This window comes from Phaeovulum molybdatiresistens (genome assembly GCF_023544865.1).
In the GTDB taxonomy this organism is placed as follows: Bacteria; Pseudomonadota; Alphaproteobacteria; order Rhodobacterales; family Rhodobacteraceae; genus Pontitalea.
The window spans coordinates 55661-156022 of the sequence record NZ_JAMJFX010000006.1 but is presented as its reverse complement, the minus strand read 5'-3'; the positions used below and the strand labels follow the sequence as shown (position 1 = coordinate 156022).

The 100362-nt window shown below is 67.5% G+C and carries 81 protein-coding genes and 1 pseudogene; 56 read left to right on the top strand and 26 right to left on the bottom strand.

Translation table 11 applies throughout. The features are described from left to right. A partial coding sequence (locus MXB90_RS06700) for an adenosylcobinamide-GDP ribazoletransferase (RefSeq protein ID WP_250042685.1) occupies positions 1-264 on the top strand: 264 nt, incomplete at its 5' end. Here MXB90_RS06700 and MXB90_RS06695 read toward each other — a convergent pair. Beyond that, positions 261-2123 (bottom strand): SLC13 family permease, encoded by a 1863-nt coding sequence (locus MXB90_RS06695; RefSeq protein ID WP_284040756.1) that lies wholly within the window; start codon positions 2121-2123, stop codon positions 261-263. The two genes, MXB90_RS06700 and MXB90_RS06695, sit on opposite strands and share 4 nt — an antisense overlap. 55 nt (positions 2124-2178) lie before the next feature. Here MXB90_RS06695 and MXB90_RS06690 point away from each other — a divergent pair, with 55 nt between their 5' ends. After that, positions 2179-3597: a dihydrolipoyl dehydrogenase gene (locus MXB90_RS06690; RefSeq protein WP_250042675.1), complete on the top strand. Its 1419-nt coding sequence runs from the start codon at positions 2179-2181 to the stop codon at positions 3595-3597. On the opposite strand, the gene MXB90_RS06685 is transcribed toward MXB90_RS06690, so the two are convergent. Continuing rightward, the gene (locus tag MXB90_RS06685) at positions 3598-4848 is read right to left on the bottom strand and encodes a urate hydroxylase PuuD (RefSeq protein ID WP_250042672.1); all 1251 of its coding nucleotides are present in this window, start codon (positions 4846-4848) and stop codon (positions 3598-3600) included. It lies immediately after the preceding gene. Positions 4849-4937: 89 nt separating this feature from the next. Between MXB90_RS06685 and MXB90_RS06680 the strand changes: the two genes are divergently transcribed. Beyond that, positions 4938-5861, top strand: a complete 924-nt coding sequence (locus MXB90_RS06680; protein WP_250042670.1) for a LysR family transcriptional regulator — start codon at positions 4938-4940, stop codon at positions 5859-5861. Here the strand turns inward: MXB90_RS06680 and uraH are convergent. Continuing rightward, positions 5846-6199, bottom strand: coding sequence for a hydroxyisourate hydrolase (uraH, locus tag MXB90_RS06675; RefSeq protein WP_250042668.1), 354 nt, complete (start codon positions 6197-6199; stop codon positions 5846-5848). The two genes, MXB90_RS06680 and uraH, sit on opposite strands and share 16 nt — an antisense overlap. A 143-nt stretch (positions 6200-6342) precedes the next feature. Between uraH and puuE the strand changes: the two genes are divergently transcribed. Further along, positions 6343-7755: an allantoinase PuuE gene (gene puuE / locus MXB90_RS06670; RefSeq protein ID WP_250042666.1), complete on the top strand. Its 1413-nt coding sequence runs from the start codon at positions 6343-6345 to the stop codon at positions 7753-7755. Continuing rightward, positions 7752-8231 (top strand): ureidoglycolate lyase, encoded by a 480-nt coding sequence (locus MXB90_RS06665; protein WP_250042660.1) that lies wholly within the window; start codon positions 7752-7754, stop codon positions 8229-8231. Before puuE ends, MXB90_RS06665 begins: the two co-directional genes overlap by 4 nt. Here the strand turns inward: MXB90_RS06665 and MXB90_RS06660 are convergent. Together MXB90_RS06660 and MXB90_RS06655 are read right to left on the bottom strand one after the other, a co-directional pair. Beyond that, positions 8228-9070, bottom strand: a complete 843-nt coding sequence (locus MXB90_RS06660) for a bifunctional allantoicase/(S)-ureidoglycine aminohydrolase (protein ID WP_250042657.1) — start codon at positions 9068-9070, stop codon at positions 8228-8230. The two genes, MXB90_RS06665 and MXB90_RS06660, sit on opposite strands and share 4 nt — an antisense overlap. Positions 9071-9190: 120 nt before the next feature. Continuing rightward, positions 9191-9862 (bottom strand): hypothetical protein, encoded by a 672-nt coding sequence (locus tag MXB90_RS06655; RefSeq protein ID WP_250042655.1) that lies wholly within the window; start codon positions 9860-9862, stop codon positions 9191-9193. A 466-nt stretch (positions 9863-10328) separates the two neighbouring features. Between MXB90_RS06655 and MXB90_RS06650 the strand changes: the two genes are divergently transcribed. Together MXB90_RS06650 and MXB90_RS06645 are read left to right on the top strand one after the other, a co-directional pair. Then, on the top strand, positions 10329-11636 hold the full coding sequence (locus tag MXB90_RS06650; protein ID WP_250042653.1) for an AAA family ATPase: 1308 nt from the start codon (positions 10329-10331) through the stop codon (positions 11634-11636). Continuing rightward, on the top strand, positions 11633-12748 hold the full coding sequence (locus MXB90_RS06645; RefSeq protein ID WP_250042651.1) for a ParB/RepB/Spo0J family partition protein: 1116 nt from the start codon (positions 11633-11635) through the stop codon (positions 12746-12748). Before MXB90_RS06650 ends, MXB90_RS06645 begins: the two co-directional genes overlap by 4 nt. Positions 12749-12783: 35 nt before the next feature. Here MXB90_RS06645 and MXB90_RS06640 read toward each other — a convergent pair whose 3' ends face one another. After that, positions 12784-13641, bottom strand: a complete 858-nt coding sequence (locus MXB90_RS06640; RefSeq protein WP_250042649.1) for a tyrosine-type recombinase/integrase — start codon at positions 13639-13641, stop codon at positions 12784-12786. Positions 13642-13767: 126 nt separating this feature from the next. Between MXB90_RS06640 and MXB90_RS06635 the strand changes: the two genes are divergently transcribed. From MXB90_RS06635 to arsJ, 5 genes are all read left to right on the top strand, one after another. Further along, on the top strand, positions 13768-14658 hold the full coding sequence (locus MXB90_RS06635) for a DUF1403 family protein (RefSeq protein WP_250042646.1): 891 nt from the start codon (positions 13768-13770) through the stop codon (positions 14656-14658). 2 nt (positions 14659-14660) lie between these two features. Next, on the top strand, positions 14661-15257 hold the full coding sequence (gene scpB / locus MXB90_RS06630; RefSeq protein ID WP_250042644.1) for an SMC-Scp complex subunit ScpB: 597 nt from the start codon (positions 14661-14663) through the stop codon (positions 15255-15257). Positions 15258-15320: 63 nt separating this feature from the next. Beyond that, a complete protein-coding gene (locus tag MXB90_RS06625) occupies positions 15321-16163 on the top strand; it encodes an arsenate reductase/protein-tyrosine-phosphatase family protein (protein WP_250042642.1) in 843 nt (280 codons plus the stop codon). Beyond that, entirely contained in the window at positions 16160-17158 is a 999-nt protein-coding gene (locus MXB90_RS06620) for an ArsJ-associated glyceraldehyde-3-phosphate dehydrogenase (protein WP_250042640.1), read from the top strand. Before MXB90_RS06625 ends, MXB90_RS06620 begins: the two co-directional genes overlap by 4 nt. Beyond that, positions 17155-18423: an organoarsenical effux MFS transporter ArsJ gene (arsJ, locus tag MXB90_RS06615; protein ID WP_250042637.1), complete on the top strand. Its 1269-nt coding sequence runs from the start codon at positions 17155-17157 to the stop codon at positions 18421-18423. The genes MXB90_RS06620 and arsJ overlap by 4 nt, the downstream gene beginning before the upstream one ends. Positions 18424-18595: 172 nt before the next feature. Here the strand turns inward: arsJ and MXB90_RS06610 are convergent, their stop codons facing one another. Then, positions 18596-18904, bottom strand: coding sequence for a DUF6522 family protein (locus MXB90_RS06610; protein ID WP_250042635.1), 309 nt, complete (start codon positions 18902-18904; stop codon positions 18596-18598). A gap of 23 nt (positions 18905-18927) precedes the next feature. Then, positions 18928-19356, bottom strand: a complete 429-nt coding sequence (locus tag MXB90_RS06605; RefSeq protein WP_250042634.1) for an Rrf2 family transcriptional regulator — start codon at positions 19354-19356, stop codon at positions 18928-18930. A 234-nt stretch (positions 19357-19590) separates the two neighbouring features. Here MXB90_RS06605 and MXB90_RS06600 point away from each other — a divergent pair, with 234 nt between their 5' ends. The 16 genes from MXB90_RS06600 to MXB90_RS06525 all read left to right on the top strand — a co-directional run bounded on the left by MXB90_RS06600 (position 19591) and on the right by MXB90_RS06525 (position 38126). Next, positions 19591-20283, top strand: a complete 693-nt coding sequence (locus tag MXB90_RS06600; protein ID WP_250042632.1) for a 5-formyltetrahydrofolate cyclo-ligase — start codon at positions 19591-19593, stop codon at positions 20281-20283. Further along, positions 20280-21482, top strand: coding sequence for an NnrS family protein (locus tag MXB90_RS06595; RefSeq protein WP_250042630.1), 1203 nt, complete (start codon positions 20280-20282; stop codon positions 21480-21482). The genes MXB90_RS06600 and MXB90_RS06595 overlap by 4 nt, the downstream gene beginning before the upstream one ends. A 59-nt stretch (positions 21483-21541) precedes the next feature. After that, the gene (rpoN, locus tag MXB90_RS06590; RefSeq protein WP_250042628.1) at positions 21542-22888 is read left to right on the top strand and encodes an RNA polymerase factor sigma-54; all 1347 of its coding nucleotides are present in this window, start codon (positions 21542-21544) and stop codon (positions 22886-22888) included. 245 nt (positions 22889-23133) lie between these two features. Continuing rightward, on the top strand, positions 23134-24669 hold the full coding sequence (locus MXB90_RS06585; RefSeq protein WP_250042626.1) for an ABC transporter substrate-binding protein: 1536 nt from the start codon (positions 23134-23136) through the stop codon (positions 24667-24669). A 36-nt stretch (positions 24670-24705) separates the two neighbouring features. Next, the gene (locus tag MXB90_RS06580; RefSeq protein WP_250042625.1) at positions 24706-25713 is read left to right on the top strand and encodes an ABC transporter permease; all 1008 of its coding nucleotides are present in this window, start codon (positions 24706-24708) and stop codon (positions 25711-25713) included. Beyond that, positions 25710-26606 (top strand): ABC transporter permease, encoded by an 897-nt coding sequence (locus MXB90_RS06575; protein WP_250042624.1) that lies wholly within the window; start codon positions 25710-25712, stop codon positions 26604-26606. Before MXB90_RS06580 ends, MXB90_RS06575 begins: the two co-directional genes overlap by 4 nt. Next, a complete protein-coding gene (locus MXB90_RS06570) occupies positions 26603-27598 on the top strand; it encodes an ABC transporter ATP-binding protein (RefSeq protein WP_250042623.1) in 996 nt (331 codons plus the stop codon). Before MXB90_RS06575 ends, MXB90_RS06570 begins: the two co-directional genes overlap by 4 nt. Continuing rightward, positions 27595-28605 carry an ABC transporter ATP-binding protein gene (locus tag MXB90_RS06565; protein ID WP_250042622.1) on the top strand — a complete coding sequence of 337 codons (1011 nt, stop codon included), beginning with the start codon at positions 27595-27597 and terminating at the stop codon, positions 28603-28605. Before MXB90_RS06570 ends, MXB90_RS06565 begins: the two co-directional genes overlap by 4 nt. Continuing rightward, complete coding sequence (locus MXB90_RS06560; RefSeq protein ID WP_250042621.1) at positions 28602-29663, top strand: C45 family autoproteolytic acyltransferase/hydolase; 1062 nt, start codon at positions 28602-28604, stop codon at positions 29661-29663. The genes MXB90_RS06565 and MXB90_RS06560 overlap by 4 nt, the downstream gene beginning before the upstream one ends. A gap of 8 nt (positions 29664-29671) precedes the next feature. Next, positions 29672-30697: a sigma-54 interaction domain-containing protein gene (locus MXB90_RS06555; protein ID WP_250042620.1), complete on the top strand. Its 1026-nt coding sequence runs from the start codon at positions 29672-29674 to the stop codon at positions 30695-30697. Between the two features lie 185 nt (positions 30698-30882). Further along, positions 30883-32241 carry an acyclic terpene utilization AtuA family protein gene (locus tag MXB90_RS06550; RefSeq protein ID WP_250042619.1) on the top strand — a complete coding sequence of 453 codons (1359 nt, stop codon included), beginning with the start codon at positions 30883-30885 and terminating at the stop codon, positions 32239-32241. Positions 32242-32252: 11 nt separating this feature from the next. Continuing rightward, the gene (locus tag MXB90_RS06545; RefSeq protein WP_250042616.1) at positions 32253-32588 is read left to right on the top strand and encodes a DUF4387 domain-containing protein; all 336 of its coding nucleotides are present in this window, start codon (positions 32253-32255) and stop codon (positions 32586-32588) included. A 203-nt stretch (positions 32589-32791) separates the two neighbouring features. Beyond that, on the top strand, positions 32792-34018 hold the full coding sequence (locus tag MXB90_RS06540) for a polysaccharide biosynthesis/export family protein (protein ID WP_250042613.1): 1227 nt from the start codon (positions 32792-32794) through the stop codon (positions 34016-34018). Continuing rightward, positions 34015-36228, top strand: a complete 2214-nt coding sequence (locus tag MXB90_RS06535) for a GumC family protein (protein WP_250042611.1) — start codon at positions 34015-34017, stop codon at positions 36226-36228. Before MXB90_RS06540 ends, MXB90_RS06535 begins: the two co-directional genes overlap by 4 nt. A 12-nt stretch (positions 36229-36240) precedes the next feature. Then, positions 36241-37371, top strand: a complete 1131-nt coding sequence (locus tag MXB90_RS06530; protein WP_250042610.1) for a glycosyltransferase — start codon at positions 36241-36243, stop codon at positions 37369-37371. Beyond that, positions 37365-38126 carry a 4'-phosphopantetheinyl transferase family protein gene (locus tag MXB90_RS06525; RefSeq protein WP_250042608.1) on the top strand — a complete coding sequence of 254 codons (762 nt, stop codon included), beginning with the start codon at positions 37365-37367 and terminating at the stop codon, positions 38124-38126. The genes MXB90_RS06530 and MXB90_RS06525 overlap by 7 nt, the downstream gene beginning before the upstream one ends. Here MXB90_RS06525 and MXB90_RS06520 read toward each other — a convergent pair. Next, positions 38050-38856, bottom strand: coding sequence for a methyltransferase, TIGR04325 family (locus tag MXB90_RS06520; protein ID WP_250042606.1), 807 nt, complete (start codon positions 38854-38856; stop codon positions 38050-38052). The genes MXB90_RS06525 and MXB90_RS06520 overlap by 77 nt on opposite strands. Positions 38857-38969: 113 nt before the next feature. On the opposite strand from MXB90_RS06520, the gene MXB90_RS06515 reads away from it, so the two are divergent. The 3 genes from MXB90_RS06515 (at position 38970) to MXB90_RS06505 (ending at position 42714) form a co-directional block, all read left to right on the top strand. Further along, on the top strand, positions 38970-40385 hold the full coding sequence (locus tag MXB90_RS06515) for a hypothetical protein (RefSeq protein ID WP_250042604.1): 1416 nt from the start codon (positions 38970-38972) through the stop codon (positions 40383-40385). Next, positions 40382-41821, top strand: a complete 1440-nt coding sequence (locus tag MXB90_RS06510; protein ID WP_250042602.1) for an oligosaccharide flippase family protein — start codon at positions 40382-40384, stop codon at positions 41819-41821. The genes MXB90_RS06515 and MXB90_RS06510 overlap by 4 nt, the downstream gene beginning before the upstream one ends. A 254-nt stretch (positions 41822-42075) precedes the next feature. Then, positions 42076-42714 (top strand): sugar transferase, encoded by a 639-nt coding sequence (locus MXB90_RS06505; protein ID WP_462982228.1) that lies wholly within the window; start codon positions 42076-42078, stop codon positions 42712-42714. Positions 42715-42731: 17 nt separating this feature from the next. Here MXB90_RS06505 and MXB90_RS06500 read toward each other — a convergent pair whose 3' ends face one another. Beyond that, positions 42732-42899, bottom strand: a complete 168-nt coding sequence (locus MXB90_RS06500; RefSeq protein WP_250042597.1) for a hypothetical protein — start codon at positions 42897-42899, stop codon at positions 42732-42734. Positions 42900-43028: 129 nt separating this feature from the next. Between MXB90_RS06500 and MXB90_RS06495 the strand changes: the two genes are divergently transcribed. From MXB90_RS06495 to MXB90_RS06480, 4 genes are all read left to right on the top strand, one after another. Then, entirely contained in the window at positions 43029-43922 is an 894-nt protein-coding gene (locus MXB90_RS06495) for a glycosyltransferase family 2 protein (RefSeq protein ID WP_250042595.1), read from the top strand. Continuing rightward, on the top strand, positions 43919-45184 hold the full coding sequence (locus tag MXB90_RS06490) for a glycosyltransferase (protein WP_250042593.1): 1266 nt from the start codon (positions 43919-43921) through the stop codon (positions 45182-45184). The genes MXB90_RS06495 and MXB90_RS06490 overlap by 4 nt, the downstream gene beginning before the upstream one ends. 77 nt (positions 45185-45261) lie before the next feature. Next, a complete protein-coding gene (locus MXB90_RS06485; RefSeq protein WP_250042591.1) occupies positions 45262-45426 on the top strand; it encodes a hypothetical protein in 165 nt (54 codons plus the stop codon). A 400-nt stretch (positions 45427-45826) separates the two neighbouring features. After that, positions 45827-55606, top strand: coding sequence for a non-ribosomal peptide synthetase/type I polyketide synthase (locus MXB90_RS06480; protein WP_250042588.1), 9780 nt, complete (start codon positions 45827-45829; stop codon positions 55604-55606). 9 nt (positions 55607-55615) lie between these two features. Here MXB90_RS06480 and MXB90_RS06475 read toward each other — a convergent pair whose 3' ends face one another. The 4 genes and pseudogenes from MXB90_RS06475 to MXB90_RS06460 all read right to left on the bottom strand — a co-directional run bounded on the left by MXB90_RS06475 (position 55616) and on the right by MXB90_RS06460 (position 61967). Continuing rightward, positions 55616-57232: a glycoside hydrolase 5 family protein gene (locus MXB90_RS06475; protein ID WP_250042586.1), complete on the bottom strand. Its 1617-nt coding sequence runs from the start codon at positions 57230-57232 to the stop codon at positions 55616-55618. Further along, positions 57229-58785 (bottom strand): glucosamine inositolphosphorylceramide transferase family protein, encoded by a 1557-nt coding sequence (locus tag MXB90_RS06470; RefSeq protein WP_250042584.1) that lies wholly within the window; start codon positions 58783-58785, stop codon positions 57229-57231. Before MXB90_RS06470 ends, MXB90_RS06475 begins: the two co-directional genes overlap by 4 nt. Positions 58786-59006: 221 nt before the next feature. Next, positions 59007-60341: pseudogene (locus tag MXB90_RS06465) on the bottom strand (D-amino acid dehydrogenase); the annotation flags it as partial. Positions 60342-60527: 186 nt separating this feature from the next. Then, complete coding sequence (locus tag MXB90_RS06460) at positions 60528-61967, bottom strand: tetratricopeptide repeat protein (protein ID WP_250042580.1); 1440 nt, start codon at positions 61965-61967, stop codon at positions 60528-60530. A gap of 223 nt (positions 61968-62190) precedes the next feature. Here MXB90_RS06460 and MXB90_RS06455 point away from each other — a divergent pair, with 223 nt between their 5' ends. Then, complete coding sequence (locus MXB90_RS06455; RefSeq protein WP_250042577.1) at positions 62191-62886, top strand: Crp/Fnr family transcriptional regulator; 696 nt, start codon at positions 62191-62193, stop codon at positions 62884-62886. 28 nt (positions 62887-62914) lie between these two features. Here the strand turns inward: MXB90_RS06455 and MXB90_RS06450 are convergent, their stop codons facing one another. Continuing rightward, positions 62915-63670 (bottom strand): cyclic nucleotide-binding domain-containing protein, encoded by a 756-nt coding sequence (locus MXB90_RS06450; protein ID WP_250042575.1) that lies wholly within the window; start codon positions 63668-63670, stop codon positions 62915-62917. A gap of 164 nt (positions 63671-63834) precedes the next feature. Between MXB90_RS06450 and MXB90_RS06445 the strand changes: the two genes are divergently transcribed. The 9 genes from MXB90_RS06445 (at position 63835) to MXB90_RS17735 (ending at position 74894) form a co-directional block, all read left to right on the top strand. Beyond that, positions 63835-64224, top strand: coding sequence for a DUF2946 family protein (locus MXB90_RS06445; protein WP_250042572.1), 390 nt, complete (start codon positions 63835-63837; stop codon positions 64222-64224). A gap of 3 nt (positions 64225-64227) precedes the next feature. Continuing rightward, positions 64228-66495, top strand: a complete 2268-nt coding sequence (locus MXB90_RS06440) for a NosR/NirI family protein (protein WP_250042570.1) — start codon at positions 64228-64230, stop codon at positions 66493-66495. Then, on the top strand, positions 66488-68440 hold the full coding sequence (gene nosZ / locus MXB90_RS06435; RefSeq protein ID WP_250042568.1) for a TAT-dependent nitrous-oxide reductase: 1953 nt from the start codon (positions 66488-66490) through the stop codon (positions 68438-68440). The genes MXB90_RS06440 and nosZ overlap by 8 nt, the downstream gene beginning before the upstream one ends. A gap of 2 nt (positions 68441-68442) precedes the next feature. Next, a complete protein-coding gene (locus tag MXB90_RS06430; protein WP_250042566.1) occupies positions 68443-69777 on the top strand; it encodes a nitrous oxide reductase family maturation protein NosD in 1335 nt (444 codons plus the stop codon). Continuing rightward, positions 69743-70639 (top strand): ABC transporter ATP-binding protein, encoded by an 897-nt coding sequence (locus tag MXB90_RS06425; RefSeq protein WP_250042564.1) that lies wholly within the window; start codon positions 69743-69745, stop codon positions 70637-70639. The genes MXB90_RS06430 and MXB90_RS06425 overlap by 35 nt, the downstream gene beginning before the upstream one ends. After that, positions 70636-71457: an ABC transporter permease gene (locus MXB90_RS06420; RefSeq protein WP_250042562.1), complete on the top strand. Its 822-nt coding sequence runs from the start codon at positions 70636-70638 to the stop codon at positions 71455-71457. Before MXB90_RS06425 ends, MXB90_RS06420 begins: the two co-directional genes overlap by 4 nt. Then, positions 71454-72029: a nitrous oxide reductase accessory protein NosL gene (locus MXB90_RS06415; RefSeq protein ID WP_250042560.1), complete on the top strand. Its 576-nt coding sequence runs from the start codon at positions 71454-71456 to the stop codon at positions 72027-72029. The genes MXB90_RS06420 and MXB90_RS06415 overlap by 4 nt, the downstream gene beginning before the upstream one ends. A gap of 1 nt (position 72030) precedes the next feature. Beyond that, complete coding sequence (locus MXB90_RS06410) at positions 72031-72951, top strand: FAD:protein FMN transferase (protein WP_250042558.1); 921 nt, start codon at positions 72031-72033, stop codon at positions 72949-72951. A gap of 170 nt (positions 72952-73121) precedes the next feature. Further along, positions 73122-74894: an acetate/propionate family kinase gene (locus tag MXB90_RS17735; protein WP_284040754.1), complete on the top strand. Its 1773-nt coding sequence runs from the start codon at positions 73122-73124 to the stop codon at positions 74892-74894. Positions 74895-74898: 4 nt separating this feature from the next. On the opposite strand, the gene MXB90_RS06395 is transcribed toward MXB90_RS17735, so the two are convergent. Both MXB90_RS06395 and MXB90_RS06390 read right to left on the bottom strand, forming a co-directional pair. Further along, positions 74899-76152: an MgtC/SapB family protein gene (locus MXB90_RS06395; RefSeq protein WP_250042543.1), complete on the bottom strand. Its 1254-nt coding sequence runs from the start codon at positions 76150-76152 to the stop codon at positions 74899-74901. Positions 76153-76571: 419 nt separating this feature from the next. Beyond that, positions 76572-77615 (bottom strand): AbrB family transcriptional regulator, encoded by a 1044-nt coding sequence (locus tag MXB90_RS06390; RefSeq protein ID WP_250042539.1) that lies wholly within the window; start codon positions 77613-77615, stop codon positions 76572-76574. 94 nt (positions 77616-77709) lie between these two features. Here MXB90_RS06390 and MXB90_RS06385 point away from each other — a divergent pair, with 94 nt between their 5' ends. The 4 genes from MXB90_RS06385 (at position 77710) to MXB90_RS06370 (ending at position 82603) form a co-directional block, all read left to right on the top strand. Next, positions 77710-78384, top strand: a complete 675-nt coding sequence (locus MXB90_RS06385) for a GntR family transcriptional regulator (protein ID WP_250042538.1) — start codon at positions 77710-77712, stop codon at positions 78382-78384. A 48-nt stretch (positions 78385-78432) separates the two neighbouring features. After that, entirely contained in the window at positions 78433-79842 is a 1410-nt protein-coding gene (gene tcuA / locus MXB90_RS06380; RefSeq protein ID WP_250042537.1) for an FAD-dependent tricarballylate dehydrogenase TcuA, read from the top strand. After that, positions 79832-80905 (top strand): tricarballylate utilization 4Fe-4S protein TcuB, encoded by a 1074-nt coding sequence (tcuB, locus tag MXB90_RS06375; protein ID WP_250042536.1) that lies wholly within the window; start codon positions 79832-79834, stop codon positions 80903-80905. The genes tcuA and tcuB overlap by 11 nt, the downstream gene beginning before the upstream one ends. Positions 80906-80974: 69 nt before the next feature. Beyond that, complete coding sequence (locus tag MXB90_RS06370) at positions 80975-82603, top strand: MFS transporter (RefSeq protein WP_250042533.1); 1629 nt, start codon at positions 80975-80977, stop codon at positions 82601-82603. Between the two features lie 9 nt (positions 82604-82612). Here the strand turns inward: MXB90_RS06370 and MXB90_RS06365 are convergent, their stop codons facing one another. From MXB90_RS06365 to MXB90_RS06355, 3 genes are all read right to left on the bottom strand, one after another. Then, positions 82613-83626 (bottom strand): NAD-dependent epimerase/dehydratase family protein, encoded by a 1014-nt coding sequence (locus MXB90_RS06365; protein WP_250042531.1) that lies wholly within the window; start codon positions 83624-83626, stop codon positions 82613-82615. 79 nt (positions 83627-83705) lie between these two features. After that, positions 83706-85082, bottom strand: coding sequence for a phosphohexomutase domain-containing protein (locus MXB90_RS06360; protein WP_250042529.1), 1377 nt, complete (start codon positions 85080-85082; stop codon positions 83706-83708). Then, positions 85069-86505: a mannose-1-phosphate guanylyltransferase/mannose-6-phosphate isomerase gene (locus MXB90_RS06355; RefSeq protein ID WP_250042527.1), complete on the bottom strand. Its 1437-nt coding sequence runs from the start codon at positions 86503-86505 to the stop codon at positions 85069-85071. The genes MXB90_RS06360 and MXB90_RS06355 overlap by 14 nt, the downstream gene beginning before the upstream one ends. A 261-nt stretch (positions 86506-86766) precedes the next feature. Here MXB90_RS06355 and MXB90_RS06350 point away from each other — a divergent pair, with 261 nt between their 5' ends. After that, the gene (locus tag MXB90_RS06350) at positions 86767-87270 is read left to right on the top strand and encodes a hypothetical protein (RefSeq protein WP_250042525.1); all 504 of its coding nucleotides are present in this window, start codon (positions 86767-86769) and stop codon (positions 87268-87270) included. A gap of 12 nt (positions 87271-87282) precedes the next feature. Here the strand turns inward: MXB90_RS06350 and MXB90_RS06345 are convergent, their stop codons facing one another. Beyond that, on the bottom strand, positions 87283-87687 hold the full coding sequence (locus tag MXB90_RS06345) for a hypothetical protein (protein ID WP_250042523.1): 405 nt from the start codon (positions 87685-87687) through the stop codon (positions 87283-87285). 267 nt (positions 87688-87954) lie between these two features. Between MXB90_RS06345 and MXB90_RS06340 the strand changes: the two genes are divergently transcribed. The 6 genes from MXB90_RS06340 to MXB90_RS06315 all read left to right on the top strand — a co-directional run bounded on the left by MXB90_RS06340 (position 87955) and on the right by MXB90_RS06315 (position 94224). After that, the gene (locus tag MXB90_RS06340) at positions 87955-88617 is read left to right on the top strand and encodes a hypothetical protein (RefSeq protein ID WP_250042521.1); all 663 of its coding nucleotides are present in this window, start codon (positions 87955-87957) and stop codon (positions 88615-88617) included. Positions 88618-88646: 29 nt separating this feature from the next. After that, positions 88647-89960 (top strand): O-antigen ligase family protein, encoded by a 1314-nt coding sequence (locus MXB90_RS06335; protein WP_250042519.1) that lies wholly within the window; start codon positions 88647-88649, stop codon positions 89958-89960. After that, the gene (locus MXB90_RS06330; protein ID WP_250042517.1) at positions 89957-90793 is read left to right on the top strand and encodes a metallophosphoesterase; all 837 of its coding nucleotides are present in this window, start codon (positions 89957-89959) and stop codon (positions 90791-90793) included. The genes MXB90_RS06335 and MXB90_RS06330 overlap by 4 nt, the downstream gene beginning before the upstream one ends. A 38-nt stretch (positions 90794-90831) precedes the next feature. After that, the gene (locus MXB90_RS06325; protein ID WP_250042515.1) at positions 90832-92949 is read left to right on the top strand and encodes a GumC family protein; all 2118 of its coding nucleotides are present in this window, start codon (positions 90832-90834) and stop codon (positions 92947-92949) included. Positions 92950-93025: 76 nt separating this feature from the next. Then, on the top strand, positions 93026-93289 hold the full coding sequence (locus MXB90_RS06320; RefSeq protein ID WP_250042513.1) for a spike base protein, RCAP_Rcc01079 family: 264 nt from the start codon (positions 93026-93028) through the stop codon (positions 93287-93289). 2 nt (positions 93290-93291) lie between these two features. Continuing rightward, positions 93292-94224 (top strand): phage head spike fiber domain-containing protein, encoded by a 933-nt coding sequence (locus MXB90_RS06315; RefSeq protein WP_250042511.1) that lies wholly within the window; start codon positions 93292-93294, stop codon positions 94222-94224. On the opposite strand, the gene MXB90_RS06310 is transcribed toward MXB90_RS06315, so the two are convergent. The 5 genes from MXB90_RS06310 to MXB90_RS06290 are packed head-to-tail and all read right to left on the bottom strand — an operon-like array spanning position 94205 to position 100218. After that, positions 94205-95356: a DUF1972 domain-containing protein gene (locus MXB90_RS06310; RefSeq protein WP_250042509.1), complete on the bottom strand. Its 1152-nt coding sequence runs from the start codon at positions 95354-95356 to the stop codon at positions 94205-94207. The two genes, MXB90_RS06315 and MXB90_RS06310, sit on opposite strands and share 20 nt — an antisense overlap. Beyond that, on the bottom strand, positions 95346-96617 hold the full coding sequence (locus MXB90_RS17730) for an O-antigen ligase family protein (RefSeq protein WP_284040752.1): 1272 nt from the start codon (positions 96615-96617) through the stop codon (positions 95346-95348). Before MXB90_RS17730 ends, MXB90_RS06310 begins: the two co-directional genes overlap by 11 nt. Further along, positions 96614-97861 carry a glycosyltransferase gene (locus MXB90_RS06300; protein ID WP_250042507.1) on the bottom strand — a complete coding sequence of 416 codons (1248 nt, stop codon included), beginning with the start codon at positions 97859-97861 and terminating at the stop codon, positions 96614-96616. The genes MXB90_RS17730 and MXB90_RS06300 overlap by 4 nt, the downstream gene beginning before the upstream one ends. A 3-nt stretch (positions 97862-97864) precedes the next feature. After that, complete coding sequence (locus MXB90_RS06295) at positions 97865-98893, bottom strand: sulfotransferase family protein (RefSeq protein WP_250042504.1); 1029 nt, start codon at positions 98891-98893, stop codon at positions 97865-97867. Then, positions 98878-100218: a lipopolysaccharide biosynthesis protein gene (locus tag MXB90_RS06290; RefSeq protein WP_250042496.1), complete on the bottom strand. Its 1341-nt coding sequence runs from the start codon at positions 100216-100218 to the stop codon at positions 98878-98880. The genes MXB90_RS06295 and MXB90_RS06290 overlap by 16 nt, the downstream gene beginning before the upstream one ends. Between the last annotated feature and the right edge of the window lie 144 nt (positions 100219-100362).

The window sequence follows — 100362 nt, the reverse complement described above, 5'->3', positions numbered from 1 at the left end:
GCCCGTGCCGACGGGCTGGGCCATGCCGCGCGCGGCGGCGGCGGCGGTCAGGTTCTGGCCGCGGCCCTGCTGGCGCTGATCGCCCTGCCCGCCCTGCCGCAGGCCGTCTTCGCCCTGCCGGTGATGGCGCTGCTGGCCGCGGGCCTGGCGCGGCTGGCGCTGGCACGCCTTGGCGGGCAGACCGGCGATGTTCTGGGCGCGGCGCAACAGGTCACGGAACTGGGCGGCTGGCTGGTGCTGGCGGCGCTTGTTCCGTCCGCCTAAAGCGGCCAGACGATCAGCAGCAGCGGCAGGCTGACCACCACCACCAACACCTCCAGCACCAGCCCCAGCCGCCAGTAATCGCCAAAGCGAAAGCCCCCCGGCCCCAGGATCAGCGTGTTGTTCTGATGCCCGATCGGCGTCAGAAAGGCGCAGGACGCCCCGATCGCCACCGCCATCAGGAAACTGTCGGCGCTGACGCCAAGCGCCGCGGCAATGCCAAGGGCGATCGGGCTCATGACCGCGGCGGTGGCGGCATTGTTCATCACATCCGACAGGAACATCGTCACCACCAGAACCAGCGCCAACGCCGGCACCGCCTGCCCCTGCGCCACACCCTGCACCAGGCCTTCGGCGATCAGCGCGGCCACGCCTGTCGTCTGCATCGCATCGGCCACCGGGATCAGCGCGGCCAGCAACACCACCACCGGCCAGTCGATCGCGCCATAGACCTCACGCCCGGGCAGCACTTTCAGCGCCACCGCCGCCAGCCCCCCCAGCGCAAAGGCCGGTGCCGCCGGGATCAGCCCAAAGGCCACCGCCGCCACCGCGGCCAGCATCACCAGCGCCGCCCGCACCGCCTTGCCCCGTTCCGGCAGCCGCAATTCCCGCAGCGCCAGCGGCACGCAGCCATGTTCCTCGGCAAAGCCCGCGATCGCCTCTTCCGGGCCCTGCATCAGCAACAGATCCCCCGACCGCAGCCGCAGGCTGCGCAGCCGCCCGCGCGTGCGCTGCCCGTCGCGCGCCACCGCCAGCAGGTTCAGCCCGTGGCGCGTGCGCAACCGCAGATCGCTGGCCGACCGCCCGATCAGAACCGAGGTCGACCGCACCACCAGTTCGCGCAGCGCGATCGGCCCCGCCTCGGCGGCCTGCGGCCCCTCGGCTTCATCGGAACTCGACCCCCGCTCCTCCAGCTCCAGCCCCAGTTCGGCCAGCGCCTTGCCCAGCTTGGCGGCCTCGGCCTCCAGCACCAGAATATCGCCCGCCTTCAACTTGCGCGCGCCATGTGGCGCGGTAATGCGCACCTCATTGCGGATCAGCCCGATCACCTGCGCATCCGCGCCCAGCACATCCTCGACCGCGCGCAGCGTCATGCCGGCGGCGCGGCTGGCCTCGGGCACCCGCGCCTCGGTCATGTAGGCGCCGGTTTCAAAGCCCTCGGTATCGGTCGTCGGACGCACCGGCACCAGCCGCCAGCCCAGCGTGACCACAAACACCAGCCCCGCCAGCGCCACGGCAAGCCCCACCGGGGTGAAATCGAACATCCCGAACGATCCAAGCCCCGCCTCGGCCCGGAACCCCGCCACGATCAGGTTCGGCGGCGTGCCCACCAGCGTGGTCATCCCCCCCAGGATCGTGCCAAAGGCCAGCGGCATCAGCACCTGCCCCGGCGCCAGATCGTGGCTGGCCGCAAAGCGCACCGCCACCGGCATCAGCAGTGCCATCGCACCCACGTTGTTCATGAACCCCGACAGCGCCGCCCCCAGCCCCAGCAGCACCGCAAACCCGATCATTCGCCCGCCCTTTTCGGGCAGCACCGCACGCGCCAAAAGGTCAACCGCCCCGGATGATTGCAGCGCCTGGCTCAGCACCAGAACACCCGCCACCGTGATCACCGCCGGATGGCCAAAGCCTGCAAAAGCCCCCTGCCCCGGCACCAGCCCAAGGATCACACAGGCCAGCAGCGCCCCCAGCGCCACCGCATCATGACGCAGCCGCCCCCAAAGGAACAGCGCCAGCGTCACCCCCAGAACGGTCAGGATCAGGATCTGTTCACGCTGCATCATCGCCCCCGTCGTCTCCCCTTCTTGTCGCGCGATTCCGCCGCCAGCGAAAGACCCCGCCGCCCGCCGCCTCGACAAGCCCGCCCCGATCGGCTCTGATACACAGACCCATCAACGGACCGGAGCACCCGCCATGACCGAACGGGCCGACATCGTCATCATCGGATCGGGCACCGCCGGCCTGACCGCCCTGGCCGAGGTTCAGCGCAAGACCCGCAACGTGCTGCTGATCAACGATGGCCACTGGGGCACCACCTGCGCGGCGGTGGGCTGCATGCCGTCCAAGGCGCTGATCGAGGCCGCGAATGCCTTTCACCGCCGCAACGATTTCGCGGCCTTCGGCATTTCCGGGGCCGGGTCGCTGGCCATCGACATTCCCGCGGTGCTGGCCCGCGTGCGCCGCCTGCGCGACGGCTTTACCGCCGGGCCCGCCGCCACGCCCGACCGGCTGGGCGCCCGCGCGATTTCCGGGCGCGCGCGCCTGCTGGGCCCGAACCGGGTGGCCGTGAACGGGCGTGAAATTTCGGCCCGCGCGATCATCCTGGCGCCCGGCAGCCGGCCCATCCTGCCCGCCCCCTGGCGCGCCTTTGGCGATCGCATCCTGACCACCGACACCCTGTTCGAATGCCAGGATCTGCCCCGCCGCATCGCCGTGGTGGGCATGGGCGCGATCGGGGTAGAAATGGCACAGGCCCTGGCGCGGCTGGGGCCAAGCGTCGCGGGCTTTGACGCCGCCGACACCGTCGCGGGCATTTCCGACCCGGCGGTGCGCGACGCCTTCCTGGCGCTGATCGGGGGGGAATTTCCCGTCCATCTGGGCGCGGGCGCAGAGCTGACCGAAACCGATGACGGCGCGATCCGCGTCACATCGGGCGACACCAGTTTCACCGCCGATGCCGTGCTGGCCGCGATCGGGCGGCGGCCCAATATCGACGATCTGGGCCTGGAAACGCTGGGCCTGCCGCTGGACCGGCGCGGCATGCCGCCCTTTGACCCCAACACCCTGCAGATCGGCGATCTGCCGGTCTATCTGGCGGGCGATGCAAATGGCTATCGCGCGCTGATGCACGAAGCCGCCGACGAAGGCCATATCGCCGGGCGCAATGCGCTGGCCGAAACCCCGCAGGCCCATTGCCGCCGCACGCCCCTGGGCATCGTCTTTGCCAGCCCCCAGGTCGCCCGCGTCGGCCAGGGCTTTGCCGAAATCCCCGAAGACCGCCGCGCCACGGCCGAGGCTGATTTTTCCAAGCAACCCCGCGCCCGCACCGCCGAAACCGCCGCGGGCCTGATGCGCGTCTATGCCGACCGCGACAGCGGCCGCATCCTGGGCGCGGAAATGTGTGTGCCCGCCGCCGAACATCTGACGCATCTGCTGGCGCTGGCGATCGAACGCCAACTGACCGTGGCCGAGATGCTGGCGATGCCCTTCTACCACCCCGTCCTGGAAGAGGGGCTGCGCAGCGCCCTGCGCGATCTTGCCCGCCAGGTGCCGGGCAAGACCGGATCGGATCTGTCGCTCTGCCCCGGCACCGGCCACCCGGCGCTGGAATGATCAGTTCGACGCCACCGCGAACGGCGCGCCCTCCCGCGCCGCGCGATACCAGCGGCGGATCGCGGCGCGCTCCTCGGGTTCCATCCAGCTGACATTGGCGGGCGGCATCGCATCGGTCACGCCCGCCTGCAGATAGATCTCGCGCGCGGCACGCGCGATCTGGGGGCCGGTTTCCAGCAGCACCGCCTTGGGCGCGTGATGGATACCGTCATAGCCCGGTTCGCGCGCATGGCACATGCTGCACCGGCCCAGAACGATGTCCTGCACGGCCTCAAAGCCTTCGGCCTCGGCAAAGACCCGTTGCGCGGGGGTCAGGGCCCGGGCCTCGGCATCCCGATCCAGCATGGGCCCGGCGGACAGCGCCATGATGCCCAGAAACAACGCCGCCGTGGCCACCCAGGTCCACCACGGGCTGCCCGCGCGGGCATGACGCGTGTTGAACCAATGCCGGATCGTCACCCCCATCAGAAACACCAGCGCCGCGATCAGCCAGTTATACTCGCTGGCGAAAGCCAACGGATAATGGTTCGACAGCATCAGGAACACGACCGGCAACGTCAGGTAATTGTTATGGGTCGACCGCAGCTTGGCGATCTTGCCGAATTTCGGATCGGGCGCGCGCCCCGCGATCAGATCTGCCACCACGATCTTCTGGTTCGGGATGATGATCAGGAACACATTGGCCGACATGATCGTGGCCGTGAACGCCCCCAGATGCAGCAGCGCCGCGCGCCCCGTGAACACCTGGTCATAGCCCCAGGCCATCGCCACCAGCGCCACGAACAACAGAACCATCAACACCCCGGGCCGTTCCCCCAAGGGTGACTTGCACAGCGTATCGTAGATGATCCACCCCACCGCCAGCGAGGCCGCCGATATCGCGATCCCCTGCCAGATCGCCAGATCGGCCTTGGCCGCGTCGATCAGGTAAAGCTCGGCCCCCGCCCAATAGACCACCATCAACAGCGCCGCCCCCGACAGCCAGGTGGCATAGCTTTCCCATTTGAACCAGGTCAGATGCGCGGGCATCTGCGCGGGCGCGACCAGATACTTGCGGATGTGATAGAACCCCCCGCCATGCACCTGCCATTCCTCGCCATGCGCGCCGGGCGGCAGATCGGCCGCCTTGCGCAGGCCCAGATCCAGCGCGATGAAATAGAACGACGATCCGATCCAGGCGATCGCCGTGATCACATGCAGCCAGCGCAGCGCAAAGGCCAGCCAGTCCCAGATGATGGCAAGTTCGAACATCGCTTTCCCCCTTTGCGATCAGGCTAGCCAAGAACCATCCCATGCTCTATCCGGAAAATCATCCAAGCTCTTTCAAATGAAAGCTGGAAATGGCCTATCTGGACAATATCCGCACCTTCCTGCGGGTCTATGAACTGGGAAGCATGTCGGCCGCCGCCCGCGATCAGCGGATTTCGGCGGCGGTGGCCTCGGCGCGGATATCGCAGCTGGAAGATCACCTGAACGTGCGCCTGTTTCAGCGCACCACCCGCAAGCTGCACCCGACCGAACAGGGCCTGCTGTTCTATGACGGCGCGCGCAAGATCATCGACGCCATCGAAACCGCCGAGGCCGAGATCACCCATGTCACCCAGGCCCCGCGCGGGTCGCTGCATATCGCCGCGCCGCTCGGTCTGGGCCGGCGGCTGATCGCGCCGCTGGTGCCTGCCTTCCGCGCCGCCTATCCGCAGATCAGTATTCGCCTGCGCCTGTCGGACCGCAAGCTGGACCTTGCCGCCGAGGGGCTGGATGCCGCCTTCTTCCTGGGCCTGCCCGAGGATTCGACGCTTCATATCCGCAAGATCACCGATTGCCCCCGGCTTTTGTGCGCCGCCCCCGCCTATCTGGCCCGGCGCGGCACGCCCGCGACCAGCGCCGATCTGGCCGATCATGATTGCCTGAACCTGCGCTATCCCGGCGCGCCGGAATTCCGCTGGCCGCTGCAAACGCCTGCGGGCCTGCGCCGCATCGCCGTGGCCGGGCCGCTGGAATCCGATGATGGCGATGTGCTGACCGATTGGGCGCTGGCGGGCCAGGGCATCATCCTGAAACCCGCGTTTGCGGTGGCGGCGCATCTGACCGCGGGTCGCCTTGTGCCGATCCTGCCCGCCGAACCGCCCCTGCCCGTCCAGATGGGCGTGCTTTACCCCCACCGCCGCCGGCAAGACCCCAAGGTGCGGCTTTTCATCGACTTTGTCGCAGGCCGGGTCCGCACCGCCGTGGCGGGCGGCGCCCCCGATCAACTACCGCGATAGGTGGAATAGCCATAGGGCGACAGCAGCAGCGGCACATGGTAATGCGCGTGTTCCGCCATGCCGAACCGGATCGGAATCAGGTTCAGGAACCGCGGGCTTTCCCCCGACGCGCCGAAAGCCTCCAGATAGTCACCCGCGTGAAACACCAGCTCATAGCAGCCCGGGGCAAATTCCGGCGCGGGCAGGATCTGTTCATCCGTGCGCCCGTCGGCATTGGTCACCAGGCTGCGCAGATGCAGCCGCGCCTCACCCTCGATCCGATACAGCTCGATCCGCATCCCCGCCGCCGGGCATCCCCGCGCCGTATCCAGAACATGCGTCGTCAGATAGCCCGCCATGTTGCCCCCTGCTGCCTTTGCCCCATAATGGCGCGCGGCGCCGCCGTTGACAGCCCGAAATCGCCGACAGCAGCTTTCGGAAAAATCGGAAAGTCCCCGGCCCCGCCCCGCGCTACAACGACCATACCCTGAAGGAGGCCGCGATGAACCGCTATCCGCGCAACATGCTGGGCCACGGCCCCACCCCGCCCGATCCACGCTGGCCGGGGGGGGCGAAGATCGCGGTGCAATTCGTGTTGAATTACGAAGAGGGCGGCGAAAATTGCATCCTGCACGGCGATGCCGCCTCCGAGGCGTTCCTGTCCGACATCGCCGGCGCCGCCCCCTGGCCCGGCCAGCGGCACTGGAACATGGAATCGATCTATGAATACGGGGCCCGCGCCGGGTTCTGGCGGCTGCACCGGCTGTTCACGGGCGCGGAAATTCCGGTGACGATCTATGGCGTGGCCACCGCGCTGGCGCGCAGCCCCGAACAGGTGGCCGCGATGAAGGCCGCGGGCTGGGAAATCGCCTCGCACGGGCTGAAATGGGTCGAGCACCGCGACATGCCCGAGGATCAGGAACGCGCCGCTATGGATGAGGCGATCCGCCTGCACACCGAGGTCGTGGGCGAACGCCCGCGGGGCTGGTATACCGGGCGCTGTTCGGCCAATACCGTGCGCCTTGTGGCCGAAGAGGGCGGCTTTGCCTATGTCTCGGACACCTACGATGACGACCTGCCCTATTGGCTGGAGATCGGCGATCGCGACCAGCTGATCATCCCCTACACGCTGGAAGCCAATGACATGCGCTTTGCCACCGCGCCGGGCTATGTCACCGGCGATCAGTTCTTTGCCTATCTGAAGGACGCCTTCGACACGCTTTACGCCGAGGGCACGGCGGGCGCGCCCAAGATGCTATCGGTGGGTCTGCATTGCCGGCTGATCGGACGACCGGGCAAGATCGCGGGGCTGAAACGGTTTATCGACTATGCCCGGTCGCATTCCGGCGTCTGGTTTGCCCGCCGCATCGACATTGCCGACCATTGGGCCGCCACCCACCCGCCGCAGCGCCGCGAACGGCCCAGCCAGATGGATCAGGCCCGCTTTGTCGCGCGCTTTGGCGGGGTGTTCGAACATTCCCCCTGGATCGCCGAACGCGCCTGGACGCTGGAACTTGGCCCGGCGCATGACAGCGCGGTGGGCGTGCATAACGCGCTGGCCCGCGCCTTTCGGTCCGCAAGCCATGATGAACGCCTGTCGGTCCTGCGCGCCCATCCCGACCTTGCCGGCAAGCTGGCGCAGGCCCGCCGCCTGACCGCCGAAAGCAGCGCCGAACAGGCGGGCGCGGGGCTAGATGCGCTGACCGATGCCGAACGCGCCACGTTCCAGCGGCTGAATGCCGACTACGTCGCCCGCCACGGCTTTCCCTTCATCATCGCCGTGCGCGATCATGACAAGGCGGGCATCCTGGCCGCCTTTGAACGCCGCATCGCCAACGATTCCGCCACCGAATTTTTTGAGGCCTGCCGCCAGGTCGAGCGCATCGCCCAATTGCGGCTGGGGGACATGCTGTGATCCTGCGCGCTGAAGCCCTGACCGCCGCCGCCTTCGCGCCCTTTGGCGATGTGCTGGAAATTTCGGGCCCGCCCGACCGGCTGATCAATCAGGGTCTGTGCGGGCGCCACCACGACCGCGCGCGGCTGGAATTTCTGGACGGTCGCGCCGGCATCAGCCTGTTTGACGCCGCCCCCCGCGCCCTGCCCTACCGGCTGGAGATGGTTGAACGTCACCCCTTGGGCAGCCAGTGTTTCATCCCCCTGAACGGCGTGCCCTTCCTGGTGACCGTGGCCGAGGATGACGGGGGCCGCCCCGTCAACCTGCGCGCCTTCCTGACCCAGCCGGGGCAATCGGTGAACCTGTTGCGCAATGTCTGGCACGGGGTTCTGGCCCCGATCGGCGCGCGCGGGATCTATGCCGTGGTGGACCGGATCGGCGCGGGCGCAAACCTGGACGAACACGGGTTCGACACACCGATCCTGATCGGGGCTTAAGGCCGCAGCAACCCCGGCCCCGACAGCGGCATGTGCCGGTTCACATCCTTGTACAGCAGATAGCGGAACGGCCCCGGTCCGCCCGCATAACAGGCCTGTGGGCAGAAGGCGCGCAGCCACATGTAATCGCCCGCCTCGACCTCGACCCAGTCCTGGTTCAGCCGATAAACCGCCTTGCCCTGCAGCACATAAAGCCCGTGTTCCATCACATGGGTCTCGGCAAAGGGGATCACCGCGCCGGGCTGAAAGGTGACAATGGTCACATGCATGTCATGGCGCATGTCATCCAGATCGACAAAGCGCGTGGTGGCCCATCTGCCATCTGTCCCCGGCATCGGCGTCGGCGCGATATCGGCTTCGTCGGTGACAAATGCCTCTGGCGCGGGCAACCCCTCAACCCATTGATAGGCCTTGCGGATCCAATGGAACCGCGCCGGATTTTGGGCGCGGTTGCGCACCTGCCAGTCGCACCCCGGCGGCAGATAGGCATAGCCGCCTGCGGCCATGTCATAGGCCTCACCGGCGATGGTCAGCTCAATCGCGCCATCGACCACAAAGATCACCGCCTCGGCGCCGGGGTCGGTCTCGGGGCGGTCACTGCCGCCATTCGGGGCCAGTTCGGCGATGTAATGCGAAAACGTCTCGGCAAAGCCCGAAAGCGGCCGCGCCAGCACCCAGAACCGCGCGCCTTCCCAGAACGGCAGGAACGACGTGACGATATCGCGCATCACCCCGCGCGGGATCACCGCATAGGCGGTGGTGAACACCGCGCGGTCGGACAGAAGCTGCGTCTGCGGCGGATGCCCGCCCGGCGGCACGGAATAGCTGCGGTGCGTCATGGGGGACCCTTTCGCAATGTCTTGCCCGTCATGAAACGCGGCGGCGGGTGCAATTGCCAGCCCGGAAAATCGTGAAGGATCGCCTTGCCAAAGCTGAAGATCCCCCCTGCCCTTCCGCGCTCAGCGGATTTCGACCTTCGCCAGATCCGGCAAGACGCGGCGCGCCGCATCTTCCAGCAGCGCCTGCAGATGCGTGGTGACATAGGCCGCGTGAAAGCCCGAAGGTGCCTTCAGCGCCAGATGGCCGGGCGCAGCCTCTTGCGGGCGCAAGGCCTCAAACCAGGCGCGGTAAAGCGCGGGGTGCTGCGCGGCAAGCCCCGCTGCCACCTGTCCCCAGGCCGTATCGGGCGGTGGCAGGGTCGGCTGCGGGAACGGAATGACCTTGCCATTGGCTTCGGGTTCCGGCGCGGGCTGCATCCGCGCGACCAGATCGGGGCCGACCTTTTCCCAGGCCGGGCGGGTATCTTCCAGGATCCGCGCCATCCCCAGCCCATACAGCGTGACCCGCCCCCGCGCCGCCGCGCGCTTTTCCACCAGCCAGCCGCTGTTGCGCAAGCTGGCCATTTCGCGCTTGACGGTTCGTGTGTCGACCGACCACAGCCGCGCGATTTCGGCCTGGCCTACGGACAGTTCATCGCTTTGCCAGTTGTAGCGCGCCGTGATCAGACAAATCAGCCGCAATGTCTGGCGTTGCGCCGTCTTTCCCTGGGACAGCGCATGCACCCCCAGAATTGTCAGAAGATCGTATTTCTGCACAGCCGCATTGCGGCCGACCGCTTTCCTGCCCAACATCTCACTGCCCTTTGGGGATACCCCCGGATATGGACCTTATGGTCTCTTGTTCGACGGGACCGTGGCATCGAAGCCAACGCAAATCCGATCGATGGGCCTATTAGCGTCCGATGGCACGATTCTGTCAAGCCGGGATTGCGCGCAGCCCTTGCCTGCCCCCGTTCAAATGAAAAAGAAAAAGGTTCATTGGTAATGGGGGACATCTTGTATGACACCCCAATTTCCAGGAATGTCCCCTCAATGAGTGGCAGAGGGTGTCATTCTGTCCCCCCATATTTTGCAAATCCGTGCCAGACGGCGTTGGCGGCGCATCAGGGCCGATTCGAAGGCTTTGGGTGCTAATTCGCTGCAAAGCCGTGGGCGGACAGTTTCTGTGCCAACTATAACTTAGATTTTGCCATATCTGCAAATCCGTCGTATTTACGGAAATCGAAACAATCTACGTCCACAAGAAACGGAAGCGTTCATGTTTACCCATGAGGATCTCGCGCAGCTGCAGGCACAGTCGCTGAAGATGCAAAGCCATATCCGCCGGCAGACCTTCTCGCCCGAGCATGAGAAGTCGTTGCGCCGCTTTTCCAGCTGGGAGGTGTCGGAACTGATCTTCAAGATCAACCAGTCCACCTTCCGCGGGCGCCTTGCGGCGGACCCCGACCTGCCCGGCGGCGAGGTCGAAGAGGATGGCCGCCAGCGGTGGTTCACCCTGGCCGAGATCAATGAACTGCGCCGCAAGATGAAGATTAACCGCGCGACCTTGATGCCGCGCCGGCCCAAGGGCAAGCGGGCGATCCGGGTCGCGATTTCCAACTTCAAGGGCGGCGCGGGCAAATCCACCGTGGCGCTGCACATGGCGCATGCGGCTGCGCTGGATGGCTATCGCGTGCTGCTGGTGGATTTCGACCCCCAGGCGACGCTGACCCATTCGATGGGCCTGCATGACGTGTCCGAGGATCTGACCGTCTGGGGCATCATCGCCCGCGACCTGATCCGGGAAACCGACCGCATGAACGCCGGCCCGCGCGCGGCCGAAAGCGGCACCGCCCTGCCCCAGCGGCGCCTGCCCTCCTCGATCCGCGATTTGGGCCTGGCCGATCTGCGCGTGTCGGATTTCATCAAGCCCACGGCCTGGACGACGATCGACATCGTGCCGTCCTGCGCCAATGCGGCTTTCGTGGAATTTGCCTCGGCGCAGTATCGCCACCTGAATCCCGACTGGTCGTTCTTTGCCGCGGTGTCGCGCTATCTGGATGCGCTGCCCGATGATGCCTATGACCTGATCGTTTTCGATTGCCCGCCCGCCATCGGCTATCAGTCGATGAACGCGGTCTTTGCGGCGGATGTGCTCTATATCCCCTCGGGGCCGGGCTACTGGGAATATGATTCCACCACGTCCTTCATCGGCCAGCTGGCCGAGGCGCTTGGCGATCTGTCTGCCGGGTTTGACGGAACCTTCCCCGCGGGGAAGATGCGGCTGCCCAAGGCCTTCATCGACGTGCGCTTCCTGATGACGCGGTATGAACCGGGCAACGAATTGCACCGCGCGATGTTCGAAGCCTTCCGCAAGGTCTTTGGCGATAGGGTCTGTGATCAGCCGATTGAGATGACCCGCGCGGTGGAACAATCCGGGCGGTTCCTGTCCTCGGTCTATGAAATCGACTATCGCAGCATGACGCGGGAAACCTGGCGCCGGGCGCGGGCCAGCTTTGATCGCGCCTATGATGAATTCAAGGCCTGCTTCCTGGCGGCCTGGGATCAGGTGGAGGATGAGGCATGAGCAAGAAGCGCCTGACGTTCGACATTGACCTTCCCGACGAAGAAACCTTCCCCGCGGGGAAGGTCGCCGAACCCGTGGCTGCGCCCATGCCGGGCGTGTCGCGGCGCGGGCCGATGGCAACCGCCATTGCCGAAAACGCCGAAAGCCTGCGCGACCGCCGCGCGATTGAAGAACAGATCCGCGCCGAAAATGATGCGCTGGCCGCCGAGCATGTGCGGATGAAGCGGCTGGGGCTGATTGTCGATCTGGTGCCGCTGGACAAGGTGGAAACCTGGAAGCTGACGCGCGACCGGGTCAAGGGCGATGATCCCGAGCTGACCGAATTGATCGCGTCGATCCGCGATATCGGCCTGTCCAACCCGATCCGGTTGGAGCTGCGCGAGGATGGCCGGTATGAGCTGATCCAGGGCTATCGCCGCCTGTCGGCCTATCGCGCGCTGCTGGAAGAAACGGGCGATGCCGAAAAATGGGGGATGATCCCGGCGGGCATTCTTCCCCGCGGGGAAGGTATCGAAACGCTGTATCGGCGCATGGTCGATGAAAACCTGGTGCGCAAGGACATTTCTTTTGCAGAAATGGCGGCGCTGGCGCTGAACTATGCGCGCGATCCGTCCACCGCCGAGAATGACCCCGACAAGGCCGTGGCGCAGCTGTTCCAGTCGGCGGGCTATCAGAAGCGCAGCTATATCCGCGGCTTCATCCGGCTGGTCGAACGGCTGGGCGATGATCTGCGCTTCATGCAGCATATTCCGCGCGCGCTGGGGCTGAAGCTGTCGGCGATGCTGGAGGAACGGCCCGAGGTGGCGGTGCAGATCCGCGCCGCGCTGAAGGGCTTTGACAATCGCTCCGTCACCGATGAGCTGGAAATCCTTCGCCGCGCCGCCGGTCTGACCGACGCGCCCGATGACGATGCCGCGCCGCCAAAGGCGCCGGGCGGGGCGCCCCGTGTGGGCCGGGCCAAGACCACGTTTCAGGTCGCGGCACCGCAGGGCACGGCGAAATGCACCGCCGCGAATGGCCGGCTGGAGGTGCGGCTGGATCGCGATTTCTCGGCACTGGACCGGCGCCTGCTGGAAAGCGCGGTGCAGGCGTTGCTGGATCGTCTGGGGTAATCTTCCCCGTGGGGAAGATGTGTTCGGCCCGGGGCTCAGTTGTCGCTGATGCGGGCGGGATGATCGCCACGGGTTGCGCCTGCGCGCAGGGACTGGCCGGAATACGCCCGCACCCGGTCGGCCCTTGGCAGGTCCGGGCGCAGGCCAGCATCCGCCACGGTGCGCTTGACCAGCCGCGCGATGTGCTTGTCGGATAGCCGCCTGCCGGTCGCCCTACGCCCGTCGCGCGATACGGCGACGAACAGCGGGCCGGGGCCGATGCGGCCGTAGTGCATCCATTGGCCCAGGGCATGGACCGGGCAGGTCTGCTCGGTCGGGCTGCGGGGGATCGCGACCTCGCGCCAGCCGGTTCTGTCGCGCAAGGCGATCCGGATGCCGTCGTTCCCGATCTCGACCCAGCCGCGCTGCGCGACGGTGTCGTCCCGGCCAAGGTCAAGGCCCACGATTTCCGACCGGCGCAGGCCGCCCGCAAAGCCGATCAGCAGGATCGCCCGGTCGCGCAGGCCGCGCAGGTCGTGGGGCAGGGTGGCGATCATGGCGTGGATATCCTCGGGCCGGATCGCCTGTTTCCGGGCGGGCGCGCGGCGCTGTTCGCGGCGGAGGTCAGCAAGGCGCGCGGCAATGTCGCGGTGCGCGCGGTCAAGCCGAAGCCCGCGCTTCGCATAGCCCCAGGCCAGGCCCGACAGGCGCCGTTCGATCGAGGTGACTGAAAGGGTGGGGGCCTTGCCCTGCGGGGCCGCCAGGTCAGCGACGTAAAGCGCGATCAACGCGCCCGAGGGCGGCAGCGGATCGGCCCCGCGCATCCGGCACCAGCGGGTGAAATGCGCCCAATCCTGGGCGTAGGCCCGCAATGTGTTGGTCGCGGCGGGGCGTTTGGGGGGCGGATTGTCCATGACGGGCAGCATAGGCATGTTGGGTCGGATAAGGCAAGATTATCGGACATAGCAAAGGTGCCCAGGATGCGGCGGTTTTTGTAGTTTTCGGTGGCCGAAAGCGCCGCGGTGGCGTAGGCTTTGCACATGCCGCGATCCAGGACCAATCCCGTAACGCCCGCCAGGGTCAGCCCGCCGATCCCGGGATGGGTCATCGCGCTTGCGCCGGACGGGGCCGCGGATGCCGCGTTTCGGTCGGGTGCGGTGCTGGCGCATCTGCATCTTGTGGCGACGGGGGCCGACGTGCCGCAGGCGCTGTGGCGTGAGCGGCTGGCGCTGGCCGCGGCCGAGGTTTGCCTCGGCCTTTCCGGGCGGCGCGAAGGGCAGGGTGCGCTACGCGATGCGCTGCATCTGACCCGGCCCGGCGATCATCCGGGGCCGGTGGGGGCGGTGTTTCGGCAATGGTCGCGCGCGGTGGCGCGCCCAATCCTGATCGCGCATCTGAAACAGGTGCTTGACGGGGTGCCCGAGGCGCAGATTGCCCTGTGTCTGGGGGCAGCGGGGGGCAACCCGATTGATCGCGCCGCGGGCGTGATCGAAGCGGTGCTGAGCGATCATCCGCGCGCCGAGACGGCGGCGCTGATCCTTGCCGATGCGGTGCTGGCCAAAGCCATCGGCTGGGATCACATCCTGCCGCTGTTGTCGCTGGGCATGAAGCCGCGCGATCTGCGGCTGCGGGGCGATGATTTGCGTCTGGCGTGCCACCGCGCGGCCGTGGCGGGGGCGCGGCAGGCGGTGCCTTTGGCCGCCGATCTGGCGCGGCGGGCGGCGCGGGTGCGGGCGGTCGTACCGAAGCTGCGGGCAAAGGGGGCGGGGCGGGCGGTCGATCTGTTCCTGTCGCGTGACGCGGTTGCGCCGTCTGCCCTGGGCGCGTTCATGTCTGACCGCGCGGCGCGGCGGCTGTGCGACCGGCTGGTGGCGCTTGGCGTCATCCGGGAACTGACCGGGCGCGACACGTTCCGCCTGTATGGGGTGTGAACATGGCACGTGACAAGCGCCAGACCCCCGAACTGGACCGGGATCTGGTCGATCTGGCGCCGGAATTGCGCTGGCGCGAATGGATGCGGCGGATCGAGGCGGTGCTGTTTGCCACCGCCTCGCCGGTGTCGCGGGACGATCTGGGCCGTGTCGTGGGGCAGGGGGCGTCGATTGATCTGTTGATTGAGGATCTGGCGGTCGATCTGGAGGGCCGCCCCTATGAGGTTGCGCTGGTCGGCGCGGGCTGGATGCTGCGCACCCGGGCCGCCTATGCCCCCGTGATCCGGGCGGCGGCAGATGTGGGCGGGCAGCTGCTGGACCTGAACGAATTCGATCTGGCCGTGCTGGCGGCCATTGCCTATTACCAGCCGATCAGCCGCGACGGGTTGAAGGATGTGTTCGGCAAAGAGATCAGCCGCGACCTGATCGGGCGGTTGGCCGAACGCAACCTGATCGGCACCGGCCCGCGCGAACCCCGGCGTGGCGCGCCCTATACCTTTGTCACTACGGACGCCTTCCTGGCGGCTTTTGGGCTGGAAAGCCTGCGCGATCTGCCGGACCCGGAACAGATGGCCGATGCCGGGCTGACCGCGCGCTGAGCGCCGGGCGCTGTCATGAAAGTTTCATTTGGCGGGGCCAACTGTTTCGTATATTCGTGAAATATGGAAAAAGCGATTCCCGACCGTCTGACCACCCTTGGCCATCCTCAGCGGCTGGCGCTGTTTCGGCTGTTGATGCGGCGCTATCCCGACCAGCTGCCTGCGGGCGAGATTGCCGCGGCGCTGGGGCTGAAGGCCAGCACGCTGTCGGCCTATCTGGCGGCGTTGCAGCAGGCGGGGCTGATCCGCCAGACGCGGGCGGGCACGTCGTTGTTATACACGGTGGATATGGCGGCGGTGCGACAGACGCTGGATTACCTGTGGCTGGAATGTTGCCGGGCGCGCGCCGATCTGTGTGCGACGGCCAGCCCGCCTGATGCAAAGGAGCCCCCGATGGCGGATCGGAAATACAATGTGCTGTTCATCTGCACCGGAAATTCGGCGCGCTCGATCTTTGCGGAATCGCTGTTGCGCAAGATCGCGGGCGATCGGTTCAATGTCTTTTCGGCGGGTACGCGGCCGTCATCGGCGCTGAACCCGTTTGCGTTGAAGGTGCTGGTGGACAAGGGCCATGACATTGCCCCGCTGCGCGCCAAGAACACGGCCGAATTCATCGGCCCCGATGCGCCGGTGTTCGATTTCGTCTTTACCGTGTGCAATCAGGCCGCGAATGAGGAGTGCCCGTCCTGGGATGGCCAGCCGGTCAGCGGCCATTGGGGGATGCCCGATCCGGTGCAGGCGACCGGCACCGATGCGGAAAAAAGCCTGGCCTTCCAGCAGGCCTATGGCGCGCTGAAGCGGCGGATCGAGGCCTTTGCCGCGCTGCCCATTGCAACGCTGGACCGAATTGCCCTGCAATCCGCGGTCGATGAGATCGGCCGCCAGACAACGGAGCCTGCCCCATGACCACCTATGCGTTGAACGGCCTTGGCCGGATCGGAAAACTTGCGCTGAAGCCGCTGCTGGCGCGCGGCGCGCAGATCGCCTGGATCAATGACGGGGTGGGCGATGCGGCGATGCATGCGCATCTGCTGGAATTCGACACGGTGCATGGCCGGTGGGATGCCAGCTTTGGGCATGACGCGGGCGGGGTGATCATCGATGGCCGCAGGCTGCCGTTTGTCGGCACGCGCAACCTGGCCGATCTGCCGCTGGCGGGGGTGGATGTGGTGATCGACTGCACCGGCGCGTTCAAGACGGCGGCGCAGCTGGCGCCCTATTTCGCGGCGGGGGTGAAGAAGGTGGTGGTATCCGCCCCGGTCAAGGATGGGGATACGGCCAATATCGTCTATGGCGTGAACCATGAAACCTTTGACCCCGCGCGCCACCGGATCGTGACGGCGGCCAGCTGCACGACGAATTGCCTGGCGCCGGTGGTCAAGGTGATCCATGAGGCGCTGGGAATTCGCCACGGGTCGATCACGACGATCCATGACGTGACCAATACCCAGACCATCGTGGACCGTGCCGCCAAGGATCTGCGCCGCGCGCGGTCGGCGCTGAATTCGCTGATCCCGACGACGACGGGCAGCGCCACGGCGATCACGCTGATCTATCCGGAACTGAAGGGCCGGCTGAACGGGCATGCGGTGCGGGTGCCGCTGTTGAACGCCTCGCTGACCGATTGCGTCTTTGAGGTCGAGCGCGCGACCACGGTGGAGGAGGTCAACGCCCTGTTCAAGGCGGCAGCCGATGGTCCCTTGCGCGGTATCCTGGGTTATGAGGAACGGCCGCTGGTGTCGGCCGATTACACCAATGACACCCGGTCGGGGATTGTCGATGCGCCGTCCACGATGGTGGTGAACGGGACGCAGGTGAAGGCCTATGTCTGGTATGACAATGAAATGGGCTATGCCCACCGGCTGGTCGATGTGGCGCTGATGGTCGGGGCGGCGCTGTGACGCGCCCGGCCCCCACGGGCCTTGCGGCCTATGGCGCGGTGACGGCGGCCTATTGGGCCTTCATGCTGAGCGATGGCGCGCTGCGGATGCTGGTGCTGTTGCATTTCCACACGCTGGGTTTCAGCCCGGTGCAGCTGGCCTATCTGTTCGTGCTGTATGAGCTGGCGGGCATGGTCACCAACCTGTCGGCGGGCTGGATCGCGGCGCGGTTCGGCCTGGCGGTGACGCTTTATGCGGGGCTGGGGTTGCAGGTGCTAGCGCTGGTCGCGCTGGCGCAGCTGGACCCGGGCTGGGGGATCGGGGCCTCGGTCGCCTATGTGATGGCGGTGCAGGGGGCCAGCGGGGTGGCCAAGGATCTGGCGAAGATGTCGTCGAAATCCGCGGTCAAGCTGTTGGCACCGGCGGGCAATGGCGGGCTGTTCCGCTGGGTCGCGGTGCTGACCGGGTCGAAGAACGCGGTGAAGGGTGTGGGGTTTCTGGTGGGGGCGGCGCTTTTGGCCGGGATCGGGTTCACGGGCGCGGTGCTGGCAATGGCGGGGGTTCTGGCGGTGATCTTGCTGGCGATCATGCTGGCGATGCCGCCGGGTCTGCCCGGCGGGCGCAAGGGCGCGAAGTTTTCCGAGGTGTTTTCGAAATCGGCCAATGTGAACTGGCTGTCGGCGGCGCGGGTGTTTCTGTTCGGCGCGCGCGATGTGTGGTTCGTGGTCGGCATCCCGATCTATTTCTACGCGGTGCTGTCGGATGGCACGGTGGCGGGCAACCGGGCGGCGTTCTTTCTGATCGGCAGTTTCATGGCGGTCTGGATCATCCTGTATGGCGCGGTGCAGGCGGCGGCGCCCGTCATCCTGCGCGCGGCCAGCCGGCCCGAGGGCGCGTTGATCCGGGCGGCGCGGATCTGGGCCGGGGGGCTGGCGCTGGTGCCGGCGGTTCTGGCCGGGGCGGTGATCTGGGCGGGCGGGCCGAGCCCCTGGCTGACCGTGGTTCTGGTCGCGGGCCTATTGGTCTTTGGCGCGCTGTTCGCGGTGAATTCGGCGCTGCATTCCTATCTGATCCTGGCCTTCAGCCGGTCAGAGCGGGTGACGATGGATGTGGGGTTCTACTACATGGCCAATGCCGGCGGGCGGCTGATCGGCACGTTGCTGTCGGGGCTGTGCTATCAGATCGGCGGGCTGGCGCTGGTGCTGGGGGCGGCGGCGGTGATGGTGGGGCTGGCCGCGCTGATCTCGGGGCGGTTGCAGGATGGCGAGGGTGTGGCCCTGGCCTGAGGGGGTGAAAAAATGCGCCGCGGTGGCCAACCGCAGCGCATTCATTCCCGAACCTGGGAGAGGCCCGGACCAGTGCCGACAGCAAGCGCGAAGGGACGTCGCGACAAGGGAGACTTTGCTGCCATGTCCCACCATACCCCGAATCGCGGCGTTTGACTTGATGGAAATCAAGTCATTTGGCGGCGAGTTTTCCAGTGCCGCGATTGGGGGCGGAAAATAGCGCGCGGGTCAGGATGCGGCCCTGGGCATCGATGGTCAGGCGCAGGGCGCGGCCCTGATGGAAGAAGCTGAGCCGGTAGCGCCCGGCATCGGCATCCTGTCCGGTTTCACACCGGCTGGTGATGGCGCCGCTGCGCAACAGGGCGGGCACCTGCGCCGCGGGCAGGCCGAACCCGTCGCCCAGCAGATGGGCGTCGACGGTAAAGCCTGCGCCATCGCGCTGAACGGAAGGGGCGGGGGGCTGTGGCTGGGATCGGGGCATGGGGCTGATGTGTCGGGCTGGGATCAAGGTTGGGGGGCGGCTGTCAGGCCGGGCGCCAGGGCGATATCGGCCAGGGTCGAACGGTCGAGATCGTCCAGAAAGGCGGACTCGGCATGGCGCAGGCGTGCTTTCAGCCGGCAACATCCCGTCAGCGTGCAACCGCCGCCATCGGGGGCGAAACATTCCACCAGCGGCTGACCTTCTTCCAGCAACCGCACCACCGCGCCAAGCCGGATGTCCTGGGCGGGGCGGGCCAGGGTGGCCCCGCCGCCGCCCCCGCGGCGCGTGGTGACGATGCCGCCTTGCGACAGGCGCTGGATGATCTTTGTCAGGTGATGGCGCGAGAGGCCGAATTCGGCCGCCAGTTCCGCGGTGGAAAAGCCGCGCGCGGGATCGCTGGCGATCCGCATCAGGGCGCGCAGGCCGAAATCGGTGAAGGAGGTCAGGCGCATCCGGTCCTCGAATAAGTATTTACAATGCTTATTGCCTGGATTATCGCTGAGGGCAACCCCCGATCGCATCAGGGACGCCATGACCGCCTTGTCCTTTCTTTTGGCCCGACCGGCCCGGACCGCCCGCTGGGCGGGGCACCGGCGCGCGGCGCAAGGGGGGCGGGGCGGGGTTCGGGTTGACCCGCTGGTGGGCACGGTCTGCGCGGCAGGGGTCCGCGATCGGGGGGGCCTATCATGACGCGCGACAGCGATCCGGGGCGACCCGCCTCTTCGCCCTGCATGGCGGCCGAGGTGGCGCCGGATTATTTCGACCCGCTGGGCACCGATCCGCAGCAGGCCCGCGATGTGGCACGTTGGCGCCGGGCCGAGCGGGCGCGGCTGTTGGCGGCGCGATTGCAGCTGTCGGGTGCGATGCGCGCGCGGATTGATGAGGCGATCGCGGCGGCGCTGGCGGCGGAACTGGCCGCGCGTCTGGGCGATCTGCGCGGCCGGGTGGTGGCGGGCTATTGGCCGATCCGGGCCGAGCCGGACCTGCGCCCGATGTTCGCGCGGCTGCGCGCGGCGGGGGCGATCCTGGCGCTGCCGGTGGTGGAAACGCGGGCCGCGCCGTTGGTGTTCCGGGCCTGGGTGCCCGAGGTGGCGCTGGTGCGCGGGCATTGGAACATTCTGGTGCCGCCCCCCACCGCGCGGGTGCTGGTGCCCGTGGTGGTGATCGCGCCGCTGGTCGGCTGGGACGGGGCGGGCTTTCGGCTGGGCTATGGCGGGGGCTATTTCGACCGCACGCTGGCCGCATTGCAGCCCCGGCCGCTGGCCATCGGCGTCGGCTATCAGGGCGCGCGTCTGCCCACGATCTATCCGCAACCCCATGACATCCGCCTTGATGCGATCGTGACCGAGGCGGGCCCACAGATACGGAGCACAGCATGACCACCTCGGCCCAACAGATCCGCGCCTGGCAGGGGCCGGCGATCCTGAGTTATGGCTATCGGCCGTTTTTCCTGCTGGGCGCGGTTTGGGCGGCGCTGGCGATGGTGTTGTGGGTGATGGCGCTGGCGGGGGCGATCGACTGGGCGGGGCCGTTCGATGCGGTGACATGGCATGCCCATGCGATGCTGTTCGGCTATCCGCTGGCGGTGATCGCGGGGTTTTTGATGACGGCGGTGCCGAACTGGACCGGGCGGTTCCCGATCGTGGGCTGGCCGTTGCTATGGCTGGTGGCGCTGTGGCTGGCGGGGCGGGTGGTGACGACGCTGCCGCTGGGCCTGCCGCCGGTGGCGGTGGCGGCGGTTGATCTGGGCTTTGCGGTGGGGCTGGCGCTGGCCATCGGGCGCGAGATCGTGGCGGGGCGGAACTGGCGCAACCTGAAGGTGCTGGGGGTGCTGGCAGTGCAGATCGTCGCGGGCGGGCTGTTCCACTGGGAGGCGGCGCGCGGCGATTACGCGCCCGGCGGCATCGGCGCGCGGCTGGGGCTGGCGGCGGTGGTGGTGCTGATCGCGCTGATCGGGGGGCGCATCGTGCCCAGTTTCACGCGCAACTGGCTGGTCAAGCGGCGCGCCAAGGCCTTGCCCGCGCCGATGGGGCGGCTGGATGACGGGGCGATGGCGGTGACGATCCTTGCCGCGGGCCTGTGGGTGATCTGGCCCGATCAGGCGGTGACGGGGTTGGCCTGCCTGATCGCGGGGGCGGTGAACCTGCTGCGGCTGGCACGCTGGCAGGGGCAACAGACCGGGGCCGAGGCGCTGGTCTGGGTGCTGCATGCGGGGTTTGCCTTTGTGCCGCTGGGGTTTCTGGCGCTGGGGGCCGAGGCGCTGGGGCTGATCGCGATCGGGCCTGCGGCGCGCCATGTCTGGATGGCGGGCGCGGTCGGGGTGATGACGCTGGCGGTCATGAGCCGGGCGAGCCTTGGCCATGCGGGCTTACCGCTGGCGGCGGGGCGCGGGGTGGCGGTGCTGTATCTGGCGGTGATCGGATCGGTTCTGGCGCGGGTGGTGGCGGGGGTTCTGCCGGGGCAGGACTGGTTGTTGCATCTGGCTGGGACGGCTTGGGTCGCGGGCTTTGGCGGGTTTGCGGTGCTGTATTGGCCGATCCTGACCCGGCCGCGCGCCGACCGTCGGCGGCCGAACTGAGCGCGGATTGGATCGGGGGGCGCCATTGCCTGACGCGGCGATCCGGCGCATGATGGGCTATGCACACGCGTAGCGGCCTTCAGATGCGCCAGACCCGAAATCTGGCGATGACGCCCGAGCTTCGGGATGCGATCGGGCTTTTGCGCTGTTCGAACGCGGCGCTGGCGGATCGGATCGCGGAACTGGCGGCGGGGAACCCGCGGGTGGAAATCGTGCCGCCCGTGGCCGCGCAGCGCGATGCGGTGTGGCAGGCGCTGGAGGCGGCGCTGGACCGGCCCGGGGGCACGGTGCCGCGTCCGCCGCGCGGGGCGGGGATCGTCGGCGGCGCGGGGGATGCGACGGACCGGCTGGCTGCGGCGCCGGCGGGGCTGGCCGATCATGCGCGCCGTGAAGTCGGGCTGATCCTGCGCGATCCGGTGGACCGGGCGATTGCGGAACATTTCATCAACGCGCTGGAACCGAGCGGCTGGCTGGGCGCCCCGCTGGCGGACATCGCCGCCGAGGCGGGCTGCACGCTGGCCCGGGCCGAGGCGGTTCTGGCGCAGATCCAGCAGGCAGAACCGGCGGGGCTGTTCGCGCGGTCGCTGGCGGAATGTCTGGCGTTGCAGGCGCGTGAGGCGGGGGTGATGACGCCCGCCTTCGCGGTGGTGCTGGACAATCTGGCGCTGCTGGCGCGGGGCGATCTTGCGGCGCTGGCGCGGCTGGCGGGCGGGGATGAGGCGCAGGTGCGTGATATTCTGGCGCAGATCCGGGGGTTCGACCCCAAGCCAGGCGCGCGGTTTGACCCCGATCCGCAGCCCCTGCGCGACCCCGATGTGACGGTGCGCCGGCGCGCCGATGGTTGGCTGGTGGAAATGACGCGATCGACGCTGCCCGGGGTGATGGTGCGCGATGCCGGGGCGGGTGCCGAGGATGAGGCGCTGCGCGCCGCGCGCTGGCTGGAACGCGCGGTGGCCCGGCGCAACGATACCGCGCTGCGCATCACGCAGGCGGTGGTTGAACGCCAGCGCGACTGGCTGGACCATGGCCCGGGGCGGTTGCAGCCGATGGCGCTGGCGGATCTGGCGGGGCCGACGGGGCTGCATGAAAGCACGATCAGCCGGGTGACGGCGGGGCTGTTGCTGGCGACGCCGCGCGGCATGGTGGCGCTGCGCGATCTGTTCGGGCCGGGCCTGCCGCTGCGCGAGGGCGGGGTGATCGCGGCGCGCGCGGTGCGCCACCGGATCGTGGCGCTGATCCGGGCCGAGGTGCGGGCGGCGCCGCTGTCGGATGGGGCGATCGCCGATCTGCTGGCGGCCGAGGGCATCGTTCTGGCGCGCCGCACGGTGGCGAAATACCGCGAAGCCGAGGGGATTGCGCCGGCCCCGGCGCGGCGCCGGGCCGCGCGGATCGCACCCCGCCGTTGACCGCCGCGGGTGCGCGGGATTTTCGCGCGCCCTGCGCGAAACCCGCGCTTTGCGCAGGCGGTGGTATCGGGGCGGGCGTTGCCTTGCCGGGGGGCGTCGTCACAAGACCCTGATTTCGGTGTGAAAATTGTGCCCGTCTACGGGATGGAAAATCAGGCATGATATTTGCATCCTGACTTATGTCCGACTTCAACGAGACTGCAGCGCAGAACTGCAACATCAACAGATCATCAGGGAGTATCTGCATGACCAGATTGAACAGACTTTTCCTGGCCTCGGCCCTTGCCTTTTCGGTGGCGGCCCCGGCGGTAATGGCGCAGGACCTGACCGTGGGTTTCACGCTGGATGCCGATACGCTGGACCCGGCCAACCACCGCAAGCGCGAAACCGAAACGCTGATCCGCAACATCTATGACGGGCTGCTGACCCGTGACGGCGACATGAAGGTGGTGCCCGAGATCGCGGAATCGATGACCCAGGTGTCGCCCACCGAATATGACTTCAAGATCCGTCAGGGCATCAAGTTCCACGATGGGTCCGACATGACGGTCGAGGATGTGAAATTCACGCTGGACCGGATCGTGCTGGAAGGTGGCATGGGCGGTGGCGTGACCAGCCCGCGCCAGGGCCTGATGGGGCCGGTCGACAAGGTCGATATCCTGGATGACAGCACCGTGCGCATCACCCTGAAAGAGCCCTGGCCGATCCTGCCCGCGATGCTGCCCAACCAGCAGATCGTGTCGAAGGCCTGGGTGGAAAAGGTCGGCAATGACGGGCTGGCGACGCAGCCCAACGGCACCGGGCCCTTCAAGCTGGCCGAATGGCGCAAGGGCGATGCGATCATCCTGGAGCGGTTCGACGATTACTATGGCGGTGCCGCCGATATCGCGCCGGTGGGCAAGGCCTGTGTGGATCGCGTGATCTTCAAGGTCATTCCCGAAAGCGCCAGCCGGGTCGCCGCGCTGTTGGCGGGGGATGTGGACATCATCAACGAACTGCCGCCCTTCTCGGTCGAGCAGGTGAAGAACAACCCCAACACCGATGTTCTGACGGTGAACGGCACGCGCAGCTTCTTCATTGCGATGAACATGCAGGGCGAATATTTCGATGATCCCAAGGTGCGCCAGGCCGCGGCCCATGCGATCGACAAGGATCTGATCATCGACCGCATCCTGGGCGGCAATGCCGCGCGCATCGAGGGCATCCTGTCGCCCGATGCCTTTGGCGCCAGCGAGCTGCCCGCCTATGCCTATGACCCCGAAAAGGCCAAGGCGCTGCTGGCCGAGGCGGGCTTCCCCGACGGGATCGATGTGACGATGGATGTGGAAGGCGCGTTCAAGGACATCGCCGAGGCGGTGGCCTCGCTGCTGACCAAGGCGGGGATCCGCACCAAGGTGGCGGTGGGCGAAAGCGCGCAGCTGACCGAGAAGTGGCGCACCCAGGGCAAGCCCAAGACCGGCGACATGTATTTCAGCAGCTGGGGCAACGGTTCGCTTGACCCGTTCGACATCTTCACGCCGACGCACCGCACCAATGACCGGGGCAATTCGGCCGGCTATGCCAACCCCGAACTGGACGCGCTGCTGGATGCCGCCGCGGTCGAGATGGATGCCGAGAAGCGCGCGGGCATGTATCGTGAGGCCGAGATGATGATCAACGCCGATCTGCCCTATGTCTATCTGTGGGTGCCGCAGGACATCTATGGCGTGTCCAAGCGCCTGAAGGGGTGGAAACCCAGCGCCGACAGCCGCATCAACCTGCATGATGCCTGCGTCGAGTGACCGGATCTGACCTGACCTGAAAAAGGAGGAACGGGCATGAGCCTTGGCAAGCTCCTGGAACGTATCTTGCAACTCGTGCCCGTTCTGCTGGGCGTCAGTCTGATCGTCTTCGTGATGATGGCACTGACGCCGGGCGATCCGGTGCAGATCATGATCGGCGACCAGTCGATCACACCGGAACAAGAGGCCGAATTGCGCCGTGGCCTGGGCCTGGACCGGCCCTTGGTGGAACGCTTCTTCGTGTTCATCGGCAATGCGGTGCAGTTCGACTTTGGGACCAGTTTCTATCACCGCCGCCCGGTGGGCGAGGTGATCGCCGAGCGGCTGCCCGCCACGATCGAGCTGAGCCTTGTGGCGCTGATCGTGGCGCTGGTCACCGCGATCCCGCTGGGGGTGCTGGCGGCGATCAAGAAGAATTCGATCTTTGACCGGCTGGCGACGGTGGGGTCCTTGCTGGGGGTGTCGCTGCCCGGCTTCTGGTTCGGCATCCTGCTGCTGATGCTGTTTGCGGTGCATCTGCAGATCCTGCCGGTATCGGGGCGGATCGGGTTTTCATCCGAAGTGCCAACCGTCACCGGCTTCCTGCTGATCGACACCTTGCTGGCCGGCAACCTGCGCGCCTTTGGCGATGCCTGCCGCCACATCCTTTTGCCGGCGATCACGCTGGGCCTGCCGATGACGGCGATCCTGATGCGGGTCACGCGGACCTCGATGCTGGAGGTGTTGCGCCAGGATTACGTGACCTTCGCCGATGCCAAGGGCCTGTCGCGTCGCCGCGTTCTGTTCCGCCATGCGCTGAAAAACGCGCTGATCCCCACCGTATCGGTGGCCGCGATCGAAACCGGAAGCCTGCTGGGCGGCAACATGATCGTGGAAACGGTCTTTGGCTGGCCCGGGCTGGGGCGGCTGGTGGTGGAAAGCATCTTCCTGCGCAACTACCCGCTCGTGCAGGCGGCGGTGCTGTTCTACGCGGTCACCTATGTGCTGCTGAATTTCGTCGCCGACATCCTCTACACCGTCCTGAACCCGAGGGTGAAGCTGTGAGCCTGACCGAAACCACCCCCCAAACCCACGCCGCGGACAGCCTGTTCCGCCGCAATCTGGCGATGTTCGCCGCCAACCGTCTGGCCATGGCAAGCGCGGTCGTGGTGGTGCTGTTCGTGGTGATGGCGATCTTTGCGCCCTGGATCGCGCCGCATGACCCCAACGAAACCGATCTGTTCCGCCGCCTGCAGCCGCCGGGCTGGGCGCCGGGGGGCGAGTGGGCCTATCTTCTGGGCTGCGATGCGCTGGGGCGCGATATCCTGTCGCGGATCATCTATGGCGCGCGGATTTCCATCTTTATCGGGCTGGCGGTGATCGTGGTGGCCACGATGATCGGCATCCTGGCGGGGCTGGCCTCGGGCTATCTGCGCGGCTGGGTCGATGTGGTGATTTCGCGGATCGTCGATATCCTGCTGGGCTTTCCCTATCTGATCTTTGCGATCGGCTTGATGGCGATGATGGGGCCGGGGCTGTGGAACATCATCCTGGCGCTGGCCTACAAGGAATGGGTGATCCCCGCCCGCGTCGTGCGCGGCGAGACGCTGGCCACGCGTGAGCTGGAATATGTCGAGGCGGCGCGCGCGCTTGGCGCCTCGCGCTGGCACATCATGCTGCGGGAAATCCTGCCCAACATCCTGTCGCCGGTGATCGTGGTGTCCACGATCCGCATGGCGCATGTGATCATCCTTGAGGCGTCGTTGTCCTTCCTTGGCCTTGGTGTGCAGCCGCCGACCGCGTCCTGGGGGTCGATGGTGGCCGATGGCCGCGCCTTCATCCTTGAGGCGTGGTGGGTGTCGACCTTCCCCGGCCTTGCGATCCTGCTGCTGGTGCTGGCGATCAATGTGGCCAGCCAGGGCCTGCGCGACGCCTTTGACCCGAGGTTTGCCGAATGACCCAGACATTGCTGGATGTGCGCGGGCTGCGCACCGTGTTTGAAACCCGCGCCGGTCGTGTGTGCGCCGTGGACGGGGTCGATGTGACCGTGCAGCGGGGCGAATGCCTGGGCGTGGTGGGCGAAAGCGGATCGGGGAAAAGCGTGACGTTTTCATCCGTGATGGGGCTGGTCAAAAGCCCCGGTCGGGTGGACGAGGGCACGATCAGCTTTGACGGGCGCGACCTGCGCGCGCTTAGCCCGGCCGAGATGCGCGCGGTGCGGGGCCGCGATATCGCGATGACGATGCAGGATGCGCTGACCGCGCTGAACCCGGCGCTGACCGTGGGCGAACAGATCGCCGAGGTGCTGGAGGCGCATGACGAAACCCTGCCCCCGCGCGGGGCCGCGCGGCGCGCCGCGATCCGGGCCAAGTCGGTGGAAATGCTGGGGCTGGTGGGTATTCCATCGGCGGAAAACCGGCTGCGGCAATATCCGCATGAATTTTCAGGCGGCATGCGGCAGCGGATCATGATCGCGATCGCGCTGGCCTGCCGGCCCAAGCTGTTGATTGCCGATGAACCCACGACCGCACTGGATGTGACAATTCAGGCGCAGGTGCTGGAGCTGATTTCCGACATCCGCGCCCGCCTGGGGATGAGCGTGGTGCTGATCACCCATGACCTTGGCGTGGTGGCCGAACATTGCGACCGGGTGATGGTGATGTATGCGGGGCAGGTGGTCGAGGAAGGCCCGACCGCGCAGGTGATCGGCGATCCGCAGCATCCCTATACGCAGGGGCTTCTGGCCTCGATCCCGCGGCCGGGGCTTCGCGGCCAGCCGATCCGCCCGATCGAGGGGCAGGTGCCCGACCTGATCGGCCTGGCGCCGCAATGCCGGTTCTATTCGCGCTGCACGCGGCGCACGGATGCCTGTCTGGCGCCGGTCGAGATGCGCGCGGCGGGGCCGAACCGGCGCGCGCGCTGCATCCTGATCGAGGAGGACCGGGCATGAGCCTTTTGACCGTCGAGAACCTGTCGAAACACTACGAAGGCCGGCGCAGTCTGGTCGAACGGTTGACCGGCGTGCCGCAAACCGTGGTGCGTGCGGTCAATGGCATCGACCTGACGGTGGAAAAGGGCGAGATCCTGGGCCTGATCGGGGAATCGGGCTGTGGCAAATCCACGCTGGGCCGGGCGATCCTGCGCCTGCATGAGCCGACCACCGGAAAGGTCACCTTTGACGGCACCGATGTGACGGCGCTGGATGCGGCCGGGTTGAAGGCGATGCGGCGGCGGATGCAGATCATCTTTCAGGACCCCTATGCCAGCCTGAACCCGCGCCGCACGGTGGCGCAGATCGTCGGCCTGCCGCTGAAGCTGCACGGGTTGGCGCAAACCGATGATGAGGCGCGCGCGATCGTCGCGCGGATCTGCGAACGGGTGGGCCTGAAGGCCAATCAGCTGGATCGCTATCCGCATCAGTTTTCCGGCGGCCAGCGCCAGCGCATCGGGATTGCGCGCGCGCTGGTGTCGAACCCGGAATTCATCGTCTGCGACGAGCCGGTTTCGGCGCTGGATGTGTCGATCCAGGCGCAGATCATCGCGCTGTTGCTGGAACTCAAGCGCGAGATGGGGCTGACCTATCTGTTCATCAGCCACGATATCTCGGTGATCGGTTACCTGGCCGACCGGGTCGCGGTGATGTATCTGGGCGAGATCGTGGAAATGGGCCCGGTCGAGGCGATCCTGGCCAATCCGCGCCATCCCTATACGCAAAGCCTGATGTCGGCGGTGCCCGAGGTGGACCATGCGGGCCGGCGCGCGCGGGTGCGGCTGGCGGGCGATCTGCCCTCGCCGCTGAACCCGCCGGCGGGGTGCAAGTTCCATACCCGCTGCCCGCTGGCGGTTGAGGCCTGCCGCAGCCGCGCGCCGGTGACCGAAACCGTCGGCCCCGGCCACAGCGCGGCCTGTCACCGGCTGGCGGAAAACCTGTCGCTGCTGGAAGGAACCCCAGCATGAGCGATCTGCTGGCGCTGGATCTGGCGGGATCGGCCTTTGAACGGGGCCGGGGGCAGGGGGTTGCGCGCGACCGCGCCGAACAGGTGCGCGCGGCGACCGTGGGGCGGGTGGCGACCGCCCGGGCCGAGGGGCTGATCGACGCGGATGCGCGGGATTATCTGGCGGCGCAATACGCCTTTCATGAAGCGGTCGACCCCGATGGCTTGGCCGAGATGGTTGGGATCGCTGCGGGGTTTGAGCTGGACCCGCAAGAGATGTTCGCGCATCTGCATCTGGGCACGCTGCGCGACCTGAAGGGTGGCGGGCGGTTGGAGGATGGCTGTTCGTCCTGGGCGGTGGGGCAGGGGCCCGATGGGCCGCTGGTGGTGAAAAACCGCGATTTTTTCGGCACGCATCTGGGGATCCAGACGGTGGCGCGGCATGAAGGCCCCGATGTGGCCACGGGCGCGATGCTGTGCCTTGGCAGCCTTGGCAGCCCCGGCGCCTATTCCAGCGGGATCAATGCGCGCGGGTTTGCGCTGGCCGATACGCAAGTGGCGGTGCGCACGCATCGCGTGGGCTGGTTGCGGTATTTCCTGATGGGGCGGCTGCTGGCGCGCTGCGCGACGGTGGCGCAGGCGCTGGATTTGATCCGCGCGCATCCCCATGCAGGCGGCGGCACGTTGGTGATGGCCGATGCCAGCGGCGCCACGGCGGCGGTGGAACTGGGTGCGGCGGGACCGCAGGTGACGCAAGGCCCGGTGGTCTGGCGCACCAATCATTACGTCAGCCCGGCGCTTGGCGCCGATACGCTGTTGCCGCAGGGCGATGTGATCGCGGGAAATTCCGGGCGTCGCTTTGCCCATCTGGCGGCAACCCTGCCCGGGCAGGACTGGGACGGGGCGGCGGCGCAGCGGCTGATGGCCACGCATGACCCGGCCCCGATCTGCCAGCATGGCGCCGATGACGGCACGATGACGATTGCCAGCGCGGTCTATTCCTGTGCGGCGCCGGGGCTGCTAGTCTGTCCGCAAAACCCCTGTTCGGGTGATTGGCGGCATCATCCGCTGACCGGCTAGGGGGGCGCATGGCGGCAGACACGGGACGGGGCATGGCGGATTACAAGCACGAGCTGGTCGGAACCCACCCCAGCGTCCTTGCCCTGCGCCGCCTGATCGAGCGTGTCGCCAAAAGCCCCGCGCGCACCGTGCTGATCTATGGCGAAACCGGCACCGGCAAGGGGCTGGTGGCGCGGATGATCCACCGCGCCTCGGCCCGGGCGGGGCGCGAGTTCATGGATATCAACTGTGCCGCGATCCCGGCCAGCCTGCTGGAATCGGAACTGTTCGGCCATGAAAAGGGCGCCTTCACCGGCGCGGTCGAACGCAAGCTGGGGCTGGTCGAGGCGGCCAACCACGGGTCGATCTTTCTGGATGAGATCCGTGAGATGGACCTGACCTTGCAGGCCAAGCTGTTGAGCCTGCTGGACACGCATCAGTTCCGCCGCGTGGGCGCGGTCAAGACCACCTCGGTCGATGTGCGATTCATCGCCGCGACCAACAAGGTGCTGTTGTCCGAGGTCGCATCGGGCAAGTTCCGCGAGGATCTGTATTACCGGCTGCAGGTGGTGGCGCTGAACATTCCGGCGCTGCGCGAACGCGCGTCGGATGTGATGACCTTGGCGCAGCATTTCATTACCCGCTACAACGCGCTTTACAAGCGCGAGGTGCGGGGGCTGGACCCCGAGACCGAGGCGATCTTTCGCGCCTATCCCTGGCCGGGCAATGTGCGCGAGCTGGAAAATCTGCTGGAGCGGATCTTCATCCTGGAAGATGACAATGTGATCGCGCCGCGCCATCTGCCCGACCGGATCATCCGCACCGTGCGCATGGGCGGGACGGGGTCCGGTGGCGCGCCCGCCATGCCCGCGCAGGCCGCCCCGCCCGATCTGGACGCAGGCTTTCACGAATTGACCGGCGCCTTTCAGCGCCAGTTGATCGAGGCGGCGCTGACGCGCAGTCAGGGCAACCTGCAGACCGCCGCCGAGGCGCTGCGGCTAAGCCGGCATGCGCTGCGCCACCAGATGATCAAGCTGGGTTTTCACCACGACTGATGTTGGCCCCCGGGCCGGACAGCGCGCAGCCAAGGGCCGCGCGAGATGCGCGCATTTTGCGCGCATTCCATCCAGATGCCGAGGGTGTTTGAAATAAGTTCATTTTTTCCAATGATTTACTGGCCGAAAAAACTGGAACGATTATTGCATTAGGGAAGGCAGGACATTGGCAAAACGAGGCAACCATGGCGTCGCTCAAGATCATCTGCCCGAACGGGCATCTCGGTTTCGCGCCCCTCAAGACGGGCAGCTTTCATCTTGGCGTCGCGGCGAAGCCCGATTTCATCGCCGCCGATTCCGGCAGTGACGATATCGGCCCGGTGCCGCTGGGCAACGACAGTTGCGCCAGCCCCAAGGCCTGGCAGGAACATGACCTGGAAGAAATGTTGCTGGCCGCGCGCAAGCTGGGCGTGCCGATGATGATCGGCTCGGCGGGCGATACCGGCACCAACAGCCGGGTGGACATGTATGTCCAGATCATTCGCGACATCGCCGCGCGCCACAACCTGGCGCCGTTCAAGCTGGGCTGGTTCTATTCCGAGGTGGACCGCGAATATGTCCGCGCCAAGATCCGCGGCGGATCGCCCGTGACCGGGCTGGACGCCCGCCCCGACCTGACCGAGGAAGAGCTGGACGCCACCTCGCGCATCGTGGCGATGGCCGGGGTGCATCCCTTCCTGAAGCTGCTGGACGAAGGCTGCGACGTCATCATCGGCGGGCGCTGTTCGGACAGCGCGATCTTTGCCGCGGCCGCGCTGCACAAGGGTTTCCCCGAGGCGCAAAGCTATTACCTGGGCAAGGTGCTGGAATGCGCGTCCTTCTGTGCCGAACCCTATGGCGCCAAGGAAACCGTGATGGGCGAGATCACCGCTGATCATGTCGAGGTGACCGCGATGTCGCCCGAACAGCGCTGCACCGTGGCCTCGGTCGCGGGGCATGCGATGTATGAACGGTCAAACCCGTTCCACGAATTCGTGGCCGGCGGGATGCTGGACATGACCCATTGCCACTATGACCAGGTGGCCGACAAGACCACCCGCGTGACGGGGATGGAATTCGTGCCCGCGCCGCAGTTCCGGGTCAAGCTGGAAGGGTCGGGCAAGGTCGGCGAACGCTTCGTGGGCATGGCGGGCATCCGCGACCCCTATACCATCGCCAATGTCGATGCGGTGATCGACTGGGCGCGCCAGCAGACCATCGAGCGTTTCGGCCCCGATGGCTGGGAACTGCACTACAACGTCTTTGGCCGCAACGGCGTGATGGGCGACATGGAGCCGCTGAAGGACAAGCCGGGACATGAGCTGTGCATCGTCGTCCAGGGCGTCGCCCCCACGCGCGAGATGGCCGAAGAGGTCTGCATGACCGGCACGCGCCAGCTGTTCTACGCGCGGCTGCCTGACGTGAAGGGCACCGCGGGCGGCGTGTCCTTTGTGCTGGATGAGGTGATGCAGGCCAGCCCCGCCTATCGCTGGACGCTGAACCACACCATGGCGGTCGATGACCCGATGGAGCTGTTCCCCACCCACACCGCGATGATCGGCTGAGGAGGCCCGCGATGACGCAGAACACCCGCAAGAAGCTGGCCGATCTGGCCAAGACGATCCGGTCCAAGAATGCCGGCACCGACAAGATCACTTTCGACATCATCTTCCGCGAAAAAGACACCTATGAAATGGTGAAGCGGTCGAAGGCGCTGACGCATGAAAGCGTCTGCCGGGTGCTGAATGTCGATCCGGCGCGGCTGACGGACTTCGTGGAATATGATCCGGCCTATGCGATCAAGTTCACGATCTTGCGCATCCGCCCCTCGGGCAGCGCGGGCGATGCCGACATCTTCGGCGCGCAGCAATATGCGCCCTTCCTGGATGTGGAAGTCGACGTGACCGCCTGATTTCGGCGCGGGCTACACGGTAAAATTGCGCCACCCCTCGGGCTTGCCCGCAGGGGTGGTTTTGCATCAATCGAACGGTTAGGTTCTACCGAAAAGACTCGGCCCTTGGTGCTGATCGGCTATCCTTAAAGCATTGGCTTTCAGGTTTCGATTCGCTTTTTTCTTGGGGGGCTGATGTGGCCGTAACCGGACGCATTCGCCGGATGGCGGGCCTGTTCGCGACCGCGTTTTTCCTTGTTTGGGGGCCGGGGGCGGGGGCGGCGACGCCGGATGGCTATACGATCAGCATCGGCGATGAGCTGGAGCTGGACATTCTTGACGACAGCGATCCGCCGCAGCGCTTTACGGTGGGGGGCGACGGACAGGTGCAACTGCCCTTCATCGGCGGTGTGCGGGTCGAAGCCGTCACGCTGGGGGCGGCGCGCGACCTGATCCGCGATACCTATGTCGCGCGCGAGATCTTTGTCACGCCAACGATTGAACTGTCGATCGCCAGTTTCCGGCCGGTCTTTGTGCTGGGCGATGTGCGCAGCCCCGGCAATTACGATTTTCAGCCTTTCTTGACGGCGGAACAGGCGGCGGGGCTGGCCGGTGGCGCGGCGGTTTCGGCCAATAATGAGGAACAGCGCGTTCTGGAACGGCGCAATCTGGCCGGAAGCCTGATCGGGATGACGGCCGATCTGGCGCGGCTGGCCACGCAATATGCCCGTGTGCAGGCGCAGCTGGCCAACCGGCAGGCGGTCAGCTGGTCCGATGTGCCCGAGGCGATCCGCGCCGATGTGGACCGCACCCTGTTTGACGAAATGAAACCCGCCGAGGATCAGATCATCGTGCTGGAGGATCAGAATTACACCGGGCGCCATCGGTTGCTAAGCGATGCGATCGTTGAGGCGGAAAAGCGCATCGCGCTGATCGAACAGCGCCAGAAGGTGCTGGGCGATGCGGTGGAACGCGGAAGGGCGGAACTTGCGCGCAACCGGGATCTGGTGGATCGCGGGCTGCGCACGATGTCGGTGGTGATCGACAAGGAACAGGAATTCGCGCGGCTGGAGGGGGAATTCCTGCGCCTGCGCGAGGAACAATCGGCGGCGCTGGTGCAGATCAACACCCTGCGCAGCGACCTGTCGCAGCTGAAGACGGACCGCGAAAAGGCGCTTTTGTCCGCCGCGCAGGGATTCTGGAGCGAGATCGCGCGGCTGCGGGCGAACCGGGCCTCGGTCGAGGATCGGTTGATGCTGCTGAGCCAGTGGATCAGCCGGTCCACCGGGCCCGAGGCCGAGTTGCTGGTGGACTATCAGGTGCGGCGGCGAACTTCGGCGGGGGTGCAGCAGATCGCGCTGGACCCGTTTGATGAACTGCTGCCGGGGGATTTGCTGATGGTGCGCATCAAGCCGCCCGAGGCCTTGGCGGACAAGGGGGTGGGTCCATGAAACGCGTGGTGCCGCCAAGGGATCTGGGCCCGGAACGCCCGTTCCATCATGGCCACGGACGGCAGGATGCGGGCCGCGCGGGCGGGATTGATCTGCTGTATCTGTTCGACATCCTGCGCAGCAATCTGGCGTTGGTGGGGCTGATCGCGGCGCTATGCATGGCGGCGATGTTCATTCATCTGCAGCGCACAACGCCGATCTATCGTGCCCATGCGCAGATCCTGATCGACACCCGGCAGGAACGTGTTTCGCCGGTGGAAGAGGTGGTGTCGAACCTGAATGTCAGCAATTCGGTGGTCGCGGGCGAGGTGCTGTCGATCCGCACCAATGTGCTGATTGGCAAGGTGGTGGACCGGCTGGATCTGGTCAATGATCCGCAGTTCGACCCGCGCCTGCCGCGCCCCGAAGGCGCGCTGGCATGGCTGAAACGGGTGGCGCGCGGCGGCGAGCCGTTCCATCAGGTCGCGCAGCGGATGCCGCCCGAGAGCCTGCGCGCGGCGGTGATCGACACGATCATGAAACGGCTGGCGGTGTCGCAGATGGGGCTGTCCTATGTGATCGGCCTGTCCTTTGACGCGCCCGATCCGCAGGTGGCGGCGCGCATCGCCAATGCGGTGGCCGAGGAATACATCCGCGCGCTTCTGGAAAAGAAGCAAGAGGCAACCTTGCGGGTGAACAGCTGGCTGTCCGAACGCATCCTGGAAATGAGCCAGCAGGTCGAGATCGCCGATTCCGCCGTGGTCGATTTCCGCACCCAGATGGTGGCCGCGGCGGGGGGCGGCGAGGAAACGACGAACCAGTTGCTGGCGGAACTGAACAGCCGGTTGGTCGCGACCAGCGCCGAACGCGCCGATGCCGAGGTGCGCTATGCCCAGATGGAACAGCTGGAGGCCGAGGCGGGCCTTGCCGCGGTGGCCGATGTGGTGACCTCGCCCCTGCTTGAAACCTTGCAGCGGCAGCGGTCCGAACTTGCGGCGCGGCAGGCGGAACTGGCCAGCACGCTGGGCCGGCGCCACCCCGAGATGATCCGCATCGGCGCGCAGATCGGCGATATCGACCGCAGCCTTGAGGCCGAGGTGCGCCGCCAGATCGAGGCGATGCGGTCCAATGTCTCGGTCACGCGCAACCGCGAACAGGCGTTGCAGGCGCAGATCCGCGAGGTATCTGACCGCGCCGATCAGATCGCGCAGGCCTCGGTCCGGCTGGATCAGCTGGAACGCACGGCGGCGGCGACGCGGTTGGTTTATGAAAACTTCCTGTCGCGGTTCAAGGAAACCAGCGCGCAGGGCGATTTCCAGTCGCCCGAGGCGCGCATCATCGGGCAGGCCAACGTGCCCTCGGTTCCGGCCGAGCCGCGCAAGACGCTGTCGATGATCGTGGCGGCGGTTGCGGGGCTGTGCCTTGGGGTCATCGTGGTCTTCCTGCGGTCGGCCTTTGTGGTGCCGGTGCGCACCACCGATGAGCTGCGCGAGGCCACGCATCTGCCCATTCTGGCGGTGCTGCCCCATGTCCGGCGCGCCGGGCGGCGGCATGGCTGGCTGCACCGGGAACTGGGCGGCGAGGCGCCCTCGGTCTTCATGGAGGGGATGCGATCGATCCGCACGCGGCTGTTCGATGTGCCGAAATCGCAGCGCCCGCGAGTCATTCTGGTGACATCGGCGCTGGCGGGCGAGGGCAAATCGTCGATCTGTTTCGCGCTGGCGCGGGCGCTGTCGGGGGTGGGCTCGAATGTGGCGCTGCTGGATGCCGATCTGCGCCGGTCGGACACGGTCGAGGCGCTGCGGCTGCCGTCTGACGGCCCCTGCCTGATCGATTATCTGGAAGGCAAGGCCAGCGTCACCGACATGACGGAACGGTCCGATCTTCTGAAATCCGCTGTGGTTGTGCCGCGGCGCCATACCAATGGGGCGGCAGATCTGATCGCCTCGGTTGAAATGCAGGGGCTGATCACGCGGCTGGCTGCGCGCCATGATGTGGTGATCGTGAATGCCCCGCCGGTCCTGCATCTGGCTGATGCGCTGCTTTTGGCCAAGCATGCCGATGTCACGCTGATGGCGGTGCAAAGCGGGCGCACGCCGGTCAAGGTTCTGGTGCGGATGCTGAACCGGCTGAATGAAGCGGGGGTGCATGTCGCGGGCACGGTGCTGACGCAGGTGCGGCGCAAGGATGTCGCGGCGCGCGAGGTCTATGGCTATTCCTACGAATATTGAGGGGCGCGCGCGATGCGGGTTGCGATCATCCATTACTGGCTTGTGGGGATGCGGGGCGGCGAGCGGGTGCTGGAGGAAATGCTGCGGCTGTATCCGCAGGCCGATATCTTTACCCATGTGGCGGATCCCGCCGCGCTGTCCGATCTGATCCGCGCGCGGCCCATCACCGAAACCCGCATCGCGCGGCTGCCCGGCGCGCGGCGGCATTACCAGAAATATCTGGGGTTCATGCCCCGCGCCCTGGAAGAGCTGGACCTGCGCGGCTATGACCTGATCCTGTCCAGTGAAAGCGGCCCGGCCAAGGGCATCCTGCCGCCGCCCGGGTCGGTGCATGTGTGCTATACCCATTCGCCGATGCGCTATGTCTGGGATCATTATCCCGACTATCGTGACCGGATAAGGGGCCGGCTGGGCCGGGCCTATTTCGCGCATCTGGCGCATCGGCTGCGGATCTGGGATGTCAGCACCGCCGCGCGGGTGGATCGCTTTGTCGCCAATTCGCGCTTCGTGGCCGATCGCATCTGGCGATATTATCACCGCGCGGCAGATGTGGTGCATCCGCCGGTCGATCTGGGCGCCTATCGCCCTGCGGCCCAGCCGCGCGCGCGGGACTATTACCTGTTCGTGTCCGAACTGGTTCGCTACAAGCGCGCCGATATCGTGATCGATGCGTTTCGCGGGCTGGACCGCAAGCTTCTGGTGGTGGGCAGCGGGGCGGAACGGGCGGCGCTGGAACGCGACCTGCCGGGCAATGTGACGCTGCTGGGGCGGGTGCCGTTCGAGGATCTGCCGGGGCTGTATCAAGGGGCGCGCGCGCTGATCTTTCCCGCCGAGGAGGATTTCGGCATTGTCCCGGTTGAGGCGATGGCCTGCGGCACGCCGGTTCTGGCCTATGGCCGGGGCGGCGCGCGTGACAGCGTGGTGCCGGGGCGCACCGGGTTCTTTTTCGATCAGCAAAGCCCGGCGGCGGTGCGCGCCGCCGTTCAGGACTTTGAATCCCGCGCGCCGCTGGATGCGGCTGCAATCGCGCGCCATGCCGAAGGCTTTGGCGCGGACCGGTTCCGCCGTGAACTGGCCACCGTGATCGAGGCCGCCTTGGCCGAGCGGTCCGGTCGTGACAGCGGCGGGGGGCCGGCATGGTAAGGGTCGATCTTTGGGCCTGGCCCTTGGCGCAACCGGCGGCGCGGCTGCGCCGGTTCCGGGCGCTGCTGTCGGCGGATGAGGTTGCGCGCGCGGACCGCTTTCTGCGCCCGTCTGATCGCGATGGCTTTGTCGCCGGGCGGGGCCGGTTGCGGGAAATTCTGGGCGGCTATCTGGGCCGTGCGCCGCAGGCCATCGGGTTTCGCTATAACGATTTCGGCCGACCCGAGGTTGATGGGGCGGGCGATCTTGCCTTCAACCTGAGCCATTCAGGCGGGCGCGCGGCGCTGGCGGTCAGTGATGGCGCGCAGCCGGGGCTGGACATCGAGGCGATCCGCCCGATTGAGGCGGCGGTGGCGCGGCATCATTTCTCGGACCGGGAATATGGCGCCTTGATGGGGCTGGCTGGGGCGGACTGGCTGGCGGGGTTCTATCGCTGCTGGACGCGCAAGGAAGCGGTGATCAAGGCGCTGGGGCAGGGGCTGTCGATGGATCTGAAGGCCTTTGATGTGACGCTGCGCGGTGATGAACCCGCCCGCCTGCAGCGCCTGACGGGGGGGCAGGTGCGCGATTGGACGCTGGTGCATCTGGCGCCGGGGCCGGGGCTGATCGGGGCGCTGGCGGTGGAAACGCGCGGGCGCGGGCTGCGGATCGTGCCGTGCGCGGGCTGGCCGGGGGCGGTCAGTCCAGACGTTCCAGGCAGTAGCCAAGGCTGCGGCTGGCGCCAAGCGCGGGATGGGTGGGGATCACATGGCTGAGCGAGGGGATATCCCACCGGTCCAGAATCCGATAGCCAAGCGCCGCGATCTCGGCCTCAAGGGCGGGGCGGTTGCGCATCTGATAGGGCACGCGCGCCGGGCCGATGCGTTCCAGCGTGGTGACCGACGCGCCTTCGCGGGTGGCGACCTTGTTCAGCACGATATGGCGGGGCGGTCCGGGCAGGCGGCCGATCAGATCGCCCAACGAGGCATCCATGTATTGCATCACCCCCGAGGCCAGCAACAGATCGGGTGTCGTGGTCGCGTCGGGGTCGGTGACAAAGCGGATCGCGGCGGGCAGGCCGCCCCGGTCCTGGCGGGCGCGGGCGGCACGGATGATCGCGGGCAGGTCGCAGACGCACCAGTCCCAGTCAGCCAGCGGCAGGAACGGGCCGAAGACAATGTATTTCGTGCCCATGTGGCCACCCATGTCCAGCACCCGCAATCCGGGGCGCTGCAGCCGGTCCAGCCAGAACAGCACCGGGTAATCCCACAGCTGCAGCTGGCACATCCGGTCAAAGGACACTTGGGCGACGGCGTCATGGTCATAGCCGCCGGGGGTGCGGGCGGGCAGGCTGGCCAGCGCGGTGGCGGGGTCTGGATAGGCGCCGATGAAGGCGGGCGCCAGCGGCGTTGTGGCCAGCGCGCGGTTCCACAGGGCGCGGGCGGGCAGGCCGATCTGCCCGCGCATCATGCCCAGCCCCGCCTTGACGCCTTGCCGGATGCCCATGGCGCGGCCCCCCCTGGTTCGGTTTCCGCACCAGTATTGGTCAGGACCGGCCCGCTTGGCAAAGACTTTCCCGTCCCGCCCAAGGCGCGGGTCGGCGTGGGGGGGCGGGCGCGATGAGCGTTTATCCCGCCTTCGGTGTTCTGCTTGCGCTGTGGCTTGTGGCGGTGCTGCGCGACCCGGACAACAGCCTGCGGGTGACGGTGGCCGCGCTGCCGATGGGGATGTTCGCGGCGCTGGCGATCGGGGGGTTGTCGGCGCTTGCGGCGCATGTGCTGGCGGGGTTGACCCTGGCGCTTGGCGTCTTGCGTTGGGTCGGTGACAGGCGGCGGGCGGGGCCGGTGCCCCTGTCGGGGGCGGGGCTGTTCGTCGTGCTGTTCGCGGCCTATGCGGCCTTTTCGGCCACGGTGCTGGTGCGGCTGTTCGCGGGCGATTTCCTGATCTTTCCGATGTCGGTCAGCCTGGCGGGCACGCCGGTCAGCGCCCTGTTCCCATCCACCATGTTCCCGCTGGCGCCAAACAATTCGAACCTGGCCCAGACGTTGTATATCACCCTGTCGGCGGGGGTCTTCATCGTGGCAAGCACAACATTCGCCCGCCGCGGCCCGCAGTTTGGCGAAACCGCGATGATCTGGGCGGCGGGGGTGAACCTGGTGCTGGGCGCGCTGGATCTGGTGCAGCTGGACAGTCTTCTGGCGGTGATCCGGACCGCCGATTACACGCTGAACAATGAACATACGATGGGCGGCTTTGCCCGGGTGATCGGCGGGTTTGCCGAAGCGTCGAGCTTTGGCGCGGCCTCGGCGGCGCTGGCGGGCTATTTCGCGATGTCGTTCCTGATCGGGCGGCGGGCGCGCGACGGGATGCTGGCGCTGGCCTGTCTGGGGGGGGCGCTGGCTTCCTTGTCATCGTCGGGGCTGGTGGCGCTGGCGGCGGCGGGGCTGGCGATTGCCTGGCACGCGCGCAGCTATCTGGGCGCGGGCATGAGCCGTGCCTTTGGTCATGGGCTGGTGATCTGTCTGGCGGCCCTGGCCGCGGGGTTCAGCCTGGCGCTGCTGTCGCCGGCGGTATCCGCGCTGGCGGGCGATCTGGTGGACCGGCTGATCCTGTCCAAGGGGGACAGTGCCTCGGGGCTGGAGCGGGGGGCCTGGGCGCGTGCGGGGTTTGACGCTTTTGTGCAGACCTGGGGGCTTGGCGCGGGGGCGGGGTCGCTGCGGGCCAATGGGTTGATTTCGGTGCTGCTGAGCAATGTGGGCCTGCCGGGGGCGGTGTTGTTTCTGGGGTTTGTCTGGGCCTCGATCGGGCCGCTGGCGGTGCCTGCGGGGAATGAGGCGCGCCGGGTGTTTCTGGCGGCGCGGGTTTCGGCGCTGACGCTTCTGTCAGCGATGCTGATCGCGGGCACCACGCCCGACCCGACGCTGCATCTGGTCACGGTGCTGGCGATGGCGGCGGCGGTGCGGCAGGGCGCACCGGCGCGCGCGGCGCAGGCCCCGGGCCGGCTTGCGCCAACGATGCCGGGGCCGCGGGCATGAGCGGGGCAATGCGCGGCGGGGTCCTGACGGCGGTATCGCGGGTCTTCTCGCATGGCGCGCAGTTCCTGATCTTTCTCTACGCCGCCAAGATCATGGCGCCGGCCGAATTCGGCGTCTTTGCGATCGTGTCGGCCTGGTCGATGCTGCTGGCCTTGGTCGCCGGGGCGGGGTGGCCGGAATATGTGATGCAATGGCAAGGGCCGGTGGCGGGCCTGCGCCGGGTGCTGACGCTGGCGCTGATCGGCGGCGCGGTGCTGACGGGCATTGCACTGGGGTTCAGCCTGCTGGTGCCGCTGGTCACGTCCAATCCGCAGGTGGCACCGCTGATGCAGCTGTTCGCGCTGACGATCCTGCTGGCAAGCGCGGGCAATACGGTGGCCGGGATCATGAACTGGCAGGACCGGCTGTCCGCCGCGGCGCTGATCGCCATCACCGCCGATCTGGTGCATCTGGTGGTGTCGGTCGTGGCGCTGCGGGCCGGATATGGGGTCTTTGCGCTGGCTCTCGGGCGGATCGCGGGCACCTTCGTGTGGCTTGCGCTGGGGCTGGCGGTGGTGCGCCTGGCGCCCGCGCCCTGGGTGCCGCGCGACGACCTGCGGGCGGCGCTGCGGTTCTGGGCGCGGATCGTTGTCGTTCGGCTGATGACCAATCTGCGCGTCCACACCGCGACCTTCATTGTCGGCGGAGCCTTTGGTGCGGCGGCGGCGGGCTATTACCGCGTGGGCGAGCGTCTGTCGCTGGTCTTGAGCGAGGTGCTGGGCGAGCCCACCCGCGTCCTGGCCTGGAGCCTGTTTCGCCGCAGCCGCGATGCGGTGGGCGGAACCACCGGCTTTCGCGCGCGTGCCAATCGGTTCTTCCCCGCGCTGCTGGCGATTTCGGTGCCCCTGTTCGCCTGCCTGGCCCTGTTTGCCGAGGATGTGACGGTGGGCCTGTTGGGGGAGCAATGGCGCCCGGCGGTGCCGGTGGTGCAGGTGCTGGCGTTGGCGCAGGCGCTGTTCGCCACCGGCTTTGCGCTGGAGCCGGTCCTGTCGTTGGCCGGGGCGGTGCGGGTGATGCCGGTGGTGGTGGGGCTGAATGCCTCGGTCGGGATCGGGCTGATCCTGATCGCGGCGCCCTATGGCATGGTTGCCACCGCTTGGGCGCAGGTGGCGGCAGGCGCGGTGGCCTTTGTCATCAATGCCCGCGTGCTGGGCCATTACGCCGGCATCAGCTGGCGGGCCATTCTGGCACGGTCCTGGCGCGGATTTTTGGCTGCGGCGGTCGCATTTGGCGCGGCCCTGGCGCTGCGCGGGGCCTTCCCGCTGGACGGGGTTCAGGCGCTGTTGCGCGCGGTTGCCGGATCGGTGGTTCTGGTCGGCGTTTACGCCGGTGTGCTGCTGGCGCTGGATGGCCAGTTGCGCCGGACGCTGCGCCGGGCGCGGCGCCCGATCGCCTGAGCGGGTGTGCCGGGGCGAATGGATTCCCGGCATGGCTGTATTTCGGATTGACCATTTGGGCAGGGTTATTTTCGAAGGGAAAAAGAATAGAATACCAAAGGATAGGGTCGCTTTTATTTGGCGCCTCGATTCGGGTGAATTCTCGCGCCGTATTCGGACATATTCGGTTTCAGGTTTGGTGAGGGGCTATGCGCATTGGTGTAGATACAAAGAAATATGCCGCATCAGCGACTGAAAACACGTCTTTTCGCGCTGTGGTTGAATGCGGTAAATTGAATGGGTCTGCCGCTGCGCTTAAAATCGTTTTCGACAAGGTCTTTTCCATTCTGGCGCTTATGTTCTTTGCGCCCTTCCTGTTGCTGATTTCGGGCGCGATCCTGCTGACCGAAGGCGGGCCGGTGTTTTTCCGGCACCAGCGCGTCGGCCACAATGGCAAAAGCTTCGGGTGCCTGAAGTTCCGCACGATGGCGGTCGATGCCGAGGCGCGGCTGCAGCGCATCCTGGAAAGCGATCCGGTCGCGCGTGCGGAATGGGAGGCGACCCAGAAGCTGGAGAACGATCCGCGGATCACCTGCCTGGGTGCGTTTCTGCGCAAGACCAGCCTGGATGAGCTGCCGCAATTCTGGAACGTGATCCGGGGCGAGATGTCGGTGGTGGGGCCCCGGCCGATCGTCGCCGATGAGGCGCGGCGCTATGGCGATCATCTTGAACATTATCTGTCGTTGCGCCCCGGTGTGACCGGGCTGTGGCAGGTGATGGGCCGCAGCAGCACGACCTATGACGACCGGGTCCGGATGGACGTGCATTATGCCCGCTATCGCAGCTTTTGGATGGATCTGTGGATCATCCTGCGCACGATCCGCGTGATGCTGAACGGCAACGGCGCCTGTTAGGCCGGGCGTGTCTTTGATTACAGGAGGCTGGCGCCGATGATCCCCGTCCAGACCACGCCGCAGCCCAGGATCACGATCCGGTTCAGCGTCGGCCCGGATTGCCGGCAGAACCATTCACGCGCGGTCCGCAGCGGTGACGGGCGGTGGGCGGTCTGGCCAAGGGTGACGGTGCGTTCTTGTGACATGCCTGCAGGCCTTCTTGTCGTTTTGAGGCTTTTCCCGACGATGCTGTCGGGTTGGCGCCGAATCAAGCGAAAAACGCTATCAGATGTAGGATCGCGCGGAATCGTGCCCAAAATGTGGCAGGTGGCCCCATGCGCGTCGTGATCGCCATTCCCACCACGGGGCGGCGCGCGGTTGTGGCGCGCACGATCCGCGACATTGCCTGCCAGACGCGGCGGCCCGATCTGGTGATCGTGGTCTTTGCCCGCGAAGGTGACATCGACCCCGCGGCGCTGACCGGGTTGCCGGTCAGGCTTGTGCTGCAGCGCTCGGACATCGGGCTGACACGGCAGCGCAACCGCGCGCTGGAGATCGCGGCGCAAGGCGCCGGGCCGGGCGATGTGCTGCTGTTTCTGGACGATGATTTCCTGATGGCGCGTGATTATCTGGCGCGGCTCGAGGCGCTGTTTCGCGATCATTCCGATATTGTGATGGCAACGGGCGCGGTGCTGGCCGATGGCATCCACGGCCCCGGACTGGACGCCGATGGCGCGCGCGCGCGGCTGGATGCGCTTTCCCCGCAGGCGGGGCCGGGCGATCTGGTCGCGGTCTATAACGGCTATGGCTGCAACATGGCGATCCGGCTGCGCGATGTGCTGGCGCGGGGGCTGCGGTTCGATCCGCGGCTGCCACTTTATGGCTGGCTGGAGGATGTGGATTTTTCACGCCAACTGGCGCAATGCGGGCGGATCGTGCGGGCCGATGCGCTGCGCGGCATCCATCTGGGCACCAAGACGGGGCGCAGCAGTGGCCTGCGGCTGGGCTATTCGCAGATCGCCAATCCGCTGTATCTGCGCGCCAAGCGCACCATGCGCCCGCGCCGCGCCTTTGCGATCATGGCGCGTAACCTGTTGGCGAACTTGGTTCTTTCGCTTCGACCTGAGCCTGAGGTTGACCGCCGTGGACGGCTGCGCGGCAACCTGCGGGCGCTGGCCGATCTGATGCGCGGGCGACTGCGCCCCGACCGCGTGGCGGATTTCGAATGACCCCGGCGGCGCCGTCGCGCGTGGTCATCCTGACCGATTTCGCGTCGGCGCGCGGGGGGGCGTCGGGGCTTGCGCTGCTGCAGGCGCGGCTGTTGCTGCAAGCCGGGATTGCGGTGACGATCTTTGCCGGCGACAGCGGCGATCAGGCCCCGGCGGGGGCGGAGCTGATCGCGCTTGGCGGGCGGCGGCTGTTGGATCAGGGGGCGCTGTCCGCGGCGGTCAGCGGGCTTTGGAATGACGCGGCGCGGCGGGCCCTGGCGGATTGGATCGCGCGCCATGACGATGCGCGCACGATCTATCACCTGCATGGCTTTCATCAGACCCTGTCGCCTGCGGTGCTGGCGCCGCTGGCGCGCTGTGCGGCGCGCACGGTGCTGCATGCGCATGATTATTTTCTGGCCTGTCCCAGTGGCAGTTTCTTTGATTTCCGCGCGGGGACAACCTGCAACCGGCGGGCGCTGTCACCGGGCTGTGTGGCGCGCCATTGCGACAAGCGCAGCTATCCGCAAAAGCTATGGCGCGTGGCGCGGCAGCTGATCCAGAACCACGGCACTGCGCGCCTGTCCGGGGCGGCGACGACGGTGCTGATCCATGCGGATATGGCGCCGCGTCTGCGGTTGCCGGGTCGGGTGGTGACGATCGCAAACCCGGTCGAGCCGCTTTTGGCGCAGTCTGTGGACCCGCGATCAGCGCGCGAATTTCTGTATGTGGGCGACATGCACGCCTACAAGGGCGTCTTCGTTCTGGCACAGGCCGCGCGGCGGGCGGGTGTTGCCCTGCGCTTTGTGGGCGATGGGGTGGACCGGGCGCGGATGCAGGCCGATTATCCCGAATATCCCTGCACGGGCTGGGCGGAGAGGGCCGGGATTGCCCGCGCGATGGCCGCCGCCCGCGCCGTGATTTCGCCCACCCTTGGGCCAGAGCCCTTCGGACTTGTGCCGGTTGAGGCGCTGCAAGCAGGGGTGCCGGTGGTCCTGTCGGACAGTATGTTGCTGGCGGCAGGCATCTGCCGGGCCGGTGCGGGTCTGGCGTTTCGGGCGGGGGATGCGGGCGATCTGGCCGCGGTCCTGCACCGGCTGTCGCAAGACGATGCCCTGATTGGCGCCTTGGCCGCGCGCGCGCCCGCCGCGGCGGCGCAGATCGCGCTGACGCCCGGGGCCTGGGCCGAGGCATTGCAGCGGCTTTACCACGGCATTCTGGCGCCGCAGACCCGGGCTGTGGCGGGGCCGCAACTTTACCCGATTGGCCGGCGCGCGCGGTAAGCGCCTTCCTGCCCATGCGCGCTGTGCGGTGCGCGGACCCCCGTGCATCCCGCGCAAATCATGCTAGATAACGCCGCATGACGCCTGATCCGCATTCAACCGGGCTCCGGCCCGCCGACGCCCCACCCGGCCCCCGCCGGGGCTGCGCCACCGATGGCATCCGCCGCACCACGCTGCGCCGGATCGTGATCGGCGGCTGCCTGCTGGTCTGGCTGGGCATTCTGGGCGTCTTTGTGGTGTAGATCGGCGGCGGCGCCGGGATTCAACCTGTTGTGGCCCGCCTGGCCCGAACCACCGCAATTCGTGTGAAAGTCGACATATTCTGAATTGCGGCGTTAATCTTATATATATGGCTGCGAGTTTTTCGCAAGCTAATGGATATTCGATTTCGCATTGTGCAGGAATACGAGATTCATCGACCGCCAGTTGAATCCGCTTTGATCCAATCGCGCGCAATTAAAACAGAGTCGCTTAATAGCCGGAATTGCCGTATCGTTTCTGCAATCATTGTCAGAAATAAGTCGTGAATTGACGGGAATCATTCGACTGTCGGGTCTTTCGCCCGGCATTGGGTGGAATTACGCCTAATGCACAATCGTCAGATCCGCCCGGTCTTCACGGCGCAAAGGCTGGGGGGTGCGGATGCAACAGCATGAGGTTGCCCGACTTGAGGCGCTGAATTTCGATCCCGCGCTTGGACTTTATGATTGTTTCGCCCGGGTCTGTGCGATCATTCCAGATCATCCCGCGCTTGTGTCTGGCGACCGCGCGCTCAGCTATGCCGAAACCGCCCGCGCGGCGGGGGCCATTGCGGTGGCCCTGATCGCGGCGGGGGTGGCGCCGGGGGACAGGGTTGCTATCGTGTCGTCCCGCGCGATCGAGGTGCAGCTGGCGATGCTGGGCATCTTGCGGGCGGGCGCGGCCTATGTGCCGCTGGACCCGGGCTATGCGCGCGAACAGATCGCCTTCATTCTGTCGGATGCGGCGCCTGCGGCGATCCTGTGTCCCGGGGCGCTGCGCGATCTTGTCGTGCCGCTCGCGGGACCGGGCGTTCCGGTGCTGGACATAGACGATTGCATCGCCCGGCCCGTGCCGGACGATCAGGTCTGGCCGCAGGCAACCGGCCGCGATGTGGGCTATGTCATCTATACCTCGGGCTCGACGGGGCGGCCAAAGGGCGTGGTCGTGGCGCAGCGCGCGATTGCGCGGATCGGCTTTGATCAGCCGCTGGGCCAGGTGCTGCCCGGCGATGTGTCGTTGCATTCCTCGACCATCGCCTGTGACGGCGCCTGTCAGGAATTCTGGCCCGCGCTTCTGGTGGGGGGCACGGTGGCGATCGTGGCGGTGGCCAAGCCGTCGCTGGACGATCTGGTTGCGGCGATCACGCGCCATCGGGTCACCGTCGCGCTGTTTTACACGGGTGTCTTTCATCTGTTGGCCGAACACCGCCCCGAGGCCTTTTCCGGCATGCGTCTGGTCTTTGCCGGGGGGGATGTGGTCGCCCCGGGGCATGCCCGCCGGGTCAAGGATCTGTATCCCGATCTGTGCCTGTGCAACCTCTATGGCCCGACCGAAGGCACCGTGTTCTGCACCACGCATCAGATCACGGCCGCCGATCTTCAGGGCGGGCCGCTTCCGATTGGCCGGCCCGAGGCGCATACTGACTGCTTCGTTCTGGATGAGGCGCTGCAGGATCTGGGCCCGGGGCAGGTGGGCCAGCTTGCCCTTGCCGGGATTGGCGTGGCCGATGGCTATCTGAACCTGCCGGACCAGACCGCGCAGCGCTTTGTGCCCGATCCGCGGCCGGGCCATGTGGGGCGGGTTTATCTGACCGGCGATCTGGTGCGTCAGCGCGCCGATGGGGTGTTTGAATTCCTTGGCCGGGTGGATCGGCAGGTCAAGATCGGCGGGCGGCGGATCGAGCTGGATGAGGTCGAGCATGTGATGCGCAAGCTGCCCGGCCTTGCCAATGCGGCGGTCGAGGTGATTGCCCCCGCCGGGGCCGACCGGCGCATCGCGGCCTTTGTCAAGCCAGCGGGCGCGATGCCGGGCGATGAACGGGCCTTCGTGCGGGACCTGATGGCGCAGCTGAACGCGGTGCTGCCCGAGGGCATGTTGCCGCGTTTCACGATGGTTTTGCCCGATCTGCCGCTGACCAATGCCAACAAGATCGACCGCAAGACGCTGGTCGCCCTGGCCCAGACGCGCCTTGCGTCCGAGGCGGGGGCCGGGCCTGCGCCCGATGCGGGCGACATGGGGCCTGCGCGGATGACGGCGATCATCACCGAGATCTGGCAGCAGATCCTTGGGCCTGGCCCGATCAGCCCCGAGGCCACGTTCTTTGAGGCGGGGGGAACCTCGTTGCAGCTGATGCGCGCCCATGCGGCGCTGGAATCGTGGTTGGGGCTGCGGTTCGACATCACCTTGCTGTTCGAAACGGCGCGGCTGCGCGATCTGGCGCTGCGGCTGGCCGACCTGGCGGCACAGGCGCCCAAGGCCGCGGCAGGCGCCGTTGCCGCGCCCGCCCGTGCCGCCCGCCCCGATCTGCCCCCGGGCGCGATTGCCATCATCGGGCTTTCGGGGCGCTTTCCGGGGGCCGACGGGTTGGACCAATTCTGGCGGCACATCCGCGCGGGTGACAACCTGATCCCGCGGTTCCGCCCCGATGAGATCGAGGACAGCTATACCCCCGACCAGCGCGCCGCGCCCAATTATGTGCCCGCCCGCCCGTGGCTGCCCGATGCCGAAATGTTCGATGCCCCCTTCTTTGGCATGTATCCGCGCGAAGCGGCGGTGGCCGATCCGCAGGGCCGTGTCTTTCTGGAAGTCGCCTATGAGGCCTTGGAGGATGCGGGCCATGATCCGCGCCGCTTTGACGGTGGCATCGGGGTTTTCGCGGGCGCCTCGCTTTCCACCTATCTGTTGCATAACCTGCTGGCCGATCGGGCCGCGTCCGACGATTTGACCTCGGGGTTTCAGGTCGGGAATTACAATGAACTGACCGGCAATGTCACCGACAGCGTGGCGACACGGGTGGCCTACAAGCTGGGGCTGACGGGCCCTGCCTTTTCCATCGGCACGGCCTGTTCGACCTCATTGACCGCGATTGCGCAGGCGGTGGTGAACCTGCGCGCGCGAGCCTGCGATATGGCGATTGCGGGCGGGGTGTCGATCACCTTCCCGCAACGGCGCGGGTATTTCTGCCTGGAAGGCGGGATGGTGTCGCCCGACGGGGTGTGCCGGCCCTTTGACAAGGATGCGGGTGGCACCGTCTTTGGCCATGGCGCGGGGGCGGTGGTGCTGCGCCGGCTGGAAGATGCGCTGGCCGATGGCGACCAGATCTATGCCGTGATCCGGGGCGTGGGCATCAACAACGACGGGGCAGACAAGATCGCCTATACCGCGCCGTCGGTCACCGGGCAAAGCCGCGCCATCCGCATGGCCTATGCCGATGCGGGTTATGGGCCCGAAACGGTCAGCTATGTCGAATGCCACGGCACCGCGACCCCCCTGGGCGACCCGATCGAGCTGCGCAGCCTGACGCTGGCCTTCGGGCCGGGGCAGGGGCCGGGCAGCTGTGCCATCGGCTCGGTCAAGGGTAATATCGGCCATCTGGATGCGGCGGCCGGGGTGATGGGCGTGATCAAGACCGCGCTGATGTTTCGCCATGGCGAAATCCCGGTGGTGGCGAATTTCCGTGCGCTCAACCCCAAGATCGACCTGTCGGATGCACCCTTCCGCGTGCCGGAACGCACCGAGGCCTGGGCCAGCGCAGGCCCACGCCGTGCCGGGGTCAGTTCGTTCGGCGTGGGTGGCACCAATGTGCATCTGACGCTGGAAGAACCGCCCCCCCGCCTCGATCCACCCCGCCCCGATACCGTGCAGATCCTGCCCCTGGCCGCGAAATCGCCCGAGGCGTTGGCCGCGATGCATGACAGGCTGGCCACCGCGTTGGCGGCGGCGGATGCCCCGGCGCTGTGCGATGTGGCCTTCACCCTGCAAGAGGGGCGCGCGGCCTATCCCTGGCGCAGCGCGATTGCCGCGCGCGACCTGGCCGGTGCGGTTGCCGCACTGCGCAAGGCCCCGGCGGTGCGCCGCCCCGCCCCCGATGCGGCCCCGGCGGTCGCCTTGATGTTCCCCGGTCAGGGGTCGCAATACCCCGGCATGGGCAGCGGGCTTTACCGCAGCGAACCCGAATTCGCGCGCTGGATCGATCAGGGGGCCGAGATCCTGGAACCGATCCTGGGGCTGAACCTGAACAGCCTGCTATGCTTTGCCGAACCCTCGGATGTCGATGCGGCGCGGGCGCTGCGTGACACCCGCCTGACCCAGCCGACGCTGTTTCTGACGCAATATGCCTGCGCGCAGCTGTGGCTGGCGCGGGGGGTGCGGCCCGCCGCGATGATCGGCCATTCGGTGGGCGAATTCGCGGCCGCCGCACTGTCCGGGGTGATGGATTTCGAAACCGGCCTGCGCATCATCGCGGCGCGCGGTCAGCTGATGCAGGATCAGCCCGGGGGGGCGATGCTGTCGGTGCGCGCCAGCCTGGACGATCTGGCCCCGCATCTGGATGGCAGTGTCGATCTGGCCGCGCGCAATGCCCCGCAGCTGAACGTGCTGGCCGGCAGCCATGAGGCGATCGCGGCCATGGCCGACCGGCTGCAGGCCGCAGGTCTTGCCTGCAGCACGCTGCACACCTCGCATGCGTTTCATTCGCGCATGATGGACCAGGTTTGCGATGCGCTGGCGCGCCAGATCGCGGGCGTCACGCTGCATGCGCCGCAGATCCCCTGGGTCAGCTGCGTCAGCGGCACCTGGATCACCGAGGCCGAGGCCCGCGACCCGGCCTATTGGGCCGGTCAGGCGCGCCGTGCGGTGAATTTTGCCGATGCTATTGCCACCCTGGCCGCGTCCCGGCCCACGGTCTTGCTGGAAACCGGGGCGGGGGGCGTGCTGTCGGCCTTTGCCGCGCAGGCGCTGACGCGCGATGGCCATGCCGGGATCGTGCAGTCCCTGCCCGATCACACCCGCCCCGTATCGGATGAAGAGGCCATGGCGCGGGCCTTCGGGCGGCTGTGGGCCTTGGGCGTCGCGGTGGATTGGGCGCGCGCGGGTCCGCGCGGGGCACGGCGCGTGTCGCTGCCCGCCTATCCGTTCCAGCGCAAACGCCACTGGGTCGATCCGCCCGCCGCCTCGGCCCATCCCGTCGCACTCGTGCAAGCCGATGCCCAGCCCCTGGCTGTAACCGAAAGCCCTGCCATGACCATGACATCCGCCCCCGCCGCCGCCAATCCCGCCCCGCGCAAGCCGCGCCTTGTGGCCGAGCTTCTGGCGATGCTGTCCGACCTGTCGGGCGAGGATCTTGCCCCCGAGGATGCGGGCGCAAGTTTCCTGGAACTGGGGTTCGACTCGTTGTTCCTGGGCCAGTTCACGCAGCGGCTGGCCAGCGTCTACAAGACCAGCCTGACCTTCCGCCAGCTTCTGTCGGATTATCCCAGCGCCGAGGCCTTGGCCGATCACCTGGACCAGACCCTGCCGCCCGAGGTGGCCGCGCCCGCCCCGGCGTTGGCCCCGGGGGTGCCCGCCCCGGCGTTGGCGCAGACCGCCCCAGTCGCGGTGGCACCGCTGCCGCCGCCCGCCACTGGTCTGGCGCAGGTCGTGCAGGCCCAGATGCAGACGATGCAGGCGATCTTTGCCCAGCAGCTGGCCGCCCTTGGCGCGGCGCCCGGGGCCCAGGCCGCGCTGCCCGCCCCGGCCTCGCTGGCCGCCCCATCGCGACAGCTGGCGCCCGCGGCGGCGGACCCCACCCCCGCGGATGCGCCTGCGCCGGCCCGGCAGGGCTTTGCCATCGGGCGGGCGACCAATGCCGGTGGCGGCGATCTGACCCCGGCGCAGCTGACCTTTGCGCGCGATCTGGCCCAGGCCTACAGCGCGCGGTTCCCCAAATCCAAGGCCTATACCCAGCGCTACCGCCCGGCTCTGGCCGATCCGCGGACCGTGGCGGGGTTCCGGGCCGAGTGGAAAGAGATGGTCTTTCCGGTGGTGGCAGACCGGTCCAAGGGGTCGCGGCTGTGGGACATTGACGGCAATGAATTCATCGATTTCGTCAATGGCTTCGGTCAGACCGCCTTTGGCCATTCGCCCGATTTCGTGATTGAGGCGATCAACCGCCAGATGGCGCGCGGCTTTGCCATCGGCCCGCAAAGCGATCTGGCCGGGCCGCTGGCCGAACGGCTGACGTCCTTCTTGGGCCATGACCGGGTTACCTTCTGCAACACCGGGTCCGAGGCGGTGATGGCCGCGATGCGGCTGGCGCGGGCGGTGACCGGGCGCGACCGGATCGTGGTCTTTGGCAATGATTATCACGGCCAGTTCGATGAGGTTCTGGTGAAGGGCAAGGGCCGGGGCGGTGTGCCCGCGGCGCTGCCCATAGCGCCGGGGATTCCGCGCAGCGGGCTGGGCAACATGGTTGTGCTGCCCTATGGCGCGCCCGAAAGCCTGGACTGGCTGCGCGCCAACGCATCCGAAATCGCCGCCGTCATCGTCGAGCCGGTGCAAAGCCGACACCCCGAACTGCGCCCGGCAGAGTTTGTCCGCGCGCTGCGCGCCCTGACCCAGGACAGTGGCGCAGCCCTGGTGATGGATGAGGTGGTGACCGGCTTTCGCGTCGGGCCGCGCGGGATGCAGGGCGAATGGGGCATCGAGGCGGACATGGCCACCTATGGCAAGGTCGTGGGCGGGGGCATGCCGATCGGGCTTCTGGCGGGCAAGCGGCGGTTTATGGATGCGCTGGACGGGGGCGAATGGGCCTTTGGCGACGCATCCGGCCCGCAGACCGCGCCGACCTTCTTTGCCGGCACCTTCGTGCGTCATCCGCTGGTTCTGGCCGCCGTCGGCGCGACGCTGGACCATATCGAGGCGCAGGGCGATGACCTGTGGCGCCGGGTGGCCGCGCGCACCGGCCAGCTGGTTGACGAAATGAACGCGCATCTGGCGGCCCGCGGCCTGCCGCGCGCGGTCGAGGGGTATTCCAGCTGGTTCATCATGAACCTGACCGATCTGGACCCCAATGCCACGCTGATCTTTCCGCTGATGCGGATGAAAGGGGTCCATGTGCAGGTGGGCTATGCCGGGATGGGCACCACCGCCCATTCCGAGGCGGATTTCCGGGCCTGTGCCGAGGCCTTCGCCCAATCGCTGGATGACTTGCGCGCGGTGGGCATTCTGGCCGATCAGGGCGGCGCGGCGGCGGTGTCTGCCCCCCCAGCCGCGCCCGTGGCCCCGCGCCGCGACATCCCCCTGACCGAGGCGCAGCGCGAGATCTGGATGACCAGCCAGCTGTCGGATGAGGCGTCTTGCAGCTTCAACGAAAGCGCCTCGTTGGTGTTGCAGGGCGATCTGGACGTTGCGGCGCTGGAACGTGCGCTTGCCCGTGTGATTGCGCGCCACGACGGTCTGCGCCAGCGCTTTGCCCGCACCGGCGCGACCTTTGACATCCTTGATCCCTTCCCCCCCGCGCTGCCCCTGCAGGACATCAGCGGTGTGCCGGATCCGCAGGACGCCTTGCGCGCGCTGCTGGCCCGGGACGCGGCCACACCCATCGATCTGGTGCAAGGCCCGCCGCTGCGGATGATGCTGGTGCGGCGGGGCCCGCGTGATCATGTGTTGGTGGTGACCGCGCATCACATCGTCTGCGACGGTTGGTCCTATAACGTGGTATTCACCGATTTGGCGGCGCTTTACACCGAAGAGACGGGCGGCCCCGCAGCCGACCTGCCACCGGCACCCTCATTCGCGGCTCATGCTGCGGCCAGTGCATCGACCCGCCCGCGCGCGGAAACGATTGACCATTGGCGCAGGGTCTATGCCGATCTGCCGGATCTGCCCGCGCTGCCGACCGACCGGCCCCGTGGCGCGGTCAAATCCTACGCCGGGGCCACGGTCACCGCGCAGATCCCCGAAGGCGTGATGCGCGGGGCGCGCAAGGCGGGCGCCAAACAGGGCTGCACCCTGTTTACGACGCTGTTTGCAGCCGTTCAGACCGTTATCTCCCGCCTTAGCGGGTCGGATGACGTGGTTCTTGGGGTTCCTACAGGCGGACAGGCTTTGCTGCCCAACCCCGATCTGGTCGGGCATTGCGTGAATTTCCTGCCGATCCGCGCGCCGATCGATCGCCGCGCGCCGATGGCGCAGCATCTGGCCCGGGTGCGCGATGCGGTGATGGCTGCCTTTGACCATCAGGATTGCACGTATGGCACGCTGGTGCGTGAACTGGGGATCGAACGCTCGTTGGGCCGGTTGCCGCTGACCGAGGTGCAGTTCAACCTGGAAAAGCTGGCCGAGGGCATGGCGATGGGCGGGCTGCAGGTGTCCACCCATGCCAACCCCAAGACGGCGGTGAATTTCGATCTGTTCTTCAACGTGGTCGAACGCCGCGACGGGCTGCGGGTCGATGTGGATTACAACTCCGATCTGTATGATGAGGCCACGGTCCTGCGCTGGCTGGGTCACCTGGAAACCCTGTTGGCCGAGATGGCGGCCGATGCCGACCGACCCGTGGGCACGATCCCGTTGCTGCGTCAGTCCGAAACCGACTGGCTGGCCGAGGGGCTGAACGCCACCGCGGCGCCGATCCCCGACGGCACGCTGCATGGCCTGATCGATGCTGTGGCGCGCGCGATGCCAGACCGCATCGCGATCGAGGATGCGGGCGGGCAGATGCGCTATGCCGATCTGCTGGCCCGCGCCGATGCCGTGGCTGCGGCGGTGCAGCGGCTGTTGCCCGCGCCCGGCGGTCGGGTGGCAGTTTCGGTCGCGCGCGGGGCCGATTGCGTTGCGGCGATGCTGGGGGTGCTGAAGGCGGGCCATGCCTATGTGCCGCTGGACCCGCTGCAGCCGCCTGCCCGGCTGGCGGCGGTGATCGGCGCGGCGCGCGCCGATGTGGTGATCCACGATGGCGCGGGCGCGCCCGATCCTGCGGCGGGCCGACCCTGCATCGCGCTGGCCGATCTGGCCTTGGGCGCGCGGCCCGCGCCCGTGGTCGATGATCCGGCGGCCACGGCCTATGTCATCTTCACCTCGGGGTCCACCGGCGTGCCGAAGGGGGTAGAGATCGGCCACCGCGCGGTGGTGAACCTGTTGCAATCCATGCTGCGCGAACCGGGCCTTGGTCGTGATGATGTGATGCTGGCGGTCACCACCACCAGCTTTGACATCGCCGCGCTGGAACTGTTCGGCCCGCTTTTGTGCGGGGCCAGGGTGGTGATCGCCCCGGCCGAGGATGTGCTGGACGGCTTTCGTCTGGTCGCGCGGCTGGCGCAGGGCGATATCACCCATATGCAGGCCACGCCCACGCTGTGGATGATGCTGCTGGAGGCGGGGCTGACCCCGCATCCGGGGCTGACCATGTGGTGCGGGGGCGAACCTTTGCCCGCCGATCTGGCCGGGCGGCTGCTGGCCGGGGGCGGGGCGCTGTGGAACCTGTATGGCCCCACCGAGACCACGATCTGGTCGGCGGTGGACCGGGTCGCCCCGGACGGGCGCATCAGCATCGGCCATCCGATCGCCAATACCGAATTGCATGTGCTGGGTCCGCTGGATGAGCTGGTCCCCCCAGGCGCGGTGGGCGAGCTGAACATCGGCGGCGCGGGGCTGGCGCGGGGCTATTTCGACCGCCCCGACCTGACCGCCGAGGCCTTCCGCGAGGTGGTGGTCAACGGCCGGGCGCGGCGGCTTTATCGCAGCGGCGATCTGGCGCGGCGGCTGGCGGATGGGCGGATCGAGCTTTTGGGTCGGCAGGACGGGCAGATCAAGCTGCGCGGTTTCCGGATCGAGTTGGGCGAGGTCGAGGCGGCGCTGCGCGCCATCGACGGGATCGCGGCGGCGGCGGTGGCGCTGCGGCCCGCGCCCCAGGGCGGTGATCTGCTGGTCGGCTATCTAGTGCGCGACCGCGACCATGCCGATCCGGTCGATCCTGCGCCGATCCTGGCCGCGCAGTTGCCCGGCTATATGGTGCCCACCGCCTGGGTCAGCCTGAGCGATCTGCCAAAGACGGCCAATGGCAAGCTGGACCGCAAGGCCCTGCCCGCGCCCGAGGCGCAGGCCGTCGTCACCCCGCTGCGCACCCCGGCGGCCACCCCCACCGAACAGGCGCTGGCCGCGATCTGGCAAGAGGTTCTGGGCCTGGACGAGATCAGCACCACCGATACGCTTTATGCCCTTGGCGCGGATTCGCTGACGGTGTTCCGCATCGCGGCGCGGATGATTGATGCGGGCCTGAACCTTGAGGCGCGCGACCTGCTGCGCCATCCCACGATCCGCGATCTGGCCGCCCATGCCGATGCCCGGGGCACCGATGATCCCGGCCCGGCCCGCCCGTCGCTGCGCGCCTTCCGGGGCGGGGCGCGCAGGAACGCGGTCTGACGGGGCGCGTCAGGGCAGGGGCCCCACAATGCTGATCCGGCGGCGCAGGGCGCCGTCGCCATTCGGGCCGGCGGGGGCGGCCTCAAACTCCAGCCGGTCGCCGGGGGCCAGGGTCAGCTCCAGCGCTGTGACGGCAAATGGGTCCGGTCCGGTCTGGCCCTGCGCGACCAGGCCGCCGTTGTGGCGGATCTCGATCCGCGACGGCTCGGCCCCCGGGGCGGCCTGCCATTTTGCGGTCACGCGATAGCGCCCGGCATCGGTGGCGCGAAAGCGTTCGACGGCGTGAAAGGGGCCATCGGCAAAACGGGCGGTGGTGATCCAGTCATCGGTGATGCGCAGCGGATCAAGGTCCGGCGCCCCGCGATAGGACCCCCACTGCCCGTCGATGATTTCCAGCGGCGTCAGGCCCAGCCCGGGACGGCGCGCGAAATAGGACCATGGCGGGGTGCCGAACTGATAAATCGCATCGGCGACGGCCGGGGTCTGGTCCACGCGCAGGTCAAGCCCATCGCCCAGCACCACGACCGGATCATCGCCCAGCCGGTCGGGGGGCGGCACGGGCTGGCCCGCGGCGTCCAGAAATTCCGCCGGGCCGTTGACCCGCAGCACCCCGCCCGTGCCCCAGACCACGAAGGCCCGCCCCTCGGTGCCGAATTCATAGATCCGCGCGGTTCGGGTGGGGCTGCGATCGCGCGGCCGGCCCTGCGGCAAAAGCCGGTCCTGCAGCAGGCGAAAGGCGGCGGCGGCAGGCTTTTCCTGGCCGTCGGTCGCCAGCAGGCCCATGTTCGGCCACCAGGGTTCATCCACCAGCGCATACCAATAGGCATCCTGCACCCCCGCCGCCCCCATGATCGCCACCATCTTCAGCATATGGGCGGGCGATTGGCCCGGATCCTCGACCCATTTGCCGAATTCGGTGACGATGATCGGCTTCTCGCCACCCATCTCGCGCATCAGCGCGCGCAGGCGGGCCAGTTCCAGATCCAGCGTTTCAGGGTGTTCGCGGTAGGGATGGACCGAGATCGCATCGCAATGCTCCAGCGTGCCGTGGCGAAAGGTGTCACGCAGAAAGCCAAGCGCCAGCGTGTTGACCCCGGTGCAGACGATGGGCGGGCGGTCGTCGGGGCCCAGCCGGGCGGCCAGCGTGCCCGCCATGCGGGCAAAGGCGCGGGCGGGGGCGGCGGCAAAGGGTCCATGCAGGAATTCGCGTGAATTGACCTCATTTCCCAGTTCCAGCTGATGGATCGTGCCGGAATAGCGCGCCAGCATCGCGGCCAGAAACTCGGCATAGGCGGCGCGGCCCGCGCCTGTGTGGGGCGTCTGGCCCGCGTCATGGGCGGGGTGGCCATCCAGTGTGACGATCTGCACCTGAAGGCCGCGCGCCGCGATGGCCTGCATGTAGACATCCGCGCGGGCGAAATCATATTGGCCGGGCGCGGGTTCGGCATCGGCCCAGGCGATTTCGTCGCGCAGCATCTGCGCGCCCAGATCCGCCGCCCGGTCGATCAGCGCAGGTGACCAGCCCTGTTCGAAATGCGTCTGCACGCCCAGCCGGAAGGGCGCATCCTGCGAAAGGGCGGGGCTAGACAGAAGCGACAGGCCAATCAGCACACCTGCCCGTTTCATGGGCTGAACCAGTCGAACACATGCCGCCCGCCTGCCACCGACAGGTGGTGCAGGCCCCCGGCACCGGGGCGGTCGGCGGGGGTGAAGCGGCGCACCAGCCTTTCGCGATAGCCCTGAAGGTCCAGCCGCTCGATCTCCATCAGGTTCAGGCCATAGCCATAGACGCCGTGGGCATTGATCTGCGAGGGGCGGATAAGCCGGCCATCCTGCACGATGACCGATCCGGCGTTGCGCGCGACCGGGCTGCCCATCACCACCGGGTTCAGCGGATGCGGAACGATCCGGCGCAGATCGGGCCCGTCGACCGCGAACAGATGCAGGCTGCTGGAATGTTCCTGATACAGGGCATGATCGGACAGGTTGGTGAACAACCACCATTGCCCGGCATGCAGCAAAAGCGTGGAATCGGCCAGATACTGGCCCTGAAACGCGGTGGCATGCAGGGTCCAGCGCAGGGGGAAATCGGTGGCGCGCCAGATTTCAAGCCTGCGGTTGCCCTGGGTTTCGGGCAGCATGTAGATCGCGCCGCCCGTCGCAAAGACCTGCGGGAAGGACAGGTGATAGTCGCACCGCAGCGCCGGGCCAAGCGGCACAAGGCGGTCGCCATCCAGGCGCGCGGCCTCGATCCAGCCGCGGCCATTGTCGCGGTCCTGCGCCTCGTAGAACAGATGCAGGGCGCCCGCGTGGTCGAACAGGAACGGATCGGCCATGGAAAACTGCTGCCGCGGCAGGTCGATCGCGCGCGCCGGATTCAGCGCCAGCGCATCGCCCGTGCCGATCGCCAGCCGCCAGTGGGCGCGCCCCCGGTGCAGCCCCTCGCGCAGGCGGTCGTCCAGGCGCCGGGCCAGCCCTTTTGACACCCGGGCCGCGTAATTGGCCAGTGCCAGCCGTGCCGGGGCGGCCAGCGGCGGGGCGGTTTGTGCGGGCATCGGCGCGGGGGCCTGCGCCTGGTGGGCCAGCGCGCGCAGCAGGAACAGGGCGGCCTTCTCGCGCAGGAATTCGGCGGTCAACCCGGCCAGCAGCTTGGGGTTGAAATCGGCGCGATCCAGAACCACCTGACCCGGCCTGTCCGCGCGGCGCGCGCGGATTTCAATGGGGATGGCGCCGTCGGTGCAGGCGTCAGGCGCAAGCAGCAGCCAGTCGGGGATGGCGCCTTCGACCCCGCCTGCCGCCAGCGACCATTCGCCCAGGCCCGCCAAGGGCAACTGATCGGGGGCAAGGCGAAAGCGGTCCAGCGCCAGCGCCAGATCGGCGCGCGCCCCCGCGCTCGCGTCGCCGCCAAGGTCGGCGAGGGATGTGACGTATTGCCATGCGGCATCTGCAGGGTAGTGCGGGGTGATGAATCGGCTCAGCGCGCGTTCGGCGCGCATCGTGGCGCGAACAAGGCGCGGGGGGGTAACGGGGGCGGCATTGGCCCGGCCCGTGATCCTGCCCGCCAGAATCAGGCGCGGATCGGCCAGGATGCGGTCAATGACCAGCGCCTGCCAGCCCTGCGGCAGCCAGCCCGGCCCCGTTACCAGCGCAATCCGTAGCGGGGTGGCAGCGTCAGCCATCGCCGGATGCGCGCGCGCGGGTCGATGATCCGGCGATGTCCCTTGCCACCGTCATGGCGCGTTCCCTTCCCGTGACGCATCGGCGGGCCGCGCGGGCGCCCTTGCGTGGTGGGTGCGGCCCAGGGGCCGCCATAGGGGAAGTGTTTGCGGGGCCGGGGCGCGAGTCAATGAAATCCTTGCGCGCCGGGCCTGTTTGCGGGCTGCCCTTGCCGCCCGGGCCGTCAGCCCGCGCTGGGTTGCAGGCGGCCGATGCCCTGTGCGCGGCGGCCCCGGCGCGTCTGATAGCGGCCATAGCCCAGATCGGCGCTTTCAATCTCGGTCGCGCGGCCCGACACGATATCGGCCAGCACCCGGCCGGATCCTGCCGCCATCGTCCAGCCCAATGTGCCATGCCCGGTATTCAGGAACAGGTTCGGCACCGGCGTCGCGCCCACCACCGGGGTACCATCGGGCGTCATCGGGCGCAGCCCCGTCCAGAAGGTCGCCTGTGACTGATCGCCCGCGCCGCCGAACAGATCCTCAACCGAATGCACCAGCGTGCGGCGGCGCTTGTCCTTCAGCGACAGATCGAAGCCCGCGATTTCGGCCATACCACCCACGCGGATGCGGTCGCCCAGCCGGGTGATCGCGATCTTGTGGGTTTCGTCCATCACCGTGGACAGGGGCGCGCGGTCCTTGTCCACGATCGGGACGGTGATCGAATAGCCCTTGACCGGATAGACCGGCAGTTTCATCCCCAAGGGCGCGACCAGCGCGGGCGAATAGCTGCCCATCGCCACGACAAAGGCATCGGCCGTGACCTCGCCTTCGGATGTGCCGACCGAAAGGATCCGCCCGCCCGAAAGGTTCAGCCGCCGGATCGTCACGCCATGGCGGAACTGCACGCCAAGCGCGCGGGCCTTTTCGGCCAGACCTTGGGTGAACTTGAAGCAATCGCCGGTTTCATCCCTGGGCAGGCGCAACCCGCCCACGATCTTGTCGCGCGCATTGGCCAGCCCCGGTTCGGCGGCAAGGCAGCCGGCGGTATCCAACACCTCAAAGGGGACGCCGCCCTGGCGCAGCACCTCTATATCCTTGGCCGCGCCGTCCATCTGTTTCTGGGTGCGGAACAGTTGCAGCGTGCCCTGCTGGCGTTCGTCAAAGCGCAGCCCCGTTTCTTGGCGCAGCGCGGTCAGGCAATCGCGCGAATATTCCGCAAGACGCACCATGCGCGCCTTGTTCACCGCATAGGCGCGGCTGGTGCAATTGCCCAGCATCTGCACCATCCAGCGAATCTTTTGCGGGTCGGGGCGCGGCTGCACGATCAGTGGGGCGTGTTCCATGAACATCCACTTGATCGCCTTGAGCGGGATGCCCGGCGCGGCCCAGGGCGCGGAATAGCCGGGGCTGATTTCGCCGGCATTGGCAAATGAGGTTTCCAGCGCCGCCTCGGGCTGGCGGTCGATCACCGTCACCTCATGCCCGGCGCGGGCCAGATACCAGGCCGAGGTCACCCCGATCACACCGGACCCAAGCACCACAATCTTCATGTCGTATCCCCCCTGATTGGCCCCCTGATTGGCCCGACAAGGCCTGCGTCAAAGTGTAGCGGATCGGCGGGAAAGGTTCTGGCAAAGATGGGCGCAGTTTGCGCCATTGGCGCAAGAAACGGCGAAAAAAGATTTAGATAGCCAAGAAATCTTCGACAATTGCGCGCTATCGTCGAAGATCGCCGCGGTGCGATGGCGCGCGGGAATCGCCTGTCAGCGGTTCAGAAGGCGGCCAAGCACTTCGGGTTTCAGGATGTCATCGCCGCAGCGCACCGGGCCCATCAGGGGTTTGCAGTCGTCATAAAGCGCGCGCAGGGTCGCCCGGGTCGCCAGCCCGTTGATGGGCCCGCTATAACGCCCCTCGGCCTGAAGGCGCGTCTGCAGCAGGTAGATTGCGAAATTATCATTGGCCCAGGCCAGTTCCGGGCCAAAGCCGCCCGCCAGCAGGTCCGGCTTGGCGGCAAGGCGCGCGGCCAGCACCTCATAGGCGGGGATCGTCTTGACCCGGGCCGCGTCGATGCTGAAGCGCAGGCGTTCGATTTCCGGCGCGCTCAGCAGGTTGGCGAAACGGTCAAGATAGGCCAGCGCGCGGTCGGGTTCCTTGCGGATGTTGTAGCGGTTGCCATTGCGCACCAGGCCGATCAGATAAAGCAGCGCGTCCTTGTTTCCGGCCTCGGCGGCCCGTTCCAGACCGGCAAGCGTTTCGGGGCCGCTGGCGACCATGCTGATGCCCCAGGTGCGGCGCTGCGCCTCCAGCACCTCGATCCGGCCTTCGCCAGCGGCGCGGGCCTGCTGGGCGAAGCCGTCGAATTTCTGGCGCGAACCTTCGCCCAGAAACCCATACATCGCGCCTTCTGCCAGGGTGACCCAGGCCGTGCCGCGGCCCAGTTCACCGGCGCGGCGCAAATAGGCCTCGGCCGCGGCCGGGTCGCGCTGGCGCCACATCAGCGTTGCGCCGAAACGTTCCAGCCCCGCGCCGTCGCCCGCTGCGGCGGCCTGTTCGAACAACTCCAGCGCGCGGGATTCATCCTTGGGCAGGCCGGTGCCATGCAGCAGCAGAGCCCCCAGAGTAACCTGCGCCTGCGTATCCCCCGCCGCAGCGCTCTGTTCCAGAAGGGCCTGCCCGGCGGTGGCATCGGCGGGTAGAACCCAGCCGCCGATCAACTGCTCGCCCAGCACGCGCCGCGCCTCGGCATCGCCGGCGCTGGCGGCCTGATCCAGCAGGGTCTGTGCGCGCGTCGGATCGGCGGCCAGCCCCGTGCCCCACAAAAGCGCCTTGCCCAGGTTGCGCTGCGCGGCCGCATTTCCGTCGGCGGCGGCCTCTTGCAGCAGCCGGGTGCCTTTGGCGCTATCGGCCTGGGTGTAATAGCCATCCAGCAGGATCTTGCCGAGAGCGGCCTTGGCCGCGATATCGCCCGCGCTTGCGGCCTGATCCAGCAAAGACAGGCCCGCGGGAACATCCTGCGCAACATCGCCAAGGCCATAGATCAGCGCCTCGCCCCGCGTGCGCAGCGCTGCGGCATCCGGGGTCGCGGTTTGTGTCGCCGCGGCATCCTGCGCAAACGCGGGGGTAATGGCGCCCCCGGCGATCGCGGTGCCCAGAAACAGCGCGGCACACACGCCCGTTGCGCGAAAGGTTCCCTTGGGTGTCATGGACGCATTCCTTTGGTGCGAAGCGTGCCGCGCAAGCGCGACTGGCACGGATCTGTCGTTCCCCAACAGCAAAGACCCCGCCACGCACGCTGTCAAGGGTGGCGCGGTCCGGGGCCGGTCTGGCCCCTGCGCTGAAATCGGCGCCGTTTGATCTATGTCATGGTTGCTTATGAATGATAAATGTCAATCAAGGGTCAGGGAGATTCGCTTGCCGGGGACCAACATGACGGAACAGACCTTTGCCGCGCTGCGCGATGTGCCAGCCTTTGCCAAGTTGCCTGACGCCTGTATCGCGCGCCTTGCGCGCACGGCGCAGCTGCGCAACCACGACCGCGGCGCCACCATTTTCCTGCAGGGCGAAAGGGCGAATGCGCTGCGCTTTGTCCTTGGGGGCTGGGTCAAGCTGTATCGCGTGGCGCCCTGTGGAAATGAGGCGATCATCCGTTTGGCGCCACGTTTGCGCAGCCTGGATGAAATGGCGGCGGTGCGCGGGGCGGGCCACAGCCTGTCGGCGCAGGCGGTGACCGATGTCCGCGTCCTGTCGCTGGACGCCGGGGCGATGCGGGCCTTGGCGGCAACCGAACCGTGCCTGGCCTTCGCGTTGCTGGCGGTGGCGGCGGATAATGCCGATGCGCTGGCCGATGATCTGGAGCGGCTGAAGGTGCGCAACGGGGCGCAGCGCCTGGCGTTGTTTCTGATTGATCTCAGTCAATCCATGCGCGGAGAGACGGTGGTCCAATTACCTTATGAGAAGCAGGTGATTGCCGGGGGCCTTGGGTTGAAGCCCGAAAGCCTCAGCCGGGCTTTTGGCCGCCTGCGCCGGCATGGCGTCTCGATGGCGCAATCGGCGGTGCGCATTGATGATGTCGCGCGGCTGCGCGATTTCGCCGAGGAAGACCCGGCGCTGTCCTGGGCGTGATCGGTCGCGTGATGCCGGGCCGGGGCGCCTAGGGCGCCGGATTAACCCGCGTGGGCGGCGGCAGGCTGACGCCCGCGGTTGCACCGCCCGGATCGGGCCCGTCGATAAGGCGATCAGGCGGGGCCACGGCGGCCAGCGCGGCGCGGTCGGTGATGGTGACCTGCTGGCCACGCAGCGTGACGCCGTTGCCTTCCAGCCCGCGCAGGGTGCGCGACAGGTTTTCCGGCGTCATCCCCAGGTAAGACGCGATCAGCCGCTTTTCGACGCCAAGGATGAAGCTGTCGGCATTTTCCGCCATGCGCGACTGTTTCAGCAGATAAGCGGCCACCCGCTCGCGCGAGTTGCGCAGCTTCAGGCCCTTGGCATGGCGCACCACCGCGCGATAGGCCCCCGCCAGTTCGTTGATGGTCGAGACCGCGAATTCCGGATCGCGCCGGAAGATCGCGCGCAGATCCGAGGCCGGCACCAGCAACACGCGCGACCGTTCCAACGTGCGCGCCGACATCAGATAGGGCGCATCCTTGATGCAGGCGGCCAGGATGAAGGTGCCCACCGGCTGCACCACGGCCATGGTGCAGCGGTTGTCGCCCCAGTCGGCATGAAGCTCGACCGCGCCTTCCAGCACGATATGCAGGAAATCGGCCGGATCGCCCTGCCGGATCAGTTCCAGCCCCGCCGGAAACAGCTGCGCGTAGGACCCCTGCATGAGTTGTTCGAAATTTGCATGCAGCATGTCGCGAAACAGCGGCAGGCGGCGGACTTCGGGCAGATCTTCGGCACGCATGGAACAACCTTCACTTGAAACATTGCGGTGTTTTGGGTGCCTGATTGATGAATGTCAATCTGGTCTTCCGCGGCGGTCTGACGCGGGGGGCTGAATGGTGGTCAAACCGCGGTTTCGGCGGGCCCACTTGCCTAAAGTCAAGGAGGCGCGCCGGCGCCTGCGGCATGGCTGCGGGCATGAAACCGTTGCGTTGCCCCCTTTTGCTGACCGTGCTGCTGGTCCTGGCCCTTGCCTTGGGCGGGTTCAGCCGTGGCATGGCCGAAGGCGCGGGGGCGGCGCGGGCGCAGATGGTTGAAATGGTGATCTGCACCGATATGGGCGCCCAGACCGTTTTGATCGATCGCAATGGCACCACCCGCCCCGCCGAGGATTGTGACCTGACCTTCTGCCCCGACTGCATGCAGGCCGGGGCCGTGGCGCTTGGTCTGTCATCGCCCGATCCGCTGCAGGTGCGCGGCTTTGGCCGGGCCCTGCGTCCCGCATCGCATCAGGCGCCCATCCTGCGCCGCGTCCGTCTGGCGCAAGCCCGTGCGCCCCCACTGCAGAAAGCCTGATTGATGACCGCAAATGCCTTGAAAGTTCTGCATTTCCCCATCCGCAGTTTCGCGCGCGCCGCGGCCCTTTTGGCCCTTGTCGCCGGCCTGCTCTGCGCCCTGCTGCTGACGGCCCCTGCCGCCGCCCAATCCCCCCATCTGCCACGTTTTCTGACCGAGGTTCCCGCAGGCACCCTTGTCGCGGGCGCCGATGCCTATGGTCCGCTGCGTGACGATTTGCCCGTCGCCCCCGTAATGAAGGGCGGCAACCGGATCGGCTGGGCCTTCATCACTTCGGATTTCGTGGGCACCACGGGCTATTCGGGCAAGCCGATCCATACGATGGTGGCGGTGGACGATGCCGCCCGCGTCATCGGCCTGCAGTTGGTGAAACATTCCGAACCGATCGTTCTGATCGGTATTCCTGACAGCAAGATCAAGGCGCTGGTCGAGGATTACGTTGGCCTGGACCTTGTGGCCGAGGCGGAATCCGGCGGGTCCGCGCATGAGCTGAACATCATTTCCGGCGCGACGGTCACGATCATGGTGATCGACGATTCCATCGTGCGTTCTGGCCTGCGGGTGGCGCGCGCGCTGGGGTTGGGGGGGCTTGCGGCGCAGGCCCCGGCCAGCGGCCCGCAGGTCGAGATCAACCCCGATGCGCAGGCCGCCGGTGACTGGTTCACGCTGGAAGGCGATGGCACGCTGCGTCGGCTGTCGCTGGATGTGGGGCAGGTGAACGCGGCCTTTGAGCTGCTGGACGATCCGCGCGCCGCCGCCCGGCCCGTTCAGGCCGCGCCCGAAACCACCTTCATCGAGATGCAGCTGGCGCTGGTGTCGGTTCCCGCCGTGGGCCGCGCGCTGCTGGGCGAGGCGGAACAGGCCAATCTGCAGGCCTGGCTGGCCGAGGGCGAACATGCGATCATGGTGGCGGGCCGGGGGCTGTATTCCTTCAAGGGCTCGGGCTATGTGCGCGGCGGCATCTTTGACCGGATCGTGCTGATCCAGGATGATGTCTCGGTGCGGTTTCGTGACCGTGGCCACCGGCGCCTGCTGGGCATTGCCGCCGAAGGCGCGCCGGAATTCACCGAGCTTGACCTGTTCAAGATCCCCGCCGATGCGGGCTTTGACCCGACCAAGCCGTTCCGTCTGCAACTGCTGGTGCAGCGTGATGTGGCGGCGATTGAACGGGCCTTTACCACCTTCGATCTGGGCTATCAGCTGCCCGCGCCCTATCTGCGCACGCTGACCCCGCCGCCCGCCGCGGCCCCCGCCGCCGCCGGTGCCGATGCGGTTGCCGATCGCGACGAATCCGCCGCGCAAAGCGCGCTGTGGCGCAAGATCTGGAACGACAAGCGCGTCGAGATCGCGGGTTTGGGCGCGATGCTGGTGGTGCTGACGCTGGCCTTCTTCTTCCAGGGCTTCCTGACGCGGTCGGACCGTGCCACCGCCTGGTTCCGCTATGGCTTTCTGACCGTGACGCTGGTGTTTCTGGGCTGGTATGCCAATGCGCAGCTGTCGGTCGTGAACCTGATGGCGCTGTTCGGCGCGCTGACCACGGATTTCAGCTGGCAGGCGTTCCTGCTGGACCCGCTGACCTTCATCCTGTGGTTTGCGGTGGCCGCCGCGCTGATCTTCTGGGGGCGGGGGGCCTATTGCGGCTGGCTGTGCCCCTTTGGCGCGCTGCAGGAACTGTCGAACCGCATCGCGCGGCGTCTGGGCGTGCCGCAATGGACGCTGCCCTGGGGCCTGCATGAACGGCTTTGGCCGCTGAAATACATGATCTTCCTGGGGCTGTTCGGGGTGTCGCTGGCCTCGATCGAGCAGGCCGAGCATCTGGCCGAGGTCGAACCCTTCAAGACCGCTATCGTGCTGAAATTCATGCGCGCCTGGCCCTTCGTGGCCTATGCGGCGGCGCTTTTGATGGCGGGGCTGTTCGTCGAACGCTTCTATTGCCGCTATCTGTGCCCGCTGGGGGCGGCCTTGGCCATTCCGGCGCGGCTGCGGATGTTTGACTGGCTGAAGCGCTACAAGGACTGCGGCAACCCCTGCCAGACCTGTGCCAATGAATGCATGGTCCAGGCGATCCATCCGACCGGGGAAATCAACCCCAACGAATGCCTCAACTGCATGCACTGTCAGGTGCTGTATCAGTCGAAAACGAAATGCCCCGTGGTGATCCGCAAGGAAAAGCGGCGCGCGGCGGTGGGGACCCCGGACCTTGGCGGCGCCAAGCGGGCCGCGGGCGAACTTGTGAACCATCCCAACATGAGAGGACAGACCGATGTCTGACAAGACACAGACGACAGGGATCAGCCGTCGCGGCCTTCTGGGCGCAACGGCGGGGGGCGCCGCGCTTGCGGGCGCGGTGGGCGGCGGCCGCCTGGGCCTTTGGGGCGGCGCTGCTGCCCTGGGCGGGGCGGCGACGCTGGCCGGTGCGGGCGCGGCCCATGCGGCGGGCGATTTCAACGTGGCGCCGGGCCAGCTGGATGAATATTACGGCTTCTGGTCGTCAGGGCAGACGGGCGAGCTGCGGATTCTGGGCGTGCCGTCGATGCGTGAACTGATGCGCGTGCCGGTGTTCAACCGCTGTTCGGCCACCGGCTGGGGCCAGACGGATGAATCGATCCGCATCCATCAGCGCACCATGAGCGACAAGACCAAAGCCTATCTGGCCGCCAACGGCAAGAAGATCCACGACAACGGCGACCTGCACCACGTCCACATGTCCTATACCGAGGGCAAGTATGACGGGCAGTACCTGTTCATGAACGACAAGGCCAACACCCGCGTGGCCCGTGTGCGCTGTGACGTGATGAAGACCGACGCGATCCTGGAAATCCCGAATGCCAAGGGCATCCACGGCATGCGCCCGCAGAAATGGCCGCGCTCGAACTATATCTTCTGCAATGGCGAGGATGAGGCGCCGCTGGTCAATGACGGGTCCACGATGACCGATCCTTCGACCTATGTGAACATCTTCACCGCGGTCGACACCGACAAGTTCGACGTGGCCTGGCAGGTGATCGTCTCGGGCAACCTGGACAATTGCGATGCGGATTATGAAGGCAAATGGGCCTTCTCGACTTCGTACAACTCGGAAATGGGGATGACGCTGGCTGACATGACGGCCAGCGAAATGGACCACGTCGTGGTCTTCAACATCGCCGAGATTGAAAAGGCAGTCGCCGCGGGCGAGGGCCAGGAACTGAACGGCGTGCGCGTGCTGGACGGCCGGAAAGAAGCCAACAGCCAGTTCACCCGCTATATCCCGATCGCCAACAACCCGCACGGCTGCAACATGGCGCCCGACAAGAAGCACCTGTGCATCGGCGGCAAGCTGTCGCCTACGGTGTCGGTCATCGACGTGACCAAACTGGACGCGGTGTTCGATGGTGCCGATCCGCGGTCGGCCGTGGTGGCCGAGCCGGAGCTTGGCCTTGGGCCGCTGCACACCGCCTTTGACGGGCAGGGCAATGCCTACACCTCGTTGTTCCTGGACAGCCAGGTGGTGAAGTGGAACATCGAGGCCGCGGTCAAGGCCTATGCGGGCGAGACTGTCGACCCGATCCTGGAAAAGGTCGACGTGCATTACCAGCCGGGCCACATCAAGACCTCGCATGGCGAGACGCTGGAGGCCGACGGCAAGTGGATGGTGGTGCTGTGCAAGTTCTCGAAAGACCGTTTCCTGAACGTCGGCCCGCTGAAGCCCGAGAACGACCAGTTGTTCGACATCACGGGCGACAAGATGGTGCTGGTGCACGACGGCCCGACCTTTGCCGAGCCCCATGATGCGATCGCGGTGCATGCCTCGAAGATGACCAATATCCGTTCGGCCTGGGACCGGCAGGACCCGATGTGGGCCGAAACCCGGGCGCAGGCCGAAGCCGATGGCGTCAACCTGGACGACTGGCAGGAAAGCGTGATCCGCGATGGCAACAAGGTCCGGGTCTACATGTCCAGCCAGGCGCCGAATTTCAGCCTGGAAACCTTTACCGTGAAAGAGGGCGATGAGGTCACGGTGATCGTCACCAATCTGGATGACATCGACGACCTGACGCATGGCTTTACCATGGGCAACCACGGCGTCGCGATGGAGGTGGGGCCGCAGCAGACCTCATCCGTGACCTTCGTGGCGGCGCAGCCCGGTGTCTTCTGGTATTATTGCCAGTGGTTCTGCCATGCGCTGCACATGGAAATGCGCGGCCGGATGTTCGTGGAACCGAAAGGCGCGTGATCATGAACCGCGGTCTGCCCCTGATCCTTGCCCTGATCCTTGCGCTGCCCGCCGTGGCGGCCGAGGGACGGCGCGTGGCGCCGGGGGCGGGCACCTTGCAAGCGGCCATCGCCGGGGCGACCCCCGGCGATGTGCTGATCCTGCCCGAAGGCCGGTTCGAAGGCCCCGTCACCATCGACCGGTCGCTGACGGTGCAGGGCAGCCCCGGCAGCGTGATCGACGGGCTGGGGCAGGGCACGGTGATCACCATCACCGCCGATGACGTGACGATCCGCGGCCTGACCGTGATCGGATCGGGCCACGACAACCAGGCGCTGGATTCCGCGATCAAGATCGTCAAGGGTGCCGACCGCGCCCTGATCGAGGGCAACACCCTGACCGGCAACATGCATGGTGTCGATGTGCATGGCGGTCTTGATGCGGTGGTGCGCGCCAATACCATCACCGGCACCCGCAATCCGCGCATGAACGAACGCGGCAACGGCGTCTACATCTGGAACGCGCCCGGCACCGTGGTCGAGGGCAACACGATCCGCTATGGCCGCGACGGGATCTTTTCCAACACCTCGAAGGACGGCACCTACCGGGGCAACCTGTTCCGCGACCTGCGCTTCGCGGTACATTACATGTATACCCACAACTCGGAAATCTCGGGCAATGTCAGCATCGGCAACCACCTGGGCTTTGCGATCATGTTTTCAAACCGGGTGGTGGTGAAAGACAACCTGAGCCTGGGCGACCGCAGCCACGGGGTCATGCTGAACTATGCCAACAACGCCGAGGTCGCAGGCAATCTGGTGCGCGGCGGGGCCGAGAAATGCACCTTCATCTACAATGCCCACAAGAACCTGATCTATGACAACCGCTTTGAGGGGTGTTCGATCGGCATCCATTTCACCGCCGGGTCGGAACGCAACGTGCTGACCGGCAATGCCTTCATCGGCAACCAGACGCAGGTGAAATACGTCGGCACCCGCGACATTGAATGGAGCTTTGAGGGCCGGGGCAACTACTGGTCGGACCATCCGGTGTTTGACCTGGACGGCGACGGCATCGCCGACAGCGCCTTTCGTCCCAATGACCTGATGGACCATATCCTGTGGTCGCAGCCGGCCGCCTCGCTGCTGTTGGGGGCGCCCGCGGTGCAGCTGATCCGCTGGTCGCAGGCCAGCTTCCCCGCGACCCTGCCCGGCGGCGTGCTGGACAGCCACCCCCTGACCGCGCCGATCGCGATTGCGGTCCCCCAAGATATCGCCCGGATCGAGGCCGACACTGCCCCCGCCTGGCGCAATGGTATGACAGATGACACAGACATTGACCCTCTCACAGCTCACTAAGACCTATGACGGCGTGACGGCGCTGCGGGATGTAAGCCTTTCCTTGGCCTCCGGCGAACGGGTGGCGCTGCTGGGTCACAACGGCGCGGGCAAATCGACGATGATGAAGATCATCCTGGGCCTGATCCCCTACGATGGCGGCAATGTGGTGGTGACCGGCGCCGCCCCCGGCAGCGCCGAGGCGCGCCGCCGCGTGGCCTATCTGCCCGAAAACGTGGCCTTTCACCCCGCGCTCACGGGGCTGGAACAGATCCGCCACTATCTGCGCCTGCGGGGGCAGGATGCCGGTGCCGCGATGGGCCTGCTGGAACGTGTGGGCCTGGCCCATGCCGCCACCCGCCGGATCGGCACCTATTCCAAGGGCATGCGCCAGCGCGTGGGGCTGGCCCAGGCGCTGATCGGGCATCCGGCGCTTCTGGTGCTGGATGAACCGACCTCGGGCCTTGATCCGGTGTCGCGGCGCGATTTCTACGCGCTGCTGGATGGGCTGGCGGCCGAGGGCGCCTCGATCCTTCTGTCCAGCCACGCCCTGACCGAGGTTGAGGCGCGCACTGACCGGATCGTCATCCTGTCGAAAGGCGTGATGGTGGCCGAGGGGCGGCTGTCGGACCTGCGGCGTGGGGCGGCGCTGCCGGTGGCGATGCAGATCACCGCGCGCCCCGGGCAGGGTGACGCGCTGGCGCGTGCGCTTCCCGGCGCCGTGGCGCAGGGGGACACGCTGCATCTGGCCTGCGATCAGGACGCCAAGCTGCCGACGCTGGCGCGGATCAGCGGTCTGGGCGATCTGGTTGCCGATCTTGAGGTGCTGCCCCCCAGCCTTGAGGATATTTACAGCCATTTCAGCCGGAGGGACGGGCAATGAACCGCATCCTGGCAACCGCCGCCACTGAATTCCGCATTGCGCTGCGCAACCGCTGGGTGACGATTGCGGTGGTGATGATGGCGCTGTTTTCCCTTGTTCTGTCGGCGGCGGGGTCTGCCCCCACCGGCGCGCTTGGCGCCGACCGGCTGTCGGTGACGGTGGCCAGCCTGACCTCGCTTGCGGTCTATCTGGTGCCGCTGGTGGCGCTTCTGATGTCTTTCGACGCGGTCGCGGGCGAGGTGGAACGCGGCACGTTGCCCCTGCTGCTAACCTATCCGGTTGCCCGGGCCGAGGTGTTAATGGGCAAGCTGGTCGCCCATGTCGGCATTCTGGCGCTGGCGGTTGGCGTGGGCTATGCGATTGCCGCGATCGCCGCCGCCGTGGTCGATCCACGCGCGCTGGAAGGGGCGCCGGCGCTGTGGCGGCTGATGTGGTCCTCGGTCCTTTTGGGGGCGACGTTCCTGGGCGCGGGTTATGCGCTTTCGGCGGTTTCGCGCAGGCCCTCGGGGGCGGCGGGGCTGGCGATCGGGCTGTGGCTGGTGCTGATCGTCCTTTATGATCTGGGGCTGCTGGCGGCAATCGTGGCCGATGGGGGCGGCGCCTTTACCACCCGGGTTTTCCCCTGGCTGCTGCTGGCCAATCCGGCCGACGCCTTCCGGCTTTACAACCTGTCGGCTTCAGAGGCGACGGCCGCCGCCGCGGGCCTTGCGGGGGCTGCGAACACGATCCCCGCCTGGCAGGCGCTGGTGTCCATCCTGCTGTGGCCATTGCTGGCGCTGGGGCTCGCCATCGCCGCCTTTCGAAAGGTGACGCCATGAAACACGCTGTCCTGATCGCGCTGATGCTGGCGCTGGCCGCCTGCCGCGAGGAGAACGCAAGCCAGCCGCAGCCGGTGACGATGACCGAGGAAGCCGTGGGTCATTATTGCCAGATGCACCTGCTGGAACATCCCGGCCCCAAGGCGCAGGTGCATCTGACGGGCCAGCCGCATCCGCTGTTCTTTTCCCAGGTGCGCGATGCCATCGCCTATCAGCGTATGCCGGAACAAAGCCACCTGATCGCGGCGATCTTTGTCAATGACATGGCCGTGGCGCCCAGCTGGCAGATGACCGGCGCGGACAACTGGATATCCGCGGCTGCGGCGTTTTACGTCGTCGGATCGGATGCGGTTGGGGGGATGGAGGCGCCCGAACTGGTGCCCTTTGCCCGCGCCGCCGACGCCGATGCCTTTGCCGCCGAACGCGGCGGCCAGGTGTTGCAGCTGGTCGATATCCCCGATGCCGAGGTGCTGGCCCCTGTTGCGGTCGGCGATGAAGACACCGATGCCCGCGGGGCCGAGGCGGATTTTGCCGCACGGCTTCGCAAACTGTCGCAGGAAAGGCAGGATTGACATGACCACCACCCGCCGCAGGTTTCTGACAATTGCCGCCGCTGCCGCCGTTGTCGCGGGCAGGCCAGCCGCCGCCGCGCCGCTGCATCGCTGGCGGGGCCAGGCGCTTGGTGCGCAGGCCTCGATCATACTGGCCCATCCGCAGGCCGAGCGGATCACCGCTATGGCCCTGGCCGAGATTGCCCGGCTGGAGGAGATCTTCAGCCTCTACCGCCCGCATTCGGCGATCAGCCGACTGAACGCCACCGGCCTGTTGCAGGCACCGCCCTTCGAATTGCTGGAATGCCTTGGCCTGGCCGGCGCGGTGCACAGTGCGACGGGCGGTCTGTTCGACCCGACCGTGCAGCCGCTTTGGGCCGCCTGGGCCAGCGCGCAGGCCCACGGCGGCGCGCCCGATGCGGCGGCGCTGGCCACGGCGCGCGCGGCGATCGGCTGGGGCCGGGTGCGGCTGGACGCCGCCGCGATCACGCTGGACCCCGGCATGGCGCTGACGTTGAACGGCATCGCGCAGGGCTATGTCGCCGACCGTATCGCCGATTTGCTGGCGGGCGAGGGGCTGACGGATGTGCTGATCGACACGGGTGAGATGCGCGCGCTTGGCGGGCATCCTGACGGGGGCGCGTGGGATGTGGGCCTGCGCGCGGGCGATGCGCTTTTGCCTCGGCGCGTCGAGCTGCGCGACCGGGCGCTGGCAAGTTCGGCCCCGCTGGGCACCGTGTTTGATGCGGGCGGGCAACTGGGTCACATTCTTGATCCCCGAACTGCAGAGCCCGCGCCAGAGCGCTGGTCGCTGGTGTCTGTCGCCGCGCCACGGGCCGCGCTGGCGGATGCGCTGTCAACGGCGTTTTGCCTGATGGAGCGTCCCGCGATCTCCGCGGCGCTGGCGCGGTTCCCCCAGGCGGAGCTGGTCGCGCTGGTCTGATCGCCGGGCGATCGTTTGGACCGGCGCGGGGGGCTGTCTGCCCCCCTCTTGGCCATTCGGCCAATTCACCCCCCGAGGATATTTTGCCAAAGCCGAAGCACCCGCGCGCTGCGGGGTCTACCCTTTGGGATGCGGGTTGCGCATATTGCGGGCAGCGACAGGAGGTCTTGATGCGCATTCTGGTTTTCAACGCGGGCAGTTCCACACTCAAATTCGCGCTCTTCGACATGGCCTGTAATGAGGCCGAGCTTGTCCGGGGCACGTTTGAGCGGTTTTCGCCCGAGGGCTGCAGCCTGAGCCTGCGTTCGGCCGAGGGGCGCAGCGAGCGCGCCCTGCCGCTGTCCGATATCGCCGCGGCGATCGGGGCGGTGCCGGGCCTTCTGACGGATCTGGGGTTGGATGGGATCGATGCGGTCGGGCATCGCGTGGCGCATGGTGGGCCACAATATGCCGGGCCGGTCGCGATTGATGACACCGTGTTGCAGGCGCTGGATGCGCTGGTGCCGCTTGCGCCCTTGCACAACCCGGCCAACCTGCAGGCGGTGCGACTGGCGCGCGCGACCTGGCCCGATTTGCCGCAGGTGGCGGTGTTTGACACATCGTTCCATCTAACCAATCCGGCGTTCGTGACCACCTATGCGGTGCCCGAGGCCTGGCGGGGGGCGGGGCTGCGGCGGTTCGGCTTTCACGGCACCTCGCACAAATACGTGGCGTTGCGCGCCGCGCAGGTGATCGGCCAGCCGATCGAAAGGTTGCAGATCATTTCCTGCCATCTGGGCAATGGCGCCTCGGTCTGCGCGATCAACCGCGGCCGCAGCATGGACAGTTCGATGGGCCTGACGCCGCTGGAGGGGCTGGTGATGGGCACGCGTTCGGGGGATATCGACCCCGGCGCCTTTGGCTATCTGCACCGTGAGCTTGGCCTGTCTATCCCCGAGATCGAGGCGGCGCTTTACAAGGACAGCGGGTTGAAGGCGCTGACCGGCAGTTCGGACATGCGCGATGTGGAACATCGTGCAGCCGAAGGCGACCATGCCGCGCAGCTTGCGATCGAGATCTATGCTTATCGCGCGCGCAAATACATCGGCGCCTATGCGGCGGCGATGGGGGGGCTTGATGCCTTGGTCTTTACCGGCGGCATCGGCGAGAATTCGGCTTCGATGCGCAGGCGGATCTGCGATGGGCTCGAATTCATGGGCGTCACGCTGGATCACGACCGTAACCAGCATGTCGATCTGGCCGACCGCGCCGCGCCCGAGCTGCAGGCCTGGGGCGGGCGGGTGCGGGTGATCGTGACCGAGACGGCCGAGCAGTTGCAGATCGCGCGTGAAACCGCCGCCGCGCTGGCCGCGCCCGCCCGCCCCGCGCTGGCCCTGCCGGTGGCGGTTTCGGCGCGCCATGTGCATCTGTGCCAGGCCGATGTTGAGGCGTTGTTCGGGCCGGGGGCCACGCTGACCCCGGAATTCGACCTGCGCCAGCCGGGGAATTTTGCGGCCGTGGAAAAGGTGCGGGTCGAGGGGCCGCGCGGCGGCTTTGATCATGTGCGCATTCTGGGGCCGACGCGCGGGCGCACCCAGGTCGAGGTGTCGCGCACGGATACGTTCGCGCTGGGGGTGCAGGCGCCGGTGCGGTTGTCGGGCGATTTGGCGGGCACGCCGAAGGTGCGGCTGATCGGGCCTGCGGGCACGGTGGAAACCGACGGGTTGATCATCGCGGCGCGCCATATCCACATGAACCCGGCGGATGCGCGGCGCTGGGGCGTCGCGGACGGGCAAGAGGTTGAGGTGCGTGTCACCGGCACCGGGCGCGGGGTTTCCTTTGCGCGCACCATCGTTCGCACCCAGCCCGATGCCTTCACCGAAATGCATATCGACACCGATGAGGCAAATGCCGCGGGCATCGTCGCGGCGGCGGAAGGCACGCTGATCCCGGCGGCGGAATAGGGTGCTATGCCAGCCGGGTCACGGCAAGGACGACCGTGCCGGTTGCGGCTGCGGCCAGCGTGCTGGCCAGAAGCGGCAGCCAGAAGCGGACGGGCCCGGCCAGAACCGCCAGGGACAGCCGCCCCAGCGCGTTGCCGACCAGTGCCACCAGGATCGCGGTGCCGATGATCGGCAGGCCGATCGTGGGGCTGGTGATGCGCAGCGCGCTGAGAACTGCGACATCGACATCGAACAGGCCCGACAGGGCCGATGTCGCGGTCAGGCTGCTGGCGCCGAACCGGCCCACAAGCGCCGCGCTGGCCGTTGCGACAAGCGCGAACAACGCCGCAAAGACCAGAAGCGCGCGCAGTTCAAACGGGTTGCGCGGGGGGGCGGGCGCCGCGCCCGCGCCGGTGCCGCGCAGCAACATGGCCAGACCCGCGGCCCCCAGAACACCGGCGGCGCATAGGGCGGGCGCCACGATCTGGGGCAGGATTTCGGGCCGCAGAAGCGTAGCCACGCCAATCACGCGCAGGATTGAAACCATGCCCGCCAGCGCCGCCGCCCCGGCCAGCGGGCGGGGCTGGGCGGTGTCCTTCGCCATGCGGGCCAGCGCCACCGTGACCGCGGTGGATGAGGCCAGCGCGCCTGCCAGCGCGCTGACCAGAAAGCCCCGTGTCGCGCCCAGCACCCGCACGGCGATATAGCCCGCATAGGAAATCGTCGCGATCAGCACCGTGAAGAACCAGACTTCCCAGGGGTTCAGACCACCCCAGGGGTCAACCGCCCGGTTGGGCAGGATCGGCAGAACGATCGTGGTCATCACCGCCAGCACCAGGGCCGAGCGCAGTTCAACCCAGCTTAGCCGGCGCAGGGCGGCGTGCAGCATTTCACGGCTGGCCAGGATCGCGGCCAGCGCCGCGCCCCCGGCGGCGGCGACGCGGTAATCGCCGCTGACCGCCAGCGCGCCCAGACCAAAGACCCCCAGCCCCGCCATTACCCCTGTGACGCTGAAGTTTCCGTCGTGGCGGGCTTCTTGCAGCTGAAACAGGCCGAACAGCGCCGCCACACCCAGAAAGCCTGCGGCAAACACAAGGGGCGCGGCCATTTCGGCGGCAAGGGCCGCAAAGATGCCGCCCAGAAGGCCGAAGATGCCGAAGGTGCGCAGGCCTGCGGTGCGGCTGCCGGCAGGTTCCTCACGTTCACGCCAGCCGCGTTCAAGCCCGACCAGAAGCCCGATGGCAAGCGCCACGCCAAGCTGGAAAAACAGATCCTGCATCAAGCCCCCGTTCCTGGCCCTTGGTGTGGGTCAGCCAATCATGCCTTAGTGCGCGGCGGGGGGGAAGCCATGGGCGTTGCGGCGCAGACCTGCACGAAAAGACAAGTATCAGAATGAAAAGAAGCAACCTATCTTAATAGGAGTTAACCTATTGAAATAAAATAAAAGATGAACAATACGCGTCGGAAGTCAGAATTGTTTCCTGATATCGCGCCAAGTGGCGGGCGGCGCTTGATGCCGCATGCGCGCATCTGCCCTCGGGGCGGTACGGCGGGGTGGGTGTTGCGCTGGCCTTGCACGGTTTTGCAGACGCTATGGTTCAGCCTGCCGGGCGAACAGCGTTGGCTTGTGATCGGGCTTTTGATCTATTTTCTGGCCTTTGCGCCGGTCCAGCCGGGCTGACGGACGCCCAGCGTCCGTCAGTCGGGGCCCCTGCCCCCCCGGCGCAGCAGGCGCGCCGCGATTGGGGCGCCAAGGATGACCAGTACGATCCGTGTCAGGTGATGGGCGACGACATAGCCAAGATCCGCCCCGGCCACGATGGCCAGAACCGTCATTTCCGCCTGACCCCCGGGGGCAAAGGCCAGGAACCCCTCGACAGGTTTTGACAGGCCGGTCAGCACCACAAGCTCGGTGAAGATTGCGGCCAAGACCGCCAGCAGGATTACGAAGGCCACGCCCTTGGCCACGATGTCGCGCAGGTCGCGCAGCGTGACGCCGACGTAATGCACGCCGATCCCCATGCCGATGAACAACTGCGCGACCAGGATCGCCTCTTTTGGCGGGCGCATGTGGATCAGGCCGCCAAGGCTTAGGACCGCGGTCACCAGCATCGGGCCCAGGATCGCCGCGCCGAACAGGCCGATGCGTTCGCCGCCCTTCCAGCCGATCGCCGCCGCGCCGACCATCAGCGCCAGTTCCTGCAGCGGGATCTCCGATACTGGCAGGCCGACCGGGTTGGTCAGGGCGACCCCGTAAAAGGTGGTCAGGACAATCGGCGCCAGCGTGACCAGGATCAGGATGCGTGTGGCATGGATCAGCGACAGGGCCCGCACATCGCCCCCCGCCTCTTGCCCGAAGACGACCATATCCTGCAGCCCGCCGGGCATGGCGGCGTAATAGGACGTGGTCGCGTCAAAACCCATCCGGCGAAAGAAGGGCACGCCCACCAGCGCGATCAGCAGAATATAGGCCGGGATCAGGGCCAGCGACACCGCCATGGCCGGCAGCTGGCCGATCAGCGCAGGCGTGATCGACGCGCCCACCGCCACGCCCAGAACCGTGCGGGCCGCAGCCGATACCGGCCCCATGCCCTGCAGCCGCATCCCGGCAAGGGCCGCGATCAGGCAGGCCGCCATCGGCCCGAACAGGAAAGGCAATGGCAGATCGAGAAACTGGAACAGCGCCGCCCCGCCCAGTGCTAGGATCAGCGTGGTCATGCGGCGGCGGGTGATGAAGCGCATCTGTGATCTCGGGGTTTGGGTGGTTGACGGGACAGTTGACGGGTTCTGTATCCAACTGTATACATCCGGCGACAATCCTCAAGGGTCTTTGCGCATGACCACCGATGAAATCGACTCTGACGGGCCGCAGGGGCAGGGCGCCTACCGCCGCCTTCTGGAAGAAATCCGCCGGGGCGACCTGCCGCCCGGCGCCCGCCTGCGCGAGATCGAGCTGGCCGAACGTCTGGGCATTTCCCGCACCCCCGTGCGCGAAGCGATTCGTCAGCTGGAAAGCGACGGGCTGGTGGTGCATCTGCCGCGGCAGGGGGCCACGGTGCGCAGCCTTGATTACCCCGAGATCATGGAACTTTATGAAATGCGCGCGGTGCTGGAAGGCACGGCGGCGCGGTTTGCGGCGCGGGCGGCCTCTGATGTCGAACTGGCCGAACTGCGGGCCTTGAATGAGGAAATGGCGCGCGCCGGGCATGGCCGGCACGCCTATGAACTGAACCGCCAGTTTCACCTGACGCTGCTGGATGCGGCCAAGAACCGGTTTCTGGTCAAGGCCACCAATGCGATTCAGAAGACTCTGCTGATCCTGGGGCCGACAACCCTGGTTGAGCCGCAGCGCGCCGAACAGGCGGCGCTGGAACATGCCCGCATTCTGGACGCGCTGGAGGCCCGCGACGGGGCCCGTGCCGAGACCGAGATGCGCAGCCATATCGAGGCCGCCCAGGGCGCCCGGCTGCGCGCGCTGCGCGGCCGTGACCGGCCATTGCATGAGACATGACACCATTCACCGCCAGACAATCCAGCCATACCACCACCGGAGCAAGACATGCCAGAAACCGCAACACCACCCCTGACGGGGCCTTGGGATGTGATCGTCGTGGGGGGCGGCAACGCGGCCCTGTGCGCCGCGATCACCGCCGCCGAAGCGGGCGCGCGGGTGCTAATCCTTGAAGGCGCGCCCAAGACCTATCGCGGCGGCAACAGCCGCCACACGCGCAACTTCCGCTGCATGCATCGCGGGCCGATGTCGGTGCTGACCGGCGCCTATGAGGAAGAGGAATATTTCCACGACCTGATGCTGGTCACCAAGGGCAAGACCGATGAGGCGCTGGCCCGCATGACCATCCGCAATTCCGAGGAATGCCTGCCCTGGATGGAGGCGCATGGCGTGCGCTTTCAGCCCTCGCTTTCGGGCACGCTAAGCCTGTCGCGCACCAATGCCTTCTTCCTGGGCGGGGGCAAGGCGCTGGTGAACGCCTATTACAATACCGCCGAGGATCTGGGCATCACCGTGGTCTATGAGGCGCAGGTCAGCCATATCGGCCTTGAGGGTGATCGCTTCACCCATGTCGAGGTGTCCATCGCAGGCGGGCCGGTGCAGACGGTGCCGGGGCGCGCGGTGGTGCTGGCCTCGGGCGGGTTCCAGTCGGATATCGAATGGCTGACGCGGGCCTGGGGGCCGGCGGCGGCGAACTTCCTGATCCGCGGCACACCCTACAACATGGGTGTTGTGCTGAAGGACATGCTGGATCAGGGCAGCGATTCCGTGGGCGACCCGACGCAGTGCCATGCCGTGGCGATCGACGGACGGGCACCGAAATATGATGGCGGCATCGTCACCCGGCTGGATTGCGTGCCGTTTTCCATCGTGGTCAACCGCGACGGCGACCGGTTCTATGACGAGGGCGAGGATGTCTGGCCCAAGCGTTACGCGATCTGGGGCCGTCTGGTCGCGGGCCAGCCCGATCAGGTGGGCTATGCGATCATCGACGCGAAATCCTATGACCTGTTCATGCCCTCGGTCTTTCCGCCCAACAAGGCCGACACGATCGAGGATCTGGGCCGCCAGATGGGCCTTGACGGGGAAAAGCTGGCCCGCACCGTGGCCGAGTTCAACGCCGGCTGCCGCCCCGGCACCTTCCACCCGACCGAACTGGACGGGCTGGCGACCGAAGGTGTCACGCCCGCCAAAACCAACTGGGCCCGCCCGCTGGATACGCCGCCCTATTACGGCTATCAGCTGCGCCCCGGCGTGACCTTCACCTATCTGGGGCTGAAGGTGTCGGAAGATGCGCGCGTGCATACCGCGCGCGGCCCGCTGGCCAATGTCTGGGCTGCGGGGGAAATCATGGCCGGGTCGATCCTTGGCCAAGGCTATCTTGCCGGTTTCGGCATGACCATCGGAACCGTTTTCGGACGCATCGCAGGCCGGGAGGCTGCCGCCCATGTCGCTTGATACCCCCAACCTCATTCAGGAAGCCCGCCGGCAGATCGAGATCTGCAACGCCTGCCGCTATTGCGAGGGGTTCTGTTCGGTCTTTCCCGCGATGACGCGGCAAAAGGCCTTTGCCGATGGCGACATTACCCATCTGGCGAACCTGTGCCACAATTGCCGGGGGTGTTACTACTCCTGCCAGTATACCCCCCCGCATGAATTCGCGCTGAACCTGCCCGCGGCCCTGGCCGAGGTGCGTCAGGACAGTTGGGAACGTCTGGTCTGGCCGCAGCCGCTGGCGCGGGCGTTCCACGACAGCGGGGTCAAGATCGCCGCGGTGCTGGTGCTGGGCTTTGCCGCGCTGTTCGCCGCGCTGGCCGCGCTGCGCCCCGAGGGCGGCGAAGGGTTCTATGCCCATCTGGCGCATAACGCGATGGTGGCGATCTTTGCGCCCGCCTTCCTTGTGCCGCTGCTGGGCGTGGCGATCGGCCTGCGCCGCTATTGGACCGAGGTCGCGGCGGGGCCGTTCCGGCTGCGCCATCTGATCGGTGCGGTGAAACAGGCCGCGGTGCTGCGCGACCTGAGCGGCGGGCAGGGCCAGGGCTGCAACTTTGAAAAAGAGGATCGCTATTCCGCGGCACGCCGGCATCTGCACCAGGCGGTGCTGTATGGCTTTCTGCTGTGCTTTGCCGCGACCTCGGTCGCGACGCTGATGCATTATCTGCTGGATATGCCCGCGCCCTATTCGTTGTTCAGCCTGCCGAAACTGTTGGGCGTGCCGGGTGGTATCCTGCTGGTGATCGGCACGGTGGGTCTGGGCTGGCTCAAGACCAAGGCGGACCCGAAACTGGGCGCGGTGCGCGTCTGGGGCGGTGAGATGGCCTTTGTCGGGTTGCTGGGCTTTGTCGGGGCCTCGGGGCTGGCGCTTTATGCGGCCACGGGGACGGGCGCGGTGGCGCCGCTGTTGGCGCTGCATCTTGGGGCGGTGCTGGCCTTCTTCCTGCTGCTGCCCTTCACCAAGATGGTGCACGGCTTCTTCCGCCTGACCGCGCTTGTGGCCGAGGAACAGAAACAGGGACGCTGATCGGCCCCGTTGCAGTCCGGGGCGGGCTTGCGTAAGCTCGCCCCAGGAAACAGGATCAGGACCCCCGGCGTGAGCGAACGCGCCTCTCCCTTCGCGCCGTTTCGGCATGGCGCCTTCCGGATGCTCTGGTCGGCGACGCTCATTTCCAATTTCGGGGGTCTGGTTCAGGCGGTGGGCGCGGCCTGGGCGATGACCACGCTGACCAGCTCGCCCACGCTGATCGCACTGGTGCAGGCGTCCAACACCCTGCCGATCATGCTGTTCGCGCTGGCAGCGGGCGCGCTGGCCGACAATATGGACCGCCGCCGCATCATGCTGGCGGCGCAGGCGCTGATGGCGGTGGCATCTGTGGGGCTGGTGGTGGTCACGGCCCTTGGCGGGCTGACGCCCTGGGTGTTGCTGGGGTTCACCTTCCTGATCGGGATGGGCACGGCGCTGAACAACCCGTCCTGGCAGGCGTCGGTCGGCGATCTGGTGCCGCGGCCGGAAATTCCGGCGGCGGTGACGCTGGGCTCGGTCGGGTTCAACCTGATGCGAAGCGTGGGGCCGGCGGCGGGCGGGATCATCGTGGCGGTCTTTGGCGCGGCGGCGGCCTTTGCGGTCAATGCGCTCAGCTATCTGCCGCTGCTGGCCGCGCTGATCCGCTGGCGCCCGCAACTGCGCCCGCGCACCACCAAGCCCGAACCCTTCCTGCCCGCGATCGGCGCCGGGCTGCGCTATGTCGCTCTGTCGCCCAATCTGGTGCGGGTGATGGCGCGCGGGGCCCTGTTTGGCCTGTCGGCGGTGGCGGTGCAGGCGCTTTTGCCGCTGATCGCGCGCGATCTGGTGGGGGGCGGGTCGTTCACCTTCGGCACGATGCTGGGGGCCTTTGGCCTGGGCGCGATCGGCGGGGCCTTCCTGAACCCGCGCCTGCGTGAGCGGTTCAACAACGAACGCATCGTGCAGATCGCCTTTGCCCTGTTCGCCGCCGCCGCGGTGGTGCTGGCGCAAAGCCGCAGTGTCTGGATTTCCGGGCTGGCGATGCTGCCGGCGGGGGCAGCCTGGGTGATGGCGCTGTCGCTGTTCAACGTGTCGGTGCAGTTGAACACGCCACGCTGGGTGGTGGGCCGGGCGCTGTCGTTGTATCAGACGGCAACCTTTGGCGGCATGGCTGCGGGCAGTTGGATCTGGGGCGCGGTCGCCACCTCGGCGGGGGTCGAGGCCGCGCTGATGGCCGCTGCCGGGGTTCTGCTGTTTGGCGCGGTGGTGGGGTTCATTGTCGCGATCCCGGATTTCGGTACCCTGGACCTGGACCCCGCCAACCGTTTCCGTGAACCGATGTTGCGGCTGGATCTGCGGGGCCGGTCGGGACCGATCATGGTCATGGTCGATTTCGTGATCGACAAGAAGGACGTGCCCGAGTTCTTGCGCCTGATGGCGGAACGCCGCCAGATCCGGCGCCGCGACGGCGCGCGCAACTGGGCGCTGCTGCGCGATCTGGAACAGCCCGAAATCTGGAGCGAAAGCTACCATGTCGCCACATGGGACGAATACCTGCGCCACAACCAGCGCCGCACCAAGGCCGATATCGAGGTGTCCGAGCGGCTGCATGCGCTGCATCGCGGGGCGACGGCGCCGCGTGTGCACCGGATGATTGAACGGCACACGATCTCGCCTGCGGATGATATTCCGCTGCGCCCCGATCACGACATCGTCTGACGGTCGCGGTTATTTGCGGTAATAGTCGCGGAACCAGGCGACAAAGCGGGCGATGCCGTCGCGCACGTCGGTCTGTGGGCGGTAGCCGGTCAACCGCTGCAGCAGGCTTGCATCGGCCCAGGTGGCGGGCACGTCGCCCTTTTGCATCGGCATGAAATTGCGGATCGCGGTCTTGCCAAGGGCCTGTTCGATCGCCTCAACGAAATCCATCAGGCGCACCTTGTCGGAATTGCCGATGTTGACGATCCGGTAGGGCGCGACCGGCGACAGGCTATCCCCGGGGGCGATGTCGGCGGCGCTTGCGGGGCATTGGGGCACCGCGTCGATCAGCAGGCGGATGCCGCGGACCAGATCCTCGACATAGGTGAAATCGCGATACATTTCGCCGTTGTTGTAGATGTCGATGGGGCGGCCTTCCAGGATCGCCTCGGTGAATTTGAACAGGGCCATGTCGGGCCGACCCCAGGGGCCATAGACGGTGAAGAACCGGAACATCGTGGTCGGCAGGTTCCACAGATGCGCATAGGCATGGGCCATGCTTTCATTGGCCTTTTTCGTCGCGGCATAGATCGTCAGCTGGGTGTCGGCCTTGTCGGTTTCGGCGAAGGGCATGGTTTCATTCGCACCATAGACCGATGAGGTCGAGGCGATCAGCAGATGCCCCACCCCCAGCCGCCGCGCGGCCTCGATCACGGTGAAGGTGCCGATGACGTTGGAATCCAGATAAGCGCGGGGGTTCTCCAGCGAATAGCGCACCCCGGCCTGTGCCGCCAGATGCACAATGATTTCGGGCGCGAAATCATCGGCCACGCGGTCGAACAGGGCCTGATCCTCCAGCATGCCTTCGGTGGCGGTGAAATTGGGGTTTTGCAGCAGGATGGCGTGGCGGCGCTGCTTCAGCGCAACATCGTAGTAATCGGTCATCCCGTCATAGCCATGCACGCACCAGCCTTCGGCCAGCAGCAGCCGGGCCAGGTGGAAGCCGATGAAGCCGGCGGTGCCGGTGATCAGGACGCGTTTCACGGGATACTCCTTGCACATGGCCGCCCGGGCGGGCCGGTTTACGCCGCCCATAGCATCCGCGGGCGCGGCATGGCCAGCGCTATGCGCCGATCAGCGCGCGCAGTTGGTTGACCCCGGCGATCACCCGCGCGGCATCGCCCCGGGATTCCACATTCAGCCGCAACAGCGGTTCCGTGTTCGAGGCACGCAGGTTGAAACGCCAATCCGGGAAGGACAGGCTTAGCCCATCGGTGCGGTCGATGTCGGTGGCCTCGGGCGCCAGCGCGGTTTCGACCCGTGCCAGCGCTGCGGTGGCGTCGGCCAGGCGGAAATTGATCTCGCCCGAGGACGGGAAGGCGGCGCGCCGTTCGGCCAGGATATCCGCCAGCGGCTGGCCCCGGCGACAGATCAGTTCGGCGACCAGAAGCCAGGGGATCATGCCGCTGTCGCAGCACATGAAATCGCGGAAATAGTGATGCGCCGACATTTCCCCGCCATAGACCGCGCCGGTGTCGCGCAGGGCCTGTTTCAGGAAGGCATGGCCGGTGCGCGCGGCGATGGCCTGCCCGCCCGCGCGGGTCACGACATCGCGGGTGTTCCAGATGACGCGCGGGTCATGCACGATCCTTGCCCCCGGTTCGCGGGCCAGAAAGGCCTCGGCCAGAAGGCCCACGACATATTCGCCCGCGACAAAGGCGCCGGTGTGATCGAAGAGAAAACAGCGGTCGAAATCACCATCCCAGGCAATGCCCAGATCGGCACCCGCAGCCACGACCGCGCTTGCGGTGGCGGGTTGGTTTTCCGGCAGAAGTGGGTTCGGGATGCCGTTGGGAAAGCGGCCATCGGGGGTGTGGTTGATCCGTTCAAACCGAAGTGGCGCGCCCCGGGCCAGCAGGGCTGCGGCGATCGCGTCAAAGGTAGGGCCGGCGGCCCCGTTACCCGCGTTCACCAAAATGGTCATCGGGCGCAGCGCCGCCAGATCGACAAAGGACAAAACGCGGTCCACATAGGCCGCGCGCACCTGCGCCGCAGGGGTGATGCGCCCGCCGGGCCTCTCCGGGCCAAAGGCGCCGCTTTCGGCCAGCGCGCGGATCGCGTTCAGCCCGGTGTCGGCGCCGATCGGGGCGGACCCGGCGCGCACCATCTTCATGCCGTTGTAATCCATCGGATTGTGCGAGGCGGTGACCGTGATCCCGCCATCTGCGCCCAGATGGGTGGTGGCGAAATACATCTCTTCGGTGCCGGACAGGCCAAGATCCAGCACCTCGGCCCCGGCGTCCATCAGCCCCTGTGCCACCGCCCCGGCCAGCGCGGCCGATGAGGCCCGGCAGTCGCGGCCCAGCACGACACGGCGCGCGCCCAGCACCTGGGCAAAGGCGCGGCCGATGCGATGGGCGATGCGTTCGTTCAGCTCGTCCCCAAGCCGCCCGCGCACGTCATAGGTCTTGAAACAGGTCAGCGGTTCAGCTGCGGGCATAGATGTCCTCATAGCGGATGATGTCATCCTCGCCCAGATAGCTGCCGGTCTGCACCTCGATCAGCACCATCGGCAGCTTGCCGGGGTTTTCCATCCGGTGCACCGCGCCAAGGGGCACATAGACCGACTGGTTTTCGGTGACGAGCTGCACCTGATCGCCGATCGTCACCTTTGCGGTGCCCTGCACCACGATCCAGTGTTCCGAGCGGTGGACATGGCTTTGCAGGCTGAGCGCCGCGCCCGGATGCACGACGATGCGCTTGACCTGAAACCGGTCGCCGATCACCAGGCTTTCGAACCAGCCCCAGGGCCTGTGGTCGCGCGGGAAGGCGGTGGCCTGGGTCGCATCGCGCGCCTTCAGGGCGGTCACCGCCTCTTTCACGCGCTGGCTGTCGGCGCGTCGGGCGACCAGCACCGCATCGGGCATGGCCACCGCGATCATGTCCTGCAAGCCGATGCCGACCAGTTCCACGCCCTCGGCCTCGGATCGCAGCAGGCTGCCGGTGCAGTCGATCGCGGTTGCGTGGTCGGAACACACGTTGCCCGCGCCATCGGGGCCGGATTCCTGCCAGACCGCCTCCCATCCGCCAAGATCGGACCAGCCTGCATCATAGGGCATGACCACCAGGTTTTCGGCCTTTTCCATGATCGCATAGTCGATCGACACATCGCGCAGCCCGGTCCAGGGCGTCGGGGCCAGCCGGGTAAAGCCCAGATCGGTGCGCGCGCCGGCAACGGCCTTTGCTGTTCCGGCCAGCAGGTCGGGTTCGTGGCGGCGAAAGGCCGCCAGCAAGGTGTCGGCGCTGAACAGGAAGATGCCGGCGTTCCACAGGAAGCTGCCAGCCGCGATCATCCGGGCGGCGCGGGCGGCATCGGGTTTTTCGACAAAGCGCGCCAGCGGTTGGGGCGTGGCGGCCCCGCTGTCGGCCCCGGGGGCCAGTTCCAGATAGCCGTAGCCGGTTTCCGGCCGGGTGGGGCTGATGCCGAAGGTGACCAGCTGGCCGGCGCGGGCGGCGGGGGCGGTGGCAGCCACCGCGGCCTGGAAGGCGGCGGTGTCGGGGATGACATGATCCGACGGCGCCACCAGCATAAGCGCCTTGGGATCCTGCCGTTCCAGCCAAAGCGCCGCGGCCAGGATCGCGGGGGCGGTATTGCGACCCTCGGGCTCGATCAGGATGGCGGCGGGGGCCAGCTGCACGGCGGCCAGTTGTTCGGTCACGATGAAGCGGAACGGATCGGCGGTCACCACGACGGGCGGGGCGAAGGCGGGGCCCACCATCCGCCGCGCGGAGGCCTGGAAAAGGCTGTGATCGCCCATCAGGCGGGAAAACTGTTTCGGATAGCTTTGCCGGGACAAGGGCCAAAGCCGCGTGCCCGAACCGCCGCACAGAATGACCGGGTGGATCGTCGGGAAATGGGTCATGGGTGATACTCGGATACAACTGAAAATGATGGGCGGCGGAGGCGCGGGCGCGTCTTCCCGCCCGGGTGGGACAACCTATTAACCCTTAGCATAGCAGGCGTTCCCGCCTTTCGCCTATTGTCTTTCACATCCCTTGCTGCGGTGTGCAGGCGGCCCGCTAAACGGTTCTTAACGGCTTGCTGCTTTGGTGGGGACAGCGGGGATGTGGGGTCTGCGCGGAATCCGGTCAGAACGAACGGGCATCACCATTGGGGGTGGTCCATGCTGCGGTCTTCGCGCCACAGCCGCCGTGTGCGCATTGCGCTGCGGGCGGCGCGTCATCTTACGGTCGGGCTGTGGTTGGCCCTGCTGCTTGGCCTTGCCCGGCCCGATGCGGCCTGCGCCGCGCCGATGGTTCAGACCGTCCGCGACGATCCCGGCGGCGCCATAGCGGACCGGGTGACGATGATCCGTGACCTGCGCGCGCGCGGTGCCCGGGTGCGTATCGTGGGCGGCTGCTGGTCGGCCTGCACGATGTTCCTGGCGCTGCCGGGCACCTGCGTTGCGCGCGCCGCGCGGTTGGGGTTTCACGGCCCCGGATCGCCCCGTCCCGGCCTTGCGCTGCGCCCCGACGCCTTCGAACGCTGGTCGCGGATCGTTGCGGACCATTATCCCGAACCGTTGCGCGGCTGGTATCTGCGCGAGGCGCGCCACATCCTTGTGGGCTTCGCCGAGTTGCGCGGGACCGAGCTGATCCGTCTGGGCATCCCCGAATGCCGTGATTAGGGCCACCGCCTCTTACCCGGCCGAGGCTGCGATGCCGGTCGTCAGGTCGATCGCTGCGGCATTGCCGGCCGCGATCTTCTGCGCCACTTCGGCGATGGCACGGGCCTGCGTCGGGTCGGTGCTGGCGGCGGCAACGGCCTCAAGCGCCGCGGCATAGTCGGCGGCGGCAGCGGCGGGGGCGGTTTGGGCGGCCTGCACCAGCATTGCCGCCAGGATCGCCAGTTGCGAATTCATCGCGGGCTGGGTCAGGCCCTGGGCTTGCAGCGCCGCAACCGAGACGCGCACCGCGCCAACACAATCACCCGCCGCGCAACCAGCGCTGATCGCGCGCGCGTCGAACAGCGTCTGTTGCGCCCCGACAGCCGCCGGCGACAGGCATGTGATCGACAGAAGGGTGGCAAGAAGATGGCGGCGCATACAGAAACCCCTTTAAACCTATGATTGCATTACCCTAAGCATGGCCCGGGGTGAGATGCAACATTCCTTCGCGTTACGGATCGGGGCTTTGCGCCCGTCGCGTTGCATGGTGGCAACGCACAATACGGCTTTTTTTATTGGGACTTGTGGCGTTTCCATTTTCATGATCGACACAGAAAAAGCGCCTAGCCCCGCGGAAACGGACCACAGGATCGGACCCTGCGCATGTCATTTTCGGCAGTGATGCCCTTGCCGATAGCTCGCCTTATGATTGTTTCTGCGGCTTTGGCCGTGGCGCTGGCGGCTGCGGCGATGCTGCCACGGGAATACCGGGCGGCGATGCTTGGGCAAAGGGGGCCGGCGGCGCAGGTCGAACAGGTGTTGACGGGCCCGCACACAGGCCCCGTTCATCCAGCGCTTTCGCTGCGCGGGCAACGGGCGCAGCTGGAGGCCTGTGATCGGGCCTTGCGCGGGCCCTTTGCCGCGCTGCAAACGGACGACCGGCGCGCCCTGCTGGCCCGGCGTTGCGCGGATCTGGCGGGGGCCATTCTGGCGCGTGCGCCGACGCTTGGCCTGGCGCATCTGGTGCGGGCCGAGGCGGCGCTGGCCAGGGCCGATCCTGCAGGGTTTTCACAGGCCATAACCCTTGCGCAGCGCACCGCCCCGGGCGAGGGCTGGCTTGCGGCGCGGCGGCTGGATCTGGCCCTGCCGGTCTGGGCCGATCTGTCGGAAAAGGCACGCGGCGCGGTCGGCGCGGATGCGGCGCTGCTGATCGCCGCGCCGCGCTATCGCGGGGCCATGGCGCAGCGTTGGCACACCGATCCGCCGATCCGCCCCGTTCTGGTATCTGTGGCCGAGACTTTGCCGCCCGTGGCGCAGCGCGCCTTTCTGCATGCGGTGAAGGGTGCGGGGGAAGGGGCGGGCCGATGATCGCGGGCGGGCGCATGACACAAGCGCGGATGGGGTTTGCTGACGGGGTGCTGGTGGCGCTTGTGCTGGTTACCCCGCTTGCCGCTGGCGGGAACCGGGCGCCGGTCTGGTTGATCGGCGCGGTGCTGGCCTGCGCCGTGGCGGGGCTTCATGTGGCGCGCGGGGGCGGCTTTGGGCGGGTTGCGACCCTGCGGCCGGTTTTGGTACCGATCCTTTTGTTTCTGGCCTTTGCGGGGTTTCAGATCCTGCCGGTCGCGGGGGCGCTGCCGCAGGCCGTTGTGGCCCTTCCCGAAACCGGGGTGGCGGCCGCCGCGACGATCAGCCTTGCGCCGGGGGCGGGGCAACCGGCGATCCTGCGCATCGCGGGCAGTCTGGCGCTGTTCGCGATGCTGACCCAGGCCGCCGCGCGCCCCGACCATGCGCGCCGGATCGGTTGGGTGATCTATGCCGGTGTGGTCGCGCATGCCCTTTGGGGGTTGCTGTCGCTGACGCTGTTTGGCGACCAGTTCCCCTGGGGGGAAAAGCAGTTCTATCGCGGCGCGGTCACCGGCACCTTTGTCAGCCGCAATGCGTTTGCCACCTTTCTGGGCATGGGGGCGACGCTGGGTCTTGCGCTTTTGCTGGGCGGGCGCGGGCGAAGCCTGCGGGGCCATTGGCTGGCGCCGTCGGGCGTCACCGGGGCGGCGCTTTGGGCGACGCTGGGGATCGTGCTTCTGGCGTTGCTGGGCACACAGTCGCGGATGGGTCTGGTGGCGACGGTGGCGGGGCTTGCGCTGGTGACGCTGGCGATGCCGGGGGGGCTTGGGCGTGGAACAGGCTGGGCCGGGCTTGCCGGGTTCGCGCTGGTGCTGCTTGTGGCCGGGGCAGGGCTGGCGGATCGCGCGATCCTGACGGTCGGGGATGCGGCCCACCGACTGGAACTGTGGCGCCAGGTGGCCACGATGATCTGGGCGCGGCCCTGGACGGGCTATGGCCTTGATGCCTTTGCCCCGGCCTTTGAGCTGCACCACCGCCCGTCGCTGGAGCCGGGGCTGATCTGGGATCACGCCCATTCGGTCTATCTGGCGCTTTGGGCCGAGATGGGGCTGATCGCGGGGTCATTGCCGCCGCTTGCGGGGCTGTTGGCGGCGCGGCGGCTTGTCCGTCTGCGCCGTGCCCGCCCGGCGGACAGCCTGCTGCCCGTGGCGGGGCTTAGCGCGCTATGCGTGGCGGCGGTTCATTCGCTGGCCGATGTCAGCCTGGAGGTTCAGGGCAACGTTCTGCTGTTGCTGTCGATCCTGGCGCTTGGGCTGGCGCGTCGCCTGCCCGAAGAACGTGCCCGGGTCGCGGGGGCGGCGGCATGAACCTGGCGGCGATCCTGCGGCGGGTCTGGTCCGGGGGCGTGGTGCCAGCTGGTGAGCACGCGCCCGGGCTTGACCTGCCTGGGCCCTTTCCACCGATTTATGCGGTGGGCGACATCCACGGCGAGGCGGCATTATACCGTCAGCTGGAACGGCGCATTCTGACCGACCGGGCCGCGCGCTTTGGCAACAAGCCTGCACTGGTGGTGATCCTGGGCGACATGATCGACCGCGGCCCCGACAGCGCGGGGCTGATCGATTTTCTGCTGGCCCCCGCGCCGCCGGGGCTGCGCCGACTATGCCTGATGGGCAACCACGAACAGATGGCGCTGGACTTTCTGACAGCCCCCGATCCGCGGGCGGCATGGCTGGACCATGGCGGGGCGCAGACGTTGGCATCCTATGGCATTGCGCCCGATCCGCGGCATGGCTACCGCATGCCTGCGCGGCGCCTGGCGGCGCTTGTGGCCGCGCATGTGCCCCCGGCGCATCTGGCCTTTCTGCGTGGCCTGCCGGGCTGGCTTTGGGCGGGGCATTTCTTTTGCCATGCGGGCACCGCCCCCGACCGACCGCTGAAAGGCCAGACGCTGGACACGTTGCTGTGGTCGCGCGGGTTTGACGACCCGGCGCTGCCCGCGCCTGCGGGTCTTGGCGGCGCGCTGGTGGTGCATGGCCACATGCCGCAGCCCCGCGCGATGCAGCGCGGCTGGCGCATCAATGTGGACAGCGGCGCCTATGCCACAGGCCGGCTAAGCGCGGTGCGCCTGTTCCCCGGTGACGAACCCGCTTTCCTGATTGCCGAACATGGCCCCGCCCCTGCGTTCAGTTGCGCGTAACCGGCCGCCCCGCCGCCACCTTTTAAAGAGTTGACCCGATGACCAGTGATCCGCTTGACCTGAAATCCATCGTCTTTCTGCTGCGCCGGCAGCTGCGCCTGATCCTGGCGTCGGTCTTTCTGATGCTGGCGCTGGCGCTGGTCTATGTGGTGCTGGTCCGGCCGATCTATACCGCGACCGCGCTGGTGATGGTCGATCCGGCGCCGAAATCGCTGCTTTATGGCGAGGATACCGCGCGTTCAGCCTCGGGCGAGAATGCGCGTGTGGACAGCGAGGTCGAGATCCTGCGTTCGCCCACGGTGGCGCTGGCGGTGGTGCGCGACCAGAACCTGATCGCCGATGCGGAATTCGGGCCGGGTCTGTCGCTGGCGGATCGGTTCCGCGCGGCCCTGGGCTTTGAAAGCGCGCTGGAAATCAGCGGCGAGGTGCTGGTCAAGGGGGTGCTGGATCGCTTCATGCAAGCCACATCCGTCCGGCGGCGGGGGCTGACGCATGTGATCGCGGTGTCGGTTGCTTCGGTCGATGCGGATCGGGCGGCGGCGCTGAGCAATGCCCTGGCCGAGGCCTATATTCAGGCACAGCTGGCCAGCAAGGTGTCGGGATCACTGGGGTCGCGTGACATGTTGCAGGGCCAGGTTGCGGCCGCGCAAACCGCGCTGACCGGATCAGAGGCCGCGATCGACCGCTATATCGAAGAAAACCTGGACCGGATCGAAACCGAAACCGGTCTGGCCGATATTGCCGCGTTGCGCGCGGATCTGCGCGCGATGGATGCGCGGCGGCTGGAGGCCGATCTGCGCGGGCGTGAAGCCGCGCGCGCGCTGGAGCGTGAGGATTGGGCGGCGCTGACGGCGCGGCTTGGCACCGAGGCGCTGGCCCAGCTTCAGGCGGAACGCGAGGCGCTTCAGCGCCGGCTGGGCGGGGCTGATCCGGGATCGGCGGCGGAAATCGACCTGCGGGGGGCGCTGGCGGCCCTGGCGGTGGATCAGGAACGCGCCGCCGCCGAGGCCATTGCCGCGCTGCAGGCCGAGGGCACGGCACTTGCCGCGACCATGCGCGAGTCGCGCGGCGCGCTGCGCGAGGCGCTTCTGGCGGGGGAATTGCCGCCGCAGGTGCTAAGCGAGCTGTATCAATTGCAGCAAGAGGCGACGATCGCGCGCGGGCAGTATCAGACGCTGTTGTCGCGCATGCGCGAGCTGGAGGTTCTGGCAGCGGTGCAGATGGCCGATAGCCGCATCGTCTCGCCCGCGCTGTCGCCTGCGCGGCCGTCCCATCCGAACCGGGCGCTGGTTCTGGGCTTCGGGCTTGTGGCTGGCTTGGGTCTGGGGATCGGGCTGGCGTTTCTGAATGAATATTACGTCGGTGGCATCACGTCCGAACATCAGCTGCGTGAGGTGATGCGGGTAAAGGTCGCGACCGCGCTGCCGCTTGTGGCGCCGCGCGGCGAGGCAGGGGCCGCGATCGCCGATACCGTGGTGACCGCGCCCCTTGGCGTCTATGCCGAGGCGGTGCGGCGGCTGCGGGCCTCGCTGGAACATGCGCTGGGGCGCAGGCGGGGGGCCGGGGGGCAGGGCGATTGCATCCTTGTCACGTCGGCCAATCCGGCCGAGGGCAAATCGACCACGGCGCTGGCGCTGGCGCGGGCCTTTGCCGCCAGCGGGCGCAGCGTGATCCTGATCGATGCCGACCTGCGCCGGCCCGGCCTGCACCGGGTGGCAGGCATTGATCCCGCGCGGGGCATGATCGATTACCTGACTGACCCCGGCGCCGAACAGGAGACCGCCAGCTTTCTGGTTCAAGACCCGCTGTCACAGGCGCTGCTGATGCCGGGGCGGGGGCGGGCGCATCGGGAAACCGATCAGCTTCTGGGCGCGCCGATCTTTGCCCGGCTGGTCGCGGCCGCGCGCAGCGAATTCGACATTGTCATCCTGGATGCGCCGCCGGTTCTGCCGGTGGTGGACGCGCGCTATCTTGCGCCCTTTGCTGATGCGGTGGTGATGGTGGTGCAGTTTGCACAGACCGGGCAGGGCGATCTGCGCGACGCGCTGCAGGTGCTGTCCGAGGTCACGCCCGAACGGGCCGAGGTGCTGTGCGCGCTTAACCGTGAACCGGAACGCAAGGGCGGCTATCATTACGCGGGCTATTATGGCGGCTGAGGCGGCGTACGCTGCCTAGCGCGGGCGTTAACGCATTGGAAATAGGGTGCCGGGATCACAAATGATGGAGTGTCCCATGCAAGACCCGTTCAAGAACCGCGCACTGTCCCTGTCTGGTCCCGCCAGCGACATCCTGCCGGTGACGCCCAGCGACACCGCCGACCTGCCCGAGGTGGCCGCCGCCCTGTTCATCCAGACCGCGGGCGCGCTGACCGTGACCACCGTGCGCGGCCATGTCCGCACCCTGTCGGTGCCCGAGATGAGCATCCTGCCGGTGGGCGTGCGCCGGGTGCATGCCAGCGGAACCACCGCCGATGGCATCCATGCGCTGCTGGTCTGACCATGCCGGGGTTCGATTTCCGGCTAAGCCGCCCCGGCCCGGGGCTGGGGTGCAGTTTGGCGCGCCGCGCCGGGGTGCACGTCTTTGACCTGACGCAGGGCAGCCTGCCTGCGGGGCTGGCGCTGACGCGGGCCAGTCCGGGCAGCGCCTTTGCGCCCGCTGGGGCGCTTGTGTCGCTTGGCGCCGATGCGCCGCGGTTTGACCATGACCCGGCCAGTGGCGCCCTGCGCGGGCTGTTGCTGGAAGCTGCGGCCACCAATCTGGTGCCACAGTCGATCGCCACGGTGCCCGGCTGGATCGCGGACAGCTGCAGCCCCCAGCCACTTGCGCTGAATGCACTGGGGCGGTTTGCGGGGGTCAGCGTGCCGTCATCGGGTGTGATCTGGGCGCGGCTGAAGGCCAATGTCACGCTGGCGGCGGGCACCAGCTACGCGGTCACTTGCTTTCTGCGCGCCGGAAGTTCGGGCGCGGCGCGGGTGGTGATCTCGGGCGCGGGGGGGGAAACGCATGTGGCCGGCCCGGTCGGGGCACTGGTGGCCACCCGCGGCGATCTGGGCAGCTGTTCCGACATCCGGCAGACCCTGCTGGCCGACGGGCTGACCTGGCGGGTCAGTTTTGTCTTTGCCTCGGCCGTGGCGGGGGCCTGTCACCTTGGGCTTGGGCCCGCCAGTGCGACGGCGGGGGCCGATGTGACCCTGCTGGCGATGCAGATGGAGACGGGGACCACCCCCACCAGCTTCATCGAGACGCAGGCGGCCCCCGGCACCCGCGCGCGGGACCGGCTGGTCCTGACTGGCCTGAACGGCCTGCATGATCTGGTGCTGGACTATGTGGGGGGCGCATCGGCCACGATCACCGGCGCGCTGCTTGCCCCGGGATATGAGCTGACGCCAAGCCTGCCGCATCTGCGCAGGATCACCGCGATCCGCCGCTGAAAAGACGGCCTGCCCCTTGCGGGCGGGCCGTGTCCCGCAGCACCGTTTCATAGGCGGTCAGGATCGCGTCCCATTCAAAGGACGCCGCATGGCGCGCGCGTGCCGCTTTGCGCGCCGTGGCCACCGCCGCATCATCGGTCAGCGCCCGGACCATGCAGGCCCGCGCCCCGGCCGCATCCGCGAAATAGAACTGCCCCGGCCCCGCAACCCAGCGGTTGAAGCGGTTGTCATGGGCAATCACCGCCGTGCCCGCGCCGAGTGCCTCGACCAGGGATGGATTCGTGCCGCCCACCTGATGGCCATGCAGATAGGCGCGCGCGTGAAAGCGCAGTGCGGCAACGCGGTCGGGGTCATAGATCGCGCCGGGAAAGATAACATCCGGCCCGGCGGCGGCGCGCACCGCGGCGTGATAGGCATTGCCGTCCTGGGTCCGGCCCAACACCACGCATTTCGCCCCGCTGCTGTCGCCAAGGCCGCTGAAGGCGCGGACAAGCTCTAGGATGGAATTCTCCGGCTCAATCCGGGCAATCGAGACGACATAGCGCCCGGGAACAAGCCCCATCTCGTGCAGCGGCTGTTGCGGGGCGCTTGTGATGGCATCCGCGCCATAGGGGATCATCACCGGAACCTTGCGGCAGCGCCAGCGCAGGTGGCGCGCGATTTCGGGGTGGTCGGCCACGGCGGTGTGGCAGATGTTGGCGCCAGCGATTTCATTGACGAAGAACCAGATCTTTGCCGCCAGCGACCATTTGGCGCGGCGCCATTCGATCCCGTCCATGTTCATCACGATGCGCCGGCCCCGGACCCGCTGGAGGATGTTGAACAGCGCCGTATTGTAGCCCAGGATCAGATCGACTGCAGAGTCCGTGCGGGGCTGCGTCAGCAGATGGCGCAGGCAGGCCAGGTCGAATTCCATCGTGCCGGCCGGGCCGCTGCGGCGGGGGCGCAGGTGCACCCGGGTGACGCCCTGCCAGAGGTCGGTCCAGGGGCCGGGCGGACCGTCGTCGTCCTGGCAATAGACGGTGACCGAATGGCCCCGCGCGACCAACCAGGGGGCAAGGCGGGCGGCAAAGGTTTCAAACCCGCCATGGGCCGCCGGGATGCCGCGGATGCCCAGAATGTTAACCTGCATCGGGTGACCCTTCGGCAGGGCCGATCGGCGCGATGGAAAGTGCCAAGACCATCAACAACAGCATCACGGTCATGGTCTGCCCCACAAGGCTGGTGCTAAGCGTGATCGTCAGCAAAAATCCAAGCCCCAGTGCGCCCAGAAGCGCGCGAATGCCACGCGCGTTCGGGTCGCTCTGCGGAACATGGCGCCGCATCCGGCCAAGGCCCGTTACCACCAGCACCACCGCGATCAGGCCGGGGGCACCCAGCTCGACCAGCGCTTCAAGGAACAGGTTGTGCATCTGTAGCCCAAAGGCGCTGACCACGATGGCCTGGCCGGGCCCGTGCCCCGTCAGCGGCTGTTCCAGCGCCAGACGCAGCCCCATCGCCCAGTTTGCGATGCGCCAGGACAGGGAATTGTCGACATAGCGGAAATCATAGGTGCTGGCGGAAAAGTCGTAATGATCCAGAAAGAACGACAGGCTTGCCAGATCGTCGAACCGGCCCGAGGCCAGCGCCAGAAGCACCCCGGCCCCTGCCACGGGCGGCAGTAGCGTCACGCGTAGCGCGGGGCGCGATCTGGACCAGACCGTCAACAGCACGACCAGTAGCAACACCACCCAGGCGGTGCGCGCAAAGCTCAGGTAAAGCGCTGCGCCGCCCAGCAGATATATCGCGACCATCCCGGCACCCAGCCGCGCCCCCGCCCGCAAACGCGCGATTTCCAGCCCCACCAGCGCCACCACCAGCTGCAGCCCGAAGGACACCGGATGCACATCGGGCCCGAAGGCGCGCAGATAGGTGGACCGCCCCGCCTCGGCAAAGCCGGTGCCCGAGGCGGTCTGATACAAGGCCAGCGCCGCCCCGGTCAGGATGAACACCCCCAGGAACCGGCGCACCGCCGCCAGAACCGCCGGGCCGCGCAGATGCAGCGCCAATCCGTTCAGCATGGCGCCGTAAAGCACCAGCAGGACAACTTGCGTTGCCGCCAGATCCGGCATCGCCAGGGGCGGCGCGAAGGCCAACGAAAGTGCGCAGGCGACCAGCCACAGCGCGAACCCCAGCAGCGCCAGCGCCGTGGGCCGCGCGATGCGCGGATCGACCAGAAACACCAAGGCCGCCGCCCCGGCCAACGCCAGCGTCACGAACCGCGCGCCATCGGGCAGGCCAAGCGCCGCCGCCGCGCCGCTGAACAGGCGCAGATACAACAGCCCCAGCAGCAATCGCATCGCATTGGGTAGCGGCGGGGCCATGTCCTGCGCATGGGGCGTGGCGCCGATCATTCCGACACCTTTTCGACGTTGACCCCAAGGCGGGCATAAAGCGCGCGCATCGCCGCGAAATAGCGCGCGGGCGCAAAATCCCCTATCGCCAGCGCGTGGCCCGCCGCCCCGCGTGCGCGCAGGTCGGAATCTGGCGCCCCTGCAACCTGCTGCAGGCAGGCGGCCAAGGCATCGGCATCGCCCGGCGCAAACAGCCAGCCGCAGGGCACGGCCCCGGGTGGTGTCACCAGTTCGGGGATGCCGCCGATCGCGGCGCCGATCACGGGGCGGTGCAGCTGATAGGCCTCGAGCACCGACATCGGGGCGTTTTCATACCATTCCGACGGCAGCACCACCGCCCGTGCACGCCCGACCCGGGCCCAAAGCGCCGCGCCCCCCAACCGGCCCAGAAAGCGGATGGGGGCGCCGGTTTGCGCTGCGGCTGCGCGCAAGGCGCCCTCAATCGGGCCGCTGCCGGCGATATCGACCGGCACCCCGGCGCGGGCCGCGGCCTTGATCAGTGTGAACAGGCCCTTTTCCTCGGACAGCCGTCCGAAATACAGGATGTTGCCGTCATGTGCGCCCGCGTGGCGGGGGGCCAGCGGCCTTGTGAAATTCGGGATATGGCTGATCCGGTCTGCGGGAAAGCCCCAGTCGATCAGCTTGTCGCGGTAGAACCGGCTTGGGGCGACGACATGGGCCACATGGTCATAGCTGCCCAGCAGGCGGTGCAGCCAGGCCTCGGCGGCGACGATGGCGCTGGCGGCGGCGGACCCCTTGATGCAGCGCTGGCGGACCACGTTGACCAGCGACCCGGATTTGCAGCGTTCACACAGGCCACCGGCATTCATCATCTTGTAGGCCGGGCAGGCCAGCTTCAGGTCATGCGCGGTCAGCACCACGGGGACGCGCGCGGCGGCCAGATCGGCAAAGACCGCGGGCGTCAGGTGGTGATAGATGCAATGGACATGCGCCACATCAAAGCGCTGCCGCGCCAAAAGCGCGCGCAACTGCCCCCGCGCCTGCCCGTTGTAGATGGTGCGCCAGGCGGTGCGCAGCCGGGCGATGCCCCGCCCGGGGAATTCGAAATCCACCAGATCGGCGAAATGCGCGGCATCCGGCGTGTGCAGATTGCGCGGGTGATGCATGGCAAAGAAGCTCGTGTCCCAGCCGTTTTGCGCGAACAGATCCGCATGGTCGAAATAGACCACATCCGACCCGCCCCGGCGGTAATGGTAGGAATTGAGCGACAAAAGCCGCGGCACCGCTTAGCCCCCCGCGCGCGGGCGCACGCGCCCGATGCTGTGGCCATAGCCCATGGCGGCCAGTGTTTCGATGAAGGGCGCGACCAGGGCAGGCATCAGGTCCAGATCGCCATGCGGCCGGGCGGGCGACAGGATGGTGCGGGCGTAATCCAGCATCACCGGATCGGGGCGCAGGCCGCAATGATCCAGCATCCGGGCGATCACCGGCGCGGGGGTGGCGCAAAGATCCTCATAGCGGATGGCCAGCGTGTCGGGGTGTTCGGCGGCCGCGCGCCGCGCTTCGCGCATGGACACGATCCATTCTACCGCCGCGCGGTCGCGATGATCGGTCACCGCGCGCAACAGCGGCTGAAGCGGCGCCAGATCGGGATGTTCTGGCACGATCTGATCCACGATCATCTGCCACTTGCGTCCCGCGCGGCCCCACCAGTCGTGCCGGTCCAGCCCGACGGTTGCACCCTTGCGCGCCGACCAGCCGGTGACCGAGGCGCAGGTATCCACCCCATCGCGCAGGATGGCGATGAACCGCGCCTGCGGGAAGAGCGCGCGCGCAAAGCCGGTGCGAAACACCAGCTCGGGGTATTTGTCCACGATCCGGCGCCCGCGACCCCAGGCCAGCGCCCAGGCCTGCACCTGCGCGATCCGGCGGGCGATGGCGGGCGCGGCGTCGGCGGGGCCAAGCCGCATCCGGGCGCGCGCGCGGGAATAGCTGCCGATGATGTCCTCGCCGCCATGGGCGAAATGCCACATCGCCTTGGGCTCATTCAGAAAGACCGTATCGCGATGCAGCGCGAACAGCTTGCCCAGAACGGTCGTGCCCGACCGGCCGGTGCCGATGATGAAGATCGGCGCGCCTGCCTTGACGGGCGCGGGCAGGATCTGTGCCGCGCGAAACAGCGCAAAGACCAGCGGGTTGATCCAGCGGCCGCGCGTGGTCAGCGGGCGCCCCTCGATCAACGCCCAGGCGATGATCCGCCCCGGAACCTTGCCGCGCCGCAGCCGCCACATCGGTGCATCTATCTGGGCTGGCATGGTACCGCCTGTGCAATCGGGTTTCGTCCAAGCGCGCCCAGGACATCGACCCGAAGGCCAAGCCGGATACGTGCGGTCCGCCAGAACAGCCACTTGCGCGCGCTGACGGAGATCAGGACCCCCGCGGCGATCCCGGTGGCCCCGTGCAACAGGCCAAGCCCCAGCATCAGGCCGACCCCGCCCAGCGTGGTGATCAGGCTGATGCGCAACGCCGCGCGGTCCTGCCCGCACATGTTCAGCACCAGGTCCGCCGGACCGAAGACGGTGTTCATCACCGCCGCTGCCAAAAGCAGCCAAAGCACCCCCTGCGCCGCGACAAAGGCCGTGCCGAACAGCGTCAGCACCGGCCCCGCAAGCGCGGCCAGCACCAGCGCCAGCGCCAATGTCGGGACAAAGGCCTGCAGGCTTGCGGCTGCGGCGGTGCGCGCAAGCGCGTCCCGGCGGTCCGCGCCATGCAGTTCCGACAGGACCGGGCCGGTCACGATGTTCCAACTGTTCTGAAAGAAGCCCGGGGCCTGCGCGATCCGGTTCGCCGCGAAGTAAAGGCCAGCCGGTCCCGGCCCCAGCAGCGCCGCGGCCAGAATGACATCGATATTGGCAAAGGCGACCGCCGCCATCGATACCCCCCAAAGCGGGCCACGCGCGCGCCGCCAGTCGTCATCCGCCGGTGTGGCGCGCATCGCCTGGCGCAGGGCGCGCAAGGACGGCAGCCCCCGGCGCCGCAGCGAGGCCGCCAGCGCCAGGATCAGCCCCGCCAGAACCGCGATCAGGATCGCCAGGACCGTGCCAAGGGGCAGGGGCCTTGCCCCCGTAAGCCCCGCGGCCACCAGCGCCAGAATCACCGAGATCAGCCGCCACAGCACATCCTTGGGCAGGATCGCCAGTGTGATCAATCGATGCGCGCGGGCCAGATGGGCCTGAAAATCGATCACTCCGACCAGGGGCACGATCAGAAGACCGAAGGCCAGCAGCGGCCCACGCTGGACCTGCCCAAACGCATCGGCCAGCATCACCGCCCCGGCCAGAAGGACCCAAAGCACCAGATTGCCCGCCGCCGCCGTCAGCCCCGCCCGCGCCGCCAGTGCCGTGGCGGCGTCGCTTTGTCCGCGCGCCAGAAGTGGCGGCACAAAGCGCAACAGCGCCAGTTGCTGGCCCGCCGAGGCCGCGATCGACAGGAACAGGCTGGCCGCCATCAGCGTGGCCAGAATGCCGAAATCCGCGGGCGACAGCAGCCGCGCCATCGCGATGACGAAGACATAGGTCATCGCCGCGCCCGCCACGCGCAGGCCAAGCGCGGTCGCGGCCGCGCGGCTCAGGCCCGGCACGGGCTGCGGCCCCTGATGTTCTGGCGGTCCACGCGTCGCACCTGCACCCTTGCCCCAATTAACCGAAACGAGGAATACAACCCAGGAGTGCGCAGCTCAAGCCCGGTTCATGCCTTGCGGGCCTGTGATCGGGCGAGGGCACAG

What these genes read in the sequence shown, in the direction of transcription:
- MXB90_RS06690 (WP_250042675.1), top strand. Translation starts at nt 2,179, where the DNA reads ATGACCGAACGGGCCGACATCGTCATCATCGGATCGGGCACCGCCGGC.
- MXB90_RS06685 (WP_250042672.1), bottom strand. Translation starts at nt 4,848, where the DNA reads ATGTTCGAACTTGCCATCATCTGGGACTGGCTGGCCTTTGCGCTGCGC.
- MXB90_RS06680 (WP_250042670.1), top strand. Translation starts at nt 4,938, where the DNA reads ATGGCCTATCTGGACAATATCCGCACCTTCCTGCGGGTCTATGAACTG.
- uraH (WP_250042668.1), bottom strand. Translation starts at nt 6,199, where the DNA reads ATGGCGGGCTATCTGACGACGCATGTTCTGGATACGGCGCGGGGATGC.
- puuE (WP_250042666.1), top strand. Translation starts at nt 6,343, where the DNA reads ATGAACCGCTATCCGCGCAACATGCTGGGCCACGGCCCCACCCCGCCC.
- MXB90_RS06660 (WP_250042657.1), bottom strand. Translation starts at nt 9,070, where the DNA reads ATGACGCACCGCAGCTATTCCGTGCCGCCGGGCGGGCATCCGCCGCAG.
- MXB90_RS06655 (WP_250042655.1), bottom strand. Translation starts at nt 9,862, where the DNA reads ATGTTGGGCAGGAAAGCGGTCGGCCGCAATGCGGCTGTGCAGAAATAC.
- MXB90_RS06650 (WP_250042653.1), top strand. Translation starts at nt 10,329, where the DNA reads ATGTTTACCCATGAGGATCTCGCGCAGCTGCAGGCACAGTCGCTGAAG.
- MXB90_RS06645 (WP_250042651.1), top strand. Translation starts at nt 11,633, where the DNA reads ATGAGCAAGAAGCGCCTGACGTTCGACATTGACCTTCCCGACGAAGAA.
- MXB90_RS06640 (WP_250042649.1), bottom strand. Translation starts at nt 13,641, where the DNA reads ATGGACAATCCGCCCCCCAAACGCCCCGCCGCGACCAACACATTGCGG.
- MXB90_RS06635 (WP_250042646.1), top strand. Translation starts at nt 13,768, where the DNA reads ATGCCGCGATCCAGGACCAATCCCGTAACGCCCGCCAGGGTCAGCCCG.
- scpB (WP_250042644.1), top strand. Translation starts at nt 14,661, where the DNA reads ATGGCACGTGACAAGCGCCAGACCCCCGAACTGGACCGGGATCTGGTC.
- MXB90_RS06625 (WP_250042642.1), top strand. Translation starts at nt 15,321, where the DNA reads ATGGAAAAAGCGATTCCCGACCGTCTGACCACCCTTGGCCATCCTCAG.
- MXB90_RS06620 (WP_250042640.1), top strand. Translation starts at nt 16,160, where the DNA reads ATGACCACCTATGCGTTGAACGGCCTTGGCCGGATCGGAAAACTTGCG.
- MXB90_RS06610 (WP_250042635.1), bottom strand. Translation starts at nt 18,904, where the DNA reads ATGCCCCGATCCCAGCCACAGCCCCCCGCCCCTTCCGTTCAGCGCGAT.
- MXB90_RS06605 (WP_250042634.1), bottom strand. Translation starts at nt 19,356, where the DNA reads ATGCGCCTGACCTCCTTCACCGATTTCGGCCTGCGCGCCCTGATGCGG.
- MXB90_RS06600 (WP_250042632.1), top strand. Translation starts at nt 19,591, where the DNA reads ATGACGCGCGACAGCGATCCGGGGCGACCCGCCTCTTCGCCCTGCATG.
- MXB90_RS06595 (WP_250042630.1), top strand. Translation starts at nt 20,280, where the DNA reads ATGACCACCTCGGCCCAACAGATCCGCGCCTGGCAGGGGCCGGCGATC.
- rpoN (WP_250042628.1), top strand. Translation starts at nt 21,542, where the DNA reads ATGCACACGCGTAGCGGCCTTCAGATGCGCCAGACCCGAAATCTGGCG.
- MXB90_RS06585 (WP_250042626.1), top strand. Translation starts at nt 23,134, where the DNA reads ATGACCAGATTGAACAGACTTTTCCTGGCCTCGGCCCTTGCCTTTTCG.
- MXB90_RS06580 (WP_250042625.1), top strand. Translation starts at nt 24,706, where the DNA reads ATGAGCCTTGGCAAGCTCCTGGAACGTATCTTGCAACTCGTGCCCGTT.
- MXB90_RS06570 (WP_250042623.1), top strand. Translation starts at nt 26,603, where the DNA reads ATGACCCAGACATTGCTGGATGTGCGCGGGCTGCGCACCGTGTTTGAA.
- MXB90_RS06565 (WP_250042622.1), top strand. Translation starts at nt 27,595, where the DNA reads ATGAGCCTTTTGACCGTCGAGAACCTGTCGAAACACTACGAAGGCCGG.
- MXB90_RS06560 (WP_250042621.1), top strand. Translation starts at nt 28,602, where the DNA reads ATGAGCGATCTGCTGGCGCTGGATCTGGCGGGATCGGCCTTTGAACGG.
- MXB90_RS06555 (WP_250042620.1), top strand. Translation starts at nt 29,672, where the DNA reads ATGGCGGCAGACACGGGACGGGGCATGGCGGATTACAAGCACGAGCTG.
- MXB90_RS06550 (WP_250042619.1), top strand. Translation starts at nt 30,883, where the DNA reads ATGGCGTCGCTCAAGATCATCTGCCCGAACGGGCATCTCGGTTTCGCG.
- MXB90_RS06545 (WP_250042616.1), top strand. Translation starts at nt 32,253, where the DNA reads ATGACGCAGAACACCCGCAAGAAGCTGGCCGATCTGGCCAAGACGATC.
- MXB90_RS06540 (WP_250042613.1), top strand. Translation starts at nt 32,792, where the DNA reads ATGGCGGGCCTGTTCGCGACCGCGTTTTTCCTTGTTTGGGGGCCGGGG.
- MXB90_RS06535 (WP_250042611.1), top strand. Translation starts at nt 34,015, where the DNA reads ATGAAACGCGTGGTGCCGCCAAGGGATCTGGGCCCGGAACGCCCGTTC.
- MXB90_RS06530 (WP_250042610.1), top strand. Translation starts at nt 36,241, where the DNA reads ATGCGGGTTGCGATCATCCATTACTGGCTTGTGGGGATGCGGGGCGGC.
- MXB90_RS06525 (WP_250042608.1), top strand. Translation starts at nt 37,365, where the DNA reads ATGGTAAGGGTCGATCTTTGGGCCTGGCCCTTGGCGCAACCGGCGGCG.
- MXB90_RS06520 (WP_250042606.1), bottom strand. Translation starts at nt 38,856, where the DNA reads ATGGGCATCCGGCAAGGCGTCAAGGCGGGGCTGGGCATGATGCGCGGG.
- MXB90_RS06515 (WP_250042604.1), top strand. Translation starts at nt 38,970, where the DNA reads ATGAGCGTTTATCCCGCCTTCGGTGTTCTGCTTGCGCTGTGGCTTGTG.
- MXB90_RS06510 (WP_250042602.1), top strand. Translation starts at nt 40,382, where the DNA reads ATGAGCGGGGCAATGCGCGGCGGGGTCCTGACGGCGGTATCGCGGGTC.
- MXB90_RS06500 (WP_250042597.1), bottom strand. Translation starts at nt 42,899, where the DNA reads ATGTCACAAGAACGCACCGTCACCCTTGGCCAGACCGCCCACCGCCCG.
- MXB90_RS06495 (WP_250042595.1), top strand. Translation starts at nt 43,029, where the DNA reads ATGCGCGTCGTGATCGCCATTCCCACCACGGGGCGGCGCGCGGTTGTG.
- MXB90_RS06490 (WP_250042593.1), top strand. Translation starts at nt 43,919, where the DNA reads ATGACCCCGGCGGCGCCGTCGCGCGTGGTCATCCTGACCGATTTCGCG.
- MXB90_RS06485 (WP_250042591.1), top strand. Translation starts at nt 45,262, where the DNA reads ATGACGCCTGATCCGCATTCAACCGGGCTCCGGCCCGCCGACGCCCCA.
- MXB90_RS06480 (WP_250042588.1), top strand. Translation starts at nt 45,827, where the DNA reads ATGCAACAGCATGAGGTTGCCCGACTTGAGGCGCTGAATTTCGATCCC.
- MXB90_RS06475 (WP_250042586.1), bottom strand. Translation starts at nt 57,232, where the DNA reads ATGAAACGGGCAGGTGTGCTGATTGGCCTGTCGCTTCTGTCTAGCCCC.
- MXB90_RS06470 (WP_250042584.1), bottom strand. Translation starts at nt 58,785, where the DNA reads ATGGCTGACGCTGCCACCCCGCTACGGATTGCGCTGGTAACGGGGCCG.
- MXB90_RS06460 (WP_250042580.1), bottom strand. Translation starts at nt 61,967, where the DNA reads ATGACACCCAAGGGAACCTTTCGCGCAACGGGCGTGTGTGCCGCGCTG.
- MXB90_RS06455 (WP_250042577.1), top strand. Translation starts at nt 62,191, where the DNA reads ATGACGGAACAGACCTTTGCCGCGCTGCGCGATGTGCCAGCCTTTGCC.
- MXB90_RS06450 (WP_250042575.1), bottom strand. Translation starts at nt 63,670, where the DNA reads ATGCGTGCCGAAGATCTGCCCGAAGTCCGCCGCCTGCCGCTGTTTCGC.
- MXB90_RS06445 (WP_250042572.1), top strand. Translation starts at nt 63,835, where the DNA reads ATGGCTGCGGGCATGAAACCGTTGCGTTGCCCCCTTTTGCTGACCGTG.
- MXB90_RS06440 (WP_250042570.1), top strand. Translation starts at nt 64,228, where the DNA reads ATGACCGCAAATGCCTTGAAAGTTCTGCATTTCCCCATCCGCAGTTTC.
- nosZ (WP_250042568.1), top strand. Translation starts at nt 66,488, where the DNA reads ATGTCTGACAAGACACAGACGACAGGGATCAGCCGTCGCGGCCTTCTG.
- MXB90_RS06430 (WP_250042566.1), top strand. Translation starts at nt 68,443, where the DNA reads ATGAACCGCGGTCTGCCCCTGATCCTTGCCCTGATCCTTGCGCTGCCC.
- MXB90_RS06425 (WP_250042564.1), top strand. Translation starts at nt 69,743, where the DNA reads ATGACACAGACATTGACCCTCTCACAGCTCACTAAGACCTATGACGGC.
- MXB90_RS06420 (WP_250042562.1), top strand. Translation starts at nt 70,636, where the DNA reads ATGAACCGCATCCTGGCAACCGCCGCCACTGAATTCCGCATTGCGCTG.
- MXB90_RS06415 (WP_250042560.1), top strand. Translation starts at nt 71,454, where the DNA reads ATGAAACACGCTGTCCTGATCGCGCTGATGCTGGCGCTGGCCGCCTGC.
- MXB90_RS06410 (WP_250042558.1), top strand. Translation starts at nt 72,031, where the DNA reads ATGACCACCACCCGCCGCAGGTTTCTGACAATTGCCGCCGCTGCCGCC.
- MXB90_RS17735 (WP_284040754.1), top strand. Translation starts at nt 73,122, where the DNA reads ATGCGCATTCTGGTTTTCAACGCGGGCAGTTCCACACTCAAATTCGCG.
- MXB90_RS06395 (WP_250042543.1), bottom strand. Translation starts at nt 76,152, where the DNA reads ATGCAGGATCTGTTTTTCCAGCTTGGCGTGGCGCTTGCCATCGGGCTT.
- MXB90_RS06390 (WP_250042539.1), bottom strand. Translation starts at nt 77,615, where the DNA reads ATGCGCTTCATCACCCGCCGCCGCATGACCACGCTGATCCTAGCACTG.
- MXB90_RS06385 (WP_250042538.1), top strand. Translation starts at nt 77,710, where the DNA reads ATGACCACCGATGAAATCGACTCTGACGGGCCGCAGGGGCAGGGCGCC.
- tcuA (WP_250042537.1), top strand. Translation starts at nt 78,433, where the DNA reads ATGCCAGAAACCGCAACACCACCCCTGACGGGGCCTTGGGATGTGATC.
- tcuB (WP_250042536.1), top strand. Translation starts at nt 79,832, where the DNA reads ATGTCGCTTGATACCCCCAACCTCATTCAGGAAGCCCGCCGGCAGATC.
- MXB90_RS06360 (WP_250042529.1), bottom strand. Translation starts at nt 85,082, where the DNA reads ATGCCCGCAGCTGAACCGCTGACCTGTTTCAAGACCTATGACGTGCGC.
- MXB90_RS06355 (WP_250042527.1), bottom strand. Translation starts at nt 86,505, where the DNA reads ATGACCCATTTCCCGACGATCCACCCGGTCATTCTGTGCGGCGGTTCG.
- MXB90_RS06350 (WP_250042525.1), top strand. Translation starts at nt 86,767, where the DNA reads ATGCTGCGGTCTTCGCGCCACAGCCGCCGTGTGCGCATTGCGCTGCGG.
- MXB90_RS06345 (WP_250042523.1), bottom strand. Translation starts at nt 87,687, where the DNA reads ATGCGCCGCCATCTTCTTGCCACCCTTCTGTCGATCACATGCCTGTCG.
- MXB90_RS06340 (WP_250042521.1), top strand. Translation starts at nt 87,955, where the DNA reads ATGATTGTTTCTGCGGCTTTGGCCGTGGCGCTGGCGGCTGCGGCGATG.
- MXB90_RS06335 (WP_250042519.1), top strand. Translation starts at nt 88,647, where the DNA reads ATGGGGTTTGCTGACGGGGTGCTGGTGGCGCTTGTGCTGGTTACCCCG.
- MXB90_RS06330 (WP_250042517.1), top strand. Translation starts at nt 89,957, where the DNA reads ATGAACCTGGCGGCGATCCTGCGGCGGGTCTGGTCCGGGGGCGTGGTG.
- MXB90_RS06325 (WP_250042515.1), top strand. Translation starts at nt 90,832, where the DNA reads ATGACCAGTGATCCGCTTGACCTGAAATCCATCGTCTTTCTGCTGCGC.
- MXB90_RS06320 (WP_250042513.1), top strand. Translation starts at nt 93,026, where the DNA reads ATGCAAGACCCGTTCAAGAACCGCGCACTGTCCCTGTCTGGTCCCGCC.
- MXB90_RS06315 (WP_250042511.1), top strand. Translation starts at nt 93,292, where the DNA reads ATGCCGGGGTTCGATTTCCGGCTAAGCCGCCCCGGCCCGGGGCTGGGG.
- MXB90_RS06310 (WP_250042509.1), bottom strand. Translation starts at nt 95,356, where the DNA reads ATGCAGGTTAACATTCTGGGCATCCGCGGCATCCCGGCGGCCCATGGC.
- MXB90_RS17730 (WP_284040752.1), bottom strand. Translation starts at nt 96,617, where the DNA reads ATGATCGGCGCCACGCCCCATGCGCAGGACATGGCCCCGCCGCTACCC.
- MXB90_RS06295 (WP_250042504.1), bottom strand. Translation starts at nt 98,893, where the DNA reads ATGCCAGCCCAGATAGATGCACCGATGTGGCGGCTGCGGCGCGGCAAG.